Below are 115,343 nucleotides of genomic sequence, written 5' to 3'. Positions count from 1 at the left end.
AGGATGCAAAAGGCGGAAGTGATAAAAAAGGACAAGGAGAAGTTCAGATTCGAACGAATTTAAAAGAAACAGCATTCTTCTATCCTATGTTAAATACGGATGAAAAAGGAAACGTAAGTTTCTCATTTACTTCACCAGAAGCGTTGACACAATGGAAGTTTATGGCATTTGCACATACAAAGAACTTAGAAAGTAACTATGTAGAGCAAGTGGTTCGCACCCAAAAAGAATTGATGGTTCAACCGAATATGCCGCGTTTTGTGCGTGAAGAGGATCAAATTATTGTATCCATGAAAATTGCCAACCTAAATGATAAAGCGTTAAGTGGAGAAGTGGAAATTCAATTCTTTGATGCCTTAACTTCAACGCCAATTACGACTATTTTAGATAACAATAGTGCTGCAAAACAAAACTTTACTGTTGATGCTGCAGCTAATACAGAAGTAGCTTGGACCATCAATGTACCGAAAAACATCGTGGCTTTAGGTTACAGAGTATTGGCCAAAGCAGGATCATTTAGCGATGGGGAAGAATCGGCAATTCCAGTATTGTCAAACCGCACGTTAGTGACTGAAACGATGCCGTTGTATATCAAAGAAGGACAAAATAAAATCTTCACCTTTGAATCACTAGAGCATCCAGGATCAGCACTGCGCGATAATTACAAGTTAACACTAGAGGTAACAGCCAACCCAATGTGGACGGCTCTTTTAGCGTTACCTTATTTGAAAGAATATCCGTATAACGGAACAGAACAAACATTTAGTAAAGTGTTCGCTAATACAATTGCCAGTCAACTACTAAACAGCAACCTGCGCATTCAATCGGTGTTTGAATATTGGTCTAAACAAGGAGCCATCCAATCAAAATTGGAGCAGAATGAAGAATTGAAACAAGTGCTAATTGAAGAAACACCTTGGGTTCGTCAAGCAGCTGATGAAACAGAGCAAATGAAGCGTTTAGCTATTTTATTTGATTTGAATAAAATGAAAACGGAGCTAGAAGCTGAATTAGAGCGTTTGAGCAATCAACAAAATAGCGATGGAGGTTTCCCATGGTTTAGTGGAGATCAGTCCAATGTGTACATTACACAGACGATTGTAGAAGGATTTGGTCAAATGAAGCAAGCAGGATCACTACATCCAACAGCAATGGCGATGTTGAAAAAAGCAATAGCGTATTTAGATGAACAACATTATGTGAGTTACCAAAAAGACAAAAACAGCACCACCTTACCAGCATTGGATATGCACTATCTGTATGTGCGTAGTTTGTTTAAGGATGATTTGAAAATACAAGAGAAATACGCGAAAATGATGGCGGATTACCGCAAAGAATTAGCCAATCAAAAAGCAATTGACAATTTATATGTAACAGCAATGAAAGCTGTCACTTTACAGCGTTTTGGTGATAGTAAAGCAGCAAATAACTTGGTGAAAGCAGTGATGGAATTGGCGGTGAAGAGCGACGAAATGGGCATGTACTGGAAAGAAAATGCAGCAGGATGGTTGTGGTATAATGCACCAATTGAAACTCAAGTGATGTTGATTGAAGCAGCGTATGAAGTAGATCCAGTAAAATATGCCAATGCTATTGAGGACATGAAAGTGTGGTTGTTGAAAAACAAGCAAACAGTAGCGTGGAACTCAACCAAAGCAACAACACGTGCAGTATATGCCTTGTTGTATTTAGGTAAAAATTGGATGAATACCGATCAAGGAGTAGAGGTGAAAGTAGGCGGATACCCTGTTACTTTCACTAAATCGGAGCAGTTCAATACCGGATACTATAAAAAAGTATGGGAAGGATCAGCCATCCAAGAAAAAATGGGAATTGTTGAATTAGATAAAAAATCCACAGGAGTTGCTTATGGAGCGATGTACTGGCAGTATTTCGAAGACTTGAATAAAGTATCAAAATCAGGTTCAGGTATTACGTTTAATAAACAATTGTTTATCAAAGCCGCTACAGATAAAGGACAAGTATTGCGTGAAATCACGAATGAATCGCCAATTAAAGTAGGCGATGTAGTAACTGTTCGCTTAGAACTTAACATAGATCGCGATATGGACTATGTACAGTTAAAAGATATGCGTGCAAGTGGATTTGAACCCATCAATGTTCGTTCAGGATATAAGAGAAAAGGAGAATTTGGGTATTACGAAGAAACACGTGATGCCGCAACAAACTTCTTTATCACTCATTTGCGCAAAGGAACTTATGTGTTTGAATACGAGGTTCGCGCAAATAATGCAGGATACTTCTCAAACGGAATAACCTCTTTGCAAAGTGTGTATGCTCCAGAAATGAAAGCAAATAGCGCAGGTCAAGATGTAAAAATCTTGAGAAAATAAGAGCGTTTAGAAGAAATATGGTATAAAAAAGGCTTGGGATATCCCAAGCCTTTTTTATGCTATATCACGCCTTAGAGAGCTTTTTTTTCGAATAATCAACAAAGGCTGAGCAGATGCTCAGCCTTTGTCTTTTGTTGTTGTTTCCTTGTATGTAAAACTCTTTGTGAGGTTTGTTATTTGTGAGGTTTTCAGGAATAATCTCATCATTGTCACCATCTCACCACCTCATCATCTATCTCACCTATTTTATATTGGTTTTGGTATTCGATGAATCTACACTTCGCTTCGATTTTCACTACGTTTCGATTTCACCGCCTCACCATCTATCTCACCTATTTTATATTGGTTTTGGTGTTCAATGAATCTTCACTGCGTTCCGATTTCACCGCCTCACCGCCTCATCAATCTCATCAATCTCATCTTCTCACCGCCTCATCATTAAAGCATTTCCATGCCTTCCATATCACCACCTTCAGGGTTTGCTGGTGTCATGTTTTTTCTATCTATTTTTTTGGTTTGATTGAATCGGTAGGTAAACGAAAGATTAATTTGTCTTCCTCTCCACTGCATTTCACTGTGTGAAATAGATTGAGGTAAAACTAAATCCTGTTCTCTTTTTCTTGAATTAAAGATATCACTGATGTTGAAGGTAATCGTTCCCTTATCTTTTAAGATGTCTTTGCTCAACGCTACGTTTCCAGATAAATTACCTAGTACTTTCCCTTGTGCTGTGTTATAAGGTGCGCGGTACATCCCGTTTAGCTGCCAATCAATTTTATAAGGCAATGTGATTTTAGATGAAATACGCGTAAACCAAGCGTAAGCATCCTGATCAAAATTCTGCGTTTCTAGTGTGCCATCTAAATGAGTAAACGTATAATCTCCTCTAGTTTCTGTTCGATAAAAGTTGAAGTTACCATTCAATCTCCACCATTTGAAAGGAGAGTAGTTTAAGGTAATATCTACCCCATAACGGTGCTCTGTTGCAAGGTTAATAGGAGAACTAATTGAAATAGGAGTTCCATTTTCAGTCTCTCCAGCAATTCTACGCACAAATTGGAACGTATCATCCGTTTTGTTGTAGTAAGCTGATGCATTCAACGTAAAACCAGTCCAACGCTTCATAAAACCTAAATCGACTGCATGTGTTTTCGCCGGATTTAAGTCTGGATTTCCTTGGAAGAAGTTGATATCACTTGTGTAATTTGAAAAAGGATTCAAGAAGAAACCACGCGGTCTATTTACACGTCTACTATAGCTAATACTAGTACTTGTACTCTCATTCCACTCATAGTTTAAGAATGCACTAGGAAAGAAATCATTGTACTTTTTGTTGTTGTAACTTTTGGTGTCGATTTGATTCACATCAATAGAAGAATCCTCCCAACGCAATCCAACCATAAAACTCAAGTGAGAAGTAATACGATCTCCATATTGTGCATAAAGAGCATGAATATTCTCTTTGTATTCTAAAGTATTAGATAAGCGTGAATCTACATTCCAACTGTTGTTATTTAAACGTTGAAGATTAAAAGCCGTATTTGTTGATTTAAAAGTTCCCAAATAACCAGCTTCAAAATTTCCATGTTCTCCAATAGGTAACGTATAATCTAATTTCGCTAATCCGCTCTTTTCTTTTTCTTTATTGAATGTACGCTCAAAAGAAGTTTGATTTAAATGATCATTGATATCATCAATTCCAGCACTTTCATTGTCCTTATCTTGAGCAATATTTCCTTCAATGGTTAATACATGCCCTTCTTTATTGAATTTTTTCTCAAAAGTAGTTGTGTAATCTACGTTGTTTCGCGTGCCGTCTTTCTCTTCATTTCTATAACGGTTGTATAAAAAAGAATCAGCTGCATCATAGTAATCGTAGCTCACTCTATTGGGATTGTAACTTGTATTGCGACGTGCTGTTACCGTATTCGTCCAAGTGATTGAAGGAGTTAAGTACCACTCTAAACCGAAAGTACCATTGTAGCCTTGTCTCTCTCTATTGTTGTCCTTGTACTCATAAATGCGTTGTGTAGGCTCTCCTGTCGTTGGATTAAGGTAGCGGTTGTCATTTAAATTGTACCCTTCCGATTTGGAATCTCTATACCCCAAAGAGGTGAAAAAATTGAACTTTTCACTTCTGAAATTGAACATTGTATTCACTTCATAGTTGCGTGGATCTCCAATTGTACCCGTTACACTTCCGTTAATACCCAATGCTTTTCCTTTGCGCAAGATAATATTGATAATACCAGCACCACCTTCAGCCTCATAACGAGCAGATGGATTGGTAATGACTTCCACGCGATCAATAGATTCAGCAGGTAAAATACGCATGGCTTCTTGGATGTTGTTTGCTAATCCCGTCGGTTTACCATCAATCAGAACTTTTACATTTTCATTCCCTCTTAAACTGATTGTCCCTTCACTATCTACAACAACAGAAGGTACATTGTCTAATACATCTGCTGCTGTTCCTCCTTTGACAATCATATCTTGTCCGACATTGTATATTTTCTTGTCGAGTTTAATATCAACTGTTGAGCGTTCTGCAATAACAGTCACTTCTTCTAACATTTGAGTATCATCTTGTACTTTTTGAACCCCAATGAAGGTATCGCCTTGTACCGAAATATTTTTTAATTCTAATGTTTTAAAACCTAGAAAATCAATCTTGATATAGTAGTTTCCGTCGGGAACATCAAAAGAAAAATGACCTTTTTCGTCAGTCATTGCTCCAGAAACAATATTGGAATTGCTCTCATTTTGAGCATAAATACTAGCGTATTCTAAAGGGGTGTTAGTCGCTGCTTCAATGACAGTACCCGTTACAGTACTTTGAGCGCGGTTCTGAGCTGCTGTTGTTAGTGCCGTTAAAAATACGAACAACAGCAGAAGAACTGATGAAGGCGTTTGTTTTTTCATTTATAGTCGTTTAGTTTACTTTTCTTAAACTTAGACTATAATTTGATCCTTTGGTTTAATATCTTATTTGTTAAAATAACGTTAATTAGAGGATCTGGTAAATTTTTTCTGTTGGTCTTGCTACGATTGCTTTTGATCCATTTACAACTATAGGTCGTTCTATAATCTGTGGATAATCAACCATCGCTTGAATAATTTCATCATCAGAAAGTGTCTTAGCTGCAAAGTTTTCCTGCCAAAATGCATCTTTGGTTCGTACTAGCTCAATAGGGGAGTAGTTTAACTTTTGGAGTAACGCTTTAATATCGTCATAACTAAGGTTTGCATCCAAATATTTTATAATTTTGTACGCTACACCTTGTTGTTCCATAAATGCAATACTTTCTCTTGATTTACTGCAACGAGGATTGTGATAAATTGTAATCATAAGTGTTAGGGTTTGTTCTCAAATATAGCAATTTTTTTGAAAAATGAAATACATCGATCAACTACAACATCAAGTAAGTAAGAGACAAATACTGTATTATGTTCCGTTTACCTTCTTTTATTTGATGATTATGTTTGTAAACTGGTTAGTTACAAAATATTCTTCGATTTCCACTAAAGAGTTATTGAACTCTCAAATTGAGATTTTAGGAAAAAATATGGCGTTTTTTCAATTAATTGTTCCATTTTCTGTTTTTTTGCTATTATTAGCCTTATGGGTGTTGTTTGCCCATAAACAATCACTAGTTAGTTTAACTACATCCCGAACAAAAATTGATTTGAAGCGCTTTGGATTTGCCTTTGTTTGCCAAACAATATTGATTCTTGTGAGTTTTTCTATCAGTTATTTTTTAGATCCAACAAACTTTGTTTTTAATTTTAATCTGCCCGCTTTTCTCGGATTCTTTGTTATTGCCTTAATTTTTATTCCCATCCAAACCAGTTTTGAAGAGTATTTTTTTAGAGGTTATCTGATGCAAGGAGTAGGATTAGCAACCAGAAATAGAGGAATTGCTTTAATTGTAACCTCTGTTATTTTTGGTTTATTGCACTTAGCGAATCCCGAAGTAGAAACTTTAGGTGGTGGAATTATGGTATACTATATTGGTACTGGTTTTTTCTTGGGGATTATGACGTTGATGGATGATGGATTAGAATTAGCACTAGGGTTTCACGCAGCTAATAATTTGATAGGTGCACTATTAGTTACTTCAAGTTGGACCATTTTTCAAACAAATTCCCTATTTTTAAATATTGCTGAACAGGATCAGGTATCCGTTTGGGAATTTATTTGGCAAGTATTTGTTTTCTACCCTATTTTATTGGTGATTTTCGCCAAAAGATACCAATGGAAAGATTGGAAAAATCGTTTATTCGGTAGAGTTGCTTAAATTTTTATGATGTTTTAGTGTATGAATAACAACTATATTCACCCCCGATTTAAATTAAACGGAGTGACACATACGGTGGATTCTCTTAAACAAGAAGCCTTAATCCTGCTGCAATCGACAGAGGAGTATCTTCGCGATTTGGGACAATTGATTTGCGCTTGGCTGGATGATAAGACTTATATGGTGCAGCGTACATCCGGTACTACAGGTCCACCAAAAGAAATCCAATTAGACAAAGCAGCGATGCGGGCCTCAGCGGAAGCAACGGTTCGCTTTTTTGATGTAAAAGAAGGAAGTAAAGCACTTTTGTGTATGTCAACGCAATTTGTTGGTGGGAAGTTGATGTTTATTCGCGCCCTTTTATTTGGATGGGAGTTAGACGTCTGTAAACCCACTGCACGTCCCTTAGCTGAGACCAATACACAGTATGACTTTGTTGCAATGGTGCCCATGCAAGTGGAAAATAGTCTAGAAGAAATGGATCAGATTGAGACGCTTATTATTGGCGGAGCTAAAGTTTCCCCTATCTTGGCACAAAAGTTACAAGAGAAAAGAACACAGGTATACGAAACCTATGGAATGACGGAAACCATCACCCATATTGCAGCAAAAAAAATAGGAACTCCTTATTTTGAAGTTTTACCACATGCAGCGATTCAAACAGATGAACGCGGTTGTTTGGTGATTGATGTACCAACAGTTAATCCGCATCCCGTTGTGACCAATGATTTGGTTCGATTGATTAGTGCCAAACAATTTGAGTGGTTGGGACGTTTTGATCATGTGATTAATAGTGGAGGAGTTAAATTATTTCCAGAACAAATTGAAGAAAAATTAGCAACTAAAATAAAGGCGCGTTTTTTTGTTGGAGGTAAAGCAGATGATTATTTTGGTACTATTGTTGTACTCGTTATCGAAAGTCAACCTTATGCCTTAGCAGAGGACGTTTTTGATGGATTAACTAAATACGAAAGACCCAAAGAAATTCAATTTGTAGATCAATTTATTGAAACAGAATCAGGCAAGGTTATTAGAAGTAAAAATATAAACTAATAAATGCTTTTAAGAAAGATGAATATAGTAAGAATACAAAAAATAGTACTATTGGTTATGTTGGTAGGAATCAGTCAGGTGAATCAAAGTGTAGCGCAGAAAAGTCAAACAAAATTAGATCAGCAAATTACTTTAGAGCTGATGCAACAAATAGTAAATCAAGATAAGCCCTATTATAAAGAAGGAAAAGTAGCAGATTATATTCCTGAATTGGGAAAAGCAAATCCACAAGCAGTGGCTTTTTCTGTTGTTAAATCCAATGGTGAAATCCTCAATGTAGGAGATGTAAAGGCAAAGTTTACCATCCAAAGTATTTCAAAAGTAATTGCGTTAATGATTGCAGTACAAGAAAAGGGGGAGAAAGCATTATATGATCGCATTGGATATTATGGAACTGAAAAAGCGTTCAATCACTATGCTAATCTAGAAACGGCAGGCAAACCCTTAAATCCCATGATGAATGCTGGGGCAATATTAACTACTGCTTTCATTGAAGGAGATGGCGAGGTTGCTTATCAGAAAATACTAAACATGCTTCGATATATTACGAAAAATGAATCGATTGTGATGAATGAAGCGGTGTATCTATCTGAAAAAGAAACAGGACACCGTAATAGAGGTATTTTTTATTTATTGAAAAACAATGGTTTAATCGAAGGAGAAGAAAATAAATTAGACAATTATTTCAAGCAATGTTCTATTGAGGTAACTGCAGAAGATTTGGCTAAAATTGGATATTTTTATGCCAATGGTTGCACGCGTTTTGATGGAGATAAAACGTATTACAATCGCGATTTAGCTCGATTAATCCAAGCGCAAATGTTGATTGCTGGAATGTATGATTTTAGCGGTGAATATGCGAGAACAGTGGGTTTACCTAGTAAATCCGGTGTAGGTGGAGGAATTGCTGTTAGTGTACCTAATAAAATGGGAATTGGAGTCTTTAATCCGGCTTTAGATCAGCATGGAAATTCTGTAGTAGGCTATCGCATCCTCTATGATTTCGTGAATCAATTCGAGTTGAGCCTATTTTAATGGAAAGAAAACCCCTTGCAAAAGGAAACGGTAATACAAAACAAAAGCCCCAATAAATGAATGTGTTTATTGGGGCTTTTTATAGTGGTTTAGTGTAGTTGTTTGGTTGCATGTAATTTTCGGATACGATATAAAAAGCGCAGGACGAAACCTATCGTTAGGATGAATAATAGAATCTGAATGGAGTAATCTTTCTTGGGAATCATTAAGATAATAAGAATAAAACTACCAATCGAAGCCCACATACGCCCTTTGTAATCTCCTAAAGCAACGTTGTTTTTCTCAAAAATCAAAATCAATAAAGAAACGATGGTTCCACCGCTCAATAAAAACAATAAGGCACTCCAGGTCGTTTGCGCATAAATGGCATAGAGTAAGCTGATTACGCCAATGAGGAGGCCAATGTAAAGAATCGGTCGATCTAGTTTGGCAATAGGAAGCCAGGTTTGCTTATTCGGATAACAGGCCGCTTGATTACTTTGTTCAAATTCCACTTGTGAAACAAGCGTACCTTGAATGCATTTGGATTGCCAGGTTTTGAAATAAGGTTGTATAAACCCTTTTCCTAAGTCCATGGATAACACTAAATAGATGCTATCTTCTTCGGGAAGAGCAATGGAATTCTTAAAATGACTGAGTTTCCAACGGATGGAGGTTGCTTCTTGGGGAAGTTGAATGATGATGGATTCATTTGGCTTGACCGAAGCAAGAAGTGCTTGCTCGTAATAGATTTCTAACTGCTTGGTTCGATTCCAGTTTTTGGGAAAGAAGAGTTTGATGTGTACCGTTTTCATAATAGAAAATTTTGATTAAACGTAGAGTAGAATAAAAATGTACTGCAACGCCTTCATCAAAAAAAGTAGCTAAACCCACTCAATTAGAGTGCATAGAGGTAAAAGCCTATCTGGACTTTGAAATAAAACACATGCAGTAAGAATATTTTTGTTTCATTGTAATTAATTGTAAAAATGATAAATCAGTCTAATATACGGATTTGACCTAGTATATAGTAACTTAAAATGTTAAAATATTTTATTTTTAACATTTTAAATTGTATCAGGTTGCTTTATGCGTATTTTTAGTATAAGGCGACTGTTATTCCCGTCTACTTTGTTGACCAAATGACGATACGGATAAGATTGAGGTTGGAGTAAAAAATAGGGAATAGGAGTTTGATCAAAGAGTAGCTCTGTTATAAGAATGGATGAGTTTAGAATCAATCACGAGGCTATAATGACTAAATAAAGAACAAAAAAAAACCACGAACCATGTTCGTGGTTTCTTAATTTTTTAGCTTCTAAATGAATTAGAATTGCTCTCTACCAGAGAAATGGAATGCACCTTCGATTGCTGCATTTTCATCGCTGTCAGATCCGTGAACAGCATTTTCTCCAATTGATTTAGCGTATTTTTTACGGATTGTTCCTTCCGCTGCCTCAGCAGGGTTAGTTGCTCCGATTAATTTTCTGAAATCTTCAACAGCGTTATCTTTTTCTAAAATAGCTGCTACGATTGGACCTCTTGACATGAATTCAACTAATTCACCATAGAAAGGTCTTTCAGCGTGTACTTCGTAGAATTTTTGTGCGTCTCTAACTGTTAATTGAGTTAACTTCATAGAAACAATTTTAAATCCTGCTTCTGTAATCATGTTAAGGATTCCACCGATATGACCAGCCTCTACTGCATCTGGTTTAATCATTGTAAAAGTTCTGTTCGTTGCCATTTGTTCTAAAATTAAATTTTTTGCAAAAATAGACTTTTATGTCTAATATAATATGTTTTAATTCAAAATATTCACGTTCAACGTGAAGTAATTGTATTACGTCGTTGGAATATCCAATAAACGCTGTGCTAAATCAATCATTTCAGGTGTTCCCGTATGTTTTTTAGGTTCATCTGAAAGTTTCACTACATCGGTCCAAGGTCCACCTTCTGGAAAGGCCTGAGACATTTTGATGACAATATTCAAGGCAGGTAATCCTGCATCATTCGTGAAATCGGTGCCAATTCCAAAGGACATACCAATGCGATTTTTACAATACGTTGCAATGCGTTCCACTTTTTCAGGGTTTAATCCGTCCGAAAAAATAATGGTTTTGGATAGCGGATCGATATTCATCATCTTGTAATGAGCGATGGTTTGATTGGCAAATTCAATCGGATCTCCACTGTCATGGCGTACCCCATCGAAAAGCTTAGCAAATTTTTTGTCAAAGGATTCAAAGAACACTTTGCTTGTATACGTATCCGTTAAGGCGATTCCTAAATCTCCTCTATACGTGTCAACCCAATGTTCCAATCCCATGGAATTAGCCATTTTAAAGCCATATTTAGCCGCGTGAAACATAAACCATTCATGTGCATGTGTTCCAATAGGTTTCGTGCAGTATTTCATCGCTAAATGAACATTACTCGTTCCGATAAATGTTCCTCCACCATATTGTTGTAAGGTTTCCACTACCACTTGGTGAACCGCATATGAATGCCTGCGTCTCGTACCAAATTCAGCAATGGTAATTCCTAATTTTTTATAATTTTCAATTTTCTCTTTCGTCTTTGCTCGAATGATGTCGTCTGATTCTCTCTCAGATCCTGTCAATTTGTAATACAGTTCACAAATCATAGACATCAACGGTACTTCCCAAAGAATCGTTCGATACCAATAACCTTTAATGGCTACTTCTAAATCTTCTCCTTCTTGTGTGATTTCCACTTCCGATGGATCAAAGTGATACCCTTGTAAGAAATCCAAATAGGTGGGATCTAAATAGGGACAAGTCACTTGAAGAAATAATTTTTCTTGTTTGGTCAACTTGAGCTTCGCCATTTCATCTACAGCTGCTCGTAACGCTTCTGCAAATCCAGGAGGGTATTTATGTTGCCCGCGGTTAATAAAAATATACGATGCTTTTGCATAGGGAAATTGCTTTACCACTGCGTGTTGCATGGTGAATTTATAGAAGTCATTGTCTAAAATAGAAGGAATGACTTGAGGAGTAGTTGTTGTTTCCATAGCTTTATTGGGTTAATCGATCGACTTGTACATCAGATTAAAGCGCAAGCATACAAGGTACGAAAAGTCGTAAGGATATATCTTAAAATAGAGATAAAAAAAACAAACCCGCTGTTAAATGAGATAAAAGCGGGTTGAATTTTGATTGTTTATTCAAAGGATTGTAAAGAAACGAGTTTCATATACGTTCCATTTTGTTTCATTAATTCTTCGTGCGTTCCTTGTTCTACAATTTTTCCTTTTTGCATCACAACGATTAAGTCCGCATTTTGAATGGTAGATAAACGGTGGGCAATCACAACAGAAGTTCGGTTCTTCATCATGTTTTCCAATGCGTCTTGTACCAGTTTTTCGCTTTCTGTATCTAAAGCAGAAGTAGCCTCATCCAATACCATAATCGGCGGATTTTTCAATACTGCTCTAGCAATCGATAAACGCTGTTTTTGTCCACCAGATAACTTACTACCTGAATCACCAATATTCGTATTAATACCTTGCGGTAAATCTTGAACAAACTCATACGCATTCGCTACTTTCAAGGCTGCAATGATATCTTCATCGGTTGCATTCTCATTGCCCAAGAGCATATTGGCTTTGATGGAATCGTTGAATAAGATGCTATCTTGGGTGACTAAACCAATTAAATTGCGCAAGCTGTGTAAGTCCATATTGCGGATGTCTTCATTGTCAATCTTAATTGATCCCTCATTGATATCCCAAAAACGAGTCAATAAGTTTGCCAATGTACTTTTACCACTTCCAGATTGTCCAACTAAAGCGACCGATTTTCCTTTGGGAATCGTCAAGCTAAAATCTTTTAATACAAGATCATTCTCATACTTAAAGCTGATGTTTTCAATAGAGATCTTATCGTCAAAGCTCTCTTTTTGAATCGCATGCTCCGGACTCATAATAGGGTTGTTTTCTTCTAAAACTTCCAATACACGTTCTGCAGCTGCGTTTCCTCTTTTCAAGGCATAAGACGCTTTAGACATCGCTTTGGCTGGTGTTAATATATTATAAGCCATACCAATATAAGCAATAAATGATGCCCCTGTTAGGGTGCCTTCACCTAATACTAAGTGTCCTCCATAAACCAATAAGACTGCAATCGTAACAATTCCTAAGAACTCACTCAACGGAGAGGATAAGTTTTGGCGATTTAAAATTGTATTATTCAATTCGTAGAAAGATTGCGTCGAATCTTGAAATTTTTTGTTGAATCTCTGCTCCGCATTAAAGCTCTTAATAACTTTTAATCCAGACAAAGATTCTTCAATAATAGAAAGAAAATACCCTTGTTCTTCTGATGCTTTTTGTGAACTTTTCTTTAGTGTTTTTCCCACTTGAGAGATGATGATTCCTGCAATGGGTACAAAGACAAAAACAAAGATAGTCAACTCTGTACTAATAGCAAACATAGCAATAATCGTGAATACAATGGTCAACGGTTCTCGTACTACAACTTCTAAAATAGATAAGAAAGAGTGTTGAATTTCCAATACATCGGACGTCATTCTAGAAATTACATCTCCTTTGCGTTTTTCAGAGAAAAAAGCCAAGGGTAAATCCACCGATTTTTTATACATCGCATTGCGAATGTCTTTTAAAACTCCATTGCGCAAAAAGGTGATGAAGTACATCGCCCAATAGTTGAATAGGTTTTTAAGTAAAAATATTGAAATTACGACACAGGCCATAACCATCAACGTATCTTGAGCGCCGTGTTCAGCCGTATATTGGGTTAGAAAAAACGACATATAGTCTTCTAAATAATTCTTTAAATGCCCAATACCCGTATAAGTAGGTTCTTCAAGTACTTTTTTACCATCGCCAAATAAAATAGTCAGCATGGGAATTAAGGCTAAAAAACCTAAAGCACTAAAAAGCGCGTATAGAATGTTGAAAAAAACATTGAGATAAGCGTATGATTTATACGGCTTAGCGAAATAGATTATTTTTTTAAAATATTCGTTCATATTTGTTCAATATAAAAAGCAAAAAATAAAGAAAAAGACTGGTATAACCAGTCCTTTGATGCTGTTTAGTTCAGTTTCATTTCATCAATGATTGCCTGAATCTTATCGGTTAAGAATTGTTCTACTTCTTTGATATCATCCAAGCTGTCTAGCCACTCATTGACACTGAAATAGAATTTGATCTTTGGTTCCGTTCCACTAGGACGTGCCGCTATTTTTGTGCCATCTTCTAGGTAGTAAATCAATACATTGGATTTCGGAATATTAATCGATTCTGTATCGCCTGTGATTAGGTTTCTCGCTTGACTGGTTTGATAGTCTTCTACGCATACCACACGTTGTCCGATAATTTCAGTTAACGGGTTTTCGCGTAATTCTACCATCATTTGTTTAATCTCTTGTGCACCTGAAATTCCTTTTTTCACAAGGGAAATCAAATGCTCTTTGTAGTAACGGTGATCGATGTATAAATTCATCAACTCTTGGTAGAATGAGCTACCTGCTGCTTTAGCAAGGGCCGCAATCTCACAAACAAGTAGGGCAGAAGCTACTGCATCTTTGTCGCGTACATTATCGCCAACCATATAACCAAAACTTTCTTCACCTCCACCAATAAACTGTTGGTTTGGAAATTCTTTGATGAATTTGGCAATCCATTTGAATCCAGTTAATCCCACTTTGCATTCTACACCATAACTCTCCGCTACATCTAGCATCATCGGTGTAGAAACAATCGTAGATCCGATAAATTCATTGCCTGTAAAACCGCGGTTTACTTTCCATTGTTCTAGTAAAAAGGCAGTCATCATCACCATGGTTTGATTTCCATTAAGCAAAATCATTTGTCCATCTAAATCGCGAACACCAATACCAATACGGTCAGAATCTGGATCGGTTCCAATAACGATATCCGCTCCTTTTTCTTCTGCTAAAGCCATTGCCATCGTTAAGGCTTCTGGTTCTTCTGGATTTGGTGATTTTACCGTTGGGAAATCCCCATTCGGTTCTTCTTGTTCTTTAACGATATAAACGTTGTTGTATCCAGCTTCTTTTAAGGTTCTAGGAATCAATTTGATTGAAGTACCATGAAGCGAAGTATAAGCAACTTTTAATCCATCTTTAACGGTTTGAGGCGTATTAAAACTAGCATTTTCAATGGTAGATTGAATAAATGCCTGGTCTAATTCTTCTCCAACTGTTGTGATCAATGCATCATTTCCAGTAAAGTTGATTTGCTCATAGGTCAATTGATTGATTTCATCAATGACTGCGACATCTTCTGGTGGTACAATTTGCCCTCCATCAGACCAATAGACTTTGTATCCGTTGTACTCGGGTGGGTTGTGTGAGGCTGTTAGAACAATTCCTGCTTGACAACCATAGTAGCGCACAGCAAAAGACAATTCAGGCGTTGGGCGCATATCTCCAAAAAGGTACACATGGATTCCATTCGCCGTAAATACATCTGCTACAACTTTGGCTAATTCCTTACTATTGTGACGGCAATCATAGTTGATAGCCACTTTTAATTCTTGATTAGGAAAGGACTGTTTGATGAAGTTGGATAAACCTTGGGTGTTTTTTCCTAGTGTGTATTTATTGATGCGGTTGGTACCTACACCCATAACACCACGCATTCCACCTGTTCCAAATTCTAAGTCTTTGTAAAAACTATCTTGCAATTGAGCAGTATCACTGTCAAGTAATTGTTGTACAATAGCTTGCGTTTCAGCATCAAAGGGTTGTTTCAACCACTGTTCTGCTTTTGCTAAAATTTCTTTTTCTATTTGCATGTCCTTCTAATTTAGCGTTCGTTTAAACCACTGTATTCAGCAATTTTATATCTATTTGTATTCGATTTCGTTTGTAAAATAAGTTCGCCTAAGAAACCAGCCAAGAACAATTGCGTTCCCATAATCATAGTTGCTAGTGCGATATAAAACCAAGGATCTTGGGTAACCAAAATTGCTGGTTTATTCTGGTACAATTTGATTAGTTTACTTGCGCCAATTCCAGCAGCAGCTAAAAATCCAATCATAAAAGTAATCACCCCTAAGGTACCAAAAAGATGCATCGGTCTTTTACCAAATTTAGATAAAAACCAAATGGTGATTAAATCTAAAAAGCCATAAATAAAACGACTCATCCCAAATTTGGTTGTACCGTATTTTCTCGCTTGATGTTGTACTACTTTTTCGCCAATTTTATCAAAGCCCTCATTCTTGGCAAGGACAGGAATATAGCGGTGCATTTCGCCTGATACATCAATATTTTTGATGACTTCCTTGCGGTACGCTTTTAATCCACAATTGAAATCATGAAGCTGTACCCCTGAGGTTTGACGAGCAGCCCAATTGAATAGCTTAGAAGGTAGATTTTTTGCAAGTACAGAATCGTATCGCTTTTTCTTCCAACCGGATACCATATCAAAGCGCTCTTGGGTAATCATGTGATATAATCCTGGAATCTCATCTGGGCTATCTTGTAAGTCTGCATCCATCGTAATAACAACATCTCCTTCCGCCTGTGCAAAACCAGCATGTAACGCCTGAGATTTTCCAAAATTGCGCTGAAACTTGATTCCTTTTACAGCAGGATGTTGCTGTGATAAAGTCGTGATGATGTTCCACGAGTTATCCGTACTACCATCATCCACAAATAAAACCTCATAGGTAAAGTTGTGTTCTTGCATAACCTTACTAATCCAAGTATACAACTCAGGTAAGGATTCTGCTTCATTCAGCAAAGGGATGACAATCGATATATTGATACTCATGTATTAACTATTTTGATCAGTAGCCGTTGTTGCTTCCTGAGCTTCGTCATTATTCATATTGGTGAACTCCGATTTATTCTTGAAAATTGCAGCCAATAATAAACCTAAAATAGACATACGTAAAATACTACCTGCCCACATAAAAAGTTGAGACTTAGGTTCAAACTGATTAAGCTCTTGTGATTTGCTTAGCTGTTCATTGATTTGCTCTTGTGGTAATCCTGAATTATTTAAGGTATCAACCAGCATATCGTGTAAAGCGATATTAATCACTTCTTTCGCAGAAGGATCAACCAGGTTAAACAAAATGTTGTACATCAGGTAATTCACCGTTACACCAATGGCAATTGTAATTAAATAAGGCGTAAAAGCCTCTCGAAATGTTACATAACCGCCCACTTTTCTTCTTGCAATAAATACACATAATACGCCAATGATTATGATAACGGCCATATTAAAAAAGCCTACGAATTTGTTTGCAAAAAGGGTTTTGTCTGTAAAAAATAAGGTACAGTTAAATAGGACGTAGTAAATCGCTAGTACAATCCCGAATGTTATGCCTACTTTATTGAGTGGGTTCTTCATCAGTGTGTTTTCAAAAAAATGTAAGTTACAAATATACTAAAATACCCTTTTAGTTTGCTGTGATAAGGGAAGAAAGGTAAAAGATAGCGAAATGTGTAACTATTTTAGAAAAATAGCATTCGTTTTACTTCTTGTTGATTTCGTGTAGGAAGAGGAATCGCTTTCTTTCTTGCCTTGTTTTTACTATTTTTACAACAAGAGCGGAAAAGCAAATTCTTGCACAAAAAATAAAGTATGAGTGTACTGTTTATCAAAAATATGGTGTGCAATCGCTGTACATTAATGGTTCAAAAGGAAGTTGAAAAGCTGGGTTTGACGATTAAAGAGATTAAACTCGGAGAAGTTGAATTGGAACAAGAACTAAGCGATCAACAAAAAGAAGCCTTGAGTCAGGCTTTGGTTGCTTTGGGATTTTATCTAATTGACGATAAGAAGAGCCAACTTATTGCGCGTATTAAAACGAGTATTGTTGAACTGGTACATTACCAAGACAATGATTTAAAAACGAATTTATCTGATTTCTTGAGCAAGGAGCTAGGACATGACTACAACTATTTATCTAATTTGTTTTCTGAAATTGAAGGCAAAACCATAGAGAAATACTTTATAGCACAGAAAGTGGAGAAAATTAAAGAACTATTGGTGTATGATGAATGGTCTCTGAGCGAAATTGCTCATCGACTCAACTATTCAAGTGTTGCTTATTTGAGCAATCAGTTTAAGAAAGTAACAGGGTTAACCCCTAGTCATTTCAAGAAAATACGCGAGAATAAAAGAAAACCACTTGACGAGGTATAAGTAAAAGTTACAAATCAAACCCGAAATTACATAACAGTTTACCCATATATAGTTGCCAAATTTGCATCATACAAATACCAGTAGAATTATGACGACGAATAGTAAACATAAAGTAGTATATCTACCGTTGGAGCAAGTTCACAGCGAACATTGTGCTTTAATTGTAGAAAAAGGATTGACTCAAGTAAAAGGCATTGAGTCACCCAAGGTTGAACTGAATAATGAACGAGTAGCAATTTCAATTGCCGATTCTGAAATTATTGGGCAAGCAGTAAAAAAAGTTCGCGATTTGGGTTATGAAGTACCAACCGTAAAACAAACCTTTCCTGTTTTGGGAATGACTTGTGCTTCTTGTGCGGGTAGTGCGGAAAGCATTGTTAGTTTTGAAGAGGGTGTGGTAGAGGCTTCAGTGAATTTTGCTACAGGCAATTTAACGGTAGAGTATTTACCTACTTTGACAAATGCAGCACAACTTCAAAAAGCGGTACAAGGTGCAGGGTATGATTTACTACTTGTAGATGAAAACAAACAACAAGAATCTTTAGAGGCGATTCACGCTGAAAAATTCAAACAATTAAAACGAAAAACGTTTGGGGCAGTAATCCTGTCTATTCCTGTGGTTGTTATTGGGATGTTTTTTATGGATATGCCGTATGGCAATGAAATTATGTGGTTATTCTCCACGCCAGTTTTGTTGTATTTTGGAAAAGATTTCTTCGTTAATGCATGGAAACAAACGAAAAATCGCTCAGCCAATATGGATACATTAGTAGCATTGAGTACAGGAATTGCGTATATTTTCAGTGTATTCAATATGCTTTTTGCCGATTTCTGGGCGCGTAGAGGATTAGAAGCACACGTTTATTTTGAGGCAGCAGCGGTAATCATCGCTTTTATTTTACTTGGAAAATTATTGGAAGAGAAAGCGAAAGGAAATACGTCTTCTGCAATTAAAAAATTAATGGGACTTCAGCCGAAAACGGTGCTCGTTATTCAGGCGGACGGAACAGAAAAACAAATACCAATTGAGGAAGTAGAGGTTGGTGCTGTACTTCTTGTTAAACCAGGAGAAAAGATTGCAGTAGATGGGATGGTATTGACCGGAAATTCGTATGTGGATGAAAGTATGCTCAGTGGGGAACCTGTACCTGTATTGAAAAAAGAAGGGGAAAAGGTTTTTGCTGGAACAATAAATCAAAAAGGAAGCTTTCAGTTTGAAGCGGTTAAAGTAGGCAAAGAAACGATGTTGGCGCAAATTATCCGCATGGTACAAGATGCGCAAGGAAGTAAAGCACCTGTACAAAAATTAGTAGATAAAATTGCGGGAATATTCGTTCCTGTTGTATTAGGAATCGCCGTATTAACTTTTGTCTTATGGTTATTACTCGGTGGAGAACACGGGGTTGTTCAAGGTCTATTAGCTGCTGTAACGGTATTGGTTATCGCTTGTCCATGTGCCTTGGGATTAGCAACGCCTACGGCGATCATGGTAGGAGTTGGTAAAGGAGCAGAAAACGGAATCTTGATTAAAGATGCAGAAAGTTTAGAATTGGCGAAAAATGTATCTGCTATTGTATTGGATAAAACAGGAACCATCACAGAAGGAAGACCTCAGGTAACAGGAATGAAATGGCTGGAGGATAACGATGCGAGAAAAGAGGTTTTACTCAGTATTGAAAAACAATCGGAACACCCATTAGCAGAGGCGGTAGTCGCTTATTTTAAAACAGAAGAACAAACGACAATTACTGCTTTTGATAGTATTACAGGAAAAGGAGCAAAAGCAGATTATCAGGGTGAAACCTACTATGTAGGAAATAAAAAATTATTACAGGAACATCAGATTACCATTGCGAATAGCTTACAAGAACAAGCGATTCAATGGGGGGCAGCTTCTAAAACAGTGGTTTGGTTCGCGGATAGTAAACAAGCGTTGGCTGTTATCGCCATCTCGGATCAAATCAAGCAAACGTCAGTGCAAGCGATTCAAGAGTTACAAGCAATGGGCATTCAATTGTATATGCTTACAGGAGATAATGAAGCAACGGCACAAGCTATTGCTAAACAAACGGGAATTCAACATTATAAAGCAGAAGTACTGCCACAGGATAAAGCTAATTTTGTAAAAGAATTACAGCAACAAGGAAAAGTGGTAGCCATGGTTGGGGATGGAATTAATGATAGTACCGCTTTGGCAACAGCAGATGTCAGTATTGCTATGGGTAAAGGAAGTGATATTGCGATGGATGTTGCAAAAATGACAATCATCTCTTCAGACTTGACTAAAATTCCACAAGCGATTCGATTATCTAAACAAACGGTGAGCACCATCAAACAAAACTTGTTTTGGGCCTTTATTTATAACTTAATAGGTATTCCGATTGCTGCAGGAATCTTGTATCCAGTTAATGGATTTTTATTAAATCCAATGATAGCAGGTGCTGCTATGGCATTAAGTAGTGTAAGCGTTGTGAGTAATAGTTTGCGCTTAAAATGGAAAAAATAAAAATGTAGTACAGTTTGATTCATCTATAATTTGTTTTAAAAAGTGCCTCTTTAAACCAGAGGCACTTTTTTTATTGGTGTGATGGACAGAACTAGGCTGAAAAAGAAAATAGAAGATAAAAAGGATAACGGAGCGTTTATACGGTTGTTCGTAGGGGATGATTAATAGATACTGAGGTCTTCCTTCGAGTTTCCTTCGACCTTTCTTGGACTATCCTTCGACAAAAAGGGCTTTTATCGAATAAAACTCGAAGAAACCCCCAAGCAAACTCCAAGTAAACTTCAATCTAAGGAGTAGTAAATTTTAAACCAAGGTTAGTAAAGAAAGAATAAAAGCAGAGCGAAAAGCTTTATTGTTCAACGCGTAAATAAGAAATGAAATAAAGAGAGAAAAACAATAAATCTCACAAAATATACTGAGAATAGTATAACAGATTATCGCAGAAAAGGAAGGATATTTGCTTTAGTAATAATCATTTAAAAAGATATAAAAATGGACAATACAAATATTCAATTTAAGACCAATTTAAATTGCTCAAACTGTGTAGGTAAAGTAACAGCTGATTTAAATGAAGCAGTTGGAGAAGGACAATGGACAGTAGATACTACAGTCAGTGATAAAATTTTAACTGTAAAAAACGATGCTTTAACAGCAGAGGAAGTAGTAAACATCATTAAGAAAAAAGGATTTAAAGCAGAAAGCTTGTAATAAGAAAGGTGAGGTGGTGAGACGATGAGAGGGTGAGACGATGAGACGATTTGAAGGTGAGACGATGAGACGATGAGAAGCAACACACCACCACACCACCTCACCATCTCACCACCTCTATATCTTCACTACGACACCGTCTCACCTCAAATAAAAAAACAATAAAAAAATTTGTAGTTTCAAATTAAATTGTAAATTTGCATGCTTAATAAAATAAGTATAACCCAAAAGTTATTCGACGTTTACACCTTTCTTGAGAACAGGAAGCTTCGAGATAGAGAATAGCTCAATTTTTTAAACAAGATTTATCATGAAAAAAGGTATTCACCCAGAAAATTACAGATTAGTAGCATTTAAAGATATGTCAAATGAAGACGTATTCATTACAAAATCAACAGTTGATACAAAAGAAACAATTGAAGTTGATGGAGTAGAGTACCCAGTGTTCAAAATGGAGATTTCTCGTACATCTCACCCATTCTACACAGGTAAATCTAAACTTATTGATACTGCAGGACGTATCGATAAATTCAAAAGCAAATATGCTAAATTCAACAAATAGTCTGAATTTATTTAAGATAACGAAAACCTTCCAAGCAATTGGAAGGTTTTTTTGTTTATATCTAATCAAAAAGTGCTGTTTTTTTTATAGATTCGATTAACTTTGACTAATCTATGAATTGATACAAAGTGTTATGAATTATATTTTATTTGATGGAGAGGTAAGAAATGCCTTATTGCCTTTCACTTTTACAAGACCCGTAGCGGATATCCGTGTAGGAATTTTGACCATTCGCGAAAAATGGGAGAAACACTTGGGGTATACCACAACTACAGTAACGGAGGAATACTTAGAAGCTAAGTATCCTATGGTTGAAGCGGAACAAAATATTATGATTAATAGCGCGTTCTTGCCTAATGAGCAATTGGTGGAGTTGATTCAAGAATTACAACCGAATCAAGCGATTGGATACCAAGAGGATATTGTCGCTTTCTTTACAGAAGAAGAACAAGAAGAAATTGATTTTGATGCATATGAAATCCTTGATTTTACAGGTTCACTCATCAAAATTGCACATACATGGGATATTTTTCAATACAATGATGCGGCTATCCGTCAAGATTATGCGCTGTTGACAGAGGATCGCATTTCAGAACCTATTCCAGCAACAGTTCAAGTACTTGGTCGTGAGCAAGTATTCATTGAAGAAGGAGCGGTATTGAACTTTGTGACCCTAAATGCTACTACAGGTCCTATTTATATTGGAAAGAATACTGAAATCATGGAAGGGGCTATTATTCGTGGACCTTTTGCTTTGTGTGAAGGTGCTCAAGTAAAAATGGGAGCTAAAATTTATGGGGCTACAACCATCGGACCAGAGTGTAGAGTGGGTGGAGAGGTGAGCAATGCTGTGATGTTTGGTTATTCTAATAAAGGACATGATGGTTTCTTAGGAAATTCAGTACTTGGAGAATGGTGTAACCTAGGAGCAGACACAAATAATTCAAACTTGAAGAATAATTATGCACCAGTAAAATTATGGAGTTATGAAACCCAAGCGGTGGAAAATACAGGTTTACAGTTTTGTGGGTTGATGATGGGAGATCACAGTAAAAGTGGAATCAATACCATGTTCAATACAGGAACCGTAGTTGGTGTAGCTTGTAGTATTTTTGGAGGAGGTTTTCCAAAAACGTTTTTGCCAAGTTTTACTTGGGGAGGTAAAGATTTAGATGATGTGTATGATGTAGATAAAGCCATCAAAACGATGCAAATCGTAATGAGCCGCCGTCATGTTGAATGGACCGCAGTAGAAGAAAAAATTATTCGCCATTTGGCTGAAGAAAATAAATTGGAACGCTTTCAAGCGAAATTAGGAAGATAATAGTGGAGAAGGAAAAATGGAAATCGGAACGAAGTATTGATTCAACGGACACTAAATACATGTAAACGCCTGTGAGGTGAATGGTAAGAGGTGAATTTATTCAAGACAAAATGTTTTCTTTCAAATAAAAAAGGATGACTTACAACAGCAAGTCATCCTTTTTTTATTAGTTTATAAAACTCGATGCTCAAACGACAGTTTACAATCTATTTTATTTTAAAAAGAAAATAGGTCTAAGGATTGAAAAATCACTCTTTTCCTCTTTCTAATCTCGCCTTTCTATTACCTAATAATAAGAAACCGTTTGTGGTCTGTCATAATTGAAATTAGGTAGATCCATGTTATATTGGACGGAATTTGCGCGGAATACACTATTTCCAGAATCAGGCATTGTTGGATAATATACCAAAGACACAGTTACTTTGCTAAATACGAGATAATCGTTATTTGCGACTAAACCTAAACTAAAACGAGAGTAAAGCTTAGGGTCAAGCAAGCGATTACTGCTATCACCGATGAAAGCGCCTTCAAAGCTAAAATAGGGGTTAAAGCGAAATCCCTTCCACTCATAAGGAGCGTAAGATTGCCATTGATAGGCAAGAGAAAGTCGTTTTGTTCCTGTAATTTTTTGTGCGCGTATTCCTTGAATAATACCTTCTATTTTTAGTTCATCACCAATGTGGTCATAGCGGTGTGATCCGATAACGAGTTGTGGAACAAAGAAGTGACGGAACCTCCAATCGCCCCATACGAAGAGTCGAGTGAAATAGGTTCCTTCCAATCGGAAGGCTGCCTGCTCTGTTTTTCCACCGTGAAAATGACCGCCCCATTCAATATTACCCGCAAAATACCCTAATTTAGTATAACCACCCATTGCAAATCGAGCGCCAAAATAGGCGCGTCTTTTATTGTATTTATCGCGCATCCCACCTGTTAGAGCTAATATCTTACCAACTTGAACGTCTTCAATGATATCGTAGTTGAAAATGAAGCGATCTTGGATATAATTAGTTGAGGTTAAGCTGACAGAAGCTAAATACAAGCGTTGATCGCGGTAATAATCGTAAGGATCATATTCTTTTCCTGGTGTTTTGTGGTAGTTTTCCTTGACAAAACGGAGGGAAGTGCGCAAATTCGTTATGATGGGACTCTTGGTTGCTACTGGAATAGAATACCCTGCCCAATAATCATAGGTGTTGTATTTAACAGACTCCAAGCTGTATTTCATATTTTGGTCTGGAAGTGAATCACGCCTAAAGCGCTGTTGTGCACTTACACCTCCTGCCCATTTGGCATAAGGAGAATAGAAAGGACGATTGAGTGAAACTCCCTTGACATAATTACCCCAAGCATCTTGATTGAACAAAATATTCGAGCGAATAAAGGTATTTTGAATGTTATTTACCGAATAACTAAAATAAGCTCCTTGTCTGTTTTCTTTGAAGCGCGTAATAAATTGCACGGTTACATCATGTCCAAAACCTCCGAAGTTTCGATCGGTCAATTTAAGGCGCATGGAAGACGTTGATATAGATCCACTAGGGTAAATAGTCCAAGAATCCAATTCTCGAATGGATACATCTACTGAATCGGGTGAAGAGGTTGGGACAGCAGTAATCAATACACGGCGAACATAGCGCTGCGTACGAATTAAACGCTCCGATTCTTTTACTTTTAAGGAGTCGAAAACATCGCCTTCAGTAAAGAGTAAAAAGTTGCGAATTGTAAATTTCTTCGTCTTCAAGTGCGCGCGATTCCCCCAAATTTCCAGCGATTTTGTTGGCTTTTTGAGTGAGTCTTTTTCGGAATAACCAAAAGGATCTAACGTCGTAATATTGATGTTGCGAATGATTTTTCCCTCTCCGCGATCCAAGTGTCGATTGATCTGGACTTCTGGCGCATGTGCCACTAATCGCTTGTTACTTTTGTATACTAACCTGTTGAATAAACGACCAATCTTACTTCCTTTGTTTTTCTCTTTTAAATTAGAAAAAATTTGTGTCGTATCTTTTTCTACTTGAAAAGGTAATTTTTTCATTTGAAGACTATCTACTTTCGGTATGACAGTATCTACTTTCAAAACAGGTTTAACCTGTGCAAAACTGACTTGCAAGGCGAGACAAATGAAAACGAAAAACGAGATAAATCTTAGCATGGAGTTTTTTTCGAACGAACTAGTATTGTAACGGAAAAGTTAAGTATTTATTTCTAAATCTCGGATATAATCTTCGTATTCGTAAAAGAAAATTTCGAATGCTGTCATTTTTTCGTTGAAAAATTCAAAAATATTTTCCCAAGTCTTTGGATTATTAATAGAAACATGGTCCAAAGAAACCCAAATGCGACTGATTAATTTCCCATTTTCGAGGTAGTAGTTGCGTTCAAATAGGGCATCAGGCAGATGCTCCTCCAATAGGATTGTTCGCAGCGATTCTATTTTCTCGTAATAAATGGTTCTTTTCTCTTCATCTCTTGGTTCAATATCAAGGAGTACTTCTGCTTTTTTATTGTCTGCATAAAACTTAAAAGAAACATCTTTAATTTTGGTATTGTGCAACAACCACTTTCTAGGATATTCAGCGGCAAATTGAATCCAAAATTCTTTTTTTATTCTTTTAGCATCTTCTTTACTATACATGATTGATAAAGTCGTAAATTTAGGTACATGTTTATTTGATAAAGCAAATCTATGACATTTGATTCTTTTTTGCATAAGATCGAACAAATTAAAGGTGCAACCCCTGCGGGGATTGATGCGCATCGCCTAATGATTCCCGTAGAAAGGATCCCGTATTTGTATGCAGATGATTTTGAGGAACGCAACCCTAGAGAATCTGCTGTGATGATGTTGTTGTATCCCAAAGGACAGAAAACCCATGTACTCCTCATAGAACGAGCCACCTACAAAGGCGTTCATTCGGGACAAGTAGGATTTCCAGGAGGAAAATACGAATTAGAAGATGTTGATTTAGAACATACGGCTCTGCGAGAAACACAAGAAGAAGTGGGGATTGTAGACCGAGATATACAAATTATTCAACCGTATACTAAAATTTATATTCCGCCTAGTAATTTTTATGTACAACCGTATTTGGGGATTTCACAGAAAGAGTTGTCCTTTACCCCGGATGACTTTGAAGTAGCAAATATTATTGAACTGCCCTTGGATGTCTTATTACAAGATCAATTGATTCAAGAGGTGCAAATGAAAACAAGCTATGCTTCTTGGACGCATGTACCTGCCTTTATTTACAAGAACTATACTATTTGGGGGGCTACAGCGATGATGTTGAGTGAACTTAAAGAAACGCTGAAAATAGCGCTTAAAACACCAAGCTAAGACGCAATTCGCAAATTTTAACCATAAGCAACACGGAAAAGCATTAAATTTGCTGTTCATTAATCAGGATGAAGGAGTATGGGATTATTTAAGAGGAATCCATTTGGACATATTTTATGGCTAAAAAAATGGATCATTAGAACGTTTGGATTTTTAACTCATCAACGTTATAGAGGGTTTAACGATTTACAAATTGAAGGTTCAGATATTTTACGCCGTTTACCCGATAAAAATGTATTGTTTATCTCCAATCACCAAACCTATTTTGCAGACGTAGTAGCGATGTATCACGTATTTAATGCAAGCTTAAAGGGGCGTGATAATTCGATTAAAAACATCATGTATATCTGGAAACCCAAATTAAACTTGTACTATGTAGCAGCAGCAGAAACAATGAAGTCGGGTATTTTGCCGCGTATTATGGCTTATGTAGGTGCAGTAAAGGTGGATCGTACGTGGAGAAGCCAAGGTGTGGATATAGAGGAAAAGAGAGAGGTAGATCAAGGTCAAGTGGAGAATATTAAAATAGCCCTAGATGATGGTTGGGTGATTACGTTTCCACAAGGAACAACCAAATCGTTCAAACCTATTCGAAAAGGAACAGCTCATATTATCAAGAATTATAAACCGATTGTTGTACCGATTGTTATTGATGGTTTCCGACGATCATTTGACAAGAAAGGATTACACCTGAAAAAGAAAGGAATATTGCAGTCCATGGTGATTAAAGAACCTTTGCAAATTGATTATGAACAGGATAGTATTGATCAAATTGTTGAACAAATTGAAATGGCTATTGAACAACATCCTTCTTTCTTAAAAGTTCTGCCTCAAGAATTCATCGAAGAAGAAAAAGAACTAAACGAAAGAAGAACCTATGACTATTATAATTCATCAAAGAATTATTAGGGTATAGGAGTAAAGGGAAGGTTTTTTTGCCCTTTGATTAACTTCTCAATCGAACTTTATGTATTCTTAGAATAGAAAATCGTCTTTGCTATAGGAGGGATTGAACCAAAAAAGCAAACAATAAAAAACAAAAAAAAGAGGCTATCGAACGATAGCCTCTTTTTTTTAATATGCCGTATTATTATCGTCTGGATAAAGATTTGTACTGTCAATCTTATTTTGGAAAATAGGATTGTCTTCCATTTTCCCTTTTTTAAGCTTGCTCGTTAATTCAAAAACAACTTTGTTGGTATCCTTCGCTAAGCGTTGGATGGTCATGCTGTTTTTGTTAAGTGTGCACACAAAATAAGTACTCTCATCATAGTCGTAGTAGCTATAGGGATCTCCCCATGTTTTTAATGCAACTGTTCCTTCTACAAAACGACCTTCTTCAAAGGTACTTTTGTATTTTACTTTCCCATTTTCATAATAAGTACAAGTGCCATGTAATGCATAATCTTTTAAACCATATTGGTACACTAAAGATTCGCTTTCATCATAAATATTTTTTTGCATCGTACCATCTGCAAGTACCTTTTCTTCAGATAGTAGTAATCCTGTCAACGTACTAACCGTTTTTTCATAGGTAATTAACCCATTTTCATAGGTTGTGTACACATTGCTTTCATATCCATAGGCAATAGAAGTTCCTTGGTGCGCATAGCCCTCTTTGTATTCTAACGTAGCAACTAGTTCTCCTTCTTCATCGTAAAATTTTGCTGGCCCGTGTAATTCGCCATCTTTATACACTTTAGATGATTGTAAATAGGTATCAAGATAGTTTTCTTCTTTTACAATTTCCCCTGCTTTATAGTAGGTTTTTGTTGCGATATAATCAGTATAATCACTTTTGAAGGTCTCGATTCCATCTTTCAATCCTTTTTCATAGGTCGTGATTGTCGTAGCATAACCATCATAGGTACTCACTGTTCCAGTATATGGTTTTCCTGCTTTATAGGAAGCTTTTGCTATTTGATTCCCTTCCATATCATAGAAAACCCCTTCTTTATTATAATTGATTTCAGATGCTAAATAAGGATCTATTTCTGTACTATATGATCCATTTTTATTTGCATATTCTTTTTTGTAAATCAATTGACCTTTGCTATATGTACTTGTAGATTCAATGGCATCATTGTCAAAGAATGTATAATAGGTTCCTTCTTTTTCAATGTTGTCAAAAGTACCTGTTACCTTACCTTTAGCATCAAAGTAGGTCACTTTTAAGATGGTTTCGTCGTAGTCATTCTTGTTGAATAACTCTTCTCTACTTTTTACTCCTTGTCTGGTATAAAATATACGTTTTGAAGTTCCATTCGACGGTGTGTATATTTCCTCTCTTAGTATTGGTTTACTATCATAAGAAGGATAAGGTTCATAAGTTGCTGAATAAACAACTCGACCTAATTCATACTTGATTTTTGTGCCAATTTCGTCATTGCTCAATGTAATGAAATCCCCTTGGAAAGGTTCTGTATAGCCGTACGTTCCTTTTTTAGATTGTAATTTACCAATGACTGCTCCTTTTTTGTTGTAGTAAGTCGAAGTAAACTCTGTTGCATCTTCAAAAATTTCTCCCGAAGAATAAAACGATTTTTTCTCCACTAAAACACCGTCTTTATAGGTTGTAATTGACTCATCATCATATAAAACACCATTTTGAGGCGTATAACCATCTTCATTGTAGACTAACTCTCCTTTTTTACTTCCATTTTCGTTGAAGTATTCAATTTTTTCAAGGTAATAATCACCTTTGTAGAATTTCGTTGATTTTGGAGCAAATGGCGCTTGTGTATAGAAAATAGTTTCCTTAACTAAGCTTCCTTTTTTGTATTCAGATTGGCTTGTTGGTGTATCTGGAGTTTCTGTATATTCATTGTAGAATAAATAGATTCCCTCTTGATTCGTTTCTGATCCATACGCATCTAAATCTGCTTTGTATGTACCTGCTACTTTGCCTTTTTCATCATAGAAAACAGTCGTGGTTTGAGTAGATGTAGCCGTTGTTTTATATTTTATTTGCCCTGATTTAAAGTAGTAAATCGATGCTGTATTAACTCCATCAACGTAAGTATTTGTAGCAAGAGGACGGAATGTATCATAATCTAAAATAATGGAGGTTCCATTTTTAACTGCTCCACCTTCATAAGTAGCGGAGTAAACGATTTCTCCTGCTGCATTGGTAAATTGTTCATCAATGATATTGTTGTCTTCATCAAATGTAAACAAGTACTTTTCATTTGCATTGTCTTTGTTGACATAGATGTAAGATAAATACAAGCCTTCATTGATTGCATAGTAGAAATACGAATTTTTATACAACTGAACCATCGTTCCATCGTAAGGGTAACCATTTTCATAGGTTAACGTATATTCTTCTTGTGTAAAAGGATCAGTAGAAGTAATTTTTATTGCATTTCCTTCTTCAAAAAACATATCGAAATTAATCGATCCATCCGCATTATAGTAGGTAACTTTCCCATCATAAGAAATCGTTTTATTGGAATCAATACTACCGATTCCTTTGATTTCAATTGCTTTTGTTTCTTTGTTGTAGGTTGTAATTTCTTCATATCCCTTTTTTTGTTTGAAAGGTTTCGAAACTCTAAAGGAAGAAGCCAATGCTTTTGTTGTTGTTTCATCATAAGCATTTACCCATAAGGTGTCTTTTGCTGTCTGGCTGTAGATAGCAGAAGAGAATAACAAGGCAATAGGTAATAATCTTTTATACATCGTACTATGTGTTTTTATTGTACAACAAATGTAGATAAAACCACAGAAAAACAATATCACTACTTTTAGTGAATGTAAAGTAGTGTACGATATAAATAAAAAAAAGCCTTTGTATTTGATACAAAGACTTCTATATATTTTTTCAGGTGTATAAAGACTAGGTTAAGGCTTGTTTTTTCTTGAAAATTAATCGACTATTCATTAAGAAAATCGCACTTAAAATCAGTAAAATCCCCAACCATTGAATTAAAACTACTTGTTCTTGTAAGACCATAAAGGCAACGGTTACGGATACGGGTAATTCAATAGAAGCAACAATACTTCCTAATCCCACTCCGGTATGAGGGAATCCCATATTCAAGAAAATAGGAGGAAGGATGGTACCAAAAAGAGCTAATAATAATCCCCAAGAGTAAAAAATACTCCAATCAAAGTCGCGAATCCCTGTGGTATTGTCTGTAAATAGCTGATAAAAAGACAGCATCGCTTTGGAGTTATTGGGCCCTATTTGCGTAATAAAACAGAAAATTAAAACGACGGTTGTTGCCCCACACAACATGAATAAGCTGCGTTTAGGAGCCGCTAAATGGTTGGCTACAATATTAGAAGAAAATAGGGTTGCTGCAAATGAACACGATGCGAGAAAGCCAAAAATAACTCCTCTGTAATCTAATTCAATTTCATTGGCTAATACATTGGTTGCTAATACCGTTCCAAATAAAATGAGTGCAACAGCTATAATTTTAAGTACGCTTGGAAATTGTTTTGTTACCACACTTTCTATGACTACGCCAATCCATACCGATTGCATCAATAACACGACAGCGATAGAAGCATCAATATAACTCACCGCCATATAGTATAATACCGAAGTGAACCCCATTGAGGTACCCGCTAAGATTAGATTGCGGATGTCTTTTTTGGTTGCGATTGCTTCATTGGGTTGTTTCTTGCGAATCAGATTGATGATAAACATACCAATTAACCCTAGTAATACTTGAGATAGGGTTACCTCGGCCGTGGTATAACCGTGAGAATAGGCTAATTTTACAAAAGAAGCCAACATACCAAAGCTAGATGCTCCAATGGCTACTAAAAATACACCCTTTATCAAATTTTGTTCTTTCATTGCTCTACTTTTAACGGGGCAAAGGTAGGTATTATTTTTTTGGAGATATAGGACAAATGTCTAGGGGAGGGGGATGAAAATTATGTTCTATTTGGTGTTAGTGACGGAGAATTTTTCACCTTGTGATAGGTCATCTTTACAAAAAGGAAAGTATCTTTAGTATGACATAAAAGAAAGTAGCTAAAATTGTATCTAACTTTTAGAGAATAATATAGGAGTGAAAAGGATTAATACCTTAGGTAATTCTGAAAAAAATCAAACTTACTAATGAAAATAGAACATGAAATCGCAGTGAATAAGTATGGGCAAGGGCTTGCTGAAGTAGAACAACTCTTGGATTTATTTCAACGTTTTGATTTTGATTTCCAGCAGGTATTTTTAAATGAGATATTATTTCTAATTCTTCAATCCAAGCCGAAAGAAGAAGATATTGAATCTGCTATACTACATAGTGGACTGAAGTCTACGTTTACGCCTTGTGTTTTGCTAAAAAAAGGTATTGCAATGCATAATCTAGAAAAGCTTATAAATCTTCCCGAAAATGAACGAACAAAAGTGTTTGTATTACTATTGAGTTTGTTCAAAATCGCGTACAAGAGAAGGTTTGTATTGGAAAAAAATAATCCTGATAAATGGTGGTATTGGGATTTATCTGATGAAACTAATATTAATAGGATATTACAAGATAGATTATAACAAGTAGTGGGCTATCTCATTGCAAAATGAGATAGCCCTTTTTAATTAGTTATATTTGAAACTGGGTTTACAGTTTTTTTTAATTTTTTCTTTACGAAAGGCATAAGGTTCTCAGTAATTAGGGTATATCTTCTTGATTTGGTTTTAAAGCGAATGGAGTCAAAATTGTACCTTTACGTGCAGTTGATGGTGGGATTCAAGGAACTATTGTTTTACCTCTTTGTTTTTTATATTGTTACAAAAAAATTTAAGACGTTAAATGATGAAAAATATAAAATATAAACCTTCAGTATTAGTATCTCTTTTTATTAGAAAGGGGGGAGAAGGCTTATTTACCAAAATATTGAGCACGAATGAAAGTTTAGCGTTGAGTTTAGTAAAACTACTCAAAGAAGATGAAAAGGCATTAATCTTGTTTAAACAGCATGAAGTAAATCTGCTATTGATAACTGATTCAAGATTGATAATGAATAGAGGAACAGCATTAGTTGCTATTGAATTTTTTGATATTATAGAAGTAAGAATTGCCTTGGAAGAAGAATTTAAAGAGCGCATTTTAAAAAAGGAAGAATTTACTCGGCTGTTAGTCAAAGTTAAATCTGGCATTGACTATATTATACAAGTAGAAAAAGGAAAACCATTTCAAGGCTTGTATCAAGTTTTGAGTTATATAAGTACAGTGAATCGAGAATAAAGATTATTTAAAATTATAAGATTTACAACTAATAATGGGCTACCGAAAACCGTAGTTTTTATTCAATCTTTTGCCTGATCCAAAAAAGATATAACCATTACGTTTTTGTGTCAAGAAAAGGAAGAAGGAAAGGGATGGCCCAATAGAGAAGAGGCATTTGTTGTGGTTGAAGTACAATTTTTAAATTGTACGCAACTTAAATTAAATGTTGAAGGAGATATTTTACAACCAGCTTTTGGGTTTGATATCCTAGATGTTTCAGCTAACGGTTGGGAGAACATCAATTTTCAAATTGAGGAATATGAAAATGACTGCATTGGTTTTTACTGTGAAGTAATCGAAGTTTTACCTGTTTTTTCAAAAACAACACTCAAACTGTATGAGTAATAAGAAGAATAAAAAGCATGCTTGTCCATGTTGTGGATATTTTACTCTGAATAACAATGTAGGTAATACATTTCAACTATGTCTTGTTTGTTATTGGGAAGATGATGGTATACAATTTGAAGATCCTTCATATGAAGGTGGAGCAAATCGTGTTAGCTTAATTCAGGCAAAAGAAAACTTCAAATCTTTTGGAGCAAGTGAACGGGAATTCTTACAATATGTTCGACCGCCTTTGAAAGAAGAGAACTAATTTTTTTGTGGAGATAAAAGGATATTAATTGTCATAATTAATGGAAAAAGACAAAGAAGTAGAGCCGAAAATCAGAAATAGAATCGCTCAATTAGTAAAAAAAGTGGAGGATGTTCCAGAAGAATTTATTCCTCAAATCAATGTATCTAATGATTTTGCATCCCCTTATATTGATATTGGTTTTGGAGGGGCGGTGTACTTGGTTGTTAGAGAAAGAGGAGTAGAATATGAACGAACATATTATCCCGAAGTAGATTTGCTTATTAAGGAAGTGTTTAGAAGAATAGCTTTTCAGTTAGCTGTTCGTGACGAAGCGGAACATAGAAAAAACGAAGCGGCTTACTCGTTTGAAAAAATAGAAAAATTACAACTGGATTATTTGAATAAATTTAATTTAGGGTAACACTTAAAAAAATAAAACCCCGTCTTTTTTGAGACGGGGTTTTTAATGAAGTATACTTAAAAATAGTTGGTATCAACTACTTACAGTTTTTCAAAATTTCTTTTCACGAAAGCCGTAAGTTCCTCTCCTTTCAACAACCCTTGCGATAATTTCGCTAAATCTAAGGCTTGACTGAAAGCCGTTGTACGTTCTGCTTCATTGGTATTGTTCAAGATTTTAGAAGCAAATTCCGAGTTGGTATTCACCACTAAATTGTACATTTCTGGGAAATTACCCATACCGAACATTCCACCACCACCAGATTGACTCATCTCTTTCATACGACGCATGAATTCGGGTTGAGTCAAGATTAATGGAGCATCTTGACTATCCATTGATTCCAGTTTTACCGTGTATTTTTCTTTTGGTACTACTTGTTCAATGAAAGATTGCAATGTAGTTTGCTCTTCTTCAGATAACTTAGAAATGGAGTTTTCCTCTTTCTTGATTAAGTTATTGACGTGATCCGCATCCACACGAGCAAAAGTCATTTTCTCATTCTCGCTCTCTAATTTTTGAATCAAGTGTGAAACAATAGGAGAGTCCATAACGATTACTTGGTACCCTTTTTCTTTGGCAGCACTGATATAGCTGTGTTGCGCATCTTTGTTTGAGGTATATAAAACAACAAGGTTACCGTCTTTGTCTGTTTGTAAGTCCTTCGTTGCTTCTTTTAATTCTTCTAGTGTATAGTAAGTACCATCCGTTGTAGGGTATAGCATAAAAGCACCTGCTTTCTCAGCAAATTTTTCCTCAGATAACATTCCATATTCCAACACCACTTTAATATCATTCCACTTGCTTTCAAAGTCAGCTCTATTCTCGTTGAATAATGCTTTTAATTTATCCGCAACTTTGCGTGTGATGTAGTTCGAGATTTTCTTTACGTTTCCATCTGCTTGTAAGTACGAACGCGATACGTTTAACGGAATATCTGGCGAATCGATTACCCCTTTCAACATCGTTAAGAAATCAGGAACAATTCCCTCTACATTATCCGTTACAAATACCTGGTTTTGGTACAGCTGGATTTTGTCTTTTTGCATTTGCATATCCACACTTAACTTAGGGAAATACAAGATTCCAGTTAAGTTGAATGGATAGTCCACATTCAAGTGAATATGGAATAAAGGCTCTTCAAACTGCATTGGATACAATTCACGGTAGAAGTTTTTGTAGTCTTCATCCGTTAAATCAGCTGGTTGTTTCGTCCAAGCTGGCGTAGGGTTATTGATGATCGTATCAACTTCTACTTTGTCATCGCCTTCTCCTTCTTCATGTGTTCCAAATTTAATTGGCACAGGCATGAATTTATTGTATTTTGTTAACAGCTCACGGATTTTATACTCCTCTAAGAAGTCAAGCGAATCTTCTGCAATATGAAGAATGATTTCCGTTCCTCTTTCTTGCTTATCTGATTCTTCTAGGGTGTACTCCGGACTTCCATCACACGTCCAATGAGCTGCTGGCGCATCTTTGTACGATTTTGTAATGATTTCTACCTTATCTGCTACCATAAAAGCAGAATAGAATCCCAATCCAAAATGCCCGATGATTCCCGTGTCTTTGGCGCTGTCTTTGTATTTTTCTAAGAACTCTTCTGCACCAGAGAAAGCAACCTGATTGATGTATTTCTCAACTTCTTCTTTCGTCATCCCAATCCCTTGGTCGATGAGGTGAATTTTTTTGTTGTCTTTGTCGATTTTAACCTCAATAATAGGATTGCCATATTCTACATTCGCTTCACCAATACTTGTTAGGTGTTTTAACTTCAATGTAGCATCAGTTGCATTTGAAACTAACTCTCTTAAGAATATCTCGTGATCACTATACAAGAACTTTTTAATCAGAGGAAAGATATTCTCTACAGTAACATTAATTTTTCCAGATGTCATATTTATTTTGGTATTATTATTTTTAATAAATTTATGTACATCAAAATAGGCAAAAAAGATACCAACCTAAAAATAGATGTCAATTTGTCATTTGATTCTTTTTTAGGCAGTAAAATCTGTTAATACCTAGAAAGTTTGTATTATTGTAAAAAATAGAAGAATTATGAAAAAGTTAGTTTTATTAAGTTTTGTAGGCTTGGCATTAGCCTCTTGTAAACCGACGATGGATAAACAGTCGCAATACGGAATTAAAGGAGATTGGACACTTACTTCTGTTTCTCATATCGGAGGAGAATTTGTGAAGGTTACTTCTTTTAATATTGCTGATGCTCATTGCTTCAACGGAAGTCAGTGGAAATTTGTTTCAAACAACAACTCTGGCGTAGTGAGTTTAATGGGAGGGAATTCATGCCCGATGTTTGAAAGTAACTTTAAGTGGTTCGTTAATCCCAATGGTGAATTTGAATTTAAATTTGTCGATGCTGGATTAAAAGCGAAAAATGTAACCACAGGGTATAAAATGAAGGTTAAAAATCAAACCGCTACTAGTTTTGATTTGATTGATTATTTTTACGTAGATGGACAAGGGTATGATGTAACATATCACTTTGTAAAAAATTAAGAATCAACAAGAAGGTAATATTATGAAAAAAACAACTACAACCTTATTAGCAGGAGCTTTGCTAGTAGGTTCTTTATCGTTGACAAGCTGTGAATCTGTCAAAAATGCGAATAATACACAAAAAGGAGCTACAATTGGAGCTGCTGGAGGCGCTATCATTGGAGGAATATTAGGAAATAATATTGGAAAAGGGGGAAATAGTGCTTTAGGAGCTGTATTAGGCGGTGTTATTGGTGGAGCTGCAGGGGGTGTTATTGGAAACAATATGGACAAGCAAGCGCGTCAAATTGAACAAACTGTTCCTGGTGCTCAAGTAGAGCGTGTAGGAGAGGGAATCAAATTGATCTTAGGAGAAAGTTCAGTGAACTTTAACTTGAATCAAGCTACTTTGACAGACAAAGCCAAACAAAATTTAGATAAGTTGATTGTCGTATTCAAAGAAAATCCAAATACGAATATCAGTATTTTCGGATATACTGATAATACAGGTAGAGAAGAATATAATTTGAAATTATCAAGACAACGTGCAAATGCGGTGAAGACGTATTTAATGCAAAATGGAGTTTCAAATAAGCGTTTAGCTACAGAAGGAATGGGAATTGCTGATCCAATTGCAAGTAATGATACAGATGCAGGAAGAGCAAAAAACCGCCGCGTAGAATTTGCAATTAAAGCGAATGAACAAATGATTATCGATGCTCAAAATGAAGCAGCTACGATGTAGATAATGGTTTACAGTTGACGGTTTACAGTTAACAGTATATAAAAAAGGGAGTTCCACGGAACTCCCTTTTTTTAGTTGCAATCAGTGCAATGTAAATTAAAATCATCTTTCATCTCATACCAATGCGTACCTGCTTGTATACTCGATTGGGTTTGATGGGAAACATACGGTTTTATTTTGTCGCTAAGCATAACCTTTTTACCCAACGGCAGATATAGTGTAAAAGTAGGATCCAGTTTTAATTGTTCATCTGTGATGACAAGAGTAAAGGCTGTATCGCTTTCTTTGGTTTGCACAACGTCTTTATATTGATCTCCAGTATTTCCTAATTTTCCATAAGCCTCTTCTTGATAAGACGGAACAATTTCTATCTTTTGCATCACCTGATCCGTCTTAACAATAGAATCATTTAGCTGTAACACAATATCCTTACTTGTAGAAAACAACGTAACATCTTCTGTGTTTTCGGATGCTTTATCGTCAGAAGAGTACGTATAGGTGTATCCATAACGCGTTTCGTTTCGTATAAATTTGTCTGTATTTCCATTAATAATCATAAAGGATAACCCAATTAAACTACCAATCCACAGAACAAAAATAGAGATGGCGGTAATCCAAATGTATTTCATATTGGTGTAGAGTAATTTTAATCCTAACAACAACATAATGATAAAAGGCAAGAACGTAATCAGGCTGATAAAGGTATGCAGCAACCATCTTGGAATGTTTGGATCTATAAATTCAGATGGAATATCGAATTCATTCATCATAAAACTCGTATTGACAATAATCATTAGATTGACAAAAAAACTAATCAACATACCGATGACAGAAACAATGATGAAACCAATTCCCAAGATGTAACGGATTACTTTAGTCCCTTGATTCGTTGCTCGTTGCGTTTGCGTTTTGAACTTATCATAGTCAATAGAATTGATTTTACTTGTCGTATAGTCAACGCCTTCTCTTATTTTGCGCTCAATGGTCTCTATGTTGACTGGCTCTCCCATCATATCCAATTTTTCACTGGTTGTTTTTGCACTGGGAATGATAATCCACAAGACAAAATACAATAAGATTCCTGTTCCATAGAAGAAAACCAAAAAGATAAAAATCAGACGAACCCAAATGGTATCGATTTTAAAGTAATGAGCCAATCCTGCTAAAACACCACCTAAAATACGATTATCTGTATCTCGAAATAATTTCTTCTCTCTGTAATAGGTTTGTTCCGTATGTTGATAATTGTTCTCATCATCGATGGAATAATCTTCTGGACGCCCCATGATTTGAATAACTTCATCCACATCTTCGGAAGTGATCACTTGGTTCGTAGCTGTTATTTTAGAGTTGAATATTTCAGCAATACGCAATTCAATGTCTTGCACTACTTCATCTTGTTCTTCAATAGCAATCGATCTGCGGATCGCTTTGATGTATTGATCCAGTCTTTGATAGGCTTGTTCTTCAATGTGAAAAACTAAACCACCGATATTTATTGTTAATGTTCTATTCATTGTCTTGATTTTTTGTGGTTATCTCTTGAACAGCATTTGCTAATTCTTCCCATGTTTCTGTTAGTTCTCCTAAAAAAAATTCTCCTTTTTCGGTTAATTTGTAATACTTTCTCGGTGGTCCTGCGTTGGACTCTTCCCATCTATAGGTTAACAAATCCCCATTTTTGAGTCTTGTTAATAAAGGGTATACCGTTCCTTCTACCACTAAAAGCTTTACTTTTTTAAGCTCCTCTAATATTTCAGAGGTATAATAATCGCGTTCTTTTAGAATGGATAGAATACAGAATTCCAAGATACCCTTGCGCATTTGAGCTTTTGTATTTTCACTATTCATAGGTTCAATGATTTATCTTATGCAAAGATATAGCTAAAAGCATGTACTATGTATTGCAAAGTACTAATTATTAACTTTAATTTAACAAATAAAGGTTTTGAAAAGTACATTTGTATAGATGTAATTGTCTTGTTTTTAGTGGTTTATATTGTTTTTTTTATTTTGTTTGTTAAATTGAATGAAAGGAGTTGTTTGGAGGGGCAAATAAAAAAGAGCAGGCTATATTTTGATTGAAATTTCAATCAACCGTATAATTTTGTATCTTTAGAGGAATTAAAAAACAGACATACTATGGAATTTTCGGTTTCATCCATCAATAAGTTTTTATTCTTTAAGTTGCCATCTGCCTATTGGACAGGCGTGCGATTAAGAAGTATTTCGGACACTACTGCTACTACTACAGTGCGACACAAATGGGTCAATCAAAATCCATTTCGCTCGATGTATTTCGCTGTACAAGCCATGGCAGCTGAATTGTCTACGGGTGCTTTGGTCATGAAGAAAATTAGTGAAAGTGGTCAGCGTATTTCGATGTTAGTGGCACAGAACAATTCTGTTTTTGTGAAGAAAGCTACTGGGAAAATTTCATTTACCTGTAACGAAGGACATTTGTTAGATGAGGCCATTCAAAAGGCAATTGAAACACAAGAAGGTGTGACAGTATGGATGAAATCTGTTGGAGTAGATGAAAAAGGAGATGAGGTTTCAGTATTCAATTTTGAGTGGACGTTAAAAGTTCGAGTAAAGCAATAAGTATTAAAGTATAGGGTATGAGAGTTTTAGTTACAGGAGCCACGGGATTAGTTGGAAGTGAATTGCTGAAGCAATTGCAGGCAAAGGGAGATGAAGTGGTGTTCTTGACTACAGCCCAAAATAAATTAGACGCACAACCCAACTGTCAAGGGTTTTATTGGAATCCACAAACACGTCAAATAGATCCTGCTTGTTTAGCAGGAGTGGAGGCCATCATCCATTTGGCTGGTAGCTCTATTGATGGTTCTTGGTTAAAAGAAGGCAAGAAAATGATTATCAATAGTAGGGTAGAGGCTTCTCAAACCCTGTATCAACTCCTCAGTGAACATCCCCATCAAGTTAAGCAAATTATTTGTGCTTCCGCAGTAGGTATCTACGATACGTTAGACGATATACAAACAGAAGAAGACTATACACCCGCAACGAATTTCTTGGGTAAGGTGGTTCAACAATGGGAAGGAGAAAATAGGCGTTTTGAAAACTTAGGCATACCAGTAGCGATTTTACGCATTGGCTTGGTTTTGTCACGAGCAGGAGGTGCTTTACCCCATATCGAACAGATGGCAAAATATTATCTCGCCTCGCCTTTAGGTAGAGGAACGCAGTATTATTCTTGGATTCACTTGCAAGATTTGGCACGAATCTTCCTCTTTGTCATGGATAATCACTTGCAAGGTGCATTTAATGCAGTTGCACCTAATCCAGAAACCAATAAACAATTTACCAAACAAGTAAGTCAGGCTGTAGGACGTAAAATGCTATTGCCCGCTGTTCCCGCTTGGGTCTTGCGCTTAGTATTAGGCGAAAAAGCTATGTTGGTAACTGAAGGACAGTATATAAGCTGTAATAAATTGTTGAAATTAAATTTTACTTTTCATTTTTCAACTTTACCTCAAGCGCTTGAAAATCTTTATGAGTAAGGGGGGATATGGGGGATTTTGGTGAGATGGTGAGGTGATGAGATGGTGAGGTGATGAGATGGTGAGGTGATGAGATGGTGAGGTGATGAGACGGTGAGGCGATGAGACGTGAGCAAACCCCACGAAGCACAAACTTCACCACCTCACCTTCTCACCACCTCACAAAAAAAACAACCTACAACTTCACAAATTAATTGGAGAGAGGAAAAGGGAAAAGGGAGAGAAGTAAATTTTCTAATTAAAATAGAGTTCCTTCTTTAATCGGCCTTTTTACCAATGTTACCCCTTATTATTTACCTATAATCTCACACTTTACCAATCCGCTATTTCATAGCGTGGCGTCAGCGCAAGATGCGACCCTTCTCCTTCCTTCGTCAGGATGACAAAAGTAGAATAGACCTTTTATTTTCAGGGTGATTACTGGTCGTGGATTTGCATGCCCTGCTGACGAAGGAACTACCCTCTCACCGCCTCACCAATCTCACCCTCTCACCGCTTCACAAAAAAGCAACCTACAACTTCACAACTTAATTGGAGAGAGGAAAAGGGAAAAGAGAGAGAAGTATATTTTCTAATTAAAATAGAGTTTCTTATTTAATCGATAAATTCTACGACTTCATAAACCTCACGAAGCACAAACTTCACGAAGCACAAACTTCACGAAGCACAAACCTCACGACCTCACCTTCTCACCACCTCACAAAAAAGCAACTTACAACTTCACAAACCTCCCCACTGTCACTATTTCTGTCATTATGACACAAAAACACAGTTGGCAAAGGATTTGATTAAAAGAAAGCAACATAAATAGTATGCGATCAGTATGGAAAATAAAGATATAAATAAGGAAGAAGTGGATTTGAACACAGAAAATACGCAAGAAACTGAAACGACGACTGCAGATACAGCGTCAGTAGAGGAAACGTTGAATGCTAAAATTGCAGAAGAGAAAGACAAGTATTTGCGTTTATTTGCTGAGTTTGAAAACTACAAGCGCCGTACTTCTAAGGAGCGTTTAGAATTGTTTAAAACGGCAAATGAAGAAGTTATGTCAGCCATGCTACCGATTTTAGATGATTTCAGTCGTGCTTTATCAGAATTAGAAAAGCAAGGAGAAAGCGAGCATCTAACGGGAGTACGTTTAATTTCAACGAAATTAATTGACACTTTGGCGGCAAAAGGATTAGAAGAAGTAGTAATCCAAAGTGGAGATGTTTTTAATGCGGATTTATCAGAAGCTATTACACAAATTCCTGCTGGTGATGAACTAAAAGGAAAAGTGGTTGACGTAGTAGAAAAAGGGTATAAATTGGGAGATAAGATTATTCGTTTTCCAAAAGTTGTTATTGGTCAATAAGACAAATCGTTGGACCAATTTATTAATAGAAACTCAGAATCCAAATGAAGAAAGATTATTACGAAATATTAGGTATTGATAAAGGAGCAGATGCTGCTGCTATAAAGAAAGCATACCGCAAGAAAGCGATTGAATTTCACCCAGATAAGAATCCGGGAGATAAAGAAGCGGAAGAAAAATTCAAAGAAGCTGCAGAGGCATATGAAGTATTGAGTGATGCTGACAAAAAAGCGCGTTATGATCAATATGGGCATGCTGCGTTTGAAGGTGGCGGTGGATATGGTGGCGGTCATATGAATATGGACGACATTTTTAGCCAATTTGGAGATATTTTCGGAAGTGCTTTCGGTGGCGGAGGTTTTGGCGGTTTCGGCGGATTTGGTGGAGGCCAACGCAGAGCCAAAGGAACAAGTTTGCGTATTAAGGTGAAACTTACTTTAGAAGATATTGCTAATGGCGTAGAAAAGAAAGTAAAAGTAAAACGCAAAATAAAAGCGGCAGGTGTTACTTATAAAACGTGTGCTACTTGTAATGGAACGGGACAAGTAACAAAAATCGCGAATACTGTATTTGGTCGTATGCAAACGGCATCTCCTTGTCATACTTGTCAGGGAACAGGTCAAATGATTGATCAAAAGCCAGCAGGATCAGATGCAGAAGGAATGATTCAACAAGAAGAAACCGTATCAATTAAAATCCCTGCAGGTGTAGCAGAAGGCATGCAATTGAAAGTTGCAGGTAAAGGAAATGAAGCACCTGGAAATAATAGTGTAGCAGGAGATTTATTAGTGGTTGTGGAAGAATTAGAACACGAAACACTAAAACGAGAAGGAGATAACCTACATTATGACCTTTATATCAGTTTTTCGGAAGCTGCATTAGGAGGAAGTAAAGAAATTTATACCGTAACAGGAAATGTGCGCATAAAATTAGAAGAAGGAATCCAATCTGGAAAGATACTTCGTCTAAGAGGAAAAGGATTGCCACATTTAAATAGTTATGGCAGTGGCGATTTACTCGTTCATATCAACGTGTGGACGCCTAAAAAACTGACAAAAGAACAAAAGGAATTTTTCGAGAAAATGCAAGAAGATGGTAACTTCAAACCTACTCCTGGCAAGGGAGATAAATCTTTTTTTGAAAAAGTCAAAGAAATGTTTTCATAATTAGAAAAGAAGTCATACATTTGATGCACACTTATTAAACAGTGGATTTTCTTTTTCATAGCAATTTTTCCCAACCTTATAGCAATATAAGGTTGGGTTTTTTTATGCCTATTTGTGATCAAAATATACCTTGTTCTTCGCAAGTTGAAATAAATGATTTATTTTTACAAGAAATATAAAAGATCGATTGATGCAACCTATCTTAGAAGTTAAGAATGTAGAAAAAAGATATTCTGATAAAATAGCTTTAAATAATGTTTCTCTAACCGTGCCGAAAGGATCTATCTACGGTTTATTAGGCCCTAATGGAGCTGGAAAAACATCCCTAATTCGAATTATAAATCAAATTACATATCCTGATCAAGGGCAAATCATTCTCGATGGTCAGGCACTAAGCCCTTATCATATTAAAGATATTGGTTATATGCCAGAAGAAAGAGGATTGTATAAAACCATGAAAGTGGGAGAACAAGCTCTTTACTTAGCTCAATTAAAAGGATTGAGTAAAGCGGAAGCCAAAGAACAATTGGATTACTGGTTTGATAAATTGGATATCAAAGGATGGTGGGATAAGAAGATTCAAGAGCTATCGAAAGGAATGGCACAGAAAATCCAATTTGTGGTAACTGTTTTGCACAAACCTAAATTGCTGATTTTTGATGAACCATTTTCTGGTTTTGACCCTGTGAATGCTAACATCATTAAAGATGAAATTCTAGAACTTAAAGAAAAAGGAGCAACTATTATCTTTTCTACACACCGCATGGAAAGTGTGGAAGAAATGTGCGATTATATTGCCTTGATTCACAAATCGAATAAACTTATCGAAGGACGCTTAGTAGATGTGAAACGCGATTTTCGCACAAATTTATATCAAGTAGGAATCCTGTCTAGCGATGTACACCGATTAATGTTTGAATTATCCCAAAAATTTACTGTTCAACCTACGTCGTTTAAATCTTTAAATGATGAATTGCAATTAGAAATTGATTTGGGACAAGCCATGCCAAATGAACTGTTGCATATTTTATCAAACAATGGACAAGTGACTCATTTCGTCGAAAAATTACCAACGGCAAATGATATTTTTATTCAAACTGTAAGTCAATAACTATGGGTGTTTTAAAATTAATTATAAAAAGAGAATTTATCGCTAAAGCTCGTAATAAAGCTTTTATTGTCATGACTTTTTTAGCTCCTCTTTTTTTCGTAGCTATTGCTGTGCTTATTGGATATTTAAGTACAATGAAGTCCACAACCAAAGTAATTGCTATTCACGATGAAAGTGGCATCTTTAGTGGAGATTTTGAGAATTCAGAAGAATATGAATACCAAAATTTATCCGCTGTACCTATCGCTATTTTAAAAGATAGCGTCTTGGCAGAAAAATACGATGGCTTGTTGTACATTCCTAAGCAAGAGCAAATTACGGCATACGAAAAGTCAATTTATTATATTTCCAATGAGAGCCCAGGTATAGCATTTATCAGTAAAATTGAATCGACAATTGAAAATAAAGTGTCGAGTTTAAATTTGATTGCCAAAGGAATTGACCCTCAGGTTATCAAAGAAAATCAAGCCGAAGTAAATTTACATTTGGAAAAAGCTTCTGGAGAACAAACGGTGAAAGGACTGAATGAAATTAAAATATTCATAGGATCTTTATTTGGATACTGCATCATGATGTTTATTATCATTTATGGAAATATGGTGATGCGCTCTGTGATTGAAGAAAAAACGAATCGAATTATCGAGGTGATTATTTCTTCTGTGAAACCTTTTCAATTGATGATGGGAAAAATCATCGGTACTTCTATGGCTGGTTTACTACAGTTCTTAATTTGGGGAGTAGTTGGAGGGATTCTGATGCTTGTGGCTACTTCTGTTTTTGGATTAAATGCAGGAGCTGCAAATATGGAAGCTGCTCAAGTTGCAGCAACGATGGATCCAGGTGTAATGAGTAATATACAGAGCTACATGACAGAAATTATGAGTTTGCCTTTATTGTCTTGGTTTGTCTATTTTATCATCTTCTTTATTGGAGGGTATTTCCTTTATAGCTCATTATATGCTGCTATTGGTGCTGCTGTAGATAATGAAACAGATACACAACAGTTTTTATTCCCTGTGATGTTGCCCTTGATGTTAGGGGTTTATATCGGTTTCTTTACGGTTATAAAAGATCCTCATGGAACAGTAGCTACGGTATTTTCAATGATTCCGTTTACTTCTCCAATTGTAATGCTAATGCGTATTCCTTTTGGAGTTCCTATTTGGCAAATTATTTTATCTATCGTATTATTGTTTGCAACTTTTATCTTGACAGTATGGTTGGCTGCAAAAATATATCGAATTGGTATCTTGATGTATGGGAAACGCCCCTCTTGGAAAGAACTGTATAAGTGGTTAAAATATTAAGCTGAGGTGCTAAAATAAAAAGATTATGAGTAAAGAATCTAGAATATTAATTGTAGAGGATGAAGCTGCGATACGCCGCGTTCTAACTCGTATATTAGAAGATGAATCTCCCTCTTATAAAGTAGATGCAGCGGCAGATGGTGAAGAAGGGTTGAAAATGATTGCTCAAGAAGATTACGACTTGGTTATTTCTGATATCAAGATGCCTAAAATGAGTGGAGATGAACTTTTGGTAGAGGCTAAGAAAATTAAACCAGAGACAGTTTTCGTGATGATTTCAGGACATGGTGATTTGGAAACAGCCATCAATACAATGAAATTAGGAGCTTTCGATTATATCTCAAAACCACCAGATTTGAATCGTCTTTTGACTACCGTTCGCAATGCTCTAGATAAGAGTCATTTGGTAGTTGAAAATACCATTTTGAAGAAAAAAGTTTCAAAGAAATACGAGATTATCGGAAAAAGTGAGTCTATTGAGCAGATTACAGCGATGATAGAGAAAGTGGCACCGACTGAAGCTCGTGTATTAATTACGGGACCTAATGGGACAGGAAAGGAATTAGTAGCGCATCAGATTCACGCCCAAAGTCCACGATCAGTAAAACCATTGATTGAAGTGAATTGTGCAGCTATTCCGGCAGAATTAATCGAAAGTGAATTATTTGGCCACGTGAAAGGTGCTTTTACTTCAGCAGTTAAGGATCGACCTGGAAAGTTTGAATTAGCAGATAAAGGAACTATTTTCTTAGATGAAATTGGAGATATGAGCCTGCCTGCTCAAGCAAAGGTATTACGTGCTTTACAAGAAAATGTAATTACACGTGTTGGAGCAGAGAAAGATCAAAAAATAGATGTTCGCGTATTAGCCGCAACCAATAAAGATTTGCGCAAGGAAATTGAAGAAGGACGCTTTAGAGAAGATTTATACCATCGACTAGCGGTTATCTTAATTAAAGTACCTGCTTTGAATGACCGCAGAGATGACATACCTTTGTTGCTGGAACACTTTGTCAAACAAATTGCTGCTGAACAAGGAACAGCCCCTAAGAAATTCACTGCGGAAGCTATAACCCTACTGCAGCAGTATGATTGGAGTGGGAATATACGAGAGTTGCGCAATGTCATTGAACGACTAATTATCTTAGGAGGAAACGAAGTAACATTAGAAGATGTAAAGCTATTTGCTACAAAATAATATGAAATTAAAAAAAATACACCCGGTTCTACAGAACAATTTGAGTCAATTAGGATTTGAAGAACCAACTATATTACAAAAAGCTACTTTTGGACGTATTAAAAGTGGACAGGATTTTGTTTTGATTGCACCTCAAGAAGAGGGGAAAACAACAGCATTAATTATTGCTGCTTTACAACGTGTAGAAGCACCTGTGGATGATATGATCTCTACACGTGTTTTGATTGTTGTGAAAGATAAATTTGAAGTAGAACGCTTAATGGAGGAGTTTGATCGCATTGGCGATAAAATGAATATCCGAGTATATGGCGTTCACGATTATACCGATTTAGATGATGACAAAAACCAAATGTCATTAGGAAACGATATTTTGATTGGAACGGCAGAACGATTAAACTTAATGTTTAGCGGTGCTGGATTTGATGTGAATCAATTGAAAATGTACATTATTGATGACGTGGATCAACAATTGAGAAACAGACACGAACCGCGTTTATATCGTTTATCAGAAAGTATTGGAAAAACACAACGCATCTACTTGGGGAAAGATTACGTAGAAGCTCTAGATATGTTTGTGGATAAAACCATGGCAGAAGATGTAGAATGGCTTGATTTTTACGAAGAAGACGAAGATTAGGTGGTGGTGAATGGTTTACAGGTTATAGTTTTTGGTTAGCATTTTCTATTAACAGAAAATCTAACAACGAACAAAAAAGCAAATCAACAAAAAACGCTTTTTCCCATTTAACAAGATGTACACCAACAGAATCTCACATAACATTAGGGCGTAAATAATACTAAAAAATAGAAAGGAAGGCTGATAGCCTTCCTTTTTTTATTTTATTTTTTTGGATTCTTTTTTATCAAAGCAAAAAATATACTTATTTCATTCTGTGTCACTTTACCATAAAAAATAAATGGTAATCATCGTTACAGCATATACGATGGCTAGTACAAGTAAAGGTGCTTTCCGTCTTTGGAAGGCCTGCTGAAAACGGTGCTTGTAAATGAAGTAATCTCGGCAGAAACGCAGGAAAATAATCAAAAATGCAACCCAAAAGCAGAGGTGTAACATAACCGTAATGGTCTGTAATGAAGCGAGGGGTGTTCCTAGGGTTGTATGTACGAGCAAGTATGACAGCATAATAGTTTCGATTTAATCTACTATTGAGTATATAAAAATATTTAATTTTTTTTATCAAACCTATTGATATAAAAAAAATAGTGATGTAGTCTTAGAACTACTTATTATTCCTAGAGGTCGTTCGATTCATAAAGAAATAAACGAAACTACCGAATAAAGGGAAAACTAAAATTAGTACACAATAAATTATTTTTCGATCCCAAGAATTGTCAGATTGGGCTACTTGGTATAAACTGTATAGAATAAAAACAAGTAGACTGAGAATGAATAATTGCCAGATGAATGGATGCATACGTAGTATTTTATTGTTGAACTGAATAAGCTTGAAGTAATGAAGATAGAGAATTTAGATCAAAAAGAGGGGATGAACCGAATGAAGATTAGATGCTGTAAAAACATTAAGTTGTAGGACAGTGCAAGTAGTTTCTATGCTTTTTTCTCCATTGTACTGAAAAACAAAGGTGTTACAGAAATAAAGAACACGATTTTTTTATAATACCTCAGATTAAAAGCTGATTTTGTTTAAATATATGATTAAATTTTATACTATTTTAAGTAATTTTATTTTAGTATCGACTTGATGTTTAAGTAAATAATCAATTAAAAGGAATTAAAATATAGAAGAGGTAAATACGCAATTTTTTTCTTTCAAATTAGAATAATCTTTACATCTTTGTGAGACAAACTAAATCGTTCAATTTACACTCACTTATAGCACATATGGAGTTACTAGATTTTATCTTTCACATTGACCAGTACTTACACACGTTAATCGAGAGCTACGGAGCTTGGATTTACGCCATTTTATTTTTAATCATTTTTGTGGAAACGGGCTTGGTCATTATGCCTTTTTTACCGGGTGATTCCTTGCTTTTTGCTACGGGAATGCTCGTGGCTCAATCATCAGAATTAGATATTACTGTGGCTATTGTATTGCTTTTGATTGCCGCCATTTCAGGTGATTCACTCAACTACTACATTGGAAGAAAAGTCGGAATGCGTATGACCCATATTCGCTTATTTGGCAAGCAGGTAATTAAACAAGAACACTTAGATAAAACCCATGCTTTTTATGAAAAATATGGAGAGCGTACGATTGTAATTGCGCGATTTATTCCTATTGTTCGCACCTTAGCTCCTTTTGTTGCTGGCGTGGGAAGTATGCGTTACAGCATATTCATGACGTATAATGTGATTGGTGGTATTGTCTGGGTAGTGGGATTAACTTTGGCAGGATATTTCTTAGGAAATTTACCTATCGTTAAAGATAACTTTTCAAAAATAGCCTTACTCATTATCTTTATTTCTATTTTACCTATTATTTTCGAATTTATTAAAGCTAAAATAAAAAAACAGAAATAAGAGTATTTCGCTACTCTGATATTTATAGTATCTTTATTACATAGACGATATGAATATAAAAATTGGCGGAAATACGGTTGTTTTAGCACCTAAATATCAAGTTTTTGTTAGCCTACTAGCGGGATTGAGCTATGCTCTTGCTCATGGTCTATTCCGATTAGTATGCGACGAACCTATTCAGGTAGGACAACTCCTTTTTCAAACTATTTTCTTTAGTGGATGTTGGTACTTCATATCTTTTAAATTAAAAGGGAAGAAAGAAGAGCAACCGACTGATTTAGTAAGAGATTCATCTCTCGCTTTTTATGGAGCAGCACATCAACGGATTCAAAAATCAACGGTTGTAGGAATGCTATATGCTACAGATAAACAATTGATCTTTGAACCTAATGCCAAAGGATTTGTATCGAGTCCATGGGGAATTGATTGGGTAAATATCGAACGTGTGCAGTACTATACATTTTTAGGTTTATTTAATCATGGGCTTCTGATTCAGACGAAAGGAAAAATGGAATATAAGGTAATCGTGAACCAACCACAAGTGTGGCTTCAAGCGATCCAAATTAAAATTGAATCCTAACAACACCTTGATTAGTATAATTAAGGTTTAATAATACGATTTACATGAGTATATTAAAAAATATTTTTGCTAAAAAAGAAAATCCTATTCACACCATCGCCGATTTTTGGCAATGGTTTCAGGAAAATGAACAAACGTTTTTTAAAGTGGTTCAAGGGCGTGATGCTATTGAAGAGCAGTTCTTTGATCGTCTAGCTCCTAAATTACAAGAATTAAGAGAAGGCGTCTACTTTCTTTCTGGTATGATGAATGAAGAAGTAGCAGAATTAATCTTTACACCAGATGGAATGGTGAAAAATGTTGCTTTTATTGAAGATCTCGTACAAGCGGCCCCTCAATTACCTCATTGGAAGTTTACAGCATTAAAACCTGTAGCGGATATTAATCGCTTTAATATTCGAATGAATAACTACGAATTTTCAAAAGAGAAAATCAATTTCTATGCTATTGAACATCCTCAGTATCCAGATGAGGTAGATTTGGTTATTGTATATGACGATTTTGTAGAAAGTGATAAATCCGTTATTGCAAATGGAATCTATATCTTTTTAGATAACTTCTTAGGGGAATTAAATGCGATTACAGCTATAGATAGTTTGAAGGTTGTGGGACCTGATCAAGCAGAAGGCGAATTAATTTCCATTTTGAAACTCAAGGATTACTTGATCTGGCGAGAGAAAGAGTTTATTGAGAAGTATGAAGGTACACGCTATAATACAGAAAATGACTCTTATGTGGGATTAGAAGCTACGTTAGAAAATGGTATGCCATTAATTGCAATGATTAATAGAACACTATTGGATTGGGATGCTAAGGCTTCACATCCTTGGATTGTTCGTGTAGAAATTGCGTTTACAGCTAATCACAATGGTTTCCCAGATGAGGCAACCTATCAATTGTTGAATCAATTTGAAGATGAATTAATTGAAGTTTTACCAGATGATCAAGGGTACTTAAACATAGGAAGAGAAACGGTAGATGGCAATCGAGATATCTTTTTTAGTTGTAAAGATTTTAGAGAACCAGCAAGGGTTCTTGATCGAATGAAGCAACAGTATAAACAAGATTTTGCTGTAAATTATGCAATTTATAAAGATAAATATTGGCAATCTTTTGAACGCTATAAAGGATAAAAATAAAGCGCTATTCCCTCGAATAGCGCTTTTGCTCTTAGCTTGTTTGATGCCAATGGTAAGTGCCATCTAACCAATATAATAATCCACTTCCGCAACTTTCAGGTACACTTAAGTGTAAACTTTCATAGGGAAGTGTCGTTTTTTCGTCTTCAGGAACATCTTCTTCCGAACGCAAATCGCCATTTTCATCTGTTACTTCATAGATAACGGTATGTTTATCCGCTACATGTACATCTTGAGCCCAAATTAAATCTTCCATATCTTCTGGTAGTACACGATGGGTAGCGCCTACTAAGGGGCCAATAATGTCAAAAGCACCATTGCCTTTTTTTACGGTGATTCCATATTGGTCATCTACGGTCGATTTTACAATTTCAAAGCGATCGGGCTGACCATCTCCATCAATATCCAATATAATGCTGTTGGTTTGATGATCTGGGGATAAAACAAAATCGGGTTGTTTTTTTTCTGTAGTATTTGTTTCTTCTTCCCTAAAAGTAACTTCGGGTGCTGTTGGTTCTTCTTTTTTATCTTGACAACTTGCAAAGGCTAAGAAGCTAGCAACAGCAAGAAAGGATAGCGGTTTATGCATAAAATAGTTTGTTTTTGATGTTATTCAATTTCAAAAGGATAATTGGCTGCTAGTTGAGGATGAATTTGGTTTAAAGCGTGATTGAAAGCAGAGTGAATGTGTTTTATTTCGTATTCACCTTCATACCAGTCGTCCAATTGTTGGGTTAAGAAAGCCAACTGTAACCATTGTTGAAAGCTAATATCTAACGGGTGTAACTGCATGGAGCATACATCGTGATCGCCGAAAAAGACGTGCCCTTTTTCATCCATTAGCCAACGATCTCCTTGTCCGTTCCCTGCAAATATCCAATAGGAGGGATGATTACTTGCTTTGTTTTCAAGTGAGGCTTCTACTGAACCATATAAAATTGCTTCTGATGATAAGGTTACTGTAGGAATAGTGGTCACTAAAGTTTTGTACAGGACAGGAAATGGAAAAGAAACAACAGAAGGAAAATTTTGTTTGATATGTTCCTCGTGTTCAAGTATCGTTTGCATTTCCGCTATAGTCAAGAGATTGAATGTGATGATGGAAGCACTTTTGTTTAGTGCTTTGGCTTCATCCCAACAAGAAACACAAACTAATTTGTGTTGACAGTTGATGAACCATTGTTCTCGATCTGCTTCTGTTTGGGTGTGGTTCCATGCCTCTTCACAGGTATTGCACCACGCATCGGGTCTTCCTGTATCTTCAGCATCGTATTCAAAGAACCCAACAGGTGTTCGGTGGTGTAAACTATGTGCTAAATGCGTACACAATAAAGCCATGGATTGTCGACCATGTATAGCGCATTCGATGTGTTTTTCTTGCATAAGTTAGAATTCAAATAATCAAATGAAGTATTAAGAGTAGGAAAAACAGATAACTGCTTTTTGAATGTCTTTTTGATAGAACAAAGCGATAGCATCTGCAGCATGTAATTGAAAATCATAGCCTTCAATATAGCCAAGATAATCCAGTACTTGCCCTTGATAAGTAGGGATTTGCAGCAAATCTGTTCCATCAAATGAACATTGATCTAGTGGTAATTGTGCCGTATTCAGCTCTTCGAAAATGCCTGCTATTTTTTGCTCTATTCTTTCTTTTGCGTAATCACAAGGGGTGTCTTGTACCAAGTCATCTGCTGTTAATTTACGCAAACGCTCTAGTCTTCGAATATCATTGACTTCCAGCCCAGGTCTGTATTGGTCACGGTCATATAATGTTCCTTGTTTTTGATAATAGGCTTTTTTTAAAGTATACATAGCATCATTCATCGCAAATTCAATTTCTTCTGCTGTAAAATCCTGATCATATTCATTTGCTTCAATGAGATGATGCTGAGAGAAAAAATTCCAATCACCTTCAAATTTGTATTTTCCATCAATGATATCAAATCCAATACTGTCTAATTGAGTGAAGTGACGATGATAGGGCGTAGTATTTTGACCGATACAACCATCATAAATTTCTTTGACCGAAACAATGTGTAACCATTGGTCTAAACGAGGATCAATTAATTGTAAATTAAAAGAGCAAAGAGGTAAAAAATAAGTGCGGTGTTTTTCAATTTCATCAAAAAACACATCTTCATAATCAGGAAATAGTCGAACGAATGTATTCAATGGTTTAGTGTATTAGTAAATCTGCTCCCTACTTTTTAAAGGTAAGGCACTTGATTTAATATGGAAAAATAGGAGTCTATTGGGGTTAGTTTTAGTGTGAATTTGAACAAGGTGCTGTTGCTTCTTGTTTAAATTTAGAAAGATATAAATAACCAATACTATAACCAATACTAGGAATAAGGAATGAAATTGTTGTATTGATTAATAAGAAATTAAAGTCCGATAGTGTGGTGGCTTCTACGAACATATACCAATGCGAATTAAAACCCATCAAGAGGAAAAAAATCGTTAAGGCTGCATTATTAGAACCAAAAAAAGGGACATTTCCTATACCTCCATTGAAGATAATGAAAACAAAGAGTAAAAGCATATTGAGAAAAAAAGGCCATAACACTGTGCGATAACGTTTGAAGGTTAAGGCATTAAAACAACTTGCTGTTAGTATAAATATAAAGGCTAAGGATAGTAAGATATACATATATCGGTTATCCGCATTGTTGTACAAAAAAAGTAATATTCCCGTACATGCTGCAAGAAAATAGGCTAATAAAGAATGGTTTATTCGGACTAGGTAAGGCTTCATATCGATTGTGTTGTGTTAAGGTGAAGATAATAAAAAAAAGAAAAAACAAGGATGTTCTCTTGTGTTTTACTTGATTTCTTTTGCTGATTCGTTAAATTGATAGCAATTATCATGCACTATTTCCTATTGTATACTAGGGTTGAAAGTAAATAGAACGGATTTATTATCTACAACATTTAGATTTGATTTTGCATCTGTTCTAAATTGAGTTGCTTTTCTTCGCATATCGAGGAGTAAGGTGTGTTTTTTCATGTCTATATGGGTTGACCAATCTAAATTCGTTCTTTTTTGCTTAAGATTCTTTATCCACTAAAGGTACTGTTGATTTAAAACTTAACACTTCTTGTTGTGTTAAGTTTTGTTCAATTAACTTAAAATGCAATTGCTTGATTTCAGATGGAATTTTAATTTCAACCATTTGTCGATAATTGTACCCATAAATCAAATTACCTTCCTTTCCAAGACCTCCTTTTGGTTCTACATAAAAGGTCAAGGTTAATTGATCGGCATCCATTTCCTCTATCATTTGGATATGGTTTAATCTTCTGGCGTGAAGCCCAGAAGAACTATACCAACCTTGAACATCTATTAGAGCTTTACGCCCCCAAAAAGATTTTTTAATTGTTCTTAGGGTAATAGTCGGTTCTAATTTTGGGTTTTCTTTGTCGAGCTGTCTCGTTCGTTCTTTTCCACTGTATGTATATTGTGTAGGAGTAAGCGTTAAGGGAGAAGAGCTACATCCGATAAGCGACAAGAAAAAGAAAGAAATGCAAAACAATTTCATGCTGTTATTCTTTATTTTCGATCTAGATCCGTAATTAATAGCGGATTGTTTAGACGCAAGTTTGTAATTAATTTTTCTGTTTCTGATAATTTGGGATTTTCCCATAATTGATCTAATTCTTTTTGTGTAATCCCCACCATTTGTAAAAAATCAACACGTCCGTGTGGGGTGTCGATGAAACCTAATTCGGGATCTTGAACAAATGCAATACCAACTAAATCGGTGTCGTATTCTAATCGAATGGGACTATTGGTAGGAATGAAGTGAAATTCTTCAAACCATTTACCAGAATCAAAAACGTATTTAGCAAGATTCTGCATCAAGTTCATCGCCCAATGGATATTATCATCACCCTGCTTTTTAAAGCGAAAGGTCAATTCAAAACCAAAACCACTGTATGCCGCATCTAATTTGCTTTCATCATAGTACAAATTGGAAAATCCATAACTCACTAAGTGAAAGTGATTTTCTTGTTGGGTACTTTGGTAAAGGCTTAAGCCATCTAAAGGATTTTCTCCTCCCAAAGAAAAAGGCAACAGATTGCCAAAATGTTGCGGTTCTTGATCTCCATATAATTGCTCTAATGAGGCTGTAATGCAATCCCATCCAACAGCATCTTCTTCGTTGTATCGTTGTTTATATTCTTCTATAGTCATGATTCTATTTTTTGTTGAGTATAAAATTACTTTAAATTATTGGGTGTACTTATCCCTAATTATAGGGGAATTTTATAGGGTTTGTTGTCCACAAGGTTCGTGAAACGAGAAGTGATTCTGTTCATCTAAGGTAGAACAAAAAAATCGCTCCTAGTAAACTACGAGCGATTCAGAACAAAATTGTAAGTAATAATATAGTTTTTTTTCAGCGCAATTTTTACTTCATCTTACTTAAGTCAAAATTCATTCATTTTCGCGAAATGCGAAATCCCCAATTATAGTTATTTTTTGCCTGAACTTTTGAAGAGATAACCTGAAAAAGGCTAGAAATGAAAAACAGGGGTTGATTGCAGAGAGAAGATAGGACTAAAATAAAAAGAGAACTTAGCGAGGATAAAACATCGCTATTTGTTGCGAAATAGATTATAGAACTGTTATTAAATCCTTATTTTTGTGCACTTAGTATTTGAAAAATAACCTATGAATCTTAATCTTTTTCGAAAAACAGTCCTGAATGGATTGCGATATTTTTTATTTTTTGTTTTATTGTTTGCACTTGGACGATTGATATTTTTAATCAGTTACGGTACTTCTGAAGTTTTTGAGCATGAAAAAGGAAAGATTGTCGAGGCATTTATTGTTGGAGCTCGTTTTGACGTATCAGCGATCTGTTATGGCTTTTTGCCTCTTGTACTTTTTTGGTTGAGTTCGCTGTTTATTCCTAAAAAATATGAACTAGGTTTTAGTAAAGCTTATGCGGTTTTTGCTCGTTATTATTTACTATTTGTAACCGTTGTCTTTTTGACGCTGATTATTATTGATTATTTCTTTTACCAATTCTTTCAATCGCATATCAACTTGTTGTTTTTCGGTATTTTTAATGATGATACCCAAGCAGTGTTAACTTCTGTGTGGACGGATTATCCTTTGTTTTCCATCGCTTTGGTGTATGCTACAGTTGTAGTTGCTTGGTTGTTCTGGAGTAAACGCGTGAAACGCAAAGTGATAAAACCTGCTCAATCTCGTGCAAAAGTTTATGGGTTGATAGGCTTGCTGATTTTTCCTTTGTTTTTTATAGGAATGAGAGGAAGCGTAGGGGTATTTACTTTGAGAAGAGAGCATACGAATATTTCTAAAAATGAATTTGTTAACTCATTGTGTTATAATGCGTTGTATTCTTTGAAGTTTGCTAATTCAGAGCGAAAAGAAAATGCCATTAATCCAGATATTGAACGAGAACTACAAGCCAACGGTTTTGCGAGTGCTGAAGAGGTACAACGAAGCTACCAAGAAGAAAGCGAAAGAGAATTATTTGATTCTAACTTATTTACCCGTACCAAACACAAGGAGTTCTTAGCACAAAACCCGCCCAATGTGGTTTTTATACAAATGGAAAGTATGAGTAATCACTACTTTGATTTGAATAACGAAACGCTAAACTTACTAGGAGATTTAAGTAAGGAATTGCCTAATCTATATTATTTTAAAAACAGTTTATCTGCATATAATGGAACGATTCAAACGTTAGAGGATTTTATCTTGGGTACTCCAAAAACCATTATCTCTCAATCTGTTTATTTTGATACTCCTTTTGCTAGTTCAATCGCTTTGCCTTTCAAACAGAGTGGATATGAAACTTACTTTTTAACAGGTGCTAGTATTTCGTGGAGAAATATTGACAACATGATTAAGAAGCAACAGTTTGATGTGATTCAAGGGAAAAATTTTATCCAAGAGAAATTCCCAGGGGCAGAAGAATTTGCGTGGGGTGTTCACGATGGTTACCTTTTTGATTATATTCAAGCGACATTGAAAGAGTCAAAAACGCCTAAATTTATTTTTGGATTAACGATCAGTAATCATACCCCTTTTGAAGTACCTGCTTATTATCAAAAGCAAAAAATTACGATGAGTGAAGAGATGAAGAAAAAAATTAGAGTCGATGAACAAACAGCCTATGCTAATTTTTATTCTCACCAATATGCTGCTTCAGAACTCGCTCGTTTCATCAAAGAAATTCGCAATTCCCCTTTAGGAGAAAATACCATTATTGTCGCTTCTGGAGATCACAATATCCGTCAAGTTTTTGAGTATACACCAGAGGAAGGGTTTTTGAAAAGAAGTGTGCCAATCTTGATGTATATTCCAGAAAAGTATAAACCTGCCTTTTTTGATGCCAATGTATTGGCTTCACACAAAGATATTTTTCCAACTATTTTCAATCTAGCGTTGTCTGATGCAGCTTATTTTTATACTGGAGATGATCTGTTTGACCCAGCAGTAGAACATCGCTTTGCATTGAATGATTATAGCTTTATAGCCGATGATAAAGGGGCTATTGCTATTGAAAATAATCAACCCTATTATTATACTTGGGTAGATCAAGAAAGACGAAAATTAAAAGTCGGAGATCATACATCTAGCCATGCCTTGTATTTGCAGCATAAGATGCAGGCCTATACCGTAATGAAAACAGTAGAAATTTACAAAAGCATCAATCAACATCAAAAGTCAAACTAGATTCTGTAGTTTCTTTTTTTAATTTTTCTTTGGTTTTTTAGTTGTAAATAATTAATTTAAAGCGAATTAAAAAACATAACCGATGAAAAAGTATCTATTGTTACTTGTGTTTTTCTTGTTAGTAGGGACACAAGCTTTCGCCAGTTCTGGTGGAAATGCAGGAATTTTGGGAGGTGTTGGATTAGGAACTATTATTGCAATTGTAGCCTCTTGGTCACGGAATAAATCTGTACTTTGGGCTATTATTCACGGATTGTTAGGGTGGATTTATGTAATCTATTTTATACTAACACCGAGTAAAAATAAATAAATAACAAAAAGAGATTTGGACAGAACCCAAATCTCTTTTTGTTTTTAGAGTAGTACCACCATAGAAAAATAAAAAGGATACTCTTTTCTTGGGGTTTATACGGTCAGTGGTTCGTTTTTGAACGAGATTCTTTTTTGATACAATTATAAAAATGAGTTAACGAGATGACTGAAAATAAAGCTTTTACAATAATTAATTGACGAAATGAGATTTGTTTAGAGTTGATGTTTAAATAATGTATAATTTTTTTATTTTTTATAATATAATATGTAGATTAGGTAGTGTTAATTCGTTGAATTAATATGTTTTTTAGGAATTGATTTGTGTTTTTTATTGTTTTTTCACTATAAAATACATCAGTAGCAATACTAAAAACACACAAGATAATAGAGGTTTAATTTAAAAGAAATGGAAAATGAAAACGAAACTTAATGACCTATTAAAAGAAAAAAAGACTACCGTTAAAGAAGCATTCAAAATATTTGATGAATTGGAACCTGCTACAGTAGATTTTATGATTGGACAATGGAAAGGATCTTCCATTTATACAGAAAATCAATTAGATGGTGAGTTAGAAAAGACTGGATGGTATGGAAAAAAATTCATCACGTTAGAAGAGGTACATCCTTTGCTTTATTTTACTGAAGATGGGAAGGGGATTTTTTCTGTCAACCCAACTAGTTTAATGGGAAAAACGAAAGAGGAAAAGAAGAAATTTAGTTCTAAAGAACCAACAAAAAAATCCAGAGCGCGTTTAAGAGCTACGGAATATAGAGGTAAATTATGTGCAACTATGATTTACGATGAACTAGCTATATTGGATATATTCGTAAAAATTGACGAAAATAAAGCACTAGGAGTAATGGACTTAAAAGAGGATCGTACCCCTTTCTTCTTTCTATTAGAAAGAGATGATCACTCCACCTTGAAATTAGAAATATAAACAGTTGAAATTTTAACTGACAGTCTTCAAATAGAACAAATATTAGAGTTGTTTATTCCTTCATATTTTGTTGCATATTAAGTAAGTAATACTGAGGTGACTCATAGGGAGTTACTCTCATTTTATTGTGATTCTACTCAACGGCTTTTAGGCTGTTTTTGTAGAGTTAAAACACAATTCATGTCAACAGATAGCCGGAAGACACATACGAATGAAAACAAAAAATAAACCAACTAAAAAGGAGAGTTATGAAAATAAAAGCAGCAGTTTTACCTGAACACAAAAGTAAATTTACGGTGAAAACGATTGATTTAGAGGAGCCGCGTGCAGATGAAATTTTAGTAAAAATAGTTGCAACAGGGATCTGTCATACAGATATAGCAGTAGCTAATCAAGATATGCCTTTTCCAATACCTGGTATTTTGGGACATGAAGGGGCGGGAATTGTTGAGAAAATAGGAGCAAATATAAAGAAAGTAGCTGTAGGTGATCATGTTGTTTTAGCACCAGGATCTTGTGGAATATGTGAGGAGTGTATTTCTGGTCATCCTTCCTATTGTTTAGAAGCCTTTGTATTGAATTTAAGAGGTACAAGAGCAGATGGAAGTGCACCCTATACTGATAATCATCAAAAAGTGCACGGTTTCTTTTTTAATCAATCTTCTTTTGCTACGTATTCACTAACCAATGAAAGTAGTGTGATCAAAGTTCCTAAAGAAGTAGATTTAGCACTTTTAGGTCCCTTGGGCTGTGGGATTCAAACGGGAGCAGGAACGGTGCTTAATGTAGCTAAACCGCAAGCGGGAGATAGTATTGCCGTAACAGGGGTTGGTCCTGTAGGGATAGCAGCTATTATGGCAGCAAAGGTCGTTGGATGTACAACAATTATTGCTATTGATATCAATGAAGAACGATTGGCGTTTGCCAAAACATTAGGTGCCACGCATACTATTAATAGTAAGCAAATTCCAGCAGTTGCTCAATATATTCATGAAAATTTGCTTCCCAATGGATTACATCACGCCGTTGATACTACAGCAATTAGCCCGGTTATAAATGAATTGGTAAAGGCCATGAGAAAAAATGGTACCGTGTATACTTTAGGCGTAATGCGTGCAGGAGGAAAGCTAGAAGTTGATTATTTGCCTTTCTCGAAGGGCGTGAGTATTAGGTCAGTGATTGAAGGAGATAGTATTCCGGATTTATTTATTCCAAAACTGATTCAGTTGTATGTAGATGGTTTGTTCCCTTTCGATAAAATGATTAAATTTTATGAATTAGAACAAATTAATCAGGCAGTAGCTGATGCTGAAAATGGAATCACATTAAAACCTATTATTCGCATGCCACATTAAAAATCGAAAGAAGATAAGATGGATAGGGGGATGCAAGTATGACTTCTATTAAGCATGATGAACAAGTTCGCTTTTACAGCGAATAATAATAAAAAAAAGAGATTTGGAAAGGGCCCAAATCTCTTTTTCGTTATGAAATATCTCAGCATATTGCTGTGATTTTTTCTGTCTACAGATTAATGATTGTGTAAGAATGCTTGTCTGTTTAAAAGTGTTTCTTCACTTTCTACGTGATTGTCGTCTGGAATACAACAATCAACTGGACAAACGGCTGCACATTGAGGCTCTTCGTGGAAACCTTTACATTCCGTACATTTAGAAGGAACGATGTAGTAGAACTCATCTGAAACAGGATCTTGCGCAGCATCTGCGTCAACTTCTGTACCGTCAGGTAGAACAACAGTTCCTCTTAAGGCTGTACCATCTTTATATCTCCAATCGTCAGCTCCCTCGTATATCGCATTGTTTGGGCACTCAGGTTCACAAGCACCGCAATTTATGCATTCGTCAGTTATAATGATTGCCATAGCTTATATTTTGTTTTATATGTATTAACTTTGCTACAAATTTACACCCAAAACATTTCAGAAACAAATCAATATGGATTTAGAAGCTAAAAAAAAAGCATTCGTAGCGTTAGGAGATTTTTTAAGACAATTTGCTACTAATGAATTTGTAAAAAGTGAAAAAGTTGAACATAATGATGCTTTTTTCTCCTCATTTGAAGCTTTAATTGAAACATCTGTACATTATAACGGATGGTTTGTAAAAGAACAAGTTCTTCTTGCCGTGCAATCTTGGGCAGATGCCTTGACGGAAGAAAATATTGCACAATGGTGCTCTGCCTATGATTTTTCTAGAGAACCTCTAAAAAAGGTAGGACTAATCTTAGCCGGAAATATTCCATTAGTAGGATTTCACGATTTATTATCCGTTTTGATTTCTGGAAATATCGCTTTGGTCAAATTATCATCAAACGATCAAAAACTTTTGCCTTTCCTAGCGAAATACTTGCAAACCGTTGAACCACAATTCCAAGATCGATTGATTTTTATTGATGGAAAAATGGAAGGATTTGACGCTGTAATTGCAACAGGAAGCAATAATACGGCTCGTTATTTTGATTACTATTTTAATTCAGTTCCACACGTTATTCGCAAAAATAGAAATTCTGTTGCTTTGCTTACTGGTGAAGAGACGCCTGAACAATTAGTGGAATTAGGAAAAGATATTTTTACGTTCTACGGGTTAGGCTGTCGCAATGTATCGAAATTGTTTGTGCCTAGAGGCTATAACTTCGATGCTTTTTTTCAAGGTATGTACGAACAAAGAGACGTAATTGAATATGAGCGCTATGCAAATAATTACGATTATAATAAAGCCGTTTTCTTGATGAGCGAGTTTAAGCTATTAGACAATGGATTCTTAACCATAAAAGAAGATGCTTCATATGCTTCACCAATCTCTTCCATCTATTATGAGTATTATGATGCTATTGATGAGGTGGTTGAACGATTGCGTAAGGACGAAGATAAAATACAGTGTATCGTATCTAATGAATTAACGGAGGATAGTATCGCTTTTGGACAAACGCAACATCCACAACTTTGGGATTATGCAGATCAAGTAGATACGCTTGAATTTTTACTAAAATTATAAAGGGATGAAAGCAGTACATAACTTTTGTGCAGGACCTAGTTTGTTGCCTCAAACGGTATACGAACAAGCAGCTCAAGCTGTTCTCAATTTTGAAAATACGGGAATGTCGATTCTCTCTATTTCACATCGTAGTAAAGAATTTATTGCGGCCTTAGAAGAAGCGAGGCATTTGAGTTTAGAGCTATTGGGATTGGACAAGAAAGGGTATGTCGCTTTGTTTTTACAGGGAGGAGCAAGCATGGAGTTTTTGCGTATTCCCTATAATTTAATGCAACAAAAAGCAGCTTATATTAACACAGGTACTTGGTCTAGTAAAGCAATTGAACAAGCTCAAATGCTGGGAGAAGTAAAGGTAGTAGCGAGTTCTGAGGATCAGCATTTTTCCTATATTCCGAAGAAGGTACGAGTAGAGGAGGAGGTAGATTACCTTCATTTTACCTCGAATAATACGATTTATGGAACACAGTTTAATTACCTCCCACAGACAAATGCACCGCTAGTGTGTGATATGAGTTCGGATATTTATTCGCGTGAATTTGCTTATGATCAGATTGATTTAATCTATGCTGGGGCACAGAAAAATATTGGCTCAGCAGGTGTTAGCTTGATTATAACCAAAGAGGAAATTCTCGGAAAAACAAAGAGAGCTATTCCGCAAATGCTGGATTACCAAGAACATATTGCTAAAGATAGTTTATATCATACAGCCAATGTATTTGCTGTTTATACGTGTTTGTTAAACTTGAGATGGCTGAAACAACAAGGTGGAGTTGCAGCTATAGAAGTCATCAACAATAAAAAAGCAGCGTTGTTATACCAAACGTTGGATGAACTAGATTTTGTATCGGGAACAGCAGCAATAGAAGATCGATCGAAGATGAATGTTACATTTGCGTTCAAGGATGAACAGCTGAATGCTATATTTGACCAACTGTGTACGGAAGCTCAAATTACCAATATTAAGGGACATCGTTCGGTAGGTGGATACCGCGCCTCTTTGTATAATGCTGTATCTCTTTCAAGTGTAGAGACATTAACTGCTGTATTAAAACAGATGAAGACTTTAGTCTAACTTACTAAATTAGAATACAATGAGAGTATTAGCCAATGATGGTATACCAGAAGATAGTAAACAAAAATTAGAATCATTAGGATTTGAAATAAAAGAAGTACGTGTAGCGCATGAACAACTCGTAGCTTACACGAAAAAAAATGACATTGAGGTTTTGTTAGTACAGCAAGGGACTTTGTTGAACAAAACGATGATTGACGAATTAAAACATGTAAAGGCCATTGTTTTTGCGGGGGTTGTAGTAAATTTAGAACTTATTGATCACATAAAGAGTAATGGAATTACTGTAATCTGGGCAGAAGAATCGTTGGCCAATGCAACGGCAGAAATGGTGTTGGCTCACCTATTCAGTGGAACAAGGTTACTGCAAGAAGCAAATCGAAATATGCCATTGGAAGGGGATACGATGTTTAAATCATTACAACAATCGTATAGCTCTGGTATTGAGGTGTCAGGGAAAACCTTGGGAATTATAGGGATGAACCTAGCAGGACAGTTTTTAGCACAGAAAGCGCTAGGATTGGGTATGCATGTGATTTATACGGACAATTCGACACCAAAAATTAAAACAGAGTTTGAATTACCTAATGGAATCGTGTTTCCAGTAGCGATGGAATCTATTGCAATGGAGGAACTACTTGAACAAGCTCATTTTATCTCTGTACATACCAAATATTTTCAACGCTATGTCGTGAATAAAGAGTCGTTTGAAAAAGCAGAGAACCTTATAGGGGTGATTAATTGTGCTTATCCAGAGGCGATTAATGAAGTTGATTTAGTAGATGAGGTAAACAAAGAAACCATCCTTTTTGCAGGGTTAGATCGATTCGAAGAAGAGCCACATCCCGTGATTCAAGTATTGATGCAACCTGCTTTTTCGTTGTCGCCGAATATCGCAACAGCTACCCATGAAAGTCAGCATGCTGTTTGGTCTGAAATAACTGTTAAAATAAAAGATTTGTTGAATTAATTGATTAGTTTTATTAGAAATAATAAAAACTATGGTAGAGCAAATTACAAAATTAATTGAGCAAGTAAGCGCGAAAGAAATCAGCGGATCAGCGATTTCAAACGATTTAACTTCGGCTGTTACAAAAGAAACGGGAGATAGTATTATCAACGGATTCAAAGACAGCATTAGCAGTGGTAATATCAGTGGATTAACTGATCTTTTGAGCGGAGGTGTTAGCAATTTAACATCAAATCCAATGGTGTCAGGGATGATTGGAAACTTAGTTTCTGGTTTGACAGAAAAAATAGGATTGCCCGAAGGAGTTGCATCAAATTTTGCAGACACAGTGATTCCATCTGTAATTGAAATGATTGTTTCCAAAGTAAAAGGAGGAGAAAGTGGATTTCAACTGACCGATTTAATTGGTGGTTTGAGTGATGGAAATGGAGGAGGAATCAAAGATATGCTAGGTTCTTTAACAGGAGGAAAAGAAGGATTAGGAGGCGCGATTGATGCGTTGAAAGGATTGTTCTAAAATGAAATAAAAAATAATAAAGAAAGGTTATTCTGAAAAGAGTAACCTTTTTTTATTACCTTGAAGAGTTGTAAAGAAAAGAATATGTCAACAAAAGAATTACTACAGGATTTTCTATTGTTTTTGAGAAGACCTCATACCCAACCCTGGGTTCAATATAAAAAGCAAGCGCTGTTTTTGTCTTTTAGGCTTTGGTTATGCCTTTTTGTATTTATCATCTTTGGAGGGGTGTTTTTAGATTCTCTTATTGATATTCCCATGCATGATCGTTTTGACGAAGTCATGGAACAAATAGGGATTTGGGGGTTTATTGGTTTTGCAGTGCTACTCGGTCCATTGCTAGAGGAAGTTGCCTTTCGATTAGCGATGCGTTTTCGCTTGCGAAATGTGATTATAGGTGTCATTGCCTTTACGGCTTATATGACGCAAGCTGCTTTTCCGATTGCAGAAAATATCAGTCCTCAAGGACCAATGTATCTATATATTTTTTCGGGACTGCTCTTGGTTTCATTTCTCCTCTCGTGTCTGAAATATCATACAACTATTGCCCATTGGTGGACCGCCCGTTTTCCTTTGGTTTTTTATATTGCTTCGATTGCATTTGCTATGATACACATTTTTAATTTTGAAGAATTTCCTTTGCGTGTCATACTGTTAGCCCCACTTATCACTTTACCACAATTTATATTAGGATTGGGAATGGGGTATTTGCGCATGCGGTTTGGTTTTTGGTATGGCTATTTCTTTCACGTTTTGAATAATGGCTTTGCTGTAGGAGTCTATTTGTTGCTGCCTCAATAAATGACGAACCGCCTTAGAAAATGGGATAACATCCTACCGGAATACTTATATTTTTTTTACTTTTGTTCTATAATTAATTAAGTTATGAATAGCATTCATTGGCATACAAAAGCATTTGAAGAATTGACGTTGGATGAATTGTATGATATCATGCAATTGCGTACCAATATTTTTGTGGTGGAACAAAACTGTCCTTATCCAGAACTAGATGGAAAAGATAAAAATTGCTTACACGTATTTGCTACACAACACGGAAATGTAATTGCTTATGCGAGAATTGTTCCTCCAGGGTTGAGTTATAAAGAAATCTCAATTGGAAGGGTAGCGGTTCATCAAGAGTATAGAAAAGATGGGTTAGGAAGAGTTTTAATAGACCTAGCATTAGAGAAAATCGAAGAGGAGTTTGGGGCACAAGCGATTCAAATCGGCGCACAATCTTATTTGAAAAAATTTTATGGATCATTTGGATTTGAACCTGCCTCAGAAGAGTATTTAGAAGATGGTATTCCACATGTAGATATGGTGAGAAAAGGGTGATGAATTAAACAGAATTTTCTCGCAACAATAAAAAAGGGAAGGCTTGCAATTGCAAGCCTTCCCTTTTTTATTTTAGTTTCAGTCAACTGTGCTAGTAAAAAAAATTTGGGTAGTAGTTTGAAAATTGTTTATTTTCTATGAATCACCCTTTATCTCACCTATTTTATATTGGTTTTGGTGTTCAATGAATCTACACTTTGCTCCGATTTCATCTTCTCACCAGCTCATCGTCTCATCATTTCATCTATATTAAACTTGTTTCAACTTCCATTTTCCTCTTCTAAAGGCAATAAAAGCCAAAACTGCAATTAGTGTTTCTGCTGCTGGAATGGCAATGAATACACCTTCTGCCCCCCAGTTAAAATAGTATACTAGCGCGTAGGCTAGGGGAATCTGGAACAACCAAAATCCGACAAAGTTTAAAATAGAAGGGGTTAAAGTATCTCCTGCTCCATTAAAAGCATTCATTAACGTCATACCTATGCCGTAAAAGATAAAACCACTAGCCCCAATATACATGGCTAAAATAGCAACAGATTTAATATCTTCTTGTGTGGTAAAAATAGAAGCTAGATAATCTGCCATAGTAAAGAAGATGACGGTGACAACTAGCATATAAATGGCATTGTATTTTAGCGTAGTCATGACAGATTGAGCCGCTCGTTGCGGATCTTTATTTCCTAAATGTTGTCCTACTAAAGTAGAAGCAGCATTACTCAACCCCCAAGCAGGTAAAATAAAGAAAATCATCAAACGCATGCACGTCAAGAAACCAGAGGATCCAATTTCTCCACTACTTTGAGCAACAATACGAGCCAAAATTACCCAACTACATGTTGCAATCATATATTGAATCATACCAGGAATAGCAATTTTCAAAATGTGCCAAACCTTTTCTCCTTGCATTTTGAAATAATGCCATTTGAGTTGAATTAAGGAATCTTTTCGCGTGAGATAGTAAATCTGATATAATACCCCTACACTACGTCCAATCGCTGTTGAATAGGCAGCTCCATCTAAACCCATTTCAGGGAATATCCACCAACCACGCACGAGGATGGGACAAAGAATAATATTGAATAAGTTACCAAACCACAAGCTTTTCATGGCAATGGCTGCATTTCCAGCCCCACGAAAGATCCCATTGATCAGAAAGAGCATGATAATAGATATACAGCTGACAAGTAAAATGCGCGTATAATTATAACCATATGCTGCCGATTCTTCTGAAGCGCCCATCCAAATCAACCAATCTTTGGCAAAAATAAAGCCCAAAACACTCAAAACGACAGTGATGATGGTGGCAATAGAAATTGCTTGGGCTGCGTTAATAGAGGCTTGTTCTCTATCTTTTTCTCCAATACGACGGGCAATAATAGCAGTGGCTGCCATACTAATACCAATGCAAATAGCATAGATGATCGATAATAACGATTCAGTTAACCCTACGGTTTGAATCGCAAAAGCACTTTCTTTCAGATGCCCCACAAAATATAAGTCAACTAAAGCAAAAACGGATTCCATCAGCATTTCAAACATCATGGGAATAGCCAAGAGCAAGACTGCTTTATTGGTTGGAATTTTCGTTAAATCGATTGTTTCATTGGAAAAAGATTGTTTAATAAGAGCAAAAACACCTTTTTTCTGAGCTACTTGAGTTGTCATATATGATGTAAAAAAGTATGCAAATGTATTGTTTATTTAAAAATGGAGATTATAAATTATACCAATGGCTTTGGTAGTAATCCAGTTGAAGTATCTTTGCACCATGTTAGAAATTTTGTATCAAGACGAGTACCTAGTTGCAATTAATAAACCCCGTGATTTATTAGTGCATAAATCCTTTATTGCAAGTGATATTCAAGAATATGCCATTCAAATTTTACGCGATCAAATTGGACAATATGTATATCCTGTACATCGATTGGATCGCAAAACTTCAGGCGTGTTGTTATTTGCTTTGAATAAAGAGGTTTTAAAACAACTCAATGAAATCTTTGCTACTCGACAAGTGGAGAAAAAATACATTGCTATAGTGAGAGGATATACGACAGAGGAAGAGACCATTGATTATGCACTGACAAATGATAGCGGGCAATTACAAGAGGCAAAAACATACTATAAAACGTTACAACGAGTAGAAGTCGCGATTCCTTTTGGTAAACACGAAACTTCGCGTTATTCTTTAGTAGAAGCGTATCCTGAAACGGGAAGACAACACCAATTGCGCAAACATTTTAAACATATTTTTCATCCCATTTTAGGGAGTAGACCACATGGATGTAATAAGCAAAATAAATTGTGGTTGGATCAATTTGGTCTTTCTGCTATGTTGTTACATGCTGTTGAGTTAACTTTTGAACATCCTGTGACAAAAGAGCAAATTCACCTCACAGCAACGATAGATGAACAGTACGAAAAGTATAACGCATTGTTGGGATTTGATCTTCAAGCGTATTATAAAAAATAAAAGCTCAGCCTTAGCTGAGCTTTTTTAGTATCAAGAAGCGAAAATATTAAATTTCGCTTAATTTATCTAACGTATAAAGAATCAATTGATCTACGGCAGCATATGGGTCTTCTGAGAAAGTACCATTTGCTCTATTCGCAATAATTGTATTCAAGGAAACAGCGTGATGTCCTAGCAATTTGGCTAATCCATAGATAGCTGATGTTTCCATTTCAAAATTGGTAATGCGGTAGTCGCTGAACTTAAAATTGTCAATTTTGTGATTCAATTCTGGGTCTTGAATCCCTAGACGCAACACACGACCTTGTGGACCGTAGAATCCTCCAGCAGTACCTGTAATTCCTTTGAATGTTTGATTACTGCTCAGTTTTTCTTCTAACCAAGGGCTATTTTGAATGAAGTAAGGACGTCCTTTTCTCAAATCCCATTGGGTATGAGCAATAAAGGCTTCTTCCATGGCATAATTCGTAATATCCTCTATTAGATAGGAGCGCATCATATTGTCCAATCCTAAACCATATTGAGATAAAACAAAACTATTAACAGGAATATCTGCTTGTAAAGATCCCGAGGTACCAATACGCACAATATTCACCGAAGTCAGTTCTTTTTTAATTTCTCTAGTATCTAAATCAATATTGAATAAAGCATCAATTTCGTTGATTACAATATCAATGTTATCAGGACCAATACCCGTTGAAATTACGGAAAAACGCTTGCCTTTATAAGTACCTGTTTGCGTTTTGAATTCTCTTTTTTGTGTAGAAAATTCAATAGTATCAAAATGTCTCGAAATTCGATCTACTCGATTCTGATCACCTACGAAGATAATATTCTCTGCCAAGTGCTCAGGTCTTAAATTCAAGTGGTAGACACTACCATCAGGATTTAAAATAAGTTCAGATGATTTTATTTTCATATTATTCCTTTTTTATCCGCCTACACGTTTGACTTTGTAGCCTTTTTTTTGTAAATACTCCATGATTTTATCACGAAAATTCCCCTGAATGATAATTTCCCCATCCTTAGCACTCCCTCCAACTCCACAAAGTGTTTTTAAATCTTTGGCTAATGTTTTTAAATCCTCTTCGTTTCCTTCAAACCCCTTGATGATTGTGGCCACTTTGCCACCTCTGTTTTTCTTGTCCAAATGAGCTTCCAATCGTTGTTCATTAGGAGATAATGTATCAATTACTTCTTCTTGACTGAATTCAAAGTCCTTATTTGTTGAAAAAACAAAACCACCTAAGTCTTCTAAACTACTGATTTTTTTTGTCATTATTTTAAATTGGATTTATAGATCTACTTGTATTTGGTATTACTCAAAGATAGTAAAAAAAGGGAAAATGAGTAAGGAGAAAAGGGAAAAGGGAGATGAGAGAATGTAAAAAGAGTTTATCCCACTCATCTCCAATTTCCAATAATTATTTAATCAAACCTAATTCAACCAAGCGTTGGTGTAAGAATTCACCTGCTGTGATATCCTCAAATTTTTTAGGGTTAGCTTCATCAATGCAATTGTCTAAGCAATTGAGTGGCATTTCACTAATAGGGTGCATGAAGAAAGGAATCGAATAACGAGAAGTACTCCATAATTCTCTAGGTGGGTTAACCACTTGATGAATGGTAGACTTCAATCGGTTGTTTGAATGTCTAGACAACATATCTCCAACATTGATTACTAGTTCATCTTCTGCAGCGATGGCATCGATCCATTCGCCCTTGTGATTTTGTACTTGTAATCCTTTACCTTGTGCCCCCATAAGAAGAGTAATCAAATTGATATCTCCGTGAGCAGCTGCGCGAACTGCATTTTTAGGTTCATCTGTAATCGGTGGATAATGGATAGGTCTTAAAATACTGTTTCCATTTTTGACAAATTTATCGAAGTAAAATTCGTCAAGTCCCAAGTAGATGGCTAATGCACGTAAAACGTAAACCCCTGTTTTTTCTAACATTTGATACGTTTCTTTTCCAATGGGATTGAATTGAGGTAATTCTTCAACGGTTACGTTGGCAGGATAGCTTTTTTCTAATTCAGGATTGTCTTCAACATACTGCCCGAAGTGAAAAAATTCTTTTAAATCTCCTTCCGATCTTCCTTTGGCATGTTCTTTTCCAAAAGATACATATCCTCTTTGGCCTCCAATGCCAGGGATTTCGTATTTCTTTTTGGTCTCTAAAGGAAGGTTGAAAAAATTGCGAACTTCTGTGTACAGATTCTCAACTAATTGATCATCTAAGAAGTGTCCTTTTAATGCTACGAATCCAATTTCTTCGTAGGCTTGGCCGATTTCATTTACAAACTTTTGTTTACGTACCGGGTCATCCGATAGGAAATCACGTAAGTTAACACTAGGAATGTTTTGCATTTTCTAAGTTGTTATGTGCTCTTACTGTTTTTAGATGAAACAAAAGTAGGTAAAATAGCTTATACTATTAGAATATAACATTTATTTAATAGTATAAAACAAATGGAACATTGACCAATATATTCTTTTTAAGAATGCATTTTTATTACTTATTAAATAATAATGATGAAAAAAAGTGAATTAAATTTTAGAAGTACTATTTTATCTGTGTGTTTTTAGTTGACATTAAATAAGATTTTTGATAATGAAATATGAATTGTCTGAAATTTTTTTTAAATTTCGATAGAATTAAAAAATGAGATATATGAAATTACCAATTGTATTAAAAGCAAACGAGTTCGTGGTATTGGTTACTGTAGATATAGATCCAAAGTATGAATTAAAGGAAATGGATCCATTTTATGCTAGTTTACCAAAAAGTTTTAAACCTATTTTTCAGAAAAAAGACAATTCAACAATACGCGTGTATTGTATAAGTAATAATGAAGAAGATTTAATGTTTTGTCTTCGCCAAACAGGATATAAAACAGCTTTATTGTAAAGATGGACGTAGTTCACAACTTCACAATTACGAGTCTACTCATGTGAAACTGTTTCCCCTTTTGAGGTGTAAACAGTTTTTTTTTGCCCCAAAATGAGGAGGTTAACCTCAGGTCTTCCTTTATTTGTAGACTGAAGAAAGGAATTTAAAAGAAGAATGAAGACAAATGTTTTTTTGTTTTTTGTTTTTATTAAGGGGTTTGAAGTTAAGAGGAGTTAAAAATGTTAATTGGTCTCAATGTAAATATTTTATCTCAGTCTATGTCTGTTTGTTAATTTATTGATTTTACCACTGTTTTTTAAGCGATATTATTTTTTTGTTCCTATTTATTTATTTAATTTTATAATTGAAATTCTAAAATAATGAGTAATAAACGTTAAATTATTACTAAATAAAAAAAGTTCGTTTTTTTTGGTATGTTGTTTGGGATTATCTTTGTAACGTAAAAGATTGAGAATATGATATTGGCTTTAACTGTTTCATTGTTTCCCTCTTGTGGAAGTGATAATTTAACTGAAAAGGGACAAAAAGAAAATGATACAAAACAACTGGATCTCTTGAAGAAAGAAGATTCAGAAGGCGTATTTTTTAAAATATTAGCACAAGATTCTTTACAAACAATCACGATCAGTAAGAAAGGAATTGTTTATGCTAGTATGAAACCTAATGTAAAAATCGTTTTTCCTTATGAAGAACCTCTAATTGAAGGGGAAGGAAGAGTATACCGATCATCTACTGCAAATGAGAAGATCGAAATCGTTATTTATAAAGATGACAGTGCTCGTTCTTTTTTAGATGGAAGATTTGATCATTCAGTTGCTGTAAACTTGAGTAAAAAAGACGGTATTGAAACAGATTTCGCATGCTTTGGACATTACCTATACGATAAGAAATTATCTGGAAATTGGGTATTCAAAGCTTTTGAAAATAAAAGAATAGAAGAGTTGGGAATTAATCAAATTCCTTTGGTGTGTATTGATGTGAATACACGTAGCTTTTCTGGAAGTGGTGGAAATCACATGATTTATGGTGATCTTCGTTGTGAAGGAGAAAGTATTACGTTTAAAATTGTATTGTCTCCAGATTACGTTTCGTTGAGTGAAAGCAAAGAAAAAGAATTGTTAGAAATTCTTGAAGAGTGCGATCGTTACGAATTAGATGAAGATGATTTGAATTTGTTTATAGGGGAAGAATTAAAATTGCAATTTTTCAGAGATACCTATAACGTATAGCATTGGGAGTAAATAATTGAATATTAAAAAAAAGGGTGAAAACTTAATTGTTTTCACCCTTTTTTAAATCATCTGGTTTGATTGTATCTCGTCTGTCCTCTACAATTTTGTAAGCATTTACAATGCGTTTTACTAATTTATGGCGCACAATATCTTTGTCATCCAAGTAAAGCATTCCAATGCCTTCAACATCTTTCAGAATTTCTATAGCCTCTTTTAGTCCAGAAGAAACTTTGCGCGGCAAGTCAATCTGCCCTGGATCTCCAGTAATGATAAACTTGGCATTTTTTCCCATACGAGTCAAAAACATTTTCATCTGAGAATGGGTGGTATTTTGTGCCTCATCTAGAATTACAAAAGCATTGTCTAATGTACGACCTCGCATAAACGCTAGGGGGGCAATTTGAATCACGCCTTTGAATAGATAGTCTTCTAAGGTTTGTGGAGGAATCATGTCCCGTAAAGCATCGTACAAGGGTTGCATATAAGGATCTAATTTTTCCTTCATATCCCCAGGCAAGAAACCTAAGTTTTCACCAGCTTCTACTGCAGGACGTGTTAGAATAATACGCTTGACCTCTTTGTTCTTTAACGCGCGAACGGCCAAAGCAACACCTGTATAAGTTTTTCCAGTACCCGCAGGGCCTATAGCAAAAACCATGTCGTTTTTCTCCACAAATTTGACTAATTTATGCTGATTTTCCGTCATGGCCTTGATTAGTTTTCCTCCAACACCATGTACCAAGACATCGTCTAAAGCAGTGGTTTGTTGGATGTCACTATCCAATATAATGCGCTCAATCGCATTTTCATCAATCTTATTATATCGAGTGAAGTATTTGACCAAACGGACAAATTTTCGTTCAAATTCATCTAAAACTTCTTCTTCTCCATATATTTTTAATAGAGATCCTCTTGCGATTATTTTAACACGAGGATAAAGCTTTTTTAAAACGTCTAAGTGGATGTCTTGAGGTCCCCAAAACTCTTTAGGGCTAATTTCCGATAGTTCTATTATTCTTTCGTTCAATACTAATACGAATTAATTAAAAAAATAGTCTAATTTTGTATTTCAAATCTACTATAAAAAATTGATTTTTCTTATAAAAATAGAGACTAAAAAATAATGCAGAGAATAATTACATTAACAACTGATTTTGGATATACGGATTATTATGTAGGGGTTTTAAAGGGGAAGATATATTCTAATATTCAAAATTGTAATGTAGTTGATATTTCTCATGGAGTGAGAAACTATCGAGTGGCAGATGCTGGTTTTGTGCTTTCTATGGCTTATAGCCATTTTCCAAAAGGAACCATTCATATTCTATCTGTGGCCTCTGCTATCTTGCCTTTCTCGGCTGCTATATGCGTGAAATATCAAGATCATTACTTTATCGGAACGGATAATGGCGCCATTGCAGTTGCACTTGGTACGCATGAGTTTGAAGAAGCTGTTGCGATTAATCACGTAGAAGGCATGAGTACAAATGATGTGTTTGTCTACTGTGCTTACCAATTGTGCGAAGGAAAGGAGCTACAAGCAATCGGACAACCCATTGATTCTTTGTATAAGATGAATCTATTGCTTGAAAATCTCACGGTTAAACCTAATCTCATTATTGGAACATACGTGTACGAAGATAAATTCGGAAATTTAGTGACGAATATTTCGAGAGAATTGTTTGAACAAGTAGGAAGGGGAAGAAACTTTGGTATTCGAATAAAAAATCGTACAATTACAAAAATAAATGAATACTACGCCGATTTTAATGTCAATGATCCAAGTGAATTGCTCAATAAAGCTGGAGAATTACTCGCTTTGTTTAATGAAGTTGGACAATTGGTCGTGGCGATTATGTATTCAACAACAAATGAACCTGGTGGTTCTATCCGAACGTTATTAGGCGTGCATTTAGAAGATCAGTTGTTTATAGAATTTAGTGAAGAGTAATCTAAAGTAAAAAAATATGTTTGTACGTATCGTGAAACTTACCTTACAAGAGGATAAAATAGATGATTTTTTAAATCATTTTGAAAAATACAAAGACCAAATTCGAAACTTCCCTGGTTGTCAATTTCTAGAAGTATACAGAGATAAACATCAACCTAATATCTTTTTTACTTACAGCTATTGGTCTGAAGAATCAGATTTAGATACGTATAAAAAATCAACGTTGTTTGGAGAAGTTTGGCCTTATTTCAAGAAATTATTCAAAGAAAAAGCTGAAGCGTGGAGTGTGGATAAATACGCTACGTTAAAATAAACGCATTTACTCTATGAAAGCACTGTGTTTGCGCGAAATTAAATCCTTTTTTGGATCGCCAATCGGTTATTTAGTAATCATTGTCTTTTTAATTGTCAATGGAGTCTTCCTTTGGGTTTTGGATGGAGATTATAATATCCCTCAAAGTGGATTTGCCGATTTATCTCCTTTTTTCTTTTTGTCACCTTGGGTATTTTTGTTTTTAATTCCCGCGGTGACTATGCGAAGTTTTTCGGAAGAAATTAAACAAGGAACCATAGAATTGCTTTTAACTAAACCTTTGTCGCCTTGGCAAATTGTTTTAGGTAAGTTTTTTGGGGTACTTACGCTTGTACTCTTAGCGATCTTACCTACCTTGGTGTACGTTTGGGTGTTGCAAGAGTATCTCTTAGCAGGACAAACGTTTGATTTAGGAAGTGTTATTGGTTCATATTTAGGACTTCTCTTTTTGGGAGCAGCCTATGTAGCCATGGGACTTTTTGCTTCTTCCTTGACTAGTAATCAAGTAGTCTCTTTTATCTTAGCGGTCTTGTTTTGTCTGTTCGCTTCTTATGGATTAACTTTATTAGATACTGTACAAGCCTTACACGGTATTGGCAAATTGGGAATACATGCTCACTTTAGCAGTATTTCTAGGGGAGTAATTGATACCAGAGATTTACTTTACTTCATCTCCTTTTCTGCTTTATTTTTGAGTTTGACTGTATTCCGAATTAATCAATTGCGCAAATAATGAAAAGAGAGACAAAGAAAAATATTGTTCAGCTTGGTAGTTTTATTGCTGGAATTGTACTGTTAAACGGTATAGGAGCATTGGTACATCACCGTTTTGATTTGACTCAAGACAAGCGCTATACGCTTTCTCCAATTACCAATGAAATTATTGATCAGGTAGAAGAGCCTATTTTAATTGAGGTTCTGTTAGAAGGTCAATTTTCTCAAGAGTTTGTCAAACTACAAGGAGAGACGCGTCAATTACTAGAAGAATTTAGTGCTGAAAATTCAAATATTTTATTCCGTTTTGTCAATCCTTTAGAAGAAGGGGGCGGAACAGAAGATCAAATTGTAAGCAACCTATATGGATTAGGGGCGAAACCTGTTACCTTAACGGTTAATGATAAAGGGATTCAATCTCAATCTTTAGTATTCCCTTGGGCTTTTGTTAGCAAAGGAGAACAAATGGTAAAGGTTCAATTGTTGAAAAATATGATTGGAGCGAATACTGAAGAGAAAGTATTGACTTCTATTCAACATTTGGAATACGCTTTTACGGAAGCTATTGCAAAGATTAATACACCTAAATCGAAAAAGATTGCAATCTTAAAAGGCAATGGGCAATTAGAAGATCAATATATTGCAGATTTCTTAATTTCGGCCAAAGAAAATTACCACATCGCGCCTTTTACGTTAGATTCAGTTGCTAAAGCACCAGAAAAAACGCTAGCTCAATTGAAGGAATTTGATTTGGCTATTGTTGCAAAACCAACACGAGAATTTGATGAAAAACAAATAGAGGTTTTGGATCAATTCATTATGAATGGTGGAAAAACCTTGTGGTTGTTAGATCAAGTGCAAGCGGATTTTGATAGTTTACGCGCCAAAGGAACGATGTTGGCCTATCCAAAGGATCAATCTTTGGGAGAGATGTTGTTTAAATATGGTGTACGTATAAATCCACTTCTGGTAAAAGATGAGGTGGCAACTCCGATAAAATTAGCATTGGGGCGTCAAGGCAGTGAGACACAATATGGAGAGTTTATTTGGAAATTCGCTCCATTTGTTTATCCCGAATCCAATCATCCTATTGTGAAGAATATTGAAGGGGTTCGCATGGATTTTGCTTCACCAATTGATACCTTGAAAAATGGTATTCGAAAAACAGTACTCTTACAATCTTCTCAGTATTCATTGACTGTTGGTACTCCAGCAGAGATAACCTTAGATATGCTCAATGAAGAAACCACTCCTGAACTATATAAAGGAAAAGGAAATTATGTATTGGGTGTGCTGTTAGAAGGACAATTTAAGTCTGTTTTTGAAAATAGAGTATTGCCATTTGCTTTACCAAATGCGAAGAAACAAAGCGAAGAAACGAAAATGATTGTGATAAGTGATGGAGATATCATTAAAAATCAATTGGATCAGGACTATCAACCGATGGAGTTGGGCTATGATAAATGGACCAATAAGCTATACGGAAATAAAGAGTTTTTGTTTAATGCTGTCAACTATTTATTGGATGATTCTGGACTGATTAACCTTCGTACTAAGGAAGTTAAAATTCCAGTTTTAGATAAGATGAAGGTTTTTGAAAAGTATGCAACCATCCAATTTATTGTGTTAGTTGTTCCGATTGTCGTTCTGTTGGTGATTGGATTTTTATTTTCTTTCTTTAAAAGAAAGGCTTTTGTTAAAAAGTAGTGCAAATTCTGCTTTTATTATTGAAGTTAATCGAATATATTTGTAGGTGTAAAGCCTTTTACGTATAAAAATAGTTTAATATGAAATTTATAGTATCGAGTTCCTATTTGTTGAAGCAATTACAGGTATTAGGAAGTGTTATTAGTAGTAGTAATACCTTACATATATTAGACAATTTCTTGTTTGAATTGGATAATAATATCTTAAGAGTTTCAGCGTCTGACTTGGAAACAACAATGTCTGCAAGTCTAGAGATAGAATCAACTAGTCAAGGAAGTATTGCTGTTCCTGCTAAGTTATTGTTGGAAACATTGAAGACATTTCCTGAGCAACCATTGACTTTCTCAGTAAAGGAAAACAATACGATTGAAATTAGTTCAGATGTTGGAAAATATGTTTTAGCTTATTCTGCAGGAGATGAATTCCCTAAAGCAGAGAGCTTAGAAGATCCGTCAAGAACAGAAGTGTCAGCTGGTGTATTAGCAACAGCGATTAGCAAAACAATTTTCGCAGCAGGTAACGACGATTTAAGACCAGTAATGTCAGGGGTATTTTTCCAATTTGCACCGACAGGATTAATTTTCGTTGCTACGGATGCACATAAGTTAGTTAAATATTCGCGTACAGATATTACTTCACCAAGTGAAGCTAGTTTTATCATGCCAAAGAAACCATTGAATATCTTAAAGAATATTTTAATGGCGTCTGGAGCGGATGTAGTAATTGAATTTAACGATTCGAATGCAAAATTTACGTTTGATAATTATGCATTAACGTGTCGTTTAATCGACGGGAAATATCCAAATTACGAAGCTGTAATTCCAAAGGAAAACCCGAATAAATTATTATTGAATAGAGTTCAATTCTTGAATTCAGTTCGTCGTGTGGCTATTTATGCAAATAAAACGACACACCAAATCAGATTGCGTATTGCAGGTACAGAGTTGAATATTTCAGCAGAAGATATCGATTACTCAAACAAAGCAGATGAGCGTTTAACTTGTGATTATCAAGGAGACGATATGCAAATCGGATTTAACTCAAGATTCTTATTGGAGATGTTGAACAATCTTCAATCAGATGAGATTCAATTAGAAATGTCATTACCAAACAGAGCAGGTATCTTAACTCCAGTAGATGGTTTAGAAGATGGAGAAGCAGTAACAATGCTTGTAATGCCTGTTATGTTAAATAACTAATACAAAAAGGACTATACAATAGATCTTTTTTGATTAAATTAAGCTACGCATACCTTGGTATGCGTAGCTTTTTTATAGCTATATTTGTTTGTTATTGATAATAGATAAGCGAATGAAATCTTCAAAATGCATTTTAATTACTGGTGGGGCAGGCTTTATAGGAAGTCATGTTGTACGCAAATTTGTGATGGCTTACCCGGATGACATAATTGTCAATTTAGATGCACTGACGTATGCTGGAAATCTAGCTAATATCCAAGATATAGCAGATTACCCCAATTATCAATTTGTACAAGGAGATATTCGAGATGAATACTTCATCCAGCAATTATTTGAAGCCTATCAATTTACTCATGTTATTCATTTAGCAGCAGAATCGCATGTCGATCGTTCCATTGCTGATCCGTTGGCTTTTGTAACAACAAATGTGATGGGAACAGTTGTACTACTGAATGCTTTTCGCCAATTATGGGGAAACAATTGGGAAGGAAAGGTGTTTTACCACATTAGTACAGATGAGGTTTATGGTACCTTAGGGAGTGAAGGTTTATTTACAGAAACCACAGCGTATTCGCCTAATTCGCCTTATTCTGCTTCTAAGGCAAGTGCTGATCATTTTGTTCGCGCTTATGGAGAAACCTATCAAATGCCTTATTTAATTAGCAACTGCTCTAATAATTACGGGCCTAATCAATATCCAGAAAAATTAATTCCTTTAACGATTCAACATATCTTACAGCAAAAACCTATTCCTGTTTATGGAACAGGAGAAAATATTCGCGATTGGTTGTATGTTGAAGATCACGCAGAAGCCATTCACTTCATATTCGATCATGGAAAACAGGGTGAAACGTATAACGTAGGTGGTTTTAATGAAGTGAAAAATATTGAATTAGTGCATCTTTTATGTAAACTATTAGATGAAGAATTAAAACAAGAACCAGGAACGAGTCAACAATTAATTTGCTTTGTAGAAGATCGAAAAGGACATGATTTCAGATATGCAATCGATGCAACAAAATTACAAGCGCTCGGGTGGATGCCTGCTGAAAATGTGCAAGAAGGCATGCGAAAAACCGTGGCTTGGTATTTAGCTAATCAAGATTGGATTACTGCCATTGGGCAAAGAAAGTAAGGGATTTAATTTTGCAAGAAGCGAATATTGTCTCGAATATAGTCGTAATACTCTCCTTTAAAAGGGGCAATATGTTCTGCTAAGGTATCAATAGAAATCCATTTTTTGTATAAGGCAATTTCTTCTAAACAAGCAATCTTAAGTCCCGTTCTCTTTTCTACTGTTTTTACAAATTCAGTAGCCTCTACTAAAGATTCGTGTGTTCCCGTATCGAGCCAAGCAAAACCGCGCCCTAGAGGTTGAACGGATAAATTGTCTTGTTGCAGGTATAGGTTATTCAAACTTGTTATTTCCAGTTCACCACGAGCAGAAGGTTGTAATGTCTTAGCATAATTTACAGCACTATTGGGATAGAAGTATAAGCCAACTACAGCAAAGTTGGATTTGGGATTGGTTGGTTTTTCTTCAATGGAAATGGCCTTGTGTTGCGCATCAAATTCAACAACGCCATAGCGCTGTGGATCTTTAACTGTATAACCAAACACAACGGCTTTTTCTTCTTCTTGTACAGCAGTTATCGCCTGTTGTAATTTATTTTTTAAATCATTGCCGTAGAAAATATTGTCACCTAAAATTAAACAAACCGGATCGTTTCCAATAAAGTCCTCTGCAATAAGTAAGGCCTGTGCAATTCCTTCAGGTTGTGGTTGTACAGCATAGGAGAGTCGAATCCCCAATTGTACACCATTTCCTAATAATGATTCAAATAAAGGTAAATCTCGAGGTGTCGAGATAATGAGGATATCGCGAATTCCCGCTAACATGAGCGTGGATAAAGGGTAGTAAATCATTGGCTTATCGTAAACGGGTAAAAGCTGTTTCGATATAGATAAGGTAAGAGGATGTAAACGTGTTCCTGAACCACCGGCCAATATAATTCCCTTCATAGTATTGCGTTTTTTTAGAACTCAAGGTAAAGTGAGTACCAATGAGAGTTGAAAGATAAGTAAAGATTTTTGTTTAAGGGGAAATTGAATCAAAAACTTTACATGGAATTAGTAGAGTCAGCAGTAGAAAATTGAAATAGCATAGAGAAGCATTGCTTTATACGACAAGAAAGGGGGGAGGTAAACTTTGAAATTGGTAAAGGTATAAATATGTGGTTTTTATAATTAAATTTGTATAAATCTGCGCTGTGAAGAAGCTATTAGGACGATCTTCAAATATTACACAAGACAGGTAGGAGTAAAGTAATTTTAAATAGAATTAAAATGCTAGATATCAAAGTTCGATCGCATGATGCGTATACTTTAGAAATGAAAGTTGGCTTTATTAAGGGGGAAAATCCGCATAAAAGCGATTTTACAATTAATACGTGGATTTTCATGCCTAATACGTTAGATTTGAATAAAATGACGTATTCTAAAGATCAGTTTTATTCGGATGTAAAATCTAAAGTACGCTTCATTACGCCTGTGTATAAGCTCGCTGCTATTGTGGATGAAGGAGCGATTCCTTACAATAATTTGAGTGCCGCTACCCAGAATTTGTTGAGAGAAGAAACGGAGATAAATGTATATGAAATAGAGTTTCAGCTGAAGATGTTCATGGCTATTTTTAGAAGTGCCTTGCGCAATGCGGTTACTGAATTCAAACAAGTGACAGAAGATCAACATGCGGATTTAATCCAGACCTACGTCAATTCGAGTATATCCATCCGCGATAAGTATAGAGCATTAAAAGAAGAATTACACCAAAATGAATCGGTAACAGGGAAGGAATATTTGAATTATTTCAGTTTTGCAGATGAATATTTATCCTATACCTTATTGCGCTATAGTTTTTTATTGTTAGATCAATTGATGCTCGTAGCAGATGAGCGTTTTCAATTGTTACAGCAGCAAGTGAAACAATTGATTTTATCAGAGCAGGCCTATATGAAGAATATGGGGTATAGTTTCATTAAAGCCAATGAAAAGGCAACCAATCAAGCTGTTATTTACCGCTATGCCATGCTAAATAAATACGTAGAATCCGATTTAATTTTAGAATCAAATAAAAAAAAAGATAGTGATGGAGTTTTTGTACAGCAGGTGTATTATAGTCTTGCTGCAGGAATATCCATGGTTTTTGCAACGGTTGTCGCCTTTTCTTTTCAACAAAAATATGGCAACTTCACCATGCCTTTATTTGTTGCTTTGGTTGTGGGGTATATGCTCAAAGATCGAATAAAGGAATTGATGCGCTTTTATTTTGCAGGTAAATTAGGAGGAAAGTACTTTGACAATAAAACATCGATAAGTATCAAGGGAAAACAAATAGGATGGATTAAAGAAGCGGTTGATTTTATTACGGATGAAAAAGTGCCTTCTGAAATTCTCAATATTCGAAATCGCTCCGTTTTATTAGAAGTTGAAAATAGAATTCACAATGAAAAAATATTGTTATACCGGAAGAAAGTCTCTTTAGACCGGGGAGAAATGATGAAGAATAGCACCTATTTTTTCAAAGGTGTTCACGATATTTTTCGATTTAATCTAACGCGATTGTTACAGCGCATGGACAATCCCAAAGTTTCGGTGCTGAGCTTAGATGAGCAAAATGATCAAGTGATTGGATTTTATGCAGATAAAGTTTATTATATTAATTTTATCTCCCAGATTGAATATGAAGATCATACGGAATATAAACGTTATCGTATTATTTGCCAGCGTGATGGTATTCAGAAAATAGAAGAATTATTCACTTAAATAAACAACCTGAGATTGGAGAGTAAAAGGAACCTACTTTTAGTGAGCTTTAGCTTGCTTTGGTGCACTTGTAGTTTGGCTCAAGTGGATTCGTTGTATATTGGAAAATACAAGCATACCTATGGAGTATCGACAAGTTTGACACAGGAGTATTTGTCTTTAAACTATCAAGAAGAAAAAGAGGAGTTTACGTTTGAACCTAATCGACCTTTAAACATTGGATTAGCCTTTTCTTGGAAAAATTCTTCTTTGAGTTATCGCCATGGTTTTTCGGGAATGCGCGATAAAGAAAAAGGAAAAAGTAGTACGGTTGATTTACAATATCATTTGGTTGGCAAAAAATTTCTGGTCGATTTTTACTTTCAGCAATATAAAGGGTTTTATCGTTATGATGAAAATAGTAAGACCTATCTTAGCTTTAATGATTTGAGAATTAATATGTATGGAGGAAGATTTACATATGTGTTTAATTCAGATAAATTCTCAATCGGAGCGGCGAATAACAAAAATAGCATACAGAAAAAATCGGCAGGAGCTCTATTAATCGGAGCAACTAGTTTTTTAACTGTTATTAAAAATACGCCTGAATTGTTTGAAGGAATACAGGGAAATGACAGGCGAAGTTTTAGTTTTGGTCCAACTGTTGGCTATGCTTACAATTGGGTTCTTTGGAAAAAATTTTTGGTTTCTCCCTCTTTCAGTGTGGGTATTAATGGCATTTTTGATGAAAATCTTCAAACAAGAAATACGGTGTTTTATGTGAATGGGCAAATAGCGAGTACACTCAATCTCGCTTATCAAGGAGAAGGATGGGGAATAGGAATACGATCATCCTTAAGTGCAATGTACTTTGATAAAGTAGAGGGCTATACCACCCAGTTGTCCAATAAGAGTTTTTCCTTGTTTTTGACTAAGCGTTTTTCAATGAAAAAGGATCCAAAAATCTTGCAATATGACTTGATTGATTTGTTGAATCCTTCTACCTATTAGTTTTATTCCTTGATGAAATTGATAGCTTTGGAATTTAGCTCTTGTTCTCCACTGTAACGATAGCAAACCAGATGACCATTTTTAGCTACGCTATAATCTAAGCAACAAGTGTTTGAAGTTAAGATTACAGGTGTTCGATTTGGATTTATTTTCATCCAATAATGCCCAAAGAATACAGGCTTAGCTTCTTTCGTATAGAAATTCACATCTTGAACATCTACTGCTTCATCAGTGAAGTGTTTAATTACAGAAGCACTTACCGTACTTAACGTATGTGGTTTTTGAGGTTCTTCCCACCATTTTACCCGGAACGAATGGCGAATGATTCCATCTTTATCAATAAAAGATTGATTGTTGGGTAAGTTGATTTCTTTTCCTTTCAATACAATTTCTACGGCATGATACAAAGGAGTATCTGCTGTATTGGCTTCTTCGAGAAGATCCGTTGTCAAGCAATTATCCAAGAGACGCGTTTTAAGATAAGCTACGCTATCTTCATCCCAACAAGCGTGAATTGCGCGAAAGGAATCATTCTCATAATATAGTGGAAGTGTTTTAAACCATTCAATATACATTTTATACAAGTTGGGTTTTTGCATAAAAGCAGCCATGGTAATGGCGTGTTGATTAAAATTTTTCTTGCTGTGTTCGCGCAGATAACTTCCATCCGCAGTTAGGGTATTGTAACAAATGGCATTGTATTCGTGATTTCCCATTAAAGCGATGGCTTCTCCATTGTCTACCATATTTTTGATAATCTCTAGTACTTCAACAACATTTACACCGCGGTCAATATAATCGCCTAAAAAGAGTACTTTTCTTTCTGGATGCTGGTAGCAGTTGCCTTTTAACTTGTAGCCTAAGGCACCTAATAAATTTTTTAAATCGTTGCTGTGACCATGTATATCACCGATAATATCAAAATTGTTAAAGTTTTTTTGAATTCGATTCATAGTTTAGGTATGTATGAAAAAAATGGTTAGTAGTTGGTTTAAATAAAAGAATAAAATACTAATATTCTTAGAAAGAAACAAATAAATAATCTTCTAATTTTAAAGAAAAAAAGAAATAAAAAAAGCCACTTGTGTAAACAAGTGGCTTTTATTACTATTAAGAAAATGATTATTTTTTCATTTCTTTCATTTCTTTTTCGATCATATCATAGAATTGATCGATTTTTGGCATCAAGATGATTCTAGTTCTTCTGTTTCTTGCTTTGTTTTCAGCAGTATCATTGTCAACTAGAGGCACATATTCTCCACGTCCTGAAGCTACTAATTGTTTAGGATCTAATCCTAAATCTTTTTGTAATACTCTAACGATAGAAGTTGCTCTTTTCACACTTAAATCCCAGTTATCTTCAAACATTGTGTTTTTGATAGGCACGTTATCTGTGTGTCCTTCAACCATTAATTCAAAATCAGGTTTGCTTTTTGCAATTTTAGCTACTTTTGCTAATACAGCTTTCGCTTTATCATTTACTTGGTAACTAGCAGATTTGAATAACAATTTGTCAGCAATTGAAATGTATACAACTCCTTTTTCTACGTTAACTTCAATATCTGGATCGTCAAACCCAACTTCTTTTTTCACGCTTTTTACTAAAGCTAAAGTCACAGAGTCTTTCTTAGTAAGTGCGTCTTGTAATCTTGTAATTTTTAAATCTTTTTCTTTTAAACTTTCTAAAGATTTTTCTAAGTTGTCAGCCCCTTTTGAAGATAACATGGTTAAGTTACCTACGTTGCTAATCAAATCAGATGTGTTTTTCTTTAAATCATGTACTTGGTCTGATAAAACTTTTTTCTCAGCAAGTGCAGAGTTCAATTGAATTGTACAAGTGTTTAACAAATCTTGTACTTCTTTGTTTTTTGCTTCTAAATCAGCAATTTTTTGTTTTGTACCACATGACGTAAGTGCAAGAGCCAAAACTGATAAACCTAAAACTACTTTTTTCATAAATAAAAAAATGATTGAATTTTGAGTCAAATATACCAAAAGCATTGAGATTCTGGCATATCTGAGTAAAAATTATTTATTGTTTGTTTCGAATTATAATGAAATTCTTTTTTCTAAGTACAAAGTACGAAAAAATTACGGATTTTTCTGTGAAATAATTGTTAATGCTTGTGAATTCTACTTTATTTTTGAGTTTTCGAATGCGTTTATAGAAGGCAAAATGCGATCGAATGATCGCCCAACAATGCTTGGGTTTGAATTGCAACAGAAAACGAATGCCTGCAATACCGTCCAGGCAAAGGCGAATGAATATCGTACTAAACTTGTGATGAGCTGGTAAATTCTTGTACAACATCATCAAGGAATTGCGAAAGTTGAGGTAGGTTTTTCTTGGATTGTTGTAGTTTAACGTTGCCCCACCTACATGGTATACAGTTGAGAAACCACAATATTGAATGCGATAGCCTCTATTTTGAGCACGCCAACACAAGTCGATTTCTTCTTGGTGTGCGAAGAAATCTTCATCAAAGCCATTTAAAGCCTGGAACACTTCATTTTTAATGCACAGACAAGCTCCACTCGCCCAAAAAATATCGACTACATCATCGTATTGTCCTTCGTCTTTTTCAATAGAATCAAAAATACGCCCTCTACAATAAGGGAAGCCATATTTGTCAATATAACCTCCTGCCGCTCCTGCATATTCAAAATACGCCTTGTTTTTGTAATCGAGTATTTTGGGTTGTACAATCGCTAGGTCTGGATTTGCATCAAACAAAGCTGCAATAGGAGTTAACCAGTTTGGGGTTACTTCAATGTCTGAGTTGATTAAAATGAGTATGGGTTCAGTTATATCTGCTAATCCTTCATTGTACCCTTTTGCATAGCCATAGTTTCCGTTGTTTTGGATGATTTTTACCGTAGGGAATGCCTCCTGAATAAACGCTTGACTCCCATCCGTAGAAGCATTGTCAACTACGTACAAGTTAGCTTGTGGTGAAAATTGCTCCATGGCAGGTAAAAATGTTTCTAAAAGTTTTTTGCCGTTCCAGTTTAAGACAACTAGTGCAAATTGTTTCCCCATAATCCTCTTTTATTCAGTTGTAAAGGTAGTGTAGTTCGGTAGCGATGGCAAAAAGAAATAACTTTCTTTCTCATAATCCATCTGGCAGAAGTAGTGATTCAATCCATTGGTTACGTACAAATGTTCTGCGCGCAGTTGAAAATTGTAGCGCGCAATTTGGTCAAAAGTCTGTTGGGTAATGGCAACCGAAGGAGCCTTACATTCAATGAGAATGGCAATTGATCCATTGGGTTTAAAGACTACAACATCGTAACGCTTGTTCATTCCGTTGATCTTGACAATTTTTTCGACACTAATAAGCGAAATAGGATATCCTTTATGCTCCATTAAATCGTGTACGACATGTTGTCGTACCCACTCTTCAGGAGTTAGAAGAATAAATTTTTTACGGATCACATCAAAAATAGCTACCTTATTTTCACTATTTTTGAATCGGAAATTAAAAGCTGGAAAGTTTAATCTTTGCATAATACAAAGATATTTGTTTAAGCGAATAGTACAATTTTAAGTAAATTATATTTTGGAACAACTCAAAGAAATCGTAAAGAATATTAAGAATAAGACCATTGCCCCAGTGTATTTTTTAATGGGAGATGAGCCTTATTACATTGATAATGTTGCGGATTATATCGAAAGTAATGTCTTGACTGAAGAAGAAAAAGGATTTAATCAGATGATACTTTACGGGAGAGATGTTACCATTCAAGATATTGTATCGAATGCAAAACGCTTTCCTTTGATGGCAGAAAAACAAGTGATCATTGTAAAGGAAGCCCAGGATTTAGCCAAAACTATTGAGCAGTTGGATGATTATGTCAATCAACCCCAACCATCAACTGTATTGGTATTTTGTTATAAGTATAAAACAATTGACAAGCGCAAAAAGCTATATAAAAGTTTGCAAAAACATGCGGTGCTTTTTGAAAGTAATCGCTTGAAAGATTATAAGCTAGAAGGGTGGTTGCAACAAACAGTAGCCAAACGCGGCTATAGTATTGATCCAAAATCGGCTGCGATGCTGATCGAGTTTTTGGGGAATGACTTATCTAAGATTGTCAAAGAATTAGATAAATTGACTCTTGTTTTACCCAAAGGACAGCCTATTACGGCTGAGGTGATTGAGAAAAATATTGGCATCAGTAAGGATTATAATAATTTTGAATTGATGAAAGCGATTGTCGATCGAAATCAATTACAAGCGTATAAAATAGCAAACCACTTTGCACAAAACCCAAAAAATAATCCGTTTGTTGTCACAATTGGCATTGTTTATGCTTATTTCTCTAAGTTGCTATTGTACCACGGACTGCAAGATAAATCACCGCAGAACGCGATGAGACAGTTAAAAATCGTACAGTACGCAATAAAAGATTACGAATTGGGTTTTAAAACCTATCCGATGAGGCGAGTAAGTCAAATTATTGCTCACCTGAAAGAGGTAGATTTAAAAGGAAAAGGAGTAGGAGCAGCACAATTGCCACAAGGCGATTTGTTGAAAGAAATGTTGATGAAGATCTTTAATTAAAACAGAGGAAATGGCGAATAATTTGAATAAGAATAAAATATTAGGGTATGCAACCTTAATTATGATTTTGATGGGAATTGTATTGATTGCCCTGGGCACATTAAAATACTACGAAATAGCAGGCTGGGGATTCGCAGCAGTTGGAGTTGGCTTCTTAGCCATTGCTTGGGTATTTAATGCCTTAAAAGGACGCGTATAAGTTTTTTTGACTGATGTTTTGTTCAACGTCAAAAAATAAGAAAGTGTTCTTTACTGTCTAGCTTGAATTAAAACTACAAAAGCTAGTTAAAAAGAAGAAAATAGTTAAAAATAAAAAATCTTGTAATTGATTGTTGTTTTTTTGTCAAAAACGAATAATCAGTTACAAGATCCTATGTGCTTAAATTCCAAGGTGCTCTGCGTACTCATCGTAATAATCTATTTCTTCCTCTTCTAAATCTACGTACAGTCCAGCTGGCATATCAGCCTCACTTAGTGGATAATTTAAGTTTTCGCCTACCGATTGGGTTGTATCAACATCCTGCTCTTGTAGGTCTTTAAAACGGATCGTTCTAAAAAATCTTTCCATACAATTTGTGTGTTTTTATTACTTTAAATATACAAATAAAAATTTGATTATTTTGGGTGTTTTTGAACGATTAATTACTATTTTTAAAAACTTTAACATATAGTGAGTTTTCAATTGTATAATAGGAGTTGATTTAACCGTTTTTAAGATTTGAGCAATGAAAAGAAAGACGCATTTAACTCTCCAGTCGGGGTATAATCATGTTTGATATTAAAAATAGAAGATACGTAGTTTGGGGATTGGTCGCCATTCTCTTTGCAGTCAGTATGGTTTTTGTCGATTTATTCTTGTTTCCTTATCAGGAGTCTGAGGAAACAATAGTGGCCTATAGCCTCATCAAACAAGGCAAAAGCAACACGGTTACCGGTTATCATTTTTATACCGATAAGGGAACGGAGTTTTCTTTAGACCAGGATTTTGTCAAAGAAGATGTTGTTGTTTTAAATCGAACGACTTTGTATAAACAAGTGGTCCGTGTGAAAACGGAAAAGCGCGATTACTCCTCCCTTTTGTCATCTGGATTTAATGGATTTAGTCTCGTCTTGATTGTTGTATTGACTTTTTCAACGATTATTGGATTAATCAAACTCTCGGGGACTGAACCCTTAACTGTCAATCAGTATCAAAACTATGTTTTGTTTACGGGCTTTATGTTGTTTTGTGTGGTGTCCATCTGGATCATTTTTAATTAGAAAGAAGCATAAAAAAAAGAAGCTACTAATGAGCTTCTTTTTTAGAAATAGATTAGAATCAACTTACATTTTTTTCAAAATTAATGCACTCGATTTTTGAGGGAATAAAACATATTCAAATAATGTCGCTTTGATTTCATTTGCATGGAGAAATTCCTCTATTGTTAAGTAATACGTATAGGCACCGTTGCGGTTTTCTAAAATAAGCGTATTAGCGGAATATTTTTCGTATTTACTCATGTACTGTACCGTTTCCATATTTGCAATCCCTGTGGTATTCTCTGCTTGAATTACGGAACATGAACCATTGTCGTTGAAGGTAATGGTAAAAACTTTTTGCCCATTGAGCTCTGCTTTCCAAGTACCAATCATTTGTTGTACGTCTAGGACAACATCTTCTTTTTGGCGAATTAAACGGCCAGCTTGCCCTTGCTCATGAATACCTGATACGGTTAATAGTACATCTAATTCATTAGTAGAAATGTACTGTTTAACTTCAATAATAGAATAATCCGTCATTTTCATACCAGAAGAAATTACATCCAAGTGAACTTTATCCCCAAGTATTCTGTATTCTCCTTGCATTAGCGTACCGAAGTATACAAAGTTAAACGTATCATCAGCATAAAAATTATAAATGATATCGTGTGAAGCTGCATTCTCTAATTTCCATTTTCCACGGATTAGTTGAGCTAAATTGTGTTGTTCCTGCTCTATTTGAATGGCAATTTCATTGGATTTAATGTTTGTTCGCTCTGCGTAAACTTTAAGAAGAGGGATATCTGTTGCTTTAACGGTGTAAGTATTGCCTTCAATAGGTTTGGCATTAACATAAAAAATAACCCCTGTTGTTAGGTCTTTTTGTTCACTGTTAAGGGCAGAGAATGTAAGAGTCTCATTCACCTTAGCCACTTCTTTATTGGCTTTTATGTTTAACGTTTCTTTTGCAACCGTAAGGGTAATAGGAGCACTGTTTTGATAGTTGCGTTTCGTCGCTACCACTTGGTATATAGCAGCTGCAGGTGCTTTATACGTATAGCCTACAATAGCTTTGTTGTCCACGAGGATGGTAGCGTCTGTGATTGTTTTCCCCTTGTTGTCTAATACAACAAAAGAAACGTCTTCTCCTAATAAAAGTCGTTCAGTACTCGCTTTAAGTGTTAAGGTTAGTTCTTCTGTCGTTGAGTCGTCACTACTACAACCGAAAACAAAAACGCTAAGCAGTAAAATCACTGCAAAATTGGTGAATTTTTTGGTAAACATAATTGATTATTTAATGATGGGGCAAATGTAATATAACTTATTTTTATTTAGATTAAATATTGATAAAATAACATAGGGTTGTATGTTGTTGTTTTTCAGTTGCTTGTTTTGATTTTTATTTGTTTGAAGTAAAAAAGAGTACGTGAAGCTTTGATAAAAAGGGTGAGGTGGTGAGGTGGTGAGGTGGTGAGGCGGTGAAATCGGAACGCAGTGTAGATTCATTGAACACCAAAACCAATATAAAATAGGTGAGATAGATGGTGAGGTTTGTTTTTTATGAGGTTTGTTGTTTGCTCTTTGTGAAGTCGTAAGATTTCTCGATTAAAGAATATGATTGCAAAAAAGCCTTTTGCAAAAAAAACGAAAAGGCGTCCCATAATTTATCTTGTTACTTGGCAAATTGCCATTTGGTACTACGAGATTTTACCTATCATCGACTTACAACCTCACCGTCTCACCCTCTCATCGCCCCACCCTCTCACAACAAGATTATTATTTTTACCCTATTGAAAATTATTTCTTATCTCCGTAATAATGTGTATTTTTGGGGTATTCGATGCTATTGTTCGTACTCAGGGTGAGTGATAACAAGAGCATTACATCATTATTCAATCAATTTTTTACTTTATGTCAGACGATAAAAAGGTAATTTTTTCCATGTCGAAGGTGAGTAAAACGTACTCATCAACAAACAAAACAGTTTTAAAAGACATTTATTTGAGCTTCTTTTATGGGGCTAAAATTGGTATTTTGGGTCTTAACGGTTCAGGTAAATCTTCATTATTGAAGATTATTGCTGGTGTTGATAAGAATTACCAAGGGGATGTTGTATTTGCTCCAGGGTTTACTGTGGGGTATTTAGAGCAAGAACCAGAATTAGATGAAGAGAAAACGGTAATCGAAATTGTAAGAGAAGGTGCTGCTGAGATTGTAGCCGTTCTTGATGAATTCAATAAGATTAACGATATGTTTGGTTTACCAGAAGTGTATGAAGATGCAGATAAAATGCAGAAACTTATGGATAGACAAGCAGAACTACAAGATAAGATTGATGCTGTAGGAGGATGGGAATTGGATACAAAATTAGAGATTGCGATGGACGCTTTGCGTACGCCAGATCCAGATACACCAATTAAAGTATTATCAGGAGGAGAGCGTCGCCGTGTGGCTTTATGTCGTTTATTGTTGCAAAATCCAGACGTATTGTTATTGGATGAGCCTACCAACCACTTGGATGCAGAATCTGTACATTGGTTAGAGCAACACTTACAACAATATGCAGGAACTGTTATTGCTGTAACGCACGACCGTTATTTCTTAGATAATGTTGCAGGATGGATTTTAGAATTAGATAGAGGAGAGGGGATTCCATGGAAAGGAAACTATTCTTCTTGGTTAGACCAAAAAGCAAAACGATTAGAACAAGAAGAGAAAACAGCATCTAAACGTCGTAAAACGTTGGAGCGCGAGTTGGATTGGGTTCGTCAAGGGGCAAAAGGTCGTCAAACGAAACAAAAAGCAAGGTTACAGAATTACGATAAGTTATTGAATGAGGATCAAAAACAATTGGAAGAAAATTTAGAGATTTACATTCCAAATGGACCTCGTTTAGGAACGAATGTAATCGAAGCTAAAGGTGTTGCAAAAGCGTTTGGTGATAAGTTGTTGTATGACAACTTAAACTTTACGTTACCTCAAGCGGGTATTGTTGGAATTATTGGACCCAATGGTGCTGGTAAATCAACTATTTTCCGCATGATTATGGGAGAACAGACACCAGATGCAGGAACATTTGCTATTGGAGATACGGTGAAGATTGCTTATGTGGATCAGTCGCATTCTAATATTGATCCTGAAAAATCAATTTGGGAAAATTTCTGTGATGGACAAGAATTAATCATGATGGGTGGTCGCCAGGTAAATTCTAGAGCGTATTTAAGTCGCTTTAATTTTGGTGGATCAGATCAAAATAAAAAGGTAGCTACCTTATCTGGAGGAGAGCGCAACCGATTACACTTAGCCATGACGTTGAAAGAAGAAGGAAACGTATTGCTGCTAGATGAGCCTACGAATGATTTGGACGTTAATACACTACGTGCATTAGAAGAAGGTTTAGATAACTTTGCAGGATGTGCAGTAGTGATTTCCCACGACCGTTGGTTCTTAGACCGTATTTGTACGCATATCTTGGCTTTTGAAGGAGATTCACAAGTGTATTTCTTTGAAGGTTCTTTCTCTGAATATGAAGAAAACCGTAAGAAACGTTTAGGAGATGTTGCTCCAACGCGTTTGAAATACAAAAAATTAGTTCGATAATTCGATATTTTTGATAGATAAAAGGGATGGCTTACAACTGTAAGCCATCCCTTTTTTTTTAGAGCAATTTCTTTTTACTTCAAACGAAATTTACTCTTAGCTCCTATTCTTCATTTACTTAATACATTAATAACTATTTCGTAAGGTTAAAAATAAGGAATTAACATTTTTACCGCTTAACTTTAAATAAAAGAAGTAAGTCTATGGAAATCCTTTATGTTATTATAGCGCTACATGCCGAAAATAAGCAAGCTTTTACAGCCGAGTTAAGTGCTTTATTTCCTTTTGCAACGATGGATTATGTTGTGCATAAAGATGATTCTTTACTGCTGTTATCCGTTAATATTGATGAAATATGTTGGACGAATTTTGATCTTTCGGTCTTGTTCTTGGAGGATAAAATTATTTCTTTTAGCCGTAAACATCCTTATTTGAAAGTAGGTGTGATTAATAAAATAGGACAGTTACACACGTGTTTTTACGATGGATATATCATGAAAAATAAGCAAATTATTTTTGAGTATGCTGAATTATATCAAGGATATGTTCCCGTATTGAAACAATTGTTAGGGCAAAGTGACGATACATCACTTGCTGTTTTTGATGTGATTTTTTCCAAACAGTATTAGGGATGATTCATTTGGTTATTTTTCTGTGCGAATCTCTTGTAAAAAGGTTAAAAAAGAGCAATTTCAAAGTTTAATACTTACCTTTGTAGGATTGAGTACAATCAAAAAAATATACTTATGCTATCATTTAATAATGAGACTAAACAACTGATTATTCAGGATAATTACAAAGGAAGGTTAACTTCTTCTCGTTTGATGTCTGCTATTATTTTGGGGATGTCTTTGGTGCGTTTATTTATGGCGAATTGGGAGAGTCCGAAAGAAATGGATTACGTTTTTTGTATTATCGCAGCGGTGTTTTTGTTTTTGGTTTATAAAAATTTTCTGACTAAAACAGCCGCTGAACAGTTAGATAAAGTAGCCATTAAGTATGTGAAAATGCCTAAAGGTTTGGCTACAAAAGCAGTGGTGAAATTAAATAATGGCAAAGTAAGAGAGATTTTTAACTTGAAGACGAAGGAGCAACAAGGAGCGTTGAGAAAAATCTTGACAAATGCCAAAATAACAATGAAATAAGGCTGATTAACAGCGTATAATGTATAGCATGCCAAAGAATAAAGAAGGGATTTTATCCCTTTTTTCCTTTTAGTAGAGGTAGGGTTTGGCAAAACCCATCAGAAAGTTTACTTTTAGTGGGGTAATTCTTTGACTAATTAAGAACATAAATGGATGAATAAATCATTTGATTTAAGAAGTGTAGTGGTTACACGTTATGTCACTCCTTTGCGAGAAGGAGGGTCTTTGCCTGCCTTAGCGGATGCTGATGATGGTTTTAAATATGTCATTAAGTTTCGAGGTGCAGGACATGGTGTAAAGGCTTTGATTGCAGAGTTACTGGGAGGACTATTGGCCAAAACTCTAGGGTTACCAGTACCTGAATTAGTTTTCGCCACTTTAGATGAAGCATTCGGTAGAACAGAGGCGGATGAGGAAATACAAGATCTATTGAAGTTTAGTCAGGGACTAAACTTAGGACTGCATTTTTTATCAGGCGCTTTGACATTTGATCCCCAAGCGTATGAAGTCGATGAAAAATTGGCTTCTCAAGTGGTTTGGTTGGATGCTTTTATCACGAATGTCGATCGTACGTTTCGCAATACGAATATGTTGATTTGGCATAAAGAATTATGGCTGATTGATCATGGGGCTTCTTTTTATTTTCATCATTCTTTTACCAATTGGGAGAAAAGTGCTTTGACCCCTTTCACGCTGATTAAAGATCATGTGTTGTTGGGAAAAGCGTCTCAATTAGATGAAGTAAACGAGGCGTTTACTCGTATTTTAACGGATGAGGTTTTACAAGATATAGTACAACAGATTCCAGTTGATTGGTTGATTTGGGAAGAGTCAGCATTAAATCCAGAAGAAATTAGAGCCGTTTATTATCAGTTCTTACAACTAAGACGAGATCATGCAGCGCTCTTTGTTAATGAAGCAAAAAAGGTACGTCATGTTGGTATATGAGTATGCAGTGATTCGATTCGTTCCTCGTGTGGAACGTGGAGAGTTCATTAATATTGGACTTTTACTTTTTTGTAAACAAAAGCGAGCACTGCGCGGACAGTATTTTTTAAACCGCGAAAAGTTAGCCTGTTTTGCCACAGAAATTGATCTGGATGTTTTAGAAAAACATATTCAAGCGTTTATTGCTATTGCACAAGCAGAGGCAAAGGCAAGTCCTATAACGGGATTTGATGCTGCTGAGCGCTTTAGATGGCTAGCCGCAACAAAGAGCTCCTGTATTCAAGTTTCACCGACCCATTGTGGTTTGACAACAGATGCAGAGCAAACGTTTAATCAACTTTTTGAAGAATTAGTCTTGTAGCTATGCCATTATTTTACCTCAAGGATGTCGTTGTGAATAAAATAAAGTATTTTTTAGTTCGCTTGCCGTTCTTGCTTAGTTTTATTTCTTTGTTTGCTCTGATTTTTGATTTGGGTTTCAATACGTTGAACGATTATCACAGCCATTTGCACCATTTGTACAATGTGTGTTTAACCTTTGGTATGGTAATTATTGCGTATCGGTATTATAGCGCTTTTCAAAAAAAGAAATTCCCTAGTTTAGGCGTTAAAATCTTCGATATTTTTAGCGTACTTTTATTTTTGACATTGGTTGTTGTTCGTTGGCAGCCTGAACATACCATTCGCTTTTTTGATAGTAATGCGGTAATTTTCTTTGCTGTATTTATCATGCTTGTGCGTGAGTTTTCCATGTTACAGCTCAACTTGAAGAAAACAAAACTCACTCCACCTCAGTTGTTTATTGTTAGTTTTTTACTGATTATCTTCATTGGAGCCTTTATGCTTTCTTTTCCAAAAGCTACGGTTACTCCAGGGAGTTTACGCTATATTGATGCGCTATTTACCGCGACAAGTGCCGTTTGTGTTACAGGATTATCAACCGTTGATATAGGAAGTCAGTTTACTCTTTTTGGAAAGACGGTAATGATCTTTTTAATGGAATGTGGAGGATTGGGAATCATGACTATTGCGAGCTATTTTAGCTATTTCTTTAGAGGAAAAGCATCGTATGGCAATCAATTGGTGTTAAAAGATGTTTCGTCTATTGATAAGTTAGGGGATGTTTTCGGAACCTTGAAACGCATTATGATTATCTCTGGAATTATCCAATTAATTGGAATGATTGCCATCTTTATTAGTATTCGAAATCAAGTATTTGATTCGATATACGAGCGAATATTCTTCGCCATTTTTCATGGAGTATCTGCCTTTTGTAATGCGGGATTCTCTACTTTACCTGAAAATTTATATACCCTAGAATATCGATTCAACTACCCGTTGCAATTAATTATTGCTGGTTTATTTATTATGGGCGGTTTAGGCTTTCCCATCGTTTACAATGTGTACAAATACGCCAAGCATCTTATCGTTAATCGAATACTTCCTTTTAGTTTGAAGCAAGCAAGTGTATATGTACCTCGAGTAATTAATTTGAGTACTAAGATTATTCTCCTTACAACAGCTAGTTTGATTGTAGGAGGAACTGTTTTGGTTTATTTTTTAGAATACAACAATACCTTAGCTGAACATCATGGTTTTGGAAAAGTCGTAGTGGCCTTTTTTACAGCAACTTCTCCCCGTACTGCAGGGTTTGCTTCTGTAGATAATAATTTGTTTACTGTGCCGACATTTTTAATTCTGATGCTTTTGATGTGGATTGGAGCTTCTCCAATTTCTACTGGAGGGGGGATTAAGACTACAACATTTGCTATTGCACTATTGAATATATGGACGTTGATGAAAGGAAAGACAAGAATTGAGGTCAATCGAAGAGAAGTAGATGAATCTGCTGTTAGACGTGCATTTGCTATTATCTTTTTATCTTTGTTTAGTATAGGAGTTGCATTATTTGCTTTGACCTTTTTTGAACCTAACATAGATATTATTCGCTTAGCTTACGAGGCATTTTCAGCGTATAGTACAGCAGGATTGAGTACAGGTATTACAGCAAAATTGGCAGATCCGAGCAAAGTAACCCTCATCATGTTGATGTTTGTGGGACGAGTGAGTATCTTGACGATTTTAATCGCAATTAGCAAAAAAGAAACGATAACCAATTACAGGTATCCAACAGAAGAAATTTTGATTAACTAATAGGAAAGTTAGGATGAAATATATAATTATCGGTTTAGGAAATTTTGGTGCTTCTTTGGCTCAAAAGTTAACCGAACAAGGAAATGAAGTCATCGGAGTCGATAAAAATATGGCTCGTGTTGATGCAAATAAAGACAAAGTATCGCATACCATTTGTTTGGATTCAACAGATCAATACTTAGTTGCTGGCTTGCCCTTGGCTAATACCGATATTGTTATCGTTGCCATTGGAGAAGATCAAGGAGCTAATATCATGACAACAGCTGTTTTAAAAAACTTAAATGTTAAGCGTTTAATCAGCCGTGCAATTACTCCGTTACATGAAAATGTATTACAAGCTATTGGGGTTGATGAAATTGTACACCCAGAAGAAGAAACAGCAGAGCGTTGGGCAAAGAAATTATGCATCAAAGGGGTCGTAGATTCGTATGAGATTAATGGGCGCTATAGTATTGTTGAAATTACAATATCGGATCGTTTTGCCAATAAAACACTTGGAGAAATAGGTTTTAGAACCAATTACAACTTGGTGGTTTTGACTACTTTGAAGGTAAGAGAAGAACGTAATTTCTTTGGTGCACAAAGAAAAATTCATGAGGTGCAAGGCATTGCTTCTTATGATACGGTTTTACACAAAGGTGATATTATGGTGATTTACGGCGATAATAAAGATATTAAGCGCATATTGAATGACTAGAATTGGGTTTTGGTTATGAGTTATGAGTGCAACCAAGCAATTCTAGCAAATTAAGATATATAAAAAAGGCGAGGGATTTAATCCCTCGCCTTTTTTATATTGTTTTTTTAGATATTGAACTGTCTTATTTCTAGGATAACTTACTCATATCTCATAACACCCTACAACTCTACATTTCCGACAGGATAATCTCCTAAATAATGAGATAAATCAATTGTCTTATAGGTCAATTTCGAATACTTGTTTGAAAAGAGAATGATACAAGCATTTGAATCCGCTAAGCGGATATAAGAAGAAGTATTTCCTCTCCACCAACCGTTGTGGTAGGTATAGTTTTTATTGTTCTTCATTTTGATTAAACGCATACCTAAGCCATAGTTACGCGTACCTTTGCTCTCAAAGCTATACCCTTCTGTCATTTGCGCTTTTAAATCAGCACTTAAAAAGTCATCCGAATACATTGCTGTGTCTAATTTGAGCATATCTCTTGGGGTAGTATAAATATTTTTATCCCCATAGGTACCATCCATATAATCCCAATGCATTTCGCGGTAATTTGAATTATAGGATTGAGTGACTTCATTTTTATGTGTAATGTCATCAAAGACAAAACTGTGGTTCATTTCTAGTGGATCAAAGATTAAATCACGAACTACTTGTTTGAATTTTTTACCTGTTACTTTTTCTGCAATAGAAGCAAGAACCACATAATTGGTGTTGCTATACGTAAAACGCGTATTCGGTTTGAAGTCCAAAGCAACGGTTTGACTATTGATTACTTCTAAAACTTGGTCATTGGTAATTACATTTTGACTGGTCCATTTGTTTGGATAGTAGCCATAATATTTTAAACCACTGCGGTGACTTAATAAGGTACGCACCGTAATATTTTCATACGGAAAACCGTCGATAATTTCTGAAACAGGTTGATCTAGGCTCAATAAATCCTCTTGTACCAAGCGCAAAATAGTTATTGCTGTAACTACTTTACCCACAGAGGCTACGTGAATAGGTGTGTTTTCGGTAATGGCTTCATTTTGTCTTTTATTCGCATAGCCAGAATAATTTTCATATAAAATCTTGCCGTTTTGTGCGACCAAAAAACTTCCTGTGTAACCACTTTTCTTGATATATTGATTGTAGAAATCTTCGATTTGTTGTCCTTTTTCAAGGATATACTCTGGTTTTAGTTCTTGAAATGAAGTTTCATAAGGCTTATCAACAAAAACGTTATGTTCTTTGATGATAGGCATATTCAAGGCTAAATCCATAGTAGCTTCCTGTTGCTGTTTGCAAGAAGCGAAAGCTAATAAGCTAACTAAAGAGATTGCGAGTTTGGTATTCATTAGTCTTACTGTCTTTGTAGGGATTTTTTAAAGAAAAAACCAAATTAGTAAAAGTTATCGAATATCAAAGAAATTTATTCCTAAACTTTCAATTTACACATAAAAAAAATAGGAAGTACGCAATCCATCTTCTTTTTTTAAACGATAAATGCAAGATTGGCGATTTACTTCTATGGAAATACTTGAGGAGTGGATTCTCTTGGTCATTGTTTAGATATGAAGTAAAAAAGCAGTAATTTTACTCACAAATAGTAAAAGATATGAGTAAAATAGAATGGAAAACGGCGATCGAGTTCGAAGACATTACCTATAAAAAGTGTAATGGAGTAGCTCGTATTGCGTTTAATCGACCAGAAGTTCGAAATGCTTTTAGACCTAAAACAACGAGTGAGTTGTACCGTGCTTTTTACGATGCGCAAGAAGATACTTCTATTGGTGTTGTATTACTTTCTGCAGAAGGACCTTCGCCAAAAGATGGCGTGTATTCTTTTTGTAGTGGAGGAGACCAAAAAGCAAGAGGGCATCAAGGGTATGTAGGAGATGATGGAATGCATCGTTTGAATATCTTAGAGGTACAGCGTTTAATTCGCTTCATGCCTAAAGTAGTTATTGCTGTAGTGCCAGGATGGGCTGTTGGTGGAGGTCATAGTTTACACGTAGTTTGTGATATGACTTTAGCGAGTAAAGAACATGCTATTTTCAAACAAACAGATGCGGATGTAACTAGTTTTGATGGTGGATATGGTTCTGCGTATTTAGCTAAAATGGTAGGACAGAAAAAAGCGAGAGAGATTTTCTTTTTAGGAAGAAACTATTCGGCTCAAGAAGCTTTTGAAATGGGGATGGTTAATGCGGTAATTCCACATGCGGAGTTAGAAGACACAGCTTATGAATGGGCACAAGAGGTATTAGCGAAATCACCGACTTCTATTAAGATGTTGAAATTTGCGATGAACTTGACAGATGACGGTATGGTTGGGCAGCAAGTATTTGCTGGAGAAGCCACTCGTTTAGCTTATATGACAGAAGAAGCGATTGAGGGACGCAATGCATTCTTAGAAAAACGCAAGCCAAATTTCCCTAAGAAATGGATTCCATAATAGATATAAAATAAAGTAAATAGTTTGTTCGCCTTTGCGCGGAAAGCTGTACTTTTGCAAACTTATGCAGATCGCCTTATCGCTGGTTTAGCAATAAACGAGAGGAAAGTCTGGACACCATAGAGCGGTATAGTGGGTAACACCCATCCGCGGAGCAATCCGTGAGGACAAGTGCAACAGAAAGGATGTACAGGTAATGCTGTAGTGAAATCAGGTAAACTCTATACGGTGAAATGCCATGTATATTTAGCGTTCGAGGGCTGCTCGCCCGATGCTTTAGGGGTAGGCAGATAGAGCCATTGAGTAATTGATGGCCTGGATAAATGATAAGGGTGCATTTCGGTGCATACAGAATCCGGCTTATAGATCTGCATTTATTTTTAAATCAATGTATAAGAATAAAAAAATCCACACCTAGGTGTGGATTTTTTTTATTCTTCTTCTATATCTTCGTCCTCTTCTTCTGATGCGTATTCAAAAAAAGTAAAGACAGATCCGCCGTAGTTCTTTTCAAAAGAAAAATGAGGCAGATGCTCTAGTTTCGTGAATTTAGAGTGTTCCACTACTAACATGCCCTCTTCGTCTAAGAGGTTATTGTTTAAGATATCTGTTACAATTTTCTCAAATTGCTCTTGCGTGAAATCATAAGGAGGATCCGCAAAGATAATGTCATAGGTTCCTTGGTGTTTTTCAAGAAATTTGAATACATCCGATTTGTAAGGAACGATATTTAAATCAAAATCTTTTGCTGTTTTCTTAATAAAATTGACACAACCATAATCAGCATCAATGCTGACAATATTTTCCACGCCTCTTGAAGCAAACTCGTAGCTAATACTTCCTGTGCCTGAAAATAAGTCTAAGACTTGTAGCTCAGAGAAATTGAAGTGATTGTTTAAAATATTAAACAAAGCTTCTTTACTCATGTCTGTAGTAGGGCGAACAGGTAAGTTTTTAGGTGGACTTAGTTTTCTTCCTTTTAATTTTCCTGAAATAATTCTCATAGATGGAATAAAATATAATGTTGTTTGGGTACTTGATAATGTAATAGAAGGGAAGGAGCAATAGTGGCTTGTTCCTCCAAAATTTCTACGTGTCGGATGTAGGTATAGGCCTGTTCAAATAAGCTGTCGTCTTTTTCAATTCGGCTTAACAGTTTTAACGGAACCGTTTCTGGATCCAGTTTGAGCTGTTCGTATACAAATAATAGATAGTAGATGAAATCTTGTGCGGTATTGTATAAGAAAGAGTTGAATAAAATTAATTGTCCTTCTTGTACAACGATGAGTTCGAAGTGATCTTTTTGCACATAGGCATATACTTCGATTGCTGTGTGTTTAGTTGAAAGATCTAGAATATGATCAACTAAAGGGGTATTAATATGTTGATAGGTAAATTCCCCAAGTTGATCCAATAAAACATTGTTGATTTGTACATAGGGAATATACACGTTGTTGATATTTTTAGCTGCTAACTCATCAAAAGCAAAAAAGTCAGTAGAAAATACTTTGGTGTTATATTGTAGATATGATCCGAGTGCCTGCTCATCAAATAAGGCAAGTGGTACGAATGTATTGAGATTGTTATCGTGTAAAACTAAAATATCTTCAAATGGAGAGGTTAAAACTTCATGTTTAGCAAAAAGACTGTGCAACTGATCTTCAATTGGTCTATTTTGGTTGAATCCTTCTGAGGCAAAATGGTGAATTTGTTTCGATTCAATGTCTTGAATGATAAACGTAAATTTCTGAAGGGATACCTGAATGATAAGTTTGTTTAAGCTTTGCTCCATCGTTTTTGCACTAAATTTCTAACTGCGAATGCGAGAGACAAATTTAAACAATTTTAAGGGAGTATATTAGTCTTGGGGTAAAAAGCTTAGTATCTTTGGTGTTTTAGGTGTATTTAGGAGAATAATAGCATGAGAGGAACTGAATTTTACAAGGTGTTACGACATCAATTTCCGTATGAACTGACGTTAAAACAAGATATTTTTTTACAAAAGATAGCTGAGTTTATTACCGCAGATCAGCAGGATGAGTTGTTTGTTTTGAAGGGATACGCGGGCACAGGAAAGACGACCTTGCTATCTGTTGTAGTCAATCAATTGCGTTCGATTCATAAATACGCCGTGATGTTAGCACCAACAGGACGTGCTGCTAAAGTGATTAGCAGTTATGCTCAGCGTCCAGCTTTTACCATCCACAAGTATATTTACTATCCTAAACCATTAAAAAATGGAGGAGGAATGCAGTATACCATGCGTCAAAACAAGCATAAAAACACCATTTTTATTGTGGATGAGGCTTCGATGATTGGCGATGGTTCTGCTGGCGATAGTAGTATGTACCCACATGGTTCTCTTTTGGATGATTTGATTTACTATGTATATACGGGACAAAATTGCAAGCTAATCCTAATTGGAGATGTTGCACAGCTTCCGCCAATTAACATGACAGTAAGCCCTGCGCTCGATACAGATCAATTGAGTTTTCACTACAATATGCCGATTCAATACATTGAATTAGATGAGGTGATGCGTCAAGAAGAGGATTCTGGAATTCTCTATAATGCGACGGAATTACGCATGTTGTTGGATTCACATTTTATGGATACGTTCCAATTTAACTTATACGGATTTAAAGATATTATTCGCCTAACAGATAGTTACGATATTCAAGATGCTATTTTTTCGTCCTATTCTAATGCAGGGCCTGAAGAAACAATGTTTATTGTGCGTTCGAACAAACGCGCCAATGCCTATAATCAGCAAATACGCATGCGTATTCTGGATCGGGAGAGTGAAGTATCCGCAGGGGATTTATTGATGGTCGTGAAAAACAATTACTATTGGTTGAAAGATTCTACGGTGACAGATTTCTTAGCTAATGGCGATATTATTGAAATTCTGCAAATTTACAAAACCGTAGAGCTTTATGGTTTCCGATTTGCTTCGGTACGCATTCGCATGATTGATTACGATCAGATGGCACCTTTTGACACGGTAATTTTGTTAGATACCTTGACAAGTGAATCACCAGCTTTGACGTATGAAGAGAGTAATCGTTTGTATCAAGAAGTATTGTTAGACTATGAAGATGAAATTTCGAAGTACAAAAAGAATCAAAAGGTAAAAGAAAACGAATATTTTAATGCCTTGCAAGTGAAGTTTTCATATGCAGTAACTTGTCATAAATCACAAGGTGGGCAATGGGATACGGTTTTTATTGAACAACCGTATTTACCTGAAGGCATTAATCAAGACTATGTGCGTTGGTTGTATACTGCCATGACACGTGCGAAAAGCAAATTGTATTTGATTGGTTTTCAGGAGGAGTATTTTGAAGAGCAATTGGATTAATGCCAAGTAATAAATCAGGAATTTCTATAGTAAGAAAATCTTGAAATCCCTTATCTTTGATTGAAATTAATACAACCCATATGAAAGTAATTGCGGTAATTCCGGCTCGTTATGCCTCTACGCGTTTTCCTGCTAAATTAATGCAAGAATTAGGAGGAAAGACAATTATTCGAAGAACCTATGAAGCTACGGTAGCAACAGGCTTATTTGATGATGTTTTTGTTGTGACTGATTCACCTTTAATTTTTGATGAGATTCAAATGCATGGAGGTAAAGTCGTTCGCAGTATAAAAGAACACGAAAGTGGTAGTGATCGTATTGCAGAAGCCATTGCGAATATCGAAGCTGATATTGTAATTAATGTTCAAGGAGATGAACCCTTCGTCAATAAAGATAATCTAGAACAGTTGATTCAGATTTTTAAAGAAGATTCTACACAACAAATAGATTTAGCTTCTTTGATGACTCCGATTCACGAGTGGGCTATTATTGAAAATCCCAACAATGTGAAAGTAGTGGTGGATGAAAATAAAGTAGCGTTGTATTTTTCTCGTTCTGTTATTCCTTATCCTCGCGATAAAGAAACAGCCGTACAGTACTACCAACATATTGGAGTATATGCGTTTAGAAGAGAAGCTTTGTTGGAATTTACCACGTGGCCAATGAAGTTTTTGGAAGCGACAGAGAAATTAGAGCAATTGCGCTATTTAGAATATGGTAAACGCATCAAAATGGCAATTACTCACCATGTAGGAGTAGGAATTGACACACCAGAAGATTTAGAACGAGCAAAAGCCTTATTGGCTAGTGGACTATAAAAAAAAAGAGAATCTATTTAGATTCTCTTTTTTTTTATTCGTTGTTTTCCTCTTGTCCTATGATGGTTGTGGTTGGAGGTGTGTCTGTTGCCGTGTTATGTTCTTTTGGCATTCCGTAAGGACGTGTATAAGGTCGTCTAATACTATCATATACCGTTGTCGGTTGTTGATTTTGTATAACCGGAATCAATATTGTTGTTTTCCAAGAAGATGGTAAACGGTTATTGAAGGAAGATTGATTCAATTCGATAATCATTTTTCCTGTTGGATTATTTGTAAATACTTCTGATTTACTGATGATGGGTCTAATTTCTCTCAATGCTTTTGGCAAATGAGAATAATATCCTGAAACAGTGCTTTCAAAGTAGGTGTTAGCCTCTAAAGTAGCTGTTTTAAAAAGTTCTTCTTCGTTTAAAAAGATAGCATCGTGTATTTTAAAACCATATTGAAAGGACAGCGTCTGTGTTAATGGAGTATTGTCAAAAATCAGCAGTGGAGTAGCATCTACTTTAATATTATTTGCTGTACAAAACTCTGTTAATTTGGTGTGTAAAACTTCTATTGAAGGTTTGATATCAGTATAGTCAGCAGTTCCGTTGAGGTAGATATAGTTTAGCGGAGCTTTATTAACTAGGCCTGTAGTAGTTAAGTCGTATTCCTTATATTGCTTAATAAAAAATACAATAAGTCCGTTGATGCTATTGTCAATTGCTTCACCAACAACTTTATTAGGAGATCCTGAGAAGAAAGTAAGGATTTTTGTTTTGAGGTCAATCGAACCTTCAAAAGAGAAATCTACTTTTGTTTTTTGTCCTTGCGTAGAGAAGCGCCAAATGATATTAGACAATTTATTGTCGTATAAAATATCTTGAGAGATACTATCATTGAGTTTTTCGTATTCTTTACGAATTTGGTAAGAACCTATATTTGGGAGTTCAATAGCATATACACCATTGGACATTTTTTCTGTCGCAATCCAGTCGTTCCAATTGTTTAAATCTTGAATGTATTGGTAAACAATGGGTTGGGGAGCATCTAATTCAAAGGATTTCGTGATTTTGAAATTACCACTTTGTGTTAATACAAAAACAATAAGCGAAACGCATAATAAGGTAATAAGCAGTAGGAAATACTTGAGAATTTTCATAGTAAGCAGTCGATACCCAGGATTAAAAATTATTTAAGCACGTTCTTTAAGATGAATAATGAACCAATAAAGGCAAGAAACGCGAGTAGGATCCACAATCTATTTTTGTAGTATTTTCTATGAAGGTTAAGATCTTTACGATACATGATGATTAGTACAATCGTAAAGACAACAATAAAGAAAAGCGCGAATTGAATTTGCCCTGGTGTAAACATAATAAAGATTTTAGCAAAAATAAGTAAAAAGCTTCAATATAGCGCATAAAAAAACGGCAGGATGTCTGCCGTTTTTGAAATAGTATCCCAAAGGGATATTTATATTTTTTCTGTCCAGTTGAAAGTATCTTCAATTGCTTTTTGTTGAATACCTTGTAGGTTTGTTTTCAACATAACTGCATAAGAATCTTCATCTTTTACATTTGGTAATTCGTAGTATTTTTGTTGGTAAGCAAAACCTTCAATTTGCCCAATTGTTACTGCAGTTCCAGCACCAAAGATTTCTAATAGTTCACCTTTAGCATGCGCATCTACTAATTCTTGAATAACGATAGAACGAACTTCAACGTTGATTCCTTTGCTTTTAGCGATGTCAATTAAACTTTTTCTTGTTACACCATCTAAGATACGCTCACTAGTAGGTGCTGTAATTAAAGTATCTCCAATTCTGAAGAATACGTTCATTGTACCAGCTTCTTCTAATTTTGTATGTGTAGCATCATCAGTCCAAATAATTTGTTGGTAACCTTCTTGTTGAGCTAATTGAGTAGGATAGAACTGTCCACCGTAGTTTCCAGAACATTTCGTGTATCCTACACCTCCGTTAGCTGCACGGCTGTAATGCTCAGCAACTTGTACTTTTACTTTTCCTGAGTAGTAAGTACGAGCAGGAGAACAAATAACACAGAACATAAATTCGCTAGATGGTCCTGCAACAACACCTTCGTGTGTACCAACCATAAATGGACGTAAGTACAAAGAGTTTCCTTCTCCTTTTCTAACCCATTCTCTATCTAAATTTAAAAGTGCTTTTAAACCATCAATAAATCTTTCTTCATCAATATGTGGCATAGCCATACGTTCTGCAGATTTATTAAAACGAGCCCAGTTCTCGCGTGGACGGAATAACCATACATCGTCGTTGTTGTCTTTGTACGCTTTCATTCCCTCGAAAATAGCTTGTCCATAGTGGAAAACATTAATTGAAGGTGCGAAACTCATCGGTCCATAAGGTTTGATTTCCACTTTTCCCCATTTACCATCTTTATAATGACAAACCAACATATGATCCGTGAAAATAGATCCAAATTTTACATTCTCGAAATCAATTGAATCGACTCTAGACTTTTCTATTTTATCGATAGAAAGTTCAAATTTTGTTTCTAAACTCATTTTATAGTGTTTTTTTAAAAGTTGTTGTTGTATTAAATAAAACGTTCAAGCAGTTTTTTTATTCAACTGCCTTACAAAAATAGCAAAAAAAGTCGCTATTTATCAATTTAATTTAAAGAATATTTATGTAGCTGAATAAAATATTATATTATCAAAAAAAAACTTGAGAAAATTTAGAATACTTTGAATTTGTTTGTGTAAACCATTCGTTTTTAGTTTATTTTTTTGATTTACTTAGACCTACCTTTATTCGCTACTAAAAAAGAGGATTTTTATTATCGCTGCATGGTAAAGATGAAAAGATTATAGTTGTTTTTTCTTGTCTACAAGAAGAAAGAGGAAGCCGATTCGAAATGGTTTACTTGTATTTATTTTCAGTTTATTTTTTAATTATCTTTGATCCAACTATATATTAACACAATCAAATGAAATATCTCGTAGTAACCTTAGGATTACTTGCTTTGGCAACGACTAGCTGTGCAAAGAAGCAAGAGCAACAAGCAACACAAGAAGTAGCAGCAACACCTGCTAAAGTGTATGAAACTTTTGGACAAGATTTGGACGCTAAATTACCTGTTTTGTCTAAAGAAGAAATGTGGAGCAAATTTGACCATTTAAAAGAAGGAGATACTTTACAAGTTGCCTTTACTTCTACAATTAAAGAAGTATGTCAGAAAAAGGGGTGTTGGATGCAAGTCGACTTGGACCAAGATAAAAGTAGTTTTGTTCGCTTCAAGGACTATGGTTTTTTTGCCCCAATGAATGCAGCAGGACATGAGGTAGTGATGCAAGGAAGAGCTTTTGTGTCGGTTGTATCTATTGATGAATTAAAACACTACGCTAAGGATGCTGGTAAAAGTGAGGCTGAAATAGCAGCGATTACTGAACCTAAAATTACCTATGCATTTGAAGCAGATGGAATTGCAATTGCTAAATAAGGACGGTATGATGCGTTTGGGACTCATTGCGTTATTTCTTTGTTTGTGTGTGAGTTGTAAAAAGGAATCCAAAGTGGAAGCACAACCTGCGGTAGAACACAAAGAAAGTACGTTTCAACTGTATGAAATGTCCGAAATGGCGGCCTTGATGGAACAGATGTATGTCGATAATCAACGTATTCGAGCGCGCATTATGGAAGGATTATCCATCGATAATACAATGCCTAGTTTGCATCAGCGTCTATTTTCGGCAGTCATGACGGATCCTTCAGATAAAGATTTGTTTTTTGAAACACAAGCACAAGCGTTTATTCAAGTAGAAGAAGCGTTTTATGCTGATCCTAATCAACAGACAAAAGAAAAGTTCAACGCTATTGTTGAGGCATGTTTAAGTTGCCATCAAAAGAAATGTGGTGGACCTATACCGAGAATAAAAAAATTATTGATTCCTTAATAGTATAATGAAGAGAAAGATTATAGTCACTTCAGATGGTTCTCATTCGCTAGAAGTAGAAGAGTGGGGAGAAACGTATCACTCTATTCACGGAGCGATACAAGAATCTAACCACGTTTATATTGAACAAGGACTGATGAAGTTTATGGACCAAGACGAAATAAAAATAGTAGAGTTTGGTTTAGGAACAGGATTGAATGCCTTTTTAACCATGGCTAACGTTGTACCAAAGGAAAAAAAATTAGTTTACCACACTATTGAAGCGTTTCCATTGACAGAATCAGAATATAGTGTATTGACTTTTCCTTCGCTGGTATCTGACTTTACGGAAGGAGAAGCATTGTTTAAGGCTTTGCATCAAGCCCCTTGGGATGTTGAAGTAGCTTTACATCCACAAGTAGTAGTACAGAAGCTACAAGCAACATTTGAAACTGTAGCCCTACAACGAGCTGATTTTGATTTGGTCTATTTTGATGTTTTTGGCTATCAATTTCAACCCCATTTATGGTCTGAAGCTATTTTTAAAACCGCCTATGATAGCTTAAAAAAAGGAGGAATGTTGGTGACTTATGCTTGTCGAAATCCAATTAAAAGAAATATGAAAGCCGCTGGATTTACGATTGAAATTGTAACAGGTCCACCTGGCAAAAGAGAAATGCTTCTCGCATATAAAAATTAGAAAACTTTCGTTTTGAAAAACCACTAGCAAACCACTGGGTATCTAGTGGTTTTTTTGTGGATTAACGTTAAGTTATTGATTTTGATAGTTCTCTATTTTAAAATAAATGAATTTATTATTTTTTAATAAAAATAAAATTATCATAAAATCATTTTTTAAATCAAAGAAGGTGTTTAAATGTTAAGATAGGTGTTATTATGGTTTATATGGTTATTTTTTTTGTTAAAAATTACTCATATGTTAATGTTATTGCTAAATTAACTTTACTTTAATATTTGTTTTAATTTGGTTTTGATTCATTTTTTTATTTAAATTTATGTAAATTTTAATATTTGTGTATTTAAATTAAGATATGTTTTAGTGATTCAATATATTGGATAGTATAGTAATACTGAGCAATAGAAAGGAATACCAACCATTTAATAAAACTTATATGAGTCAGAATTATTTCAAATTAACCTCCTTGCTGCTTATTTGTGTTCATACCTTATCTTATGGACAAGACGAATCGGAGCATATTCAGTTAGTGAATACAGGTTTATTCAGTGTCCGCCCAGAAACCATTTTATCTACTCAGCTCGATTTTACAAATACAGCTTCTGGCACTTTTGTGAATGATGGGAGCGTGTATTATTATAAGGATTTTACGAATGATGGGTATTATGGGATTTCTTCTTCGATGAAGAGTTCTTCTACTTTTTTTATTTTATCTAATTCTACCCAAGCAAAGCGAATCACAGGAAATAGTTTGGCTTCTTTTTACAATATTGAATTTGACAGCGAACTAAATGGAAATGCTTTTGACTTAAAGAACAATATTGATATTTCAGGTTTGGCTCATTTTAAAAATGGAATTGTAAAAGTAGATCCAACAAAAAATACTATTACTTCAGTTTCTAATGGGATGGTTACTTTCCTTGCTGGGGCTCGACATGAGAATGTTGGCAATCACAGCTATATTGAAGGAGCAGTGGAAAAGAAAGGAAATGATCGTTTTGAATATCCTATTGGACATAAAGAATATTTTCGCCCAGCAGTGATTAGTGCACCGGATGATGTTTTAGCCACTATTGTAGGGCAATATTATTTAGAAGATGCTCCGTTCTTTACAGCGCATAAAAAAACAACAGGGGTAATTAAGGTCTTAAACGAGAAAGAATATTGGCGATTGGAAGGGAATTTAAAACAACCGAATATGGTTGTCTTGAGTTTGGATTGGAATGAGGAAACTACACCTCCGGAATTACTTAAAAATCCAGAAGAAGAATTGCATATTGTCCGCTGGGATGCCAAACAACAACTATGGGTGGATGAAGGAGGAGTAGTGGATATGTCTCTCAAAAGAGTAACGACAGTTGCAGAAATTAAAGATTTTGGTTATTTCACTTTAGCTACAGTAAAAAAGGATTGGATTATTGAAGGGGATGTAGTGATTTACAATCTAGTCACACCCGATGGAGATGGTAAAAATGATTACTTCATTATTGATAATATCAATAAATATCCCAATAACCGCGTAGAGATTTACAATCGTTGGGGAGTAAAAGTGTATGAAACTACGGGATATGATCCAAAAGGAGATGGAAGTACAAATGTGTTTAGAGGATATTCCGATGGTAAGATTACAGTGGATAAAAATAAAAAATTACCAAGTGGAACATATTACTATGTAGTGACTTATGAATACAAAGATGCAAATGGCAATCGTATGATTAAGAAAGCAGCCAATTTACATGTAGAGACCAATTAAATCCCAAAATAGATGAGACTAAAAAACACAATAAAGACTTTTGTTCTTGGAGGGGTAGGCTTGTTTTGTATGGAACAGTCCTATGCGCAACAAGATCCACAATATACGCAGTATATGTATAACCACTCAAACATCAACCCTGCCTATGCAGGAAGTAGAGAAGGGTTGAATATTTTTGGTTTATATCGCACCCAATGGGTGGGGTTAGAAGGGGCTCCTAAAACAGCAACTTTGTCTGTCAATACTCCTTTGGGGGAATCTGGATTGGGATTAGGGGTGAGTTTTGTCAACGATCACTTAGGGGTGATGGACGATAATACCTTATCAGTTGATTTATCTTATGCTGTGAATTTGAACTACAATTATAAGTTGGCTTTTGGATTGAAAGGGTCAGGAAATTTACTAGATGTCAATTACAGTAAGTTACATATTTACAACCCGACAGACCCAGTAGCAGAAGATGATATTAAAAATGAATTTAATGCCAATATTGGGGCGGGATTATTCTTGTATTCAGATAAGGCTTATGTAGGTGTTTCAGTACCCACATTACTAACTCGTTCGCGTTATGACGATAATAATGTCAAAACAATGCGTGAAAAGATGCACTTATATGTGACAGGGGGATACGTGTTCGATCTAAATAACGATATCAAATTTAAACCAGCTGCTATGGTGAAAATGGAGCAAGGATCTCCCTTGCAGATGGATGTATCTGCTAATTTCATGTTTGTAGATAAGTTTACTGCAGGAGTTGCTTACCGTTGGGATGCAGCAGTGAGTGGTTTGGTTGGTTTTCAAGTGTCAGAAAATATCTTTGTTGGGTATAGTTATGATGCTGAAACTTCTAAATTGGCTCGATATAATTCAGGATCTCATGAGATTTTTATGCGATTCACTTTGTTTAATAGCTATAAGCGCATTGCTGCGCCAAGGTTCTTCTAATCAGTACAAGTATGGTGAAACAAATAATTCAACTTGGAATATTAAGTATAGCCTTGGGCTTAAGCACAACAGGTTATAGTCAAATTAAAAAAGAAAAACAAGCAGATAAAAGTTTTGATCGACTGGCTTATGTTGACGCTATTAAAGTGTATGAACGCATGGCAAATCAGGGCTATGTCAATACGTCTATTTTGCAAAATCTTGCTGATGCTTACTATTTTAATGGGAAATTAGTAGAGGCAAATAGATGGTATACCGAACTCTTTGAAGGACATTATGAGGACAAAGAACTTGCAAAGCTACCCTCAGAATACTACTATCGCTATGCACAAACTCTAAAATCAGTTGAAGATTATACCAAATCTAAACAAATGATGGATCAGTTTGCCGTATTAGAACAGCGAGATTCTAGAGTCGATTTATACAACAAGAACCGCGATTATTTAGCTCATATTGAAAATCGTTCGGATCGCTATGATATTAAACATCTAGATTTAAATACGGAATATTCAGATTATGGAGGAACCCTTCTTGGGGATCAATTTATATTTACTTCAGCACGTGCTACAAATCAGCAACATAGTAGTAAAATCCATTCTTGGACAAATGAAAGCTATACTAGTTTATATAGCGCTACGATTGGTCAAAATGGGTTTGGAGAACCCGCGCTTTTTGCACCAGAAATTAATTCAGCAGTTAATGATGCAACGGCTGTCTTTACACAAGATGGCAATACGATGTATTTCACGCGTAACAATTCGAAAACCAGCGGAAAAAGCAAACAAAATAAAGATAAAACCTCTTTATTGAAATTGTATAAGGCAGTAAAACAAGCGGATGGAAAGTGGGGAAATGTTGTAGAATTGCCTTTTAATTCGGATAACTTTAATACAGCCCATCCTGCATTAACACCCGATGATAAGTGGTTGTATTTTGCTTCTGATCGACAAGGTACAATTGGACAATCCGATTTATTTCGCGTGGCTCTATACGAGCATGAAGGCTATGGTCCTATTGAAAATCTAGGAACATCAATCAATACAGAAGGTAGGGAAAACTTTCCTTTTATAGCCTCCGATTATCAGTTGTATTTCTCTTCTGATGGGCATCCAGGTTTAGGTGGATTGGATGTGTTTGTAACCAAACTCTATCCTAATGGAAGTTTTGGCCCTGTGGTAAACATGGGAACACCAATCAATAGTAGCATGGACGATTTTGGATTTTATTTAGATCCCAAACAAAATAAAGGATTTGTTAGTTCAAACCGCGCAGATGGTAAAGGATCTGATGATATTTATTTCCTTGCTGAAAAACCATGCAAACAAACGATTGAAGGTACAGTATACGATAAAGATACGAATGAAATCGTAGCGAATGCCTTGATTGTTATTTCAGATGCATTCTATCAAAAATCAGATACCCTTTACACCAATAGTAAGGGATATTATATCACTTCACTTTTAGATTGTGGATATAAGTACCGTATAAAAGCAGAAAAAGAATCCTATAATACGGTGGAAGTTGCTTTTAACGTAAATCGCGAACCTGGAGTTAAAGTAGTGAATATCGGATTAGAAAAGGCGGAAAAACCTTTGGGCTTAAACGATGATTTATTTAAAAGACTCAATTTGCAACCTATTTATTTTGATTTTGATAAATCTAATATTCGTAGAGATGCTTCGATTGAATTGATGAAAGTAGTAGAGGTAATGAAAGAATACCCTTCCATGAAAATTGATGTTCGCTCTCATACAGATAGTAGAGGAAATGATGATTACAACATGAGTTTATCTGATCGTCGTGTGAAATCAACCATTAAATGGATGATTGAACAAGGAATCGATCCGAGTCGCTTGACTGGACGAGGATATGGAGAAAGTCAGTTGCTAAACAAATGTAGTAATGGTGTACCGTGTACTACTTCGGAACACCAAGAAAATAGACGCAGTGAATTTATTATTAAAGAAATATAAAGTCTAGTTGGACATGTACAGGTTTATCAAGGCTGTGTTTATGTACTAAAAGTAAGGAACACAGTTTCGATAAAACCGAAATAGAACTCTTAACTCAACTAGTTGAGCAACATTGTTGTTCATGAAAGTTTGAAGTAATCCTATTTTGAGCATGGATCATGCTGGAAATATAAGTTTAATAATAAGAGAAGCAAGGTAGCTTGTTTCTGGCGAGTAATGAATATGTACTTCATTTACATCCGAAGTATTGATGTTATTGTTCGTCTTTTTTAAAGTTAGTGTGTTATTAATTAATCTACTGAGAGAAATTATGATTAGAAAAGTTATTCCTTTATTATTTTTATTTTTAGGAAATTTCGTTAGTGCTCAGGTTGGTATAGGTACAAGAGAACCCAATCCTGCTTCAGCATTAGACATCGTTGCTAAAGATAAAGGTATTTTGCTTCCTAGAATTCAATTATTTAGTGAGCAAGATAAATCAGCTATTGTTAATCCTGAAGAAAGTTTGCTTGTTTACAATACAGGAAGTACATCACTTGTTGCAGGCTTTTACTATTGGAGCAACGAAAAATGGACGCAATTATTAGCTGGAGATACTTACATAGATACAAAGAATCGGGCTTTTACCATTGAAAAAGATAATAATGACATTGAAAGTTTAGTAATCACAGATACGCAAGGAGGAAAGGTATTTCTTGCCATTTCAGCGATTGCAAAAAATAATACGTTTGTGACAAACTTGGTGGAAAATCAAGATTTCATTACTAAGTTGGGTGATAATATCGAGTTTGTTAATCACATTACCAACAATGAAGATTTTATTACCAATATCGTCAATGAATTAAAAGGCAAGTACGGAAACGTCAACTACAATGCTACAACCAATATTTTTGTTTATTATGATGAGTATGGAGTAGAGCATGATGTTGATTGGAGTGATTTTAATACAACTAACGTTAGCTTTACCTTAGTGAATGACAAGTTGGTTGTTACTGATTCAGAACAAAATAAAATCGAATTAGCGGTAACAGATATTGCTTCTAACAAAACATTTGTAGAGCATATTGCTATGAATCAAGATTTCATTACCAAGTTGGGTGATAATATCGAGTTTGTCAATCACATCACCAACAATGAAGATTTTATTACCAATATCGTCAATGAATTAAAAGGCAAGTACGGAAACGTCNACCAATAAATTCGTGTATTATGATGAGAATGGAGTAGAGCATGATGTTGATTGGAGTGATTTTAATACAACAAACGTTAGCTTTACCTTAGTGAATGACAAGTTGGTTGTTACCGATTCAGAACAAAATAAAATTGAATTAGCGGTAACAGATATTGCTTCTAATAAAACATTTGTAGAGCATATTGCTACGAATCAAGATTTCATTACCAAGTTGGGTGATAATCTTGAGTTTATCAATCACATCACCAACAATGAAGATTTTATTACCAATGTTATCAATACGTTAAGAGGTAAATACGGAAATGTCAATTACAATCCAACAACCAATACTTTTGTTTATTACGATGAGCAAGGAGTAGAACACGAGGTAGATTGGAGTGTATTAAATACAACCAACGTTAGCTTTACCTTAGTGAATGACAAGTTGGTCGTTACCGATTTGGAACAAAATGTGGTTGAGTTAGCGGTAACGGATATTGCTACCAACAAAACGTTTGTGGAGCAGATTGCTACGAATCAGGATTTCATTACCAAGTTGGGCGATAATACTGCTTTCATCACAACAATTGTCGATATGTTAAAAGGCAAATACGGAAATGTAGGATTTGATGTATCAACTAATTCATTCTTCTACTATGATGCAGACTACAACGTAGTGGACATCAGTTGGGAAAGTTTAGGAAACACCAAAGTTAAAAGTTTTGCTATTGATGAGGTTAATAATGTGTTGGTTATCACCGATACTGAAAATAATCGTTTTACAGTAGCGATTGATGATCTAGGAAGAGTTATTGCGAATAACGATGTTTTTGTAACTAATTTGGTTGACAATAAAACGTTTACAACAAAGCTGGGTAATGATGAGCATTTTGTAACGACTATCACCAGTAATGAAGATTTCATTACCAATATCATCACGGAATTAAGAGGTAAATACGGAAATGTCAACTACAATCCAACAAC

The 115,343-nt window shown here is 35.4% G+C and carries 111 protein-coding genes, 1 other RNA gene and 1 pseudogene (1 of these 113 running past the window's edge); 71 read left to right on the top strand and 42 right to left on the bottom strand.

Annotated features, from left to right (window positions below):
* A protein-coding gene (locus AWV75_RS07420; RefSeq protein WP_231738046.1) for an alpha-2-macroglobulin family protein crosses the window boundary here: on the top strand, positions 1-2,354 show its 3' end. 3,607 nt of this gene lie to the left of the window's left edge; only the last 2,354 of its 5,961 coding nucleotides appear in the window; its start codon lies off the left edge, out of view; it ends in the stop codon at positions 2,352-2,354.
* Positions 2,355-2,792: 438 nt separating this feature from the next.
* Here the strand turns inward: AWV75_RS07420 and AWV75_RS07415 are convergent, their stop codons facing one another.
* Entirely contained in the window at positions 2,793-5,276 is a 2,484-nt protein-coding gene (locus AWV75_RS07415; RefSeq protein ID WP_060873777.1) for an outer membrane beta-barrel family protein, read from the bottom strand.
* A gap of 85 nt (positions 5,277-5,361) precedes the next feature.
* Positions 5,362-5,703 carry an arsenate reductase (glutaredoxin) gene (gene arsC, locus AWV75_RS07410; RefSeq protein WP_060873776.1) on the bottom strand — a complete coding sequence of 114 codons (342 nt, stop codon included), beginning with the start codon at positions 5,701-5,703 and terminating at the stop codon, positions 5,362-5,364.
* 43 nt (positions 5,704-5,746) lie between these two features.
* Here arsC and AWV75_RS07405 point away from each other — a divergent pair, with 43 nt between their 5' ends.
* Genes AWV75_RS07405 through glsA form a run of 3 tightly spaced genes read left to right on the top strand, consistent with a single transcriptional unit; the run spans position 5,747 to position 8,740 of the window.
* Positions 5,747-6,652, top strand: coding sequence for a CPBP family intramembrane glutamic endopeptidase (locus AWV75_RS07405; protein WP_060873775.1), 906 nt, complete (start codon positions 5,747-5,749; stop codon positions 6,650-6,652).
* Between the two features lie 21 nt (positions 6,653-6,673).
* Complete coding sequence (locus tag AWV75_RS07400) at positions 6,674-7,705, top strand: AMP-binding protein (RefSeq protein ID WP_060873774.1); 1,032 nt, start codon at positions 6,674-6,676, stop codon at positions 7,703-7,705.
* A gap of 3 nt (positions 7,706-7,708) precedes the next feature.
* The gene (gene glsA / locus AWV75_RS07395; protein ID WP_060873773.1) at positions 7,709-8,740 is read left to right on the top strand and encodes a glutaminase A; all 1,032 of its coding nucleotides are present in this window, start codon (positions 7,709-7,711) and stop codon (positions 8,738-8,740) included.
* An 89-nt stretch (positions 8,741-8,829) separates the two neighbouring features.
* Here the strand turns inward: glsA and AWV75_RS07390 are convergent, their stop codons facing one another.
* The 7 genes from AWV75_RS07390 to AWV75_RS07360 all read right to left on the bottom strand — a co-directional run bounded on the left by AWV75_RS07390 (position 8,830) and on the right by AWV75_RS07360 (position 17,096).
* A complete protein-coding gene (locus AWV75_RS07390; RefSeq protein WP_060873772.1) occupies positions 8,830-9,534 on the bottom strand; it encodes a hypothetical protein in 705 nt (234 codons plus the stop codon).
* 512 nt (positions 9,535-10,046) lie between these two features.
* The gene (locus AWV75_RS07385) at positions 10,047-10,466 is read right to left on the bottom strand and encodes a nucleoside-diphosphate kinase (protein WP_002986848.1); all 420 of its coding nucleotides are present in this window, start codon (positions 10,464-10,466) and stop codon (positions 10,047-10,049) included.
* 96 nt (positions 10,467-10,562) lie between these two features.
* Complete coding sequence (pncB, locus tag AWV75_RS07380; RefSeq protein WP_060873771.1) at positions 10,563-11,756, bottom strand: nicotinate phosphoribosyltransferase; 1,194 nt, start codon at positions 11,754-11,756, stop codon at positions 10,563-10,565.
* 149 nt (positions 11,757-11,905) lie between these two features.
* Positions 11,906-13,735, bottom strand: coding sequence for an ABC transporter ATP-binding protein (locus AWV75_RS07375; protein ID WP_060873770.1), 1,830 nt, complete (start codon positions 13,733-13,735; stop codon positions 11,906-11,908).
* Positions 13,736-13,800: 65 nt separating this feature from the next.
* Entirely contained in the window at positions 13,801-15,528 is a 1,728-nt protein-coding gene (locus AWV75_RS07370) for a phospho-sugar mutase (RefSeq protein ID WP_060873769.1), read from the bottom strand.
* Between the two features lie 11 nt (positions 15,529-15,539).
* Positions 15,540-16,505, bottom strand: a complete 966-nt coding sequence (locus AWV75_RS07365) for a glycosyltransferase family 2 protein (protein ID WP_197429570.1) — start codon at positions 16,503-16,505, stop codon at positions 15,540-15,542.
* A 9-nt stretch (positions 16,506-16,514) separates the two neighbouring features.
* The gene (locus AWV75_RS07360) at positions 16,515-17,096 is read right to left on the bottom strand and encodes a DUF4199 domain-containing protein (RefSeq protein ID WP_060873767.1); all 582 of its coding nucleotides are present in this window, start codon (positions 17,094-17,096) and stop codon (positions 16,515-16,517) included.
* A gap of 234 nt (positions 17,097-17,330) precedes the next feature.
* On the opposite strand from AWV75_RS07360, the gene AWV75_RS07355 reads away from it, so the two are divergent.
* From AWV75_RS07355 to AWV75_RS07335, 5 genes are all read left to right on the top strand, one after another.
* The gene (locus AWV75_RS07355) at positions 17,331-17,894 is read left to right on the top strand and encodes a helix-turn-helix domain-containing protein (RefSeq protein ID WP_060873766.1); all 564 of its coding nucleotides are present in this window, start codon (positions 17,331-17,333) and stop codon (positions 17,892-17,894) included.
* 88 nt (positions 17,895-17,982) lie between these two features.
* Positions 17,983-20,400 carry a heavy metal translocating P-type ATPase gene (locus AWV75_RS07350; protein WP_060873765.1) on the top strand — a complete coding sequence of 806 codons (2,418 nt, stop codon included), beginning with the start codon at positions 17,983-17,985 and terminating at the stop codon, positions 20,398-20,400.
* Positions 20,401-20,892: 492 nt separating this feature from the next.
* Positions 20,893-21,108, top strand: coding sequence for a hypothetical protein (locus tag AWV75_RS07345; protein ID WP_002986823.1), 216 nt, complete (start codon positions 20,893-20,895; stop codon positions 21,106-21,108).
* A gap of 310 nt (positions 21,109-21,418) precedes the next feature.
* Positions 21,419-21,670, top strand: coding sequence for a type B 50S ribosomal protein L31 (locus AWV75_RS07340; RefSeq protein ID WP_060873764.1), 252 nt, complete (start codon positions 21,419-21,421; stop codon positions 21,668-21,670).
* Between the two features lie 133 nt (positions 21,671-21,803).
* Entirely contained in the window at positions 21,804-22,994 is a 1,191-nt protein-coding gene (locus tag AWV75_RS07335; protein ID WP_060873763.1) for a GlmU family protein, read from the top strand.
* A 286-nt stretch (positions 22,995-23,280) separates the two neighbouring features.
* Here AWV75_RS07335 and AWV75_RS07330 read toward each other — a convergent pair whose 3' ends face one another.
* Complete coding sequence (locus AWV75_RS07330) at positions 23,281-25,032, bottom strand: hypothetical protein (protein WP_231738044.1); 1,752 nt, start codon at positions 25,030-25,032, stop codon at positions 23,281-23,283.
* 156 nt (positions 25,033-25,188) lie between these two features.
* Positions 25,189-25,632, bottom strand: coding sequence for a DUF4268 domain-containing protein (locus tag AWV75_RS07325; protein WP_002986812.1), 444 nt, complete (start codon positions 25,630-25,632; stop codon positions 25,189-25,191).
* Between the two features lie 51 nt (positions 25,633-25,683).
* On the opposite strand from AWV75_RS07325, the gene AWV75_RS07320 reads away from it, so the two are divergent.
* Together AWV75_RS07320 and AWV75_RS07315 are read left to right on the top strand one after the other, a co-directional pair.
* A complete protein-coding gene (locus AWV75_RS07320) occupies positions 25,684-26,334 on the top strand; it encodes an NUDIX hydrolase (protein WP_060873761.1) in 651 nt (216 codons plus the stop codon).
* A 78-nt stretch (positions 26,335-26,412) separates the two neighbouring features.
* The gene (locus AWV75_RS07315) at positions 26,413-27,243 is read left to right on the top strand and encodes a lysophospholipid acyltransferase family protein (protein ID WP_060873760.1); all 831 of its coding nucleotides are present in this window, start codon (positions 26,413-26,415) and stop codon (positions 27,241-27,243) included.
* Between the two features lie 165 nt (positions 27,244-27,408).
* Here the strand turns inward: AWV75_RS07315 and AWV75_RS07310 are convergent, their stop codons facing one another.
* On the bottom strand, positions 27,409-30,015 hold the full coding sequence (locus AWV75_RS07310; protein ID WP_060873759.1) for a hypothetical protein: 2,607 nt from the start codon (positions 30,013-30,015) through the stop codon (positions 27,409-27,411).
* Between the two features lie 157 nt (positions 30,016-30,172).
* Positions 30,173-31,144: an EamA family transporter gene (locus tag AWV75_RS07305; protein ID WP_060873758.1), complete on the bottom strand. Its 972-nt coding sequence runs from the start codon at positions 31,142-31,144 to the stop codon at positions 30,173-30,175.
* 267 nt (positions 31,145-31,411) lie between these two features.
* On the opposite strand from AWV75_RS07305, the gene AWV75_RS07300 reads away from it, so the two are divergent.
* From AWV75_RS07300 to AWV75_RS07280, 5 genes are all read left to right on the top strand, one after another.
* Positions 31,412-31,840 (top strand): DUF5958 family protein, encoded by a 429-nt coding sequence (locus AWV75_RS07300; protein ID WP_060873757.1) that lies wholly within the window; start codon positions 31,412-31,414, stop codon positions 31,838-31,840.
* A 259-nt stretch (positions 31,841-32,099) separates the two neighbouring features.
* Positions 32,100-32,534: a hypothetical protein gene (locus AWV75_RS07295; RefSeq protein ID WP_197429563.1), complete on the top strand. Its 435-nt coding sequence runs from the start codon at positions 32,100-32,102 to the stop codon at positions 32,532-32,534.
* 105 nt (positions 32,535-32,639) lie between these two features.
* Positions 32,640-32,921: a hypothetical protein gene (locus AWV75_RS07290; RefSeq protein WP_231738042.1), complete on the top strand. Its 282-nt coding sequence runs from the start codon at positions 32,640-32,642 to the stop codon at positions 32,919-32,921.
* Positions 32,914-33,171 (top strand): CPCC family cysteine-rich protein, encoded by a 258-nt coding sequence (locus AWV75_RS07285; RefSeq protein ID WP_060873755.1) that lies wholly within the window; start codon positions 32,914-32,916, stop codon positions 33,169-33,171. Before AWV75_RS07290 ends, AWV75_RS07285 begins: the two co-directional genes overlap by 8 nt.
* A gap of 40 nt (positions 33,172-33,211) precedes the next feature.
* A complete protein-coding gene (locus AWV75_RS07280) occupies positions 33,212-33,574 on the top strand; it encodes a hypothetical protein (protein WP_060873754.1) in 363 nt (120 codons plus the stop codon).
* Positions 33,575-33,654: 80 nt separating this feature from the next.
* Here the strand turns inward: AWV75_RS07280 and htpG are convergent, their stop codons facing one another.
* Entirely contained in the window at positions 33,655-35,508 is a 1,854-nt protein-coding gene (gene htpG, locus AWV75_RS07275; protein WP_060873753.1) for a molecular chaperone HtpG, read from the bottom strand.
* A 163-nt stretch (positions 35,509-35,671) separates the two neighbouring features.
* Between htpG and AWV75_RS07270 the strand changes: the two genes are divergently transcribed.
* Positions 35,672-36,130, top strand: a complete 459-nt coding sequence (locus AWV75_RS07270; RefSeq protein ID WP_002986797.1) for a lipocalin family protein — start codon at positions 35,672-35,674, stop codon at positions 36,128-36,130.
* Positions 36,131-36,152: 22 nt separating this feature from the next.
* Complete coding sequence (locus AWV75_RS07265; protein WP_060873752.1) at positions 36,153-36,854, top strand: OmpA family protein; 702 nt, start codon at positions 36,153-36,155, stop codon at positions 36,852-36,854.
* Between the two features lie 71 nt (positions 36,855-36,925).
* Here the strand turns inward: AWV75_RS07265 and AWV75_RS07260 are convergent, their stop codons facing one another.
* Both AWV75_RS07260 and AWV75_RS07255 read right to left on the bottom strand, forming a co-directional pair.
* Positions 36,926-38,371, bottom strand: a complete 1,446-nt coding sequence (locus AWV75_RS07260) for a PspC domain-containing protein (RefSeq protein WP_060873751.1) — start codon at positions 38,369-38,371, stop codon at positions 36,926-36,928.
* Entirely contained in the window at positions 38,364-38,705 is a 342-nt protein-coding gene (locus AWV75_RS07255; protein ID WP_060873750.1) for a PadR family transcriptional regulator, read from the bottom strand. Before AWV75_RS07255 ends, AWV75_RS07260 begins: the two co-directional genes overlap by 8 nt.
* 291 nt (positions 38,706-38,996) lie before the next feature.
* Between AWV75_RS07255 and AWV75_RS07250 the strand changes: the two genes are divergently transcribed.
* From AWV75_RS07250 to AWV75_RS07215, 8 genes are all read left to right on the top strand, one after another.
* Positions 38,997-39,458, top strand: a complete 462-nt coding sequence (locus AWV75_RS07250; RefSeq protein ID WP_060873749.1) for a DUF4442 domain-containing protein — start codon at positions 38,997-38,999, stop codon at positions 39,456-39,458.
* 17 nt (positions 39,459-39,475) lie between these two features.
* Entirely contained in the window at positions 39,476-40,378 is a 903-nt protein-coding gene (locus AWV75_RS07245; protein WP_060873748.1) for a TIGR01777 family oxidoreductase, read from the top strand.
* A gap of 823 nt (positions 40,379-41,201) precedes the next feature.
* Positions 41,202-41,735 carry a nucleotide exchange factor GrpE gene (locus tag AWV75_RS07240; protein WP_002986786.1) on the top strand — a complete coding sequence of 178 codons (534 nt, stop codon included), beginning with the start codon at positions 41,202-41,204 and terminating at the stop codon, positions 41,733-41,735.
* Positions 41,736-41,779: 44 nt separating this feature from the next.
* Positions 41,780-42,901 carry a molecular chaperone DnaJ gene (gene dnaJ / locus AWV75_RS07235; protein WP_002986780.1) on the top strand — a complete coding sequence of 374 codons (1,122 nt, stop codon included), beginning with the start codon at positions 41,780-41,782 and terminating at the stop codon, positions 42,899-42,901.
* 190 nt (positions 42,902-43,091) lie between these two features.
* On the top strand, positions 43,092-44,012 hold the full coding sequence (locus tag AWV75_RS07230; protein ID WP_060873747.1) for an ABC transporter ATP-binding protein: 921 nt from the start codon (positions 43,092-43,094) through the stop codon (positions 44,010-44,012).
* Between the two features lie 2 nt (positions 44,013-44,014).
* Positions 44,015-45,319 (top strand): ABC transporter permease, encoded by a 1,305-nt coding sequence (locus tag AWV75_RS07225; RefSeq protein WP_060873746.1) that lies wholly within the window; start codon positions 44,015-44,017, stop codon positions 45,317-45,319.
* A 25-nt stretch (positions 45,320-45,344) separates the two neighbouring features.
* Positions 45,345-46,517 carry a sigma-54-dependent transcriptional regulator gene (locus tag AWV75_RS07220; RefSeq protein ID WP_060873745.1) on the top strand — a complete coding sequence of 391 codons (1,173 nt, stop codon included), beginning with the start codon at positions 45,345-45,347 and terminating at the stop codon, positions 46,515-46,517.
* A gap of 1 nt (position 46,518) precedes the next feature.
* On the top strand, positions 46,519-47,154 hold the full coding sequence (locus AWV75_RS07215) for a DEAD/DEAH box helicase (protein WP_060873744.1): 636 nt from the start codon (positions 46,519-46,521) through the stop codon (positions 47,152-47,154).
* Between the two features lie 604 nt (positions 47,155-47,758).
* Here the strand turns inward: AWV75_RS07215 and AWV75_RS18460 are convergent.
* The gene (locus tag AWV75_RS18460) at positions 47,759-47,953 is read right to left on the bottom strand and encodes a PLDc N-terminal domain-containing protein (protein ID WP_082711050.1); all 195 of its coding nucleotides are present in this window, start codon (positions 47,951-47,953) and stop codon (positions 47,759-47,761) included.
* A 428-nt stretch (positions 47,954-48,381) separates the two neighbouring features.
* On the opposite strand from AWV75_RS18460, the gene AWV75_RS07210 reads away from it, so the two are divergent.
* The 3 genes from AWV75_RS07210 to AWV75_RS07200 are packed head-to-tail and all read left to right on the top strand — an operon-like array spanning position 48,382 to position 50,736.
* Complete coding sequence (locus AWV75_RS07210) at positions 48,382-49,023, top strand: DedA family protein (protein ID WP_060873743.1); 642 nt, start codon at positions 48,382-48,384, stop codon at positions 49,021-49,023.
* Between the two features lie 49 nt (positions 49,024-49,072).
* The gene (locus tag AWV75_RS07205) at positions 49,073-49,603 is read left to right on the top strand and encodes a hypothetical protein (protein ID WP_231738040.1); all 531 of its coding nucleotides are present in this window, start codon (positions 49,073-49,075) and stop codon (positions 49,601-49,603) included.
* A 44-nt stretch (positions 49,604-49,647) separates the two neighbouring features.
* Positions 49,648-50,736, top strand: coding sequence for a DUF695 domain-containing protein (locus AWV75_RS07200; RefSeq protein WP_060873742.1), 1,089 nt, complete (start codon positions 49,648-49,650; stop codon positions 50,734-50,736).
* A gap of 37 nt (positions 50,737-50,773) precedes the next feature.
* On the opposite strand, the gene AWV75_RS07195 is transcribed toward AWV75_RS07200, so the two are convergent.
* The 7 genes from AWV75_RS07195 to AWV75_RS07170 form a co-directional block, all read right to left on the bottom strand.
* The gene (locus AWV75_RS07195; protein ID WP_060873741.1) at positions 50,774-51,331 is read right to left on the bottom strand and encodes a hypothetical protein; all 558 of its coding nucleotides are present in this window, start codon (positions 51,329-51,331) and stop codon (positions 50,774-50,776) included.
* 20 nt (positions 51,332-51,351) lie between these two features.
* Entirely contained in the window at positions 51,352-52,125 is a 774-nt protein-coding gene (locus AWV75_RS07190; protein ID WP_060873740.1) for a hypothetical protein, read from the bottom strand.
* Between the two features lie 30 nt (positions 52,126-52,155).
* The gene (locus tag AWV75_RS07185) at positions 52,156-52,917 is read right to left on the bottom strand and encodes a hypothetical protein (RefSeq protein WP_060873739.1); all 762 of its coding nucleotides are present in this window, start codon (positions 52,915-52,917) and stop codon (positions 52,156-52,158) included.
* Positions 52,918-53,008: 91 nt separating this feature from the next.
* Positions 53,009-53,500: a hypothetical protein gene (locus AWV75_RS07180; protein ID WP_231738038.1), complete on the bottom strand. Its 492-nt coding sequence runs from the start codon at positions 53,498-53,500 to the stop codon at positions 53,009-53,011.
* Between the two features lie 123 nt (positions 53,501-53,623).
* Complete coding sequence (locus AWV75_RS19230; RefSeq protein ID WP_262491988.1) at positions 53,624-53,752, bottom strand: hypothetical protein; 129 nt, start codon at positions 53,750-53,752, stop codon at positions 53,624-53,626.
* Positions 53,753-53,792: 40 nt separating this feature from the next.
* Entirely contained in the window at positions 53,793-54,284 is a 492-nt protein-coding gene (locus AWV75_RS07175; RefSeq protein WP_060873737.1) for a hypothetical protein, read from the bottom strand.
* An 11-nt stretch (positions 54,285-54,295) separates the two neighbouring features.
* Entirely contained in the window at positions 54,296-54,940 is a 645-nt protein-coding gene (locus AWV75_RS07170; protein ID WP_060873736.1) for a suppressor of fused domain protein, read from the bottom strand.
* Between the two features lie 480 nt (positions 54,941-55,420).
* Between AWV75_RS07170 and AWV75_RS07165 the strand changes: the two genes are divergently transcribed.
* The 4 genes from AWV75_RS07165 (at position 55,421) to AWV75_RS07150 (ending at position 60,068) form a co-directional block, all read left to right on the top strand.
* Entirely contained in the window at positions 55,421-57,460 is a 2,040-nt protein-coding gene (locus AWV75_RS07165; protein WP_060873735.1) for an LTA synthase family protein, read from the top strand.
* 82 nt (positions 57,461-57,542) lie between these two features.
* A complete protein-coding gene (locus AWV75_RS07160; protein ID WP_060873734.1) occupies positions 57,543-57,770 on the top strand; it encodes a hypothetical protein in 228 nt (75 codons plus the stop codon).
* A gap of 415 nt (positions 57,771-58,185) precedes the next feature.
* A complete protein-coding gene (locus AWV75_RS07155; RefSeq protein WP_060873733.1) occupies positions 58,186-58,713 on the top strand; it encodes a DUF4334 domain-containing protein in 528 nt (175 codons plus the stop codon).
* 248 nt (positions 58,714-58,961) lie between these two features.
* Entirely contained in the window at positions 58,962-60,068 is a 1,107-nt protein-coding gene (locus tag AWV75_RS07150; RefSeq protein ID WP_060873732.1) for an NAD(P)-dependent alcohol dehydrogenase, read from the top strand.
* Between the two features lie 176 nt (positions 60,069-60,244).
* Here AWV75_RS07150 and AWV75_RS07145 read toward each other — a convergent pair whose 3' ends face one another.
* On the bottom strand, positions 60,245-60,595 hold the full coding sequence (locus AWV75_RS07145) for a 4Fe-4S dicluster domain-containing protein (protein WP_060873731.1): 351 nt from the start codon (positions 60,593-60,595) through the stop codon (positions 60,245-60,247).
* A 73-nt stretch (positions 60,596-60,668) separates the two neighbouring features.
* Between AWV75_RS07145 and AWV75_RS07140 the strand changes: the two genes are divergently transcribed.
* The 6 genes from AWV75_RS07140 to AWV75_RS07115 all read left to right on the top strand — a co-directional run bounded on the left by AWV75_RS07140 (position 60,669) and on the right by AWV75_RS07115 (position 65,624).
* The gene (locus tag AWV75_RS07140) at positions 60,669-61,727 is read left to right on the top strand and encodes an acyl-CoA reductase (protein ID WP_060873730.1); all 1,059 of its coding nucleotides are present in this window, start codon (positions 60,669-60,671) and stop codon (positions 61,725-61,727) included.
* Between the two features lie 4 nt (positions 61,728-61,731).
* Complete coding sequence (gene serC / locus AWV75_RS07135; RefSeq protein ID WP_060873729.1) at positions 61,732-62,799, top strand: 3-phosphoserine/phosphohydroxythreonine transaminase; 1,068 nt, start codon at positions 61,732-61,734, stop codon at positions 62,797-62,799.
* A gap of 19 nt (positions 62,800-62,818) precedes the next feature.
* Positions 62,819-63,769: an NAD(P)-dependent oxidoreductase gene (locus AWV75_RS07130; protein WP_060873728.1), complete on the top strand. Its 951-nt coding sequence runs from the start codon at positions 62,819-62,821 to the stop codon at positions 63,767-63,769.
* A 31-nt stretch (positions 63,770-63,800) separates the two neighbouring features.
* The gene (locus AWV75_RS07125) at positions 63,801-64,286 is read left to right on the top strand and encodes a hypothetical protein (RefSeq protein WP_060873727.1); all 486 of its coding nucleotides are present in this window, start codon (positions 63,801-63,803) and stop codon (positions 64,284-64,286) included.
* An 84-nt stretch (positions 64,287-64,370) separates the two neighbouring features.
* Positions 64,371-65,087, top strand: a complete 717-nt coding sequence (locus AWV75_RS07120; protein WP_060873726.1) for a CPBP family glutamic-type intramembrane protease — start codon at positions 64,371-64,373, stop codon at positions 65,085-65,087.
* An 84-nt stretch (positions 65,088-65,171) separates the two neighbouring features.
* On the top strand, positions 65,172-65,624 hold the full coding sequence (locus tag AWV75_RS07115; RefSeq protein WP_060873725.1) for a GNAT family N-acetyltransferase: 453 nt from the start codon (positions 65,172-65,174) through the stop codon (positions 65,622-65,624).
* A gap of 249 nt (positions 65,625-65,873) precedes the next feature.
* Here the strand turns inward: AWV75_RS07115 and AWV75_RS07110 are convergent, their stop codons facing one another.
* The gene (locus AWV75_RS07110; RefSeq protein WP_060873724.1) at positions 65,874-67,289 is read right to left on the bottom strand and encodes an MATE family efflux transporter; all 1,416 of its coding nucleotides are present in this window, start codon (positions 67,287-67,289) and stop codon (positions 65,874-65,876) included.
* Between the two features lie 103 nt (positions 67,290-67,392).
* On the opposite strand from AWV75_RS07110, the gene AWV75_RS07105 reads away from it, so the two are divergent.
* Positions 67,393-68,094 (top strand): pseudouridine synthase, encoded by a 702-nt coding sequence (locus tag AWV75_RS07105; protein WP_197429569.1) that lies wholly within the window; start codon positions 67,393-67,395, stop codon positions 68,092-68,094.
* Between the two features lie 46 nt (positions 68,095-68,140).
* On the opposite strand, the gene AWV75_RS07100 is transcribed toward AWV75_RS07105, so the two are convergent.
* The 3 genes from AWV75_RS07100 to AWV75_RS07090 all read right to left on the bottom strand — a co-directional run bounded on the left by AWV75_RS07100 (position 68,141) and on the right by AWV75_RS07090 (position 70,466).
* Complete coding sequence (locus AWV75_RS07100) at positions 68,141-69,013, bottom strand: nucleoside phosphorylase (protein ID WP_060873722.1); 873 nt, start codon at positions 69,011-69,013, stop codon at positions 68,141-68,143.
* 12 nt (positions 69,014-69,025) lie between these two features.
* Positions 69,026-69,373: a translation initiation factor gene (locus tag AWV75_RS07095; RefSeq protein ID WP_060873721.1), complete on the bottom strand. Its 348-nt coding sequence runs from the start codon at positions 69,371-69,373 to the stop codon at positions 69,026-69,028.
* A gap of 145 nt (positions 69,374-69,518) precedes the next feature.
* On the bottom strand, positions 69,519-70,466 hold the full coding sequence (locus AWV75_RS07090) for an isopenicillin N synthase family dioxygenase (RefSeq protein ID WP_060873720.1): 948 nt from the start codon (positions 70,464-70,466) through the stop codon (positions 69,519-69,521).
* A 304-nt stretch (positions 70,467-70,770) separates the two neighbouring features.
* Between AWV75_RS07090 and AWV75_RS07085 the strand changes: the two genes are divergently transcribed.
* Both AWV75_RS07085 and AWV75_RS07080 read left to right on the top strand, forming a co-directional pair.
* On the top strand, positions 70,771-71,007 hold the full coding sequence (locus AWV75_RS07085; RefSeq protein ID WP_002986691.1) for a hypothetical protein: 237 nt from the start codon (positions 70,771-70,773) through the stop codon (positions 71,005-71,007).
* A gap of 458 nt (positions 71,008-71,465) precedes the next feature.
* Complete coding sequence (locus AWV75_RS07080) at positions 71,466-72,239, top strand: hypothetical protein (RefSeq protein WP_060873719.1); 774 nt, start codon at positions 71,466-71,468, stop codon at positions 72,237-72,239.
* Between the two features lie 43 nt (positions 72,240-72,282).
* Here AWV75_RS07080 and AWV75_RS07075 read toward each other — a convergent pair whose 3' ends face one another.
* Entirely contained in the window at positions 72,283-73,269 is a 987-nt protein-coding gene (locus AWV75_RS07075; RefSeq protein WP_060873718.1) for a PhoH family protein, read from the bottom strand.
* Positions 73,270-73,365: 96 nt separating this feature from the next.
* Here AWV75_RS07075 and AWV75_RS07070 point away from each other — a divergent pair, with 96 nt between their 5' ends.
* The 6 genes from AWV75_RS07070 (at position 73,366) to rfbB (ending at position 79,261) form a co-directional block, all read left to right on the top strand.
* On the top strand, positions 73,366-74,193 hold the full coding sequence (locus AWV75_RS07070) for an SAM hydrolase/SAM-dependent halogenase family protein (protein ID WP_002986684.1): 828 nt from the start codon (positions 73,366-73,368) through the stop codon (positions 74,191-74,193).
* Positions 74,194-74,209: 16 nt separating this feature from the next.
* Positions 74,210-74,506, top strand: coding sequence for a putative quinol monooxygenase (locus AWV75_RS07065; protein WP_060873717.1), 297 nt, complete (start codon positions 74,210-74,212; stop codon positions 74,504-74,506).
* A gap of 13 nt (positions 74,507-74,519) precedes the next feature.
* Positions 74,520-75,239 (top strand): gliding motility-associated ABC transporter permease subunit GldF, encoded by a 720-nt coding sequence (gene gldF / locus AWV75_RS07060; protein ID WP_060873716.1) that lies wholly within the window; start codon positions 74,520-74,522, stop codon positions 75,237-75,239.
* Positions 75,239-76,927, top strand: coding sequence for a gliding motility-associated ABC transporter substrate-binding protein GldG (gene gldG, locus AWV75_RS07055; RefSeq protein WP_060873715.1), 1,689 nt, complete (start codon positions 75,239-75,241; stop codon positions 76,925-76,927). Before gldF ends, gldG begins: the two co-directional genes overlap by 1 nt.
* An 80-nt stretch (positions 76,928-77,007) precedes the next feature.
* On the top strand, positions 77,008-78,126 hold the full coding sequence (gene dnaN, locus AWV75_RS07050) for a DNA polymerase III subunit beta (protein ID WP_002986677.1): 1,119 nt from the start codon (positions 77,008-77,010) through the stop codon (positions 78,124-78,126).
* A 112-nt stretch (positions 78,127-78,238) separates the two neighbouring features.
* Positions 78,239-79,261, top strand: coding sequence for a dTDP-glucose 4,6-dehydratase (rfbB, locus tag AWV75_RS07045; protein ID WP_060873714.1), 1,023 nt, complete (start codon positions 78,239-78,241; stop codon positions 79,259-79,261).
* A 5-nt stretch (positions 79,262-79,266) separates the two neighbouring features.
* Here the strand turns inward: rfbB and rfbA are convergent, their stop codons facing one another.
* Positions 79,267-80,148 carry a glucose-1-phosphate thymidylyltransferase RfbA gene (gene rfbA / locus AWV75_RS07040; RefSeq protein WP_060873713.1) on the bottom strand — a complete coding sequence of 294 codons (882 nt, stop codon included), beginning with the start codon at positions 80,146-80,148 and terminating at the stop codon, positions 79,267-79,269.
* Between the two features lie 324 nt (positions 80,149-80,472).
* Here rfbA and AWV75_RS07035 point away from each other — a divergent pair, with 324 nt between their 5' ends.
* Both AWV75_RS07035 and AWV75_RS07030 read left to right on the top strand, forming a co-directional pair.
* On the top strand, positions 80,473-81,951 hold the full coding sequence (locus AWV75_RS07035) for a hypothetical protein (protein ID WP_060873712.1): 1,479 nt from the start codon (positions 80,473-80,475) through the stop codon (positions 81,949-81,951).
* Between the two features lie 15 nt (positions 81,952-81,966).
* Entirely contained in the window at positions 81,967-82,941 is a 975-nt protein-coding gene (locus AWV75_RS07030; protein WP_060873711.1) for a DUF4421 family protein, read from the top strand.
* 2 nt (positions 82,942-82,943) lie between these two features.
* Here AWV75_RS07030 and AWV75_RS07025 read toward each other — a convergent pair whose 3' ends face one another.
* The 4 genes from AWV75_RS07025 to AWV75_RS07010 form a co-directional block, all read right to left on the bottom strand.
* Positions 82,944-83,894, bottom strand: coding sequence for a metallophosphoesterase (locus tag AWV75_RS07025; RefSeq protein WP_060873710.1), 951 nt, complete (start codon positions 83,892-83,894; stop codon positions 82,944-82,946).
* 169 nt (positions 83,895-84,063) lie between these two features.
* Positions 84,064-84,897, bottom strand: coding sequence for an OmpA/MotB family protein (locus AWV75_RS07020; RefSeq protein WP_060873899.1), 834 nt, complete (start codon positions 84,895-84,897; stop codon positions 84,064-84,066).
* Positions 84,898-84,973: 76 nt separating this feature from the next.
* Positions 84,974-85,981, bottom strand: coding sequence for a glycosyltransferase family 2 protein (locus AWV75_RS07015; protein WP_060873709.1), 1,008 nt, complete (start codon positions 85,979-85,981; stop codon positions 84,974-84,976).
* A gap of 9 nt (positions 85,982-85,990) precedes the next feature.
* The gene (locus AWV75_RS07010) at positions 85,991-86,449 is read right to left on the bottom strand and encodes a type I restriction enzyme HsdR N-terminal domain-containing protein (RefSeq protein WP_060873708.1); all 459 of its coding nucleotides are present in this window, start codon (positions 86,447-86,449) and stop codon (positions 85,991-85,993) included.
* A 52-nt stretch (positions 86,450-86,501) separates the two neighbouring features.
* Here AWV75_RS07010 and holA point away from each other — a divergent pair, with 52 nt between their 5' ends.
* Positions 86,502-87,506: a DNA polymerase III subunit delta gene (gene holA, locus AWV75_RS07005; RefSeq protein WP_060873707.1), complete on the top strand. Its 1,005-nt coding sequence runs from the start codon at positions 86,502-86,504 to the stop codon at positions 87,504-87,506.
* A gap of 10 nt (positions 87,507-87,516) precedes the next feature.
* Positions 87,517-87,705 carry a CAL67264 family membrane protein gene (locus AWV75_RS07000; protein WP_002986661.1) on the top strand — a complete coding sequence of 63 codons (189 nt, stop codon included), beginning with the start codon at positions 87,517-87,519 and terminating at the stop codon, positions 87,703-87,705.
* Between the two features lie 180 nt (positions 87,706-87,885).
* On the opposite strand, the gene AWV75_RS06995 is transcribed toward AWV75_RS07000, so the two are convergent.
* The gene (locus AWV75_RS06995; protein ID WP_060873706.1) at positions 87,886-88,074 is read right to left on the bottom strand and encodes a hypothetical protein; all 189 of its coding nucleotides are present in this window, start codon (positions 88,072-88,074) and stop codon (positions 87,886-87,888) included.
* Positions 88,075-88,274: 200 nt separating this feature from the next.
* On the opposite strand from AWV75_RS06995, the gene AWV75_RS06990 reads away from it, so the two are divergent.
* Positions 88,275-88,766 (top strand): hypothetical protein, encoded by a 492-nt coding sequence (locus tag AWV75_RS06990; protein WP_060873705.1) that lies wholly within the window; start codon positions 88,275-88,277, stop codon positions 88,764-88,766.
* A 63-nt stretch (positions 88,767-88,829) separates the two neighbouring features.
* Here the strand turns inward: AWV75_RS06990 and AWV75_RS06985 are convergent, their stop codons facing one another.
* Positions 88,830-90,029 carry a hypothetical protein gene (locus AWV75_RS06985; RefSeq protein ID WP_060873704.1) on the bottom strand — a complete coding sequence of 400 codons (1,200 nt, stop codon included), beginning with the start codon at positions 90,027-90,029 and terminating at the stop codon, positions 88,830-88,832.
* A 627-nt stretch (positions 90,030-90,656) separates the two neighbouring features.
* Between AWV75_RS06985 and ettA the strand changes: the two genes are divergently transcribed.
* The 7 genes from ettA to AWV75_RS06950 all read left to right on the top strand — a co-directional run bounded on the left by ettA (position 90,657) and on the right by AWV75_RS06950 (position 97,289).
* Entirely contained in the window at positions 90,657-92,345 is a 1,689-nt protein-coding gene (gene ettA, locus AWV75_RS06980) for an energy-dependent translational throttle protein EttA (RefSeq protein ID WP_002986653.1), read from the top strand.
* 203 nt (positions 92,346-92,548) lie between these two features.
* Positions 92,549-92,974 (top strand): hypothetical protein, encoded by a 426-nt coding sequence (locus AWV75_RS06975; RefSeq protein WP_060873703.1) that lies wholly within the window; start codon positions 92,549-92,551, stop codon positions 92,972-92,974.
* 117 nt (positions 92,975-93,091) lie between these two features.
* Positions 93,092-93,490: a hypothetical protein gene (locus tag AWV75_RS06970; RefSeq protein ID WP_060873702.1), complete on the top strand. Its 399-nt coding sequence runs from the start codon at positions 93,092-93,094 to the stop codon at positions 93,488-93,490.
* Between the two features lie 153 nt (positions 93,491-93,643).
* Positions 93,644-94,438 carry a HipA family kinase gene (locus tag AWV75_RS06965; protein WP_060873701.1) on the top strand — a complete coding sequence of 265 codons (795 nt, stop codon included), beginning with the start codon at positions 93,644-93,646 and terminating at the stop codon, positions 94,436-94,438.
* Positions 94,425-94,799: a DUF3037 domain-containing protein gene (locus tag AWV75_RS06960; protein WP_060873700.1), complete on the top strand. Its 375-nt coding sequence runs from the start codon at positions 94,425-94,427 to the stop codon at positions 94,797-94,799. Before AWV75_RS06965 ends, AWV75_RS06960 begins: the two co-directional genes overlap by 14 nt.
* Positions 94,800-94,801: 2 nt before the next feature.
* The gene (locus tag AWV75_RS06955) at positions 94,802-96,592 is read left to right on the top strand and encodes a TrkH family potassium uptake protein (protein WP_060873699.1); all 1,791 of its coding nucleotides are present in this window, start codon (positions 94,802-94,804) and stop codon (positions 96,590-96,592) included.
* Between the two features lie 13 nt (positions 96,593-96,605).
* On the top strand, positions 96,606-97,289 hold the full coding sequence (locus tag AWV75_RS06950) for a potassium channel family protein (protein ID WP_060873698.1): 684 nt from the start codon (positions 96,606-96,608) through the stop codon (positions 97,287-97,289).
* A 161-nt stretch (positions 97,290-97,450) separates the two neighbouring features.
* Here the strand turns inward: AWV75_RS06950 and AWV75_RS06945 are convergent, their stop codons facing one another.
* A complete protein-coding gene (locus tag AWV75_RS06945; protein WP_060873697.1) occupies positions 97,451-98,635 on the bottom strand; it encodes a serine hydrolase domain-containing protein in 1,185 nt (394 codons plus the stop codon).
* 260 nt (positions 98,636-98,895) lie between these two features.
* On the opposite strand from AWV75_RS06945, the gene AWV75_RS06940 reads away from it, so the two are divergent.
* Entirely contained in the window at positions 98,896-99,735 is an 840-nt protein-coding gene (locus AWV75_RS06940) for a 1,4-dihydroxy-2-naphthoyl-CoA synthase (RefSeq protein ID WP_060873696.1), read from the top strand.
* A gap of 63 nt (positions 99,736-99,798) precedes the next feature.
* Positions 99,799-100,114: RNase P RNA component class A (gene rnpB, locus AWV75_RS06935), an RNA gene on the top strand.
* Positions 100,115-100,166: 52 nt separating this feature from the next.
* Here the strand turns inward: rnpB and AWV75_RS06930 are convergent.
* Positions 100,167-100,739, bottom strand: a complete 573-nt coding sequence (locus tag AWV75_RS06930; protein WP_060873695.1) for an RsmD family RNA methyltransferase — start codon at positions 100,737-100,739, stop codon at positions 100,167-100,169.
* Complete coding sequence (locus tag AWV75_RS06925; protein ID WP_060873694.1) at positions 100,736-101,527, bottom strand: DUF3822 family protein; 792 nt, start codon at positions 101,525-101,527, stop codon at positions 100,736-100,738. Before AWV75_RS06925 ends, AWV75_RS06930 begins: the two co-directional genes overlap by 4 nt.
* A gap of 129 nt (positions 101,528-101,656) precedes the next feature.
* Here AWV75_RS06925 and AWV75_RS06920 point away from each other — a divergent pair, with 129 nt between their 5' ends.
* A complete protein-coding gene (locus AWV75_RS06920; RefSeq protein WP_060873693.1) occupies positions 101,657-103,096 on the top strand; it encodes an ATP-dependent DNA helicase in 1,440 nt (479 codons plus the stop codon).
* An 80-nt stretch (positions 103,097-103,176) separates the two neighbouring features.
* Positions 103,177-103,914, top strand: coding sequence for a 3-deoxy-manno-octulosonate cytidylyltransferase (gene kdsB, locus AWV75_RS06915; RefSeq protein WP_060873692.1), 738 nt, complete (start codon positions 103,177-103,179; stop codon positions 103,912-103,914).
* Between the two features lie 34 nt (positions 103,915-103,948).
* On the opposite strand, the gene AWV75_RS06910 is transcribed toward kdsB, so the two are convergent.
* Both AWV75_RS06910 and AWV75_RS06900 read right to left on the bottom strand, forming a co-directional pair.
* Positions 103,949-105,061 carry a hypothetical protein gene (locus AWV75_RS06910; protein WP_060873691.1) on the bottom strand — a complete coding sequence of 371 codons (1,113 nt, stop codon included), beginning with the start codon at positions 105,059-105,061 and terminating at the stop codon, positions 103,949-103,951.
* Positions 105,062-105,375: 314 nt separating this feature from the next.
* Positions 105,376-106,449: a branched-chain amino acid aminotransferase gene (locus AWV75_RS06900; RefSeq protein ID WP_060873690.1), complete on the bottom strand. Its 1,074-nt coding sequence runs from the start codon at positions 106,447-106,449 to the stop codon at positions 105,376-105,378.
* A gap of 425 nt (positions 106,450-106,874) precedes the next feature.
* Here AWV75_RS06900 and AWV75_RS06895 point away from each other — a divergent pair, with 425 nt between their 5' ends.
* From AWV75_RS06895 to AWV75_RS18855, 7 genes and pseudogenes are all read left to right on the top strand, one after another.
* The gene (locus AWV75_RS06895; RefSeq protein WP_060873689.1) at positions 106,875-107,387 is read left to right on the top strand and encodes a DUF4920 domain-containing protein; all 513 of its coding nucleotides are present in this window, start codon (positions 106,875-106,877) and stop codon (positions 107,385-107,387) included.
* Entirely contained in the window at positions 107,350-107,841 is a 492-nt protein-coding gene (locus AWV75_RS06890; protein WP_060873688.1) for a hypothetical protein, read from the top strand. Before AWV75_RS06895 ends, AWV75_RS06890 begins: the two co-directional genes overlap by 38 nt.
* Positions 107,842-107,848: 7 nt before the next feature.
* Positions 107,849-108,520, top strand: a complete 672-nt coding sequence (mnmD, locus tag AWV75_RS06885) for a tRNA (5-methylaminomethyl-2-thiouridine)(34)-methyltransferase MnmD (RefSeq protein ID WP_060873687.1) — start codon at positions 107,849-107,851, stop codon at positions 108,518-108,520.
* 433 nt (positions 108,521-108,953) lie between these two features.
* Positions 108,954-110,270 carry a gliding motility-associated C-terminal domain-containing protein gene (locus tag AWV75_RS06880; RefSeq protein ID WP_060873686.1) on the top strand — a complete coding sequence of 439 codons (1,317 nt, stop codon included), beginning with the start codon at positions 108,954-108,956 and terminating at the stop codon, positions 110,268-110,270.
* A gap of 12 nt (positions 110,271-110,282) precedes the next feature.
* Complete coding sequence (locus tag AWV75_RS06875) at positions 110,283-111,215, top strand: PorP/SprF family type IX secretion system membrane protein (RefSeq protein ID WP_060873685.1); 933 nt, start codon at positions 110,283-110,285, stop codon at positions 111,213-111,215.
* Positions 111,216-111,226: 11 nt separating this feature from the next.
* Complete coding sequence (locus AWV75_RS06870) at positions 111,227-113,188, top strand: OmpA family protein (RefSeq protein WP_060873684.1); 1,962 nt, start codon at positions 111,227-111,229, stop codon at positions 113,186-113,188.
* Between the two features lie 1,202 nt (positions 113,189-114,390).
* Positions 114,391-115,343, top strand: a pseudogene (locus AWV75_RS18855) (hypothetical protein); the annotation flags it as partial.

It is taken from the genome of Myroides odoratus (genome assembly GCF_001549985.1).
Classification (GTDB): Bacteria; Bacteroidota; Bacteroidia; order Flavobacteriales; family Flavobacteriaceae; genus Flavobacterium; species Flavobacterium odoratum_A.
Note: the sequence above shows the minus strand (reverse complement) of the source record. Positions and strands in the feature narration are given on the sequence as shown.

What these genes read in the sequence shown, in the direction of transcription:
- AWV75_RS07415 (WP_060873777.1), bottom strand. Translation starts at nt 5,276, where the DNA reads ATGAAAAAACAAACGCCTTCATCAGTTCTTCTGCTGTTGTTCGTATTT.
- arsC (WP_060873776.1), bottom strand. Translation starts at nt 5,703, where the DNA reads ATGATTACAATTTATCACAATCCTCGTTGCAGTAAATCAAGAGAAAGT.
- AWV75_RS07405 (WP_060873775.1), top strand. Translation starts at nt 5,747, where the DNA reads ATGAAATACATCGATCAACTACAACATCAAGTAAGTAAGAGACAAATA.
- AWV75_RS07400 (WP_060873774.1), top strand. Translation starts at nt 6,674, where the DNA reads ATGAATAACAACTATATTCACCCCCGATTTAAATTAAACGGAGTGACA.
- glsA (WP_060873773.1), top strand. Translation starts at nt 7,709, where the DNA reads ATGCTTTTAAGAAAGATGAATATAGTAAGAATACAAAAAATAGTACTA.
- AWV75_RS07390 (WP_060873772.1), bottom strand. Translation starts at nt 9,534, where the DNA reads ATGAAAACGGTACACATCAAACTCTTCTTTCCCAAAAACTGGAATCGA.
- AWV75_RS07385 (WP_002986848.1), bottom strand. Translation starts at nt 10,466, where the DNA reads ATGGCAACGAACAGAACTTTTACAATGATTAAACCAGATGCAGTAGAG.
- pncB (WP_060873771.1), bottom strand. Translation starts at nt 11,756, where the DNA reads ATGGAAACAACAACTACTCCTCAAGTCATTCCTTCTATTTTAGACAAT.
- AWV75_RS07375 (WP_060873770.1), bottom strand. Translation starts at nt 13,735, where the DNA reads ATGAACGAATATTTTAAAAAAATAATCTATTTCGCTAAGCCGTATAAA.
- AWV75_RS07370 (WP_060873769.1), bottom strand. Translation starts at nt 15,528, where the DNA reads ATGCAAATAGAAAAAGAAATTTTAGCAAAAGCAGAACAGTGGTTGAAA.
- AWV75_RS07360 (WP_060873767.1), bottom strand. Translation starts at nt 17,096, where the DNA reads ATGAAGAACCCACTCAATAAAGTAGGCATAACATTCGGGATTGTACTA.
- AWV75_RS07355 (WP_060873766.1), top strand. Translation starts at nt 17,331, where the DNA reads ATGAGTGTACTGTTTATCAAAAATATGGTGTGCAATCGCTGTACATTA.
- AWV75_RS07350 (WP_060873765.1), top strand. Translation starts at nt 17,983, where the DNA reads ATGACGACGAATAGTAAACATAAAGTAGTATATCTACCGTTGGAGCAA.
- AWV75_RS07345 (WP_002986823.1), top strand. Translation starts at nt 20,893, where the DNA reads ATGGACAATACAAATATTCAATTTAAGACCAATTTAAATTGCTCAAAC.
- AWV75_RS07340 (WP_060873764.1), top strand. Translation starts at nt 21,419, where the DNA reads ATGAAAAAAGGTATTCACCCAGAAAATTACAGATTAGTAGCATTTAAA.
- AWV75_RS07335 (WP_060873763.1), top strand. Translation starts at nt 21,804, where the DNA reads ATGAATTATATTTTATTTGATGGAGAGGTAAGAAATGCCTTATTGCCT.
- AWV75_RS07330 (WP_231738044.1), bottom strand. Translation starts at nt 25,032, where the DNA reads ATGAAAAAATTACCTTTTCAAGTAGAAAAAGATACGACACAAATTTTT.
- AWV75_RS07325 (WP_002986812.1), bottom strand. Translation starts at nt 25,632, where the DNA reads ATGTATAGTAAAGAAGATGCTAAAAGAATAAAAAAAGAATTTTGGATT.
- AWV75_RS07320 (WP_060873761.1), top strand. Translation starts at nt 25,684, where the DNA reads ATGACATTTGATTCTTTTTTGCATAAGATCGAACAAATTAAAGGTGCA.
- AWV75_RS07315 (WP_060873760.1), top strand. Translation starts at nt 26,413, where the DNA reads ATGGGATTATTTAAGAGGAATCCATTTGGACATATTTTATGGCTAAAA.
- AWV75_RS07310 (WP_060873759.1), bottom strand. Translation starts at nt 30,015, where the DNA reads ATGTATAAAAGATTATTACCTATTGCCTTGTTATTCTCTTCTGCTATC.
- AWV75_RS07305 (WP_060873758.1), bottom strand. Translation starts at nt 31,144, where the DNA reads ATGAAAGAACAAAATTTGATAAAGGGTGTATTTTTAGTAGCCATTGGA.
- AWV75_RS07300 (WP_060873757.1), top strand. Translation starts at nt 31,412, where the DNA reads ATGAAAATAGAACATGAAATCGCAGTGAATAAGTATGGGCAAGGGCTT.
- AWV75_RS07295 (WP_197429563.1), top strand. Translation starts at nt 32,100, where the DNA reads ATGATGAAAAATATAAAATATAAACCTTCAGTATTAGTATCTCTTTTT.
- AWV75_RS07285 (WP_060873755.1), top strand. Translation starts at nt 32,914, where the DNA reads ATGAGTAATAAGAAGAATAAAAAGCATGCTTGTCCATGTTGTGGATAT.
- AWV75_RS07280 (WP_060873754.1), top strand. Translation starts at nt 33,212, where the DNA reads ATGGAAAAAGACAAAGAAGTAGAGCCGAAAATCAGAAATAGAATCGCT.
- htpG (WP_060873753.1), bottom strand. Translation starts at nt 35,508, where the DNA reads ATGACATCTGGAAAAATTAATGTTACTGTAGAGAATATCTTTCCTCTG.
- AWV75_RS07270 (WP_002986797.1), top strand. Translation starts at nt 35,672, where the DNA reads ATGAAAAAGTTAGTTTTATTAAGTTTTGTAGGCTTGGCATTAGCCTCT.
- AWV75_RS07265 (WP_060873752.1), top strand. Translation starts at nt 36,153, where the DNA reads ATGAAAAAAACAACTACAACCTTATTAGCAGGAGCTTTGCTAGTAGGT.
- AWV75_RS07260 (WP_060873751.1), bottom strand. Translation starts at nt 38,371, where the DNA reads ATGAATAGAACATTAACAATAAATATCGGTGGTTTAGTTTTTCACATT.
- AWV75_RS07255 (WP_060873750.1), bottom strand. Translation starts at nt 38,705, where the DNA reads ATGAATAGTGAAAATACAAAAGCTCAAATGCGCAAGGGTATCTTGGAA.
- AWV75_RS07250 (WP_060873749.1), top strand. Translation starts at nt 38,997, where the DNA reads ATGGAATTTTCGGTTTCATCCATCAATAAGTTTTTATTCTTTAAGTTG.
- AWV75_RS07245 (WP_060873748.1), top strand. Translation starts at nt 39,476, where the DNA reads ATGAGAGTTTTAGTTACAGGAGCCACGGGATTAGTTGGAAGTGAATTG.
- AWV75_RS07240 (WP_002986786.1), top strand. Translation starts at nt 41,202, where the DNA reads ATGGAAAATAAAGATATAAATAAGGAAGAAGTGGATTTGAACACAGAA.
- dnaJ (WP_002986780.1), top strand. Translation starts at nt 41,780, where the DNA reads ATGAAGAAAGATTATTACGAAATATTAGGTATTGATAAAGGAGCAGAT.
- AWV75_RS07230 (WP_060873747.1), top strand. Translation starts at nt 43,092, where the DNA reads ATGCAACCTATCTTAGAAGTTAAGAATGTAGAAAAAAGATATTCTGAT.
- AWV75_RS07225 (WP_060873746.1), top strand. Translation starts at nt 44,015, where the DNA reads ATGGGTGTTTTAAAATTAATTATAAAAAGAGAATTTATCGCTAAAGCT.
- AWV75_RS07220 (WP_060873745.1), top strand. Translation starts at nt 45,345, where the DNA reads ATGAGTAAAGAATCTAGAATATTAATTGTAGAGGATGAAGCTGCGATA.
- AWV75_RS07215 (WP_060873744.1), top strand. Translation starts at nt 46,519, where the DNA reads ATGAAATTAAAAAAAATACACCCGGTTCTACAGAACAATTTGAGTCAA.
- AWV75_RS18460 (WP_082711050.1), bottom strand. Translation starts at nt 47,953, where the DNA reads ATGCATCCATTCATCTGGCAATTATTCATTCTCAGTCTACTTGTTTTT.
- AWV75_RS07210 (WP_060873743.1), top strand. Translation starts at nt 48,382, where the DNA reads ATGGAGTTACTAGATTTTATCTTTCACATTGACCAGTACTTACACACG.
- AWV75_RS07205 (WP_231738040.1), top strand. Translation starts at nt 49,073, where the DNA reads ATGAATATAAAAATTGGCGGAAATACGGTTGTTTTAGCACCTAAATAT.
- AWV75_RS07200 (WP_060873742.1), top strand. Translation starts at nt 49,648, where the DNA reads ATGAGTATATTAAAAAATATTTTTGCTAAAAAAGAAAATCCTATTCAC.
- AWV75_RS07195 (WP_060873741.1), bottom strand. Translation starts at nt 51,331, where the DNA reads ATGCATAAACCGCTATCCTTTCTTGCTGTTGCTAGCTTCTTAGCCTTT.
- AWV75_RS07190 (WP_060873740.1), bottom strand. Translation starts at nt 52,125, where the DNA reads ATGCAAGAAAAACACATCGAATGCGCTATACATGGTCGACAATCCATG.
- AWV75_RS07180 (WP_231738038.1), bottom strand. Translation starts at nt 53,500, where the DNA reads ATGAAGCCTTACCTAGTCCGAATAAACCATTCTTTATTAGCCTATTTT.
- AWV75_RS19230 (WP_262491988.1), bottom strand. Translation starts at nt 53,752, where the DNA reads ATGAAAAAACACACCTTACTCCTCGATATGCGAAGAAAAGCAACTCAA.
- AWV75_RS07175 (WP_060873737.1), bottom strand. Translation starts at nt 54,284, where the DNA reads ATGAAATTGTTTTGCATTTCTTTCTTTTTCTTGTCGCTTATCGGATGT.
- AWV75_RS07170 (WP_060873736.1), bottom strand. Translation starts at nt 54,940, where the DNA reads ATGACTATAGAAGAATATAAACAACGATACAACGAAGAAGATGCTGTT.
- AWV75_RS07165 (WP_060873735.1), top strand. Translation starts at nt 55,421, where the DNA reads ATGAATCTTAATCTTTTTCGAAAAACAGTCCTGAATGGATTGCGATAT.
- AWV75_RS07160 (WP_060873734.1), top strand. Translation starts at nt 57,543, where the DNA reads ATGAAAAAGTATCTATTGTTACTTGTGTTTTTCTTGTTAGTAGGGACA.
- AWV75_RS07155 (WP_060873733.1), top strand. Translation starts at nt 58,186, where the DNA reads ATGAAAACGAAACTTAATGACCTATTAAAAGAAAAAAAGACTACCGTT.
- AWV75_RS07150 (WP_060873732.1), top strand. Translation starts at nt 58,962, where the DNA reads ATGAAAATAAAAGCAGCAGTTTTACCTGAACACAAAAGTAAATTTACG.
- AWV75_RS07145 (WP_060873731.1), bottom strand. Translation starts at nt 60,595, where the DNA reads ATGGCAATCATTATAACTGACGAATGCATAAATTGCGGTGCTTGTGAA.
- AWV75_RS07140 (WP_060873730.1), top strand. Translation starts at nt 60,669, where the DNA reads ATGGATTTAGAAGCTAAAAAAAAAGCATTCGTAGCGTTAGGAGATTTT.
- serC (WP_060873729.1), top strand. Translation starts at nt 61,732, where the DNA reads ATGAAAGCAGTACATAACTTTTGTGCAGGACCTAGTTTGTTGCCTCAA.
- AWV75_RS07130 (WP_060873728.1), top strand. Translation starts at nt 62,819, where the DNA reads ATGAGAGTATTAGCCAATGATGGTATACCAGAAGATAGTAAACAAAAA.
- AWV75_RS07125 (WP_060873727.1), top strand. Translation starts at nt 63,801, where the DNA reads ATGGTAGAGCAAATTACAAAATTAATTGAGCAAGTAAGCGCGAAAGAA.
- AWV75_RS07120 (WP_060873726.1), top strand. Translation starts at nt 64,371, where the DNA reads ATGTCAACAAAAGAATTACTACAGGATTTTCTATTGTTTTTGAGAAGA.
- AWV75_RS07115 (WP_060873725.1), top strand. Translation starts at nt 65,172, where the DNA reads ATGAATAGCATTCATTGGCATACAAAAGCATTTGAAGAATTGACGTTG.
- AWV75_RS07110 (WP_060873724.1), bottom strand. Translation starts at nt 67,289, where the DNA reads ATGACAACTCAAGTAGCTCAGAAAAAAGGTGTTTTTGCTCTTATTAAA.
- AWV75_RS07105 (WP_197429569.1), top strand. Translation starts at nt 67,393, where the DNA reads ATGTTAGAAATTTTGTATCAAGACGAGTACCTAGTTGCAATTAATAAA.
- AWV75_RS07100 (WP_060873722.1), bottom strand. Translation starts at nt 69,013, where the DNA reads ATGAAAATAAAATCATCTGAACTTATTTTAAATCCTGATGGTAGTGTC.
- AWV75_RS07095 (WP_060873721.1), bottom strand. Translation starts at nt 69,373, where the DNA reads ATGACAAAAAAAATCAGTAGTTTAGAAGACTTAGGTGGTTTTGTTTTT.
- AWV75_RS07090 (WP_060873720.1), bottom strand. Translation starts at nt 70,466, where the DNA reads ATGCAAAACATTCCTAGTGTTAACTTACGTGATTTCCTATCGGATGAC.
- AWV75_RS07085 (WP_002986691.1), top strand. Translation starts at nt 70,771, where the DNA reads ATGAAATTACCAATTGTATTAAAAGCAAACGAGTTCGTGGTATTGGTT.
- AWV75_RS07080 (WP_060873719.1), top strand. Translation starts at nt 71,466, where the DNA reads ATGATATTGGCTTTAACTGTTTCATTGTTTCCCTCTTGTGGAAGTGAT.
- AWV75_RS07070 (WP_002986684.1), top strand. Translation starts at nt 73,366, where the DNA reads ATGCAGAGAATAATTACATTAACAACTGATTTTGGATATACGGATTAT.
- AWV75_RS07065 (WP_060873717.1), top strand. Translation starts at nt 74,210, where the DNA reads ATGTTTGTACGTATCGTGAAACTTACCTTACAAGAGGATAAAATAGAT.
- gldF (WP_060873716.1), top strand. Translation starts at nt 74,520, where the DNA reads ATGAAAGCACTGTGTTTGCGCGAAATTAAATCCTTTTTTGGATCGCCA.
- gldG (WP_060873715.1), top strand. Translation starts at nt 75,239, where the DNA reads ATGAAAAGAGAGACAAAGAAAAATATTGTTCAGCTTGGTAGTTTTATT.
- dnaN (WP_002986677.1), top strand. Translation starts at nt 77,008, where the DNA reads ATGAAATTTATAGTATCGAGTTCCTATTTGTTGAAGCAATTACAGGTA.
- rfbB (WP_060873714.1), top strand. Translation starts at nt 78,239, where the DNA reads ATGAAATCTTCAAAATGCATTTTAATTACTGGTGGGGCAGGCTTTATA.
- rfbA (WP_060873713.1), bottom strand. Translation starts at nt 80,148, where the DNA reads ATGAAGGGAATTATATTGGCCGGTGGTTCAGGAACACGTTTACATCCT.
- AWV75_RS07035 (WP_060873712.1), top strand. Translation starts at nt 80,473, where the DNA reads ATGCTAGATATCAAAGTTCGATCGCATGATGCGTATACTTTAGAAATG.
- AWV75_RS07025 (WP_060873710.1), bottom strand. Translation starts at nt 83,894, where the DNA reads ATGAATCGAATTCAAAAAAACTTTAACAATTTTGATATTATCGGTGAT.
- AWV75_RS07020 (WP_060873899.1), bottom strand. Translation starts at nt 84,897, where the DNA reads ATGAAAAAAGTAGTTTTAGGTTTATCAGTTTTGGCTCTTGCACTTACG.
- AWV75_RS07015 (WP_060873709.1), bottom strand. Translation starts at nt 85,981, where the DNA reads ATGGGGAAACAATTTGCACTAGTTGTCTTAAACTGGAACGGCAAAAAA.
- AWV75_RS07010 (WP_060873708.1), bottom strand. Translation starts at nt 86,449, where the DNA reads ATGCAAAGATTAAACTTTCCAGCTTTTAATTTCCGATTCAAAAATAGT.
- AWV75_RS07000 (WP_002986661.1), top strand. Translation starts at nt 87,517, where the DNA reads ATGGCGAATAATTTGAATAAGAATAAAATATTAGGGTATGCAACCTTA.
- AWV75_RS06995 (WP_060873706.1), bottom strand. Translation starts at nt 88,074, where the DNA reads ATGGAAAGATTTTTTAGAACGATCCGTTTTAAAGACCTACAAGAGCAG.
- AWV75_RS06990 (WP_060873705.1), top strand. Translation starts at nt 88,275, where the DNA reads ATGTTTGATATTAAAAATAGAAGATACGTAGTTTGGGGATTGGTCGCC.
- AWV75_RS06985 (WP_060873704.1), bottom strand. Translation starts at nt 90,029, where the DNA reads ATGTTTACCAAAAAATTCACCAATTTTGCAGTGATTTTACTGCTTAGC.
- ettA (WP_002986653.1), top strand. Translation starts at nt 90,657, where the DNA reads ATGTCAGACGATAAAAAGGTAATTTTTTCCATGTCGAAGGTGAGTAAA.
- AWV75_RS06975 (WP_060873703.1), top strand. Translation starts at nt 92,549, where the DNA reads ATGGAAATCCTTTATGTTATTATAGCGCTACATGCCGAAAATAAGCAA.
- AWV75_RS06970 (WP_060873702.1), top strand. Translation starts at nt 93,092, where the DNA reads ATGCTATCATTTAATAATGAGACTAAACAACTGATTATTCAGGATAAT.
- AWV75_RS06965 (WP_060873701.1), top strand. Translation starts at nt 93,644, where the DNA reads ATGAATAAATCATTTGATTTAAGAAGTGTAGTGGTTACACGTTATGTC.
- AWV75_RS06960 (WP_060873700.1), top strand. Translation starts at nt 94,425, where the DNA reads ATGTTGGTATATGAGTATGCAGTGATTCGATTCGTTCCTCGTGTGGAA.
- AWV75_RS06955 (WP_060873699.1), top strand. Translation starts at nt 94,802, where the DNA reads ATGCCATTATTTTACCTCAAGGATGTCGTTGTGAATAAAATAAAGTAT.
- AWV75_RS06950 (WP_060873698.1), top strand. Translation starts at nt 96,606, where the DNA reads ATGAAATATATAATTATCGGTTTAGGAAATTTTGGTGCTTCTTTGGCT.
- AWV75_RS06945 (WP_060873697.1), bottom strand. Translation starts at nt 98,635, where the DNA reads ATGAATACCAAACTCGCAATCTCTTTAGTTAGCTTATTAGCTTTCGCT.
- AWV75_RS06940 (WP_060873696.1), top strand. Translation starts at nt 98,896, where the DNA reads ATGAGTAAAATAGAATGGAAAACGGCGATCGAGTTCGAAGACATTACC.
- AWV75_RS06930 (WP_060873695.1), bottom strand. Translation starts at nt 100,739, where the DNA reads ATGAGAATTATTTCAGGAAAATTAAAAGGAAGAAAACTAAGTCCACCT.
- AWV75_RS06925 (WP_060873694.1), bottom strand. Translation starts at nt 101,527, where the DNA reads ATGGAGCAAAGCTTAAACAAACTTATCATTCAGGTATCCCTTCAGAAA.
- AWV75_RS06920 (WP_060873693.1), top strand. Translation starts at nt 101,657, where the DNA reads ATGAGAGGAACTGAATTTTACAAGGTGTTACGACATCAATTTCCGTAT.
- kdsB (WP_060873692.1), top strand. Translation starts at nt 103,177, where the DNA reads ATGAAAGTAATTGCGGTAATTCCGGCTCGTTATGCCTCTACGCGTTTT.
- AWV75_RS06910 (WP_060873691.1), bottom strand. Translation starts at nt 105,061, where the DNA reads ATGAAAATTCTCAAGTATTTCCTACTGCTTATTACCTTATTATGCGTT.
- AWV75_RS06900 (WP_060873690.1), bottom strand. Translation starts at nt 106,449, where the DNA reads ATGAGTTTAGAAACAAAATTTGAACTTTCTATCGATAAAATAGAAAAG.
- AWV75_RS06895 (WP_060873689.1), top strand. Translation starts at nt 106,875, where the DNA reads ATGAAATATCTCGTAGTAACCTTAGGATTACTTGCTTTGGCAACGACT.
- AWV75_RS06890 (WP_060873688.1), top strand. Translation starts at nt 107,350, where the DNA reads ATGCATTTGAAGCAGATGGAATTGCAATTGCTAAATAAGGACGGTATG.
- mnmD (WP_060873687.1), top strand. Translation starts at nt 107,849, where the DNA reads ATGAAGAGAAAGATTATAGTCACTTCAGATGGTTCTCATTCGCTAGAA.
- AWV75_RS06880 (WP_060873686.1), top strand. Translation starts at nt 108,954, where the DNA reads ATGAGTCAGAATTATTTCAAATTAACCTCCTTGCTGCTTATTTGTGTT.
- AWV75_RS06875 (WP_060873685.1), top strand. Translation starts at nt 110,283, where the DNA reads ATGAGACTAAAAAACACAATAAAGACTTTTGTTCTTGGAGGGGTAGGC.
- AWV75_RS06870 (WP_060873684.1), top strand. Translation starts at nt 111,227, where the DNA reads ATGGTGAAACAAATAATTCAACTTGGAATATTAAGTATAGCCTTGGGC.